The organism is Sedimentibacter hydroxybenzoicus DSM 7310 (assembly GCF_013403245.1).
Classification (GTDB): domain Bacteria; phylum Bacillota; class Clostridia; order Tissierellales; family Sedimentibacteraceae; genus Sedimentibacter; species Sedimentibacter hydroxybenzoicus.
The window spans coordinates 1-115343 of record NZ_JACBNQ010000003.1 but is presented as its reverse complement, the minus strand read 5'-3'; the positions used below and the strand labels follow the sequence as shown (position 1 = coordinate 115343).

Annotated in this window: 124 protein-coding genes, 1 other RNA gene, 1 riboswitch and 1 other annotated feature; of the genes, 13 read left to right on the top strand and 112 right to left on the bottom strand. The window is 33.2% G+C overall.

All coding sequences use genetic code 11. The features are described 5' to 3' along the window. Positions 1-9: 9 nt before the first annotated feature. The 3 genes from HZF24_RS05430 to yneA form a co-directional block, all read right to left on the bottom strand. Positions 10-408: a type II toxin-antitoxin system HicB family antitoxin gene (locus tag HZF24_RS05430; protein ID WP_179237265.1), complete on the bottom strand. Its 399-nt coding sequence runs from the start codon at positions 406-408 to the stop codon at positions 10-12. A gap of 12 nt (positions 409-420) precedes the next feature. Next, positions 421-621, bottom strand: a complete 201-nt coding sequence (locus HZF24_RS05425; protein WP_179237264.1) for a type II toxin-antitoxin system HicA family toxin — start codon at positions 619-621, stop codon at positions 421-423. An 81-nt stretch (positions 622-702) separates the two neighbouring features. Then, the gene (gene yneA / locus HZF24_RS05420) at positions 703-1005 is read right to left on the bottom strand and encodes a cell division suppressor protein YneA (protein WP_179237263.1); all 303 of its coding nucleotides are present in this window, start codon (positions 1003-1005) and stop codon (positions 703-705) included. Between the two features lie 141 nt (positions 1006-1146). Between yneA and lexA the strand changes: the two genes are divergently transcribed. After that, positions 1147-1770 carry a transcriptional repressor LexA gene (gene lexA / locus HZF24_RS05415; protein ID WP_179237262.1) on the top strand — a complete coding sequence of 208 codons (624 nt, stop codon included), beginning with the start codon at positions 1147-1149 and terminating at the stop codon, positions 1768-1770. 58 nt (positions 1771-1828) lie between these two features. On the opposite strand, the gene HZF24_RS05410 is transcribed toward lexA, so the two are convergent. From HZF24_RS05410 to miaB, 8 genes are all read right to left on the bottom strand, one after another. Then, entirely contained in the window at positions 1829-2218 is a 390-nt protein-coding gene (locus HZF24_RS05410) for a ribosomal maturation YjgA family protein (RefSeq protein WP_179237261.1), read from the bottom strand. 27 nt (positions 2219-2245) lie between these two features. Next, positions 2246-2767, bottom strand: a complete 522-nt coding sequence (locus HZF24_RS05405; protein WP_179237260.1) for a hypothetical protein — start codon at positions 2765-2767, stop codon at positions 2246-2248. Between the two features lie 30 nt (positions 2768-2797). After that, positions 2798-4099 carry a methionine gamma-lyase family protein gene (locus HZF24_RS05400; RefSeq protein ID WP_179237259.1) on the bottom strand — a complete coding sequence of 434 codons (1302 nt, stop codon included), beginning with the start codon at positions 4097-4099 and terminating at the stop codon, positions 2798-2800. A gap of 3 nt (positions 4100-4102) precedes the next feature. Further along, a complete protein-coding gene (gene hfq, locus HZF24_RS05395; RefSeq protein WP_179237258.1) occupies positions 4103-4339 on the bottom strand; it encodes an RNA chaperone Hfq in 237 nt (78 codons plus the stop codon). 14 nt (positions 4340-4353) lie between these two features. Beyond that, positions 4354-5289 (bottom strand): tRNA (adenosine(37)-N6)-dimethylallyltransferase MiaA, encoded by a 936-nt coding sequence (gene miaA / locus HZF24_RS05390; protein WP_179237257.1) that lies wholly within the window; start codon positions 5287-5289, stop codon positions 4354-4356. A gap of 14 nt (positions 5290-5303) precedes the next feature. After that, the gene (gene mutL, locus HZF24_RS05385) at positions 5304-7211 is read right to left on the bottom strand and encodes a DNA mismatch repair endonuclease MutL (RefSeq protein ID WP_179237256.1); all 1908 of its coding nucleotides are present in this window, start codon (positions 7209-7211) and stop codon (positions 5304-5306) included. Between the two features lie 11 nt (positions 7212-7222). After that, complete coding sequence (gene mutS, locus HZF24_RS05380) at positions 7223-9847, bottom strand: DNA mismatch repair protein MutS (RefSeq protein WP_179237255.1); 2625 nt, start codon at positions 9845-9847, stop codon at positions 7223-7225. 78 nt (positions 9848-9925) lie between these two features. Continuing rightward, positions 9926-11347, bottom strand: coding sequence for a tRNA (N6-isopentenyl adenosine(37)-C2)-methylthiotransferase MiaB (gene miaB / locus HZF24_RS05375; RefSeq protein ID WP_179237254.1), 1422 nt, complete (start codon positions 11345-11347; stop codon positions 9926-9928). A 185-nt stretch (positions 11348-11532) separates the two neighbouring features. Between miaB and HZF24_RS05370 the strand changes: the two genes are divergently transcribed. Both HZF24_RS05370 and HZF24_RS05365 read left to right on the top strand, forming a co-directional pair. Next, a complete protein-coding gene (locus tag HZF24_RS05370) occupies positions 11533-11880 on the top strand; it encodes a YmaF family protein (RefSeq protein WP_179237253.1) in 348 nt (115 codons plus the stop codon). Between the two features lie 113 nt (positions 11881-11993). After that, positions 11994-13577: a peptide chain release factor 3 gene (locus HZF24_RS05365; RefSeq protein WP_179237252.1), complete on the top strand. Its 1584-nt coding sequence runs from the start codon at positions 11994-11996 to the stop codon at positions 13575-13577. Between the two features lie 55 nt (positions 13578-13632). Here the strand turns inward: HZF24_RS05365 and HZF24_RS05360 are convergent, their stop codons facing one another. Continuing rightward, positions 13633-14562 (bottom strand): TDT family transporter, encoded by a 930-nt coding sequence (locus tag HZF24_RS05360; protein WP_179237251.1) that lies wholly within the window; start codon positions 14560-14562, stop codon positions 13633-13635. A gap of 256 nt (positions 14563-14818) precedes the next feature. On the opposite strand from HZF24_RS05360, the gene HZF24_RS05355 reads away from it, so the two are divergent. Beyond that, complete coding sequence (locus HZF24_RS05355; protein ID WP_179237250.1) at positions 14819-15310, top strand: C-GCAxxG-C-C family protein; 492 nt, start codon at positions 14819-14821, stop codon at positions 15308-15310. A gap of 179 nt (positions 15311-15489) precedes the next feature. Here HZF24_RS05355 and HZF24_RS05350 read toward each other — a convergent pair whose 3' ends face one another. From HZF24_RS05350 to HZF24_RS05195, 32 genes are all read right to left on the bottom strand, one after another. Continuing rightward, positions 15490-16467, bottom strand: coding sequence for an acyl-CoA dehydratase activase (locus HZF24_RS05350; protein ID WP_179237249.1), 978 nt, complete (start codon positions 16465-16467; stop codon positions 15490-15492). Further along, a complete protein-coding gene (locus HZF24_RS05345; protein WP_179237248.1) occupies positions 16448-17545 on the bottom strand; it encodes a 2-hydroxyglutaryl-CoA dehydratase in 1098 nt (365 codons plus the stop codon). The genes HZF24_RS05350 and HZF24_RS05345 overlap by 20 nt, the downstream gene beginning before the upstream one ends. Then, positions 17517-18437, bottom strand: a complete 921-nt coding sequence (locus HZF24_RS05340) for an acyl-CoA dehydratase activase-related protein (protein WP_179237247.1) — start codon at positions 18435-18437, stop codon at positions 17517-17519. The genes HZF24_RS05345 and HZF24_RS05340 overlap by 29 nt, the downstream gene beginning before the upstream one ends. Before the next feature lie 206 nt (positions 18438-18643). Beyond that, positions 18644-19324, bottom strand: coding sequence for a TetR/AcrR family transcriptional regulator (locus tag HZF24_RS05335; RefSeq protein WP_179237246.1), 681 nt, complete (start codon positions 19322-19324; stop codon positions 18644-18646). A 181-nt stretch (positions 19325-19505) separates the two neighbouring features. Then, complete coding sequence (gene ric / locus HZF24_RS05330) at positions 19506-20216, bottom strand: iron-sulfur cluster repair di-iron protein (protein ID WP_407695745.1); 711 nt, start codon at positions 20214-20216, stop codon at positions 19506-19508. 86 nt (positions 20217-20302) lie between these two features. Continuing rightward, positions 20303-20791: a pyridoxamine 5'-phosphate oxidase family protein gene (locus tag HZF24_RS05325; protein WP_179237244.1), complete on the bottom strand. Its 489-nt coding sequence runs from the start codon at positions 20789-20791 to the stop codon at positions 20303-20305. 197 nt (positions 20792-20988) lie between these two features. Continuing rightward, positions 20989-21627 (bottom strand): zf-HC2 domain-containing protein, encoded by a 639-nt coding sequence (locus tag HZF24_RS05320; protein ID WP_179237243.1) that lies wholly within the window; start codon positions 21625-21627, stop codon positions 20989-20991. Next, entirely contained in the window at positions 21624-22103 is a 480-nt protein-coding gene (locus HZF24_RS05315) for an RNA polymerase sigma factor (protein WP_179237350.1), read from the bottom strand. The genes HZF24_RS05320 and HZF24_RS05315 overlap by 4 nt, the downstream gene beginning before the upstream one ends. A gap of 135 nt (positions 22104-22238) precedes the next feature. Then, positions 22239-23006 (bottom strand): epoxyqueuosine reductase, encoded by a 768-nt coding sequence (locus HZF24_RS05310; RefSeq protein ID WP_179237242.1) that lies wholly within the window; start codon positions 23004-23006, stop codon positions 22239-22241. Between the two features lie 33 nt (positions 23007-23039). Then, positions 23040-23684: a cyclase family protein gene (locus tag HZF24_RS05305; RefSeq protein WP_179237349.1), complete on the bottom strand. Its 645-nt coding sequence runs from the start codon at positions 23682-23684 to the stop codon at positions 23040-23042. 203 nt (positions 23685-23887) lie between these two features. Continuing rightward, entirely contained in the window at positions 23888-24874 is a 987-nt protein-coding gene (locus HZF24_RS05300; protein ID WP_179237241.1) for a M42 family metallopeptidase, read from the bottom strand. Position 24875: 1 nt separating this feature from the next. Continuing rightward, entirely contained in the window at positions 24876-25889 is a 1014-nt protein-coding gene (locus tag HZF24_RS05295) for a M42 family metallopeptidase (RefSeq protein WP_179237240.1), read from the bottom strand. Continuing rightward, positions 25880-26920: a M42 family metallopeptidase gene (locus HZF24_RS05290; RefSeq protein WP_179237239.1), complete on the bottom strand. Its 1041-nt coding sequence runs from the start codon at positions 26918-26920 to the stop codon at positions 25880-25882. Before HZF24_RS05290 ends, HZF24_RS05295 begins: the two co-directional genes overlap by 10 nt. 163 nt (positions 26921-27083) lie before the next feature. After that, complete coding sequence (ispH, locus tag HZF24_RS05285) at positions 27084-29396, bottom strand: 4-hydroxy-3-methylbut-2-enyl diphosphate reductase (protein ID WP_179237238.1); 2313 nt, start codon at positions 29394-29396, stop codon at positions 27084-27086. A 4-nt stretch (positions 29397-29400) separates the two neighbouring features. Then, entirely contained in the window at positions 29401-29985 is a 585-nt protein-coding gene (locus tag HZF24_RS05280) for a lysophospholipid acyltransferase family protein (RefSeq protein WP_179237237.1), read from the bottom strand. Next, positions 29975-30634 (bottom strand): (d)CMP kinase, encoded by a 660-nt coding sequence (gene cmk, locus HZF24_RS05275; protein ID WP_179237236.1) that lies wholly within the window; start codon positions 30632-30634, stop codon positions 29975-29977. The genes HZF24_RS05280 and cmk overlap by 11 nt, the downstream gene beginning before the upstream one ends. Before the next feature lie 119 nt (positions 30635-30753). Continuing rightward, positions 30754-31620 (bottom strand): MurR/RpiR family transcriptional regulator, encoded by an 867-nt coding sequence (locus tag HZF24_RS05270; RefSeq protein WP_179237235.1) that lies wholly within the window; start codon positions 31618-31620, stop codon positions 30754-30756. A gap of 4 nt (positions 31621-31624) precedes the next feature. Then, entirely contained in the window at positions 31625-32164 is a 540-nt protein-coding gene (locus HZF24_RS05265) for a 2-oxoacid:acceptor oxidoreductase family protein (protein ID WP_179237234.1), read from the bottom strand. Position 32165: 1 nt separating this feature from the next. After that, positions 32166-32993, bottom strand: coding sequence for a 2-oxoacid:ferredoxin oxidoreductase subunit beta (locus HZF24_RS05260; protein WP_179237233.1), 828 nt, complete (start codon positions 32991-32993; stop codon positions 32166-32168). Beyond that, positions 32993-34132: a 2-oxoacid:acceptor oxidoreductase subunit alpha gene (locus tag HZF24_RS05255; protein ID WP_179237232.1), complete on the bottom strand. Its 1140-nt coding sequence runs from the start codon at positions 34130-34132 to the stop codon at positions 32993-32995. The genes HZF24_RS05260 and HZF24_RS05255 overlap by 1 nt, the downstream gene beginning before the upstream one ends. Continuing rightward, complete coding sequence (locus HZF24_RS05250) at positions 34122-34343, bottom strand: 4Fe-4S dicluster domain-containing protein (protein WP_179237231.1); 222 nt, start codon at positions 34341-34343, stop codon at positions 34122-34124. The genes HZF24_RS05255 and HZF24_RS05250 overlap by 11 nt, the downstream gene beginning before the upstream one ends. Positions 34344-34531: 188 nt before the next feature. Then, positions 34532-35104 carry a class I SAM-dependent methyltransferase gene (locus HZF24_RS05245; protein WP_179237230.1) on the bottom strand — a complete coding sequence of 191 codons (573 nt, stop codon included), beginning with the start codon at positions 35102-35104 and terminating at the stop codon, positions 34532-34534. A 2-nt stretch (positions 35105-35106) separates the two neighbouring features. Beyond that, entirely contained in the window at positions 35107-35817 is a 711-nt protein-coding gene (locus tag HZF24_RS05240) for a pseudouridine synthase (RefSeq protein WP_179237229.1), read from the bottom strand. 73 nt (positions 35818-35890) lie between these two features. After that, the gene (locus HZF24_RS05235; protein WP_179237348.1) at positions 35891-36937 is read right to left on the bottom strand and encodes a D-alanyl-D-alanine carboxypeptidase family protein; all 1047 of its coding nucleotides are present in this window, start codon (positions 36935-36937) and stop codon (positions 35891-35893) included. A gap of 40 nt (positions 36938-36977) precedes the next feature. Further along, the gene (locus tag HZF24_RS05230) at positions 36978-37358 is read right to left on the bottom strand and encodes a hypothetical protein (protein ID WP_179237228.1); all 381 of its coding nucleotides are present in this window, start codon (positions 37356-37358) and stop codon (positions 36978-36980) included. Between the two features lie 345 nt (positions 37359-37703). After that, positions 37704-38105 (bottom strand): hypothetical protein, encoded by a 402-nt coding sequence (locus HZF24_RS05225; RefSeq protein ID WP_179237227.1) that lies wholly within the window; start codon positions 38103-38105, stop codon positions 37704-37706. Between the two features lie 240 nt (positions 38106-38345). Next, on the bottom strand, positions 38346-39059 hold the full coding sequence (locus HZF24_RS05220) for a DUF4367 domain-containing protein (protein ID WP_179237226.1): 714 nt from the start codon (positions 39057-39059) through the stop codon (positions 38346-38348). Further along, positions 39049-39609 carry an RNA polymerase sigma factor gene (locus HZF24_RS05215; protein WP_179237225.1) on the bottom strand — a complete coding sequence of 187 codons (561 nt, stop codon included), beginning with the start codon at positions 39607-39609 and terminating at the stop codon, positions 39049-39051. Before HZF24_RS05215 ends, HZF24_RS05220 begins: the two co-directional genes overlap by 11 nt. 292 nt (positions 39610-39901) lie before the next feature. Then, positions 39902-40309, bottom strand: coding sequence for a peptidase M56 BlaR1 (locus tag HZF24_RS05210; protein ID WP_179237224.1), 408 nt, complete (start codon positions 40307-40309; stop codon positions 39902-39904). A 976-nt stretch (positions 40310-41285) separates the two neighbouring features. Continuing rightward, complete coding sequence (gene scpB, locus HZF24_RS05205) at positions 41286-41813, bottom strand: SMC-Scp complex subunit ScpB (protein WP_179237223.1); 528 nt, start codon at positions 41811-41813, stop codon at positions 41286-41288. A gap of 9 nt (positions 41814-41822) precedes the next feature. Then, positions 41823-42539: a segregation and condensation protein A gene (locus HZF24_RS05200; protein ID WP_179237222.1), complete on the bottom strand. Its 717-nt coding sequence runs from the start codon at positions 42537-42539 to the stop codon at positions 41823-41825. A gap of 27 nt (positions 42540-42566) precedes the next feature. Continuing rightward, positions 42567-43724: a D-alanyl-D-alanine carboxypeptidase family protein gene (locus HZF24_RS05195; RefSeq protein ID WP_179237221.1), complete on the bottom strand. Its 1158-nt coding sequence runs from the start codon at positions 43722-43724 to the stop codon at positions 42567-42569. Between the two features lie 224 nt (positions 43725-43948). Between HZF24_RS05195 and HZF24_RS05190 the strand changes: the two genes are divergently transcribed. Further along, positions 43949-44500, top strand: a complete 552-nt coding sequence (locus HZF24_RS05190; RefSeq protein ID WP_179237220.1) for a hypothetical protein — start codon at positions 43949-43951, stop codon at positions 44498-44500. Between the two features lie 43 nt (positions 44501-44543). On the opposite strand, the gene HZF24_RS05185 is transcribed toward HZF24_RS05190, so the two are convergent. From HZF24_RS05185 to spoIIIAA, 23 genes are all read right to left on the bottom strand, one after another. Continuing rightward, positions 44544-45923 carry a leucine-rich repeat domain-containing protein gene (locus HZF24_RS05185; protein ID WP_179237219.1) on the bottom strand — a complete coding sequence of 460 codons (1380 nt, stop codon included), beginning with the start codon at positions 45921-45923 and terminating at the stop codon, positions 44544-44546. Positions 45924-46226: 303 nt separating this feature from the next. Then, entirely contained in the window at positions 46227-47396 is a 1170-nt protein-coding gene (locus HZF24_RS05180; RefSeq protein ID WP_179237347.1) for a phosphopentomutase, read from the bottom strand. An 89-nt stretch (positions 47397-47485) separates the two neighbouring features. Further along, entirely contained in the window at positions 47486-48361 is an 876-nt protein-coding gene (locus HZF24_RS05175) for a tyrosine-type recombinase/integrase (RefSeq protein ID WP_179237218.1), read from the bottom strand. Further along, positions 48361-48942, bottom strand: coding sequence for a hypothetical protein (locus HZF24_RS05170; protein WP_179237217.1), 582 nt, complete (start codon positions 48940-48942; stop codon positions 48361-48363). The genes HZF24_RS05175 and HZF24_RS05170 overlap by 1 nt, the downstream gene beginning before the upstream one ends. 62 nt (positions 48943-49004) lie before the next feature. Continuing rightward, complete coding sequence (locus HZF24_RS05165; protein ID WP_218835258.1) at positions 49005-49529, bottom strand: NUDIX hydrolase; 525 nt, start codon at positions 49527-49529, stop codon at positions 49005-49007. Between the two features lie 250 nt (positions 49530-49779). Next, positions 49780-50574, bottom strand: coding sequence for a sporulation transcription factor Spo0A (spo0A, locus tag HZF24_RS05160; protein ID WP_179237216.1), 795 nt, complete (start codon positions 50572-50574; stop codon positions 49780-49782). 173 nt (positions 50575-50747) lie between these two features. Beyond that, a complete protein-coding gene (gene spoIVB / locus HZF24_RS05155; protein ID WP_179237215.1) occupies positions 50748-51839 on the bottom strand; it encodes a SpoIVB peptidase in 1092 nt (363 codons plus the stop codon). Positions 51840-51974: 135 nt separating this feature from the next. Next, positions 51975-53639: a DNA repair protein RecN gene (gene recN, locus HZF24_RS05150; protein WP_179237214.1), complete on the bottom strand. Its 1665-nt coding sequence runs from the start codon at positions 53637-53639 to the stop codon at positions 51975-51977. Between the two features lie 10 nt (positions 53640-53649). Beyond that, a complete protein-coding gene (locus HZF24_RS05145) occupies positions 53650-54102 on the bottom strand; it encodes an arginine repressor (RefSeq protein WP_179237213.1) in 453 nt (150 codons plus the stop codon). Between the two features lie 22 nt (positions 54103-54124). Next, positions 54125-54922: a TlyA family RNA methyltransferase gene (locus tag HZF24_RS05140; protein ID WP_179237212.1), complete on the bottom strand. Its 798-nt coding sequence runs from the start codon at positions 54920-54922 to the stop codon at positions 54125-54127. A 122-nt stretch (positions 54923-55044) separates the two neighbouring features. After that, positions 55045-55239, bottom strand: coding sequence for an exodeoxyribonuclease VII small subunit (xseB, locus tag HZF24_RS05135; protein WP_179237211.1), 195 nt, complete (start codon positions 55237-55239; stop codon positions 55045-55047). Beyond that, a complete protein-coding gene (gene xseA, locus HZF24_RS05130; RefSeq protein ID WP_179237210.1) occupies positions 55236-56420 on the bottom strand; it encodes an exodeoxyribonuclease VII large subunit in 1185 nt (394 codons plus the stop codon). The genes xseB and xseA overlap by 4 nt, the downstream gene beginning before the upstream one ends. Then, positions 56401-57369, bottom strand: coding sequence for a Kae1-like domain-containing protein (locus HZF24_RS05125; protein ID WP_179237209.1), 969 nt, complete (start codon positions 57367-57369; stop codon positions 56401-56403). Before HZF24_RS05125 ends, xseA begins: the two co-directional genes overlap by 20 nt. Then, the gene (nusB, locus tag HZF24_RS05120) at positions 57366-57770 is read right to left on the bottom strand and encodes a transcription antitermination factor NusB (RefSeq protein WP_179237208.1); all 405 of its coding nucleotides are present in this window, start codon (positions 57768-57770) and stop codon (positions 57366-57368) included. The genes HZF24_RS05125 and nusB overlap by 4 nt, the downstream gene beginning before the upstream one ends. A gap of 74 nt (positions 57771-57844) precedes the next feature. Continuing rightward, complete coding sequence (locus HZF24_RS05115) at positions 57845-58246, bottom strand: Asp23/Gls24 family envelope stress response protein (RefSeq protein WP_179237207.1); 402 nt, start codon at positions 58244-58246, stop codon at positions 57845-57847. Between the two features lie 42 nt (positions 58247-58288). Then, complete coding sequence (locus tag HZF24_RS05110) at positions 58289-59023, bottom strand: SpoIIIAH-like family protein (RefSeq protein ID WP_179237206.1); 735 nt, start codon at positions 59021-59023, stop codon at positions 58289-58291. A 41-nt stretch (positions 59024-59064) separates the two neighbouring features. After that, positions 59065-59625 (bottom strand): hypothetical protein, encoded by a 561-nt coding sequence (locus tag HZF24_RS05105; protein WP_179237205.1) that lies wholly within the window; start codon positions 59623-59625, stop codon positions 59065-59067. A gap of 36 nt (positions 59626-59661) precedes the next feature. Beyond that, entirely contained in the window at positions 59662-59982 is a 321-nt protein-coding gene (locus HZF24_RS05100) for a hypothetical protein (protein WP_179237204.1), read from the bottom strand. Positions 59983-60103: 121 nt separating this feature from the next. Continuing rightward, positions 60104-61240 (bottom strand): stage III sporulation protein AE, encoded by a 1137-nt coding sequence (locus tag HZF24_RS05095; protein ID WP_179237203.1) that lies wholly within the window; start codon positions 61238-61240, stop codon positions 60104-60106. Between the two features lie 4 nt (positions 61241-61244). Further along, positions 61245-61634, bottom strand: a complete 390-nt coding sequence (locus HZF24_RS05090) for a SpoIIIAC/SpoIIIAD family protein (RefSeq protein WP_179237202.1) — start codon at positions 61632-61634, stop codon at positions 61245-61247. A 19-nt stretch (positions 61635-61653) separates the two neighbouring features. Next, positions 61654-61851 (bottom strand): stage III sporulation protein AC, encoded by a 198-nt coding sequence (gene spoIIIAC / locus HZF24_RS05085; protein ID WP_179237201.1) that lies wholly within the window; start codon positions 61849-61851, stop codon positions 61654-61656. A 15-nt stretch (positions 61852-61866) separates the two neighbouring features. Then, complete coding sequence (locus HZF24_RS05080; RefSeq protein ID WP_218835257.1) at positions 61867-62370, bottom strand: hypothetical protein; 504 nt, start codon at positions 62368-62370, stop codon at positions 61867-61869. Next, positions 62357-63289 carry a stage III sporulation protein AA gene (gene spoIIIAA / locus HZF24_RS05075; protein ID WP_179237200.1) on the bottom strand — a complete coding sequence of 311 codons (933 nt, stop codon included), beginning with the start codon at positions 63287-63289 and terminating at the stop codon, positions 62357-62359. The genes HZF24_RS05080 and spoIIIAA overlap by 14 nt, the downstream gene beginning before the upstream one ends. Positions 63290-63433: 144 nt before the next feature. Further along, positions 63434-63547, top strand: a riboswitch (FMN riboswitch). Between the two features lie 125 nt (positions 63548-63672). Here spoIIIAA and HZF24_RS05070 point away from each other — a divergent pair. The 3 genes from HZF24_RS05070 (at position 63673) to HZF24_RS05060 (ending at position 67071) form a co-directional block, all read left to right on the top strand. Further along, entirely contained in the window at positions 63673-64284 is a 612-nt protein-coding gene (locus HZF24_RS05070) for an ECF transporter S component (protein WP_179237199.1), read from the top strand. Between the two features lie 134 nt (positions 64285-64418). Further along, a complete protein-coding gene (locus tag HZF24_RS05065; RefSeq protein WP_179237198.1) occupies positions 64419-65645 on the top strand; it encodes an MFS transporter in 1227 nt (408 codons plus the stop codon). 505 nt (positions 65646-66150) lie between these two features. After that, positions 66151-67071: a tyrosine-type recombinase/integrase gene (locus HZF24_RS05060; protein ID WP_179237197.1), complete on the top strand. Its 921-nt coding sequence runs from the start codon at positions 66151-66153 to the stop codon at positions 67069-67071. 446 nt (positions 67072-67517) lie between these two features. On the opposite strand, the gene HZF24_RS05055 is transcribed toward HZF24_RS05060, so the two are convergent. Continuing rightward, complete coding sequence (locus tag HZF24_RS05055) at positions 67518-68888, bottom strand: hypothetical protein (protein ID WP_179237196.1); 1371 nt, start codon at positions 68886-68888, stop codon at positions 67518-67520. Between the two features lie 312 nt (positions 68889-69200). Here HZF24_RS05055 and HZF24_RS05050 point away from each other — a divergent pair, with 312 nt between their 5' ends. Then, entirely contained in the window at positions 69201-69827 is a 627-nt protein-coding gene (locus HZF24_RS05050) for a hypothetical protein (RefSeq protein WP_179237195.1), read from the top strand. A gap of 170 nt (positions 69828-69997) precedes the next feature. After that, positions 69998-71005, top strand: coding sequence for a copper amine oxidase N-terminal domain-containing protein (locus HZF24_RS05045; protein WP_179237194.1), 1008 nt, complete (start codon positions 69998-70000; stop codon positions 71003-71005). Between the two features lie 66 nt (positions 71006-71071). Here the strand turns inward: HZF24_RS05045 and HZF24_RS05040 are convergent, their stop codons facing one another. The 5 genes from HZF24_RS05040 to HZF24_RS05020 all read right to left on the bottom strand — a co-directional run bounded on the left by HZF24_RS05040 (position 71072) and on the right by HZF24_RS05020 (position 76054). Then, on the bottom strand, positions 71072-72964 hold the full coding sequence (locus HZF24_RS05040; RefSeq protein WP_246345963.1) for a type IV secretory system conjugative DNA transfer family protein: 1893 nt from the start codon (positions 72962-72964) through the stop codon (positions 71072-71074). 57 nt (positions 72965-73021) lie between these two features. Next, positions 73022-73486 carry a hypothetical protein gene (locus HZF24_RS05035; RefSeq protein ID WP_179237192.1) on the bottom strand — a complete coding sequence of 155 codons (465 nt, stop codon included), beginning with the start codon at positions 73484-73486 and terminating at the stop codon, positions 73022-73024. Between the two features lie 18 nt (positions 73487-73504). Beyond that, positions 73505-74371: a hypothetical protein gene (locus HZF24_RS05030; protein ID WP_179237191.1), complete on the bottom strand. Its 867-nt coding sequence runs from the start codon at positions 74369-74371 to the stop codon at positions 73505-73507. Positions 74372-74388: 17 nt separating this feature from the next. Then, positions 74389-74982, bottom strand: a complete 594-nt coding sequence (locus HZF24_RS05025) for a hypothetical protein (protein ID WP_179237190.1) — start codon at positions 74980-74982, stop codon at positions 74389-74391. A 463-nt stretch (positions 74983-75445) separates the two neighbouring features. Then, complete coding sequence (locus HZF24_RS05020; protein ID WP_179237189.1) at positions 75446-76054, bottom strand: JAB domain-containing protein; 609 nt, start codon at positions 76052-76054, stop codon at positions 75446-75448. A 394-nt stretch (positions 76055-76448) separates the two neighbouring features. On the opposite strand from HZF24_RS05020, the gene HZF24_RS05015 reads away from it, so the two are divergent. Further along, positions 76449-77369, top strand: coding sequence for a tyrosine-type recombinase/integrase (locus tag HZF24_RS05015; RefSeq protein ID WP_179237188.1), 921 nt, complete (start codon positions 76449-76451; stop codon positions 77367-77369). A 238-nt stretch (positions 77370-77607) separates the two neighbouring features. Here the strand turns inward: HZF24_RS05015 and rnpB are convergent. The 33 genes from rnpB to HZF24_RS04850 form a co-directional block, all read right to left on the bottom strand. Then, positions 77608-77942, bottom strand: an RNA gene (rnpB, locus tag HZF24_RS05010) — RNase P RNA component class A. A 42-nt stretch (positions 77943-77984) separates the two neighbouring features. Then, positions 77985-79919, bottom strand: coding sequence for an NAD(+) synthase (locus HZF24_RS05005; RefSeq protein WP_407695744.1), 1935 nt, complete (start codon positions 79917-79919; stop codon positions 77985-77987). 9 nt (positions 79920-79928) lie between these two features. Then, the gene (locus tag HZF24_RS05000; RefSeq protein ID WP_456356061.1) at positions 79929-80690 is read right to left on the bottom strand and encodes a Nif3-like dinuclear metal center hexameric protein; all 762 of its coding nucleotides are present in this window, start codon (positions 80688-80690) and stop codon (positions 79929-79931) included. Positions 80691-80700: 10 nt separating this feature from the next. Then, the gene (locus tag HZF24_RS04995; RefSeq protein WP_179237186.1) at positions 80701-81378 is read right to left on the bottom strand and encodes a tRNA (adenine(22)-N(1))-methyltransferase; all 678 of its coding nucleotides are present in this window, start codon (positions 81376-81378) and stop codon (positions 80701-80703) included. Between the two features lie 45 nt (positions 81379-81423). After that, on the bottom strand, positions 81424-82584 hold the full coding sequence (rpoD, locus tag HZF24_RS04990) for an RNA polymerase sigma factor RpoD (protein WP_179237185.1): 1161 nt from the start codon (positions 82582-82584) through the stop codon (positions 81424-81426). A 3-nt stretch (positions 82585-82587) separates the two neighbouring features. Next, complete coding sequence (gene dnaG, locus HZF24_RS04985) at positions 82588-84354, bottom strand: DNA primase (RefSeq protein ID WP_179237184.1); 1767 nt, start codon at positions 84352-84354, stop codon at positions 82588-82590. A gap of 74 nt (positions 84355-84428) precedes the next feature. Continuing rightward, the gene (locus tag HZF24_RS04980) at positions 84429-85442 is read right to left on the bottom strand and encodes a deoxyguanosinetriphosphate triphosphohydrolase (RefSeq protein ID WP_407695746.1); all 1014 of its coding nucleotides are present in this window, start codon (positions 85440-85442) and stop codon (positions 84429-84431) included. Positions 85443-85576: 134 nt separating this feature from the next. Then, positions 85577-86392, bottom strand: coding sequence for a pyruvate, water dikinase regulatory protein (locus HZF24_RS04975; RefSeq protein ID WP_179237182.1), 816 nt, complete (start codon positions 86390-86392; stop codon positions 85577-85579). A gap of 10 nt (positions 86393-86402) precedes the next feature. Further along, entirely contained in the window at positions 86403-87029 is a 627-nt protein-coding gene (locus HZF24_RS04970) for a helix-turn-helix transcriptional regulator (protein ID WP_322790721.1), read from the bottom strand. A gap of 91 nt (positions 87030-87120) precedes the next feature. Beyond that, complete coding sequence (locus tag HZF24_RS04965) at positions 87121-88515, bottom strand: glycine--tRNA ligase (RefSeq protein WP_179237181.1); 1395 nt, start codon at positions 88513-88515, stop codon at positions 87121-87123. 201 nt (positions 88516-88716) lie between these two features. After that, positions 88717-88890, bottom strand: a binding site (T-box leader). 47 nt (positions 88891-88937) lie between these two features. Continuing rightward, positions 88938-89555, bottom strand: a complete 618-nt coding sequence (locus tag HZF24_RS04960) for a DUF4342 domain-containing protein (protein ID WP_179237180.1) — start codon at positions 89553-89555, stop codon at positions 88938-88940. Positions 89556-89571: 16 nt separating this feature from the next. Continuing rightward, positions 89572-90297 (bottom strand): DNA repair protein RecO, encoded by a 726-nt coding sequence (recO, locus tag HZF24_RS04955; RefSeq protein WP_246345962.1) that lies wholly within the window; start codon positions 90295-90297, stop codon positions 89572-89574. Further along, complete coding sequence (era, locus tag HZF24_RS04950) at positions 90275-91174, bottom strand: GTPase Era (protein ID WP_179237179.1); 900 nt, start codon at positions 91172-91174, stop codon at positions 90275-90277. The genes recO and era overlap by 23 nt, the downstream gene beginning before the upstream one ends. Before the next feature lie 16 nt (positions 91175-91190). Then, positions 91191-91583, bottom strand: a complete 393-nt coding sequence (cdd, locus tag HZF24_RS04945) for a cytidine deaminase (RefSeq protein ID WP_179237178.1) — start codon at positions 91581-91583, stop codon at positions 91191-91193. Positions 91584-91601: 18 nt separating this feature from the next. Further along, positions 91602-92663 (bottom strand): DUF3048 domain-containing protein, encoded by a 1062-nt coding sequence (locus tag HZF24_RS04940; protein ID WP_179237177.1) that lies wholly within the window; start codon positions 92661-92663, stop codon positions 91602-91604. A gap of 10 nt (positions 92664-92673) precedes the next feature. Then, positions 92674-93144 (bottom strand): rRNA maturation RNase YbeY, encoded by a 471-nt coding sequence (gene ybeY, locus HZF24_RS04935; RefSeq protein ID WP_246345961.1) that lies wholly within the window; start codon positions 93142-93144, stop codon positions 92674-92676. Continuing rightward, positions 93113-94081 carry a PhoH family protein gene (locus HZF24_RS04930; RefSeq protein ID WP_179237176.1) on the bottom strand — a complete coding sequence of 323 codons (969 nt, stop codon included), beginning with the start codon at positions 94079-94081 and terminating at the stop codon, positions 93113-93115. The genes ybeY and HZF24_RS04930 overlap by 32 nt, the downstream gene beginning before the upstream one ends. Before the next feature lie 12 nt (positions 94082-94093). Further along, positions 94094-95305: a sporulation protein YqfD gene (locus tag HZF24_RS04925; RefSeq protein ID WP_179237175.1), complete on the bottom strand. Its 1212-nt coding sequence runs from the start codon at positions 95303-95305 to the stop codon at positions 94094-94096. A 2-nt stretch (positions 95306-95307) separates the two neighbouring features. Continuing rightward, entirely contained in the window at positions 95308-95586 is a 279-nt protein-coding gene (locus HZF24_RS04920; protein ID WP_179237174.1) for a YabP/YqfC family sporulation protein, read from the bottom strand. 245 nt (positions 95587-95831) lie between these two features. Beyond that, the gene (gene rbsB / locus HZF24_RS04915) at positions 95832-96734 is read right to left on the bottom strand and encodes a ribose ABC transporter substrate-binding protein RbsB (protein WP_179237173.1); all 903 of its coding nucleotides are present in this window, start codon (positions 96732-96734) and stop codon (positions 95832-95834) included. 33 nt (positions 96735-96767) lie between these two features. Further along, a complete protein-coding gene (gene rbsC / locus HZF24_RS04910) occupies positions 96768-97712 on the bottom strand; it encodes a ribose ABC transporter permease (RefSeq protein WP_179237172.1) in 945 nt (314 codons plus the stop codon). Next, complete coding sequence (locus HZF24_RS04905; RefSeq protein ID WP_179237340.1) at positions 97699-99183, bottom strand: sugar ABC transporter ATP-binding protein; 1485 nt, start codon at positions 99181-99183, stop codon at positions 97699-97701. The genes rbsC and HZF24_RS04905 overlap by 14 nt, the downstream gene beginning before the upstream one ends. A gap of 51 nt (positions 99184-99234) precedes the next feature. After that, positions 99235-99654, bottom strand: a complete 420-nt coding sequence (gene rbsD / locus HZF24_RS04900; protein ID WP_179237171.1) for a D-ribose pyranase — start codon at positions 99652-99654, stop codon at positions 99235-99237. Between the two features lie 26 nt (positions 99655-99680). Further along, positions 99681-100697: a LacI family DNA-binding transcriptional regulator gene (locus tag HZF24_RS04895; protein WP_179237170.1), complete on the bottom strand. Its 1017-nt coding sequence runs from the start codon at positions 100695-100697 to the stop codon at positions 99681-99683. A gap of 209 nt (positions 100698-100906) precedes the next feature. After that, entirely contained in the window at positions 100907-102874 is a 1968-nt protein-coding gene (locus tag HZF24_RS04890) for a TRAP transporter permease (RefSeq protein WP_322790720.1), read from the bottom strand. A 13-nt stretch (positions 102875-102887) separates the two neighbouring features. After that, on the bottom strand, positions 102888-103412 hold the full coding sequence (locus HZF24_RS04885; RefSeq protein WP_179237169.1) for a DUF1850 domain-containing protein: 525 nt from the start codon (positions 103410-103412) through the stop codon (positions 102888-102890). 26 nt (positions 103413-103438) lie between these two features. Then, positions 103439-104437 (bottom strand): TAXI family TRAP transporter solute-binding subunit, encoded by a 999-nt coding sequence (locus tag HZF24_RS04880; RefSeq protein ID WP_179237168.1) that lies wholly within the window; start codon positions 104435-104437, stop codon positions 103439-103441. A gap of 108 nt (positions 104438-104545) precedes the next feature. Next, positions 104546-105379 carry a response regulator gene (locus HZF24_RS04875; RefSeq protein WP_179237167.1) on the bottom strand — a complete coding sequence of 278 codons (834 nt, stop codon included), beginning with the start codon at positions 105377-105379 and terminating at the stop codon, positions 104546-104548. Continuing rightward, the gene (locus tag HZF24_RS04870) at positions 105360-106640 is read right to left on the bottom strand and encodes a sensor histidine kinase (protein WP_179237166.1); all 1281 of its coding nucleotides are present in this window, start codon (positions 106638-106640) and stop codon (positions 105360-105362) included. The genes HZF24_RS04875 and HZF24_RS04870 overlap by 20 nt, the downstream gene beginning before the upstream one ends. A gap of 217 nt (positions 106641-106857) precedes the next feature. Further along, entirely contained in the window at positions 106858-107463 is a 606-nt protein-coding gene (locus HZF24_RS04865) for a stalk domain-containing protein (protein ID WP_179237165.1), read from the bottom strand. 16 nt (positions 107464-107479) lie between these two features. Then, positions 107480-107671, bottom strand: a complete 192-nt coding sequence (locus HZF24_RS04860) for a hypothetical protein (protein ID WP_179237164.1) — start codon at positions 107669-107671, stop codon at positions 107480-107482. Between the two features lie 11 nt (positions 107672-107682). Beyond that, entirely contained in the window at positions 107683-108282 is a 600-nt protein-coding gene (locus HZF24_RS04855) for an HAD family hydrolase (RefSeq protein WP_179237163.1), read from the bottom strand. Positions 108283-108304: 22 nt separating this feature from the next. Then, on the bottom strand, positions 108305-108982 hold the full coding sequence (locus tag HZF24_RS04850; protein ID WP_179237162.1) for a hypothetical protein: 678 nt from the start codon (positions 108980-108982) through the stop codon (positions 108305-108307). Between the two features lie 409 nt (positions 108983-109391). On the opposite strand from HZF24_RS04850, the gene HZF24_RS04845 reads away from it, so the two are divergent. Both HZF24_RS04845 and HZF24_RS04840 read left to right on the top strand, forming a co-directional pair. Continuing rightward, positions 109392-109766: a BlaI/MecI/CopY family transcriptional regulator gene (locus HZF24_RS04845; protein ID WP_179237161.1), complete on the top strand. Its 375-nt coding sequence runs from the start codon at positions 109392-109394 to the stop codon at positions 109764-109766. A 2-nt stretch (positions 109767-109768) separates the two neighbouring features. Beyond that, a complete protein-coding gene (locus HZF24_RS04840; RefSeq protein ID WP_179237160.1) occupies positions 109769-111559 on the top strand; it encodes a M56 family metallopeptidase in 1791 nt (596 codons plus the stop codon). Positions 111560-111665: 106 nt separating this feature from the next. On the opposite strand, the gene HZF24_RS04835 is transcribed toward HZF24_RS04840, so the two are convergent. The 6 genes from HZF24_RS04835 to HZF24_RS04810 all read right to left on the bottom strand — a co-directional run bounded on the left by HZF24_RS04835 (position 111666) and on the right by HZF24_RS04810 (position 115198). Beyond that, a complete protein-coding gene (locus HZF24_RS04835; RefSeq protein ID WP_179237159.1) occupies positions 111666-112250 on the bottom strand; it encodes a hypothetical protein in 585 nt (194 codons plus the stop codon). A 297-nt stretch (positions 112251-112547) separates the two neighbouring features. Beyond that, positions 112548-112688, bottom strand: a complete 141-nt coding sequence (locus tag HZF24_RS04830) for a hypothetical protein (protein ID WP_179237158.1) — start codon at positions 112686-112688, stop codon at positions 112548-112550. Between the two features lie 107 nt (positions 112689-112795). Next, positions 112796-113095, bottom strand: coding sequence for a hypothetical protein (locus HZF24_RS04825; protein ID WP_179237157.1), 300 nt, complete (start codon positions 113093-113095; stop codon positions 112796-112798). 131 nt (positions 113096-113226) lie between these two features. Next, positions 113227-113577 carry a hypothetical protein gene (locus tag HZF24_RS04820; protein ID WP_179237156.1) on the bottom strand — a complete coding sequence of 117 codons (351 nt, stop codon included), beginning with the start codon at positions 113575-113577 and terminating at the stop codon, positions 113227-113229. Between the two features lie 142 nt (positions 113578-113719). After that, complete coding sequence (locus tag HZF24_RS04815) at positions 113720-114751, bottom strand: hypothetical protein (protein WP_179237155.1); 1032 nt, start codon at positions 114749-114751, stop codon at positions 113720-113722. 264 nt (positions 114752-115015) lie between these two features. After that, the gene (locus HZF24_RS04810) at positions 115016-115198 is read right to left on the bottom strand and encodes a hypothetical protein (protein WP_179237154.1); all 183 of its coding nucleotides are present in this window, start codon (positions 115196-115198) and stop codon (positions 115016-115018) included. Positions 115199-115343: the final 145 nt, after the last annotated feature.

Genomic DNA, 115343 nt, shown 5'->3' with positions numbered 1-115343 from the left:
AAATGCATCTTATTTAATATTCAGGGTGTTAATCAAAGCATCTTGTAATATCTGAGAGAAATTTACATTGTTTTCAATAGCCATATCATTTAACCAAGATGGTATACTAAGTGTTTTCTTTACTGCTTGAGATCTATGTTTCTTTTTGTATGCCAACATATCAAATTCAACTATAACTAAATATTGATTTTTTTCTAAAACGATATCTTGGGGTTTTGAAGCCATTGGTATTTCCATATTGTTATCTTCCATATATGAAAGCATTAAGCCTAATGCATCAATAGCCATTTCATAAGCGTCTTCCATACTTTCTCCGCATGTGTTACATCCCTCTATATCGGGAAAAAAAACAGAAAAAGCATTATTATCTTCGGTTTGAAAAATAGCAGGATAGAATAATTTCTTCATTAAAAACACTCCTTATTTTGTAAACAATTTTAAACCTGCATCTTTTAATATCTTTTGCTCTGTTCCTTTCGGTAAATCTCTATTGTGTGATGGAACAGTAGTCATTTTTTTAGTTTTATCATTTATAAAAAATTTATGAGAACCATTTTGTCTAACACATACAAAACCATTTTGTTCTAATAGCCTTATTATCTCTTTTGAAGTCATTGGCATATTAATAACTCCTTACGTTTATTATATACGTATTAATACGTATTGTCAATACGAATAAAAAATTACCCTAATAAGGATAATCTATTTTACAGGTATTGCAATTACGTCGCCTGGATATATTGAAGCGTTTTGAATATTATTATGCTTTGATATTTCAAATATAGCTTTTCTTATTTCTATATCATCCATGTACGTTGATGCTAAGGACCATAGAGTGTCCCCTTCCCGAACGTTTATGTATTTAAATTGAGGTATGTCTTTGGAGTATGCATTTATAGTCAAGGATGAAGCAAAAATTATAATGCTAATAAATAATACTGACATAAAAACGAATCTTTTAAAACGGTTAATATTAGTTATTCTGTATTTATTAAATATTATCATAATACACCTCGAACAAATTTTCTATTTTCATTCTAACAGAACATTAGTTCGATGTCAACAAATTTTTGCAAAAATTCAAACAAATGTTTGATTTGTTTTCGGATGTATGTTAAAATATAAAAAACAAAAAGAGGTGAACCAATGAAATATGATGGCTTAAGTGATAAGCAAATTAAAATACTAAAGTACATAAAAAATGAATTGACTCTCAGAGGTTATCCTCCATCAATCCGTGAAATCTGCCAGGCTGTTGGATTAAGCTCTACTTCTTCGGTACATGCCCATATTAATACATTAGAAGAAAAAGGATACATAAAAAAAGGAAATAATAAAAGAAGAGCTCTCGAATTGATCGATGTTGATGACATATGCAGCAATATGCCTAAAAAAGAAATTATAAATGTTCCTATTATAGGAACCGTTACTGCAGGAGAGCCGATTTTAGCAGTTGAAAATGTTGATGATACTCTGCCAATTTCAATAGACTTTGTTGGTAATAAGGAATCTTACGTATTAAAAGTTAAAGGCGAAAGTATGATTGAGGCCGGAATATTAGACGGTGATTATGTGATTGTTAACTCTCAGAATACAGCAAAAAACGGAGATTATGTTGTTGCCTTAATAGATGACGAAGCTACCGTTAAAACCTTTTATAGGGAAAAAGATCATATTCGTTTACAGCCTGAGAATAAATTATTAGATCCAATCTTAGTAAAAAATCCTTATATTTTAGGTGTTGTAAAGGCAGTTGTTCGAAAATATTAATTAAAATCGGTGCGTAATTACTCTGGACTACAGCGTAAGTGCTTATAGGATATATCTTTCAAGGATATATCCTTTTTTCATATACGACCAATAAGATGAACCCTATTCCGTAGCAAATAATGTCCTTCCAGTCAAATACCGAACCCATTAAGACTCGAAAAAATTCATTTTCATTGAGACCTAAAATACTTACTATTCCAACATATTGCAGAAATTCAACAAATACTGCAAACAAAAATATCCAAAGCGGCAGCAGTGTAATTTTGTTTGGGAACAACGTTCTTACAGCACAGTAAATCACAACCACCACCAATATATCGCCAACGTATGGACGTATGAAATTATCATGCACATATAATGCAATAAATACTTCCGCTAATACCAGCAATATAAATGCAGCAGCATACTTTATTCTATATTTTGTTTTGCTTTTTTCATATGTGTTCATAGGATTTTCTCTTTCATCCGGCTTTTCCTACACTCTATGTTTGATACTTTCAACGATATTTCCCTTTATGTCATAAATAGTTACATTTCCGGCATTTGCAGACAAAATAACCGCAAACGGTTTTTCGGTATCAATATTAATTGTTTGAACACTGTTTCCATCGTCAATTTCTATTTTATTAACTTTCTGTTCATTCATAGATACAAATGCGCGCTCGTTATATCCTTCAATTTGGATTTCAGCAACATATTTCTCTGCCTCAATAATTGAACCACCTAATCTAAAAAAGTATCCAAATGAAAATCCGGGTCGATTCACGTAAATTGAAAATGTGTGGTCGTTAAAGTCGTCGGAGTAAAAAATCATAGCAGACATAATATCTGTAGTATCCTTTGCAACCGACCAATTATCTTTAATTTTTTGAGAACTACGAGCATCTTTTTCAATGTCTGATTTATTTGTTCCTATGGTGTCATTTATGTATAAAAGGGATACAACTGCAATTATTCCAATTATAAAAATACTTAAATATTTTATGCCCTTTTTCATATTAATAAGACCCCCATAATTTATTATATTCTATATCAAATTAATCTTATTCTTTATTTCATCAAATTCCATCATTTTTTCCAATGACAGCATTACTCCCAGTTTTGCGTGATCGTAGAATAACCCGCCCTGGATGTATGCTATGTATGGTGGTCTCATGGGAGCATCGGCACTGAGCTCTATGGATGAGCCGGATACGAAAGCGCCTGAAGCCATTATTACCTCATTGGTGTATCCGGGCATATCCCATGGCACCGGTGAAACGTGGGCATCTACAGGAGATGAAGCTTGAATAGCCTCGCATATCCTTATAACCATATCCTTATTGTTAAATTTTATCGCTTGTATGATGTCGCTTCTGTCATCTTCCAAGGTCGGTGTAATTTCAAAACCGAGAGAACTGAAAACTCCTCCGAATAGCAATGCACCCTTTAATGCTTCAGAAACTATGTGGGGTGCAAAAAATAATCCCTGCAATGTATTTCTTGTAGTTCCGTATGTAAGTCCTATTTCCTTTCCTACTCCCGGAGCCGTCAGGCGGTTTGCAATTCTGTCGATGATGACCTTCTTCCCTGCCACATAGCCGCCGGATAATGCAATTCCGCCGCCGGGATTTTTAATTAATGAGCCTACAACAACGTCTGCACCAATATCCGACGGTTCGATTTCTTCTATAAATTCTCCGTAGCAATTGTCTACCATTATATATATATCAGGATAAGCTTCTCTTATTTTTTCTACAGCATTTTTGATTTTCGATAATGACAAGGCAGGTCTGAAGCTGTAGCCGGTTGAACGCTGAATCATCAGGAGCTTCGTTTTAGCAGTAATTGCCTTTATTGCACTTTCAGAATCTATGTCGTTGTCGATCAGAGGTATTTCTTTATAAATTACACCCATTTCTTTCAAATTACAAGGTTCGTTTCCTTCCTCTCCTATGACTGTAAGCATTGTGTCATATGGACGCCCTGATATAGCTATAACTTCATCTTCATGCTTTAACAGTGACGATAATGTGAGATACAAAGCGTGTGTTCCTGAAGCAATGGATGGCCTTACCAATGCGTCTTCTGTATGAAAGACAGATGCAAATATTTTTTCTGCCTTTTCTCTTCCAGCATCATCGTATCCATATCCGGTATTCCAATAAAAGTGGGTATAATCAAGCTTGTGCTCCTGCATGGCACTGATTACTTTATATTGATTATATTCTCTGACTTTATCGATTTTTTCAAAATATTTTTCTTTAATATCCTTTTCAATATTTGTTACATAATTAAAAACAGTTCTGCTTATGCCAAACTGTTTACATAATATATCTTCTGTTGACATTTATTACTCCCCTGCTGTTTCGTTATTAAATAATCTTACCTGTCTAAAAGGTAGAATTGATGTGATGGCATGTTTGTATACCAATTGTTGTCCTTTATCTGTTTCGATGAATACAACATAATTGTCAAAACCGATAACAGTTCCTGTAAGTTTGTAGCCATTGTTTAAGAAAATCGTAATTGTTGTTTTTTCTTTTCTGACGTTGTTTAAAAAAGAATCCTGCAAATTAATGTTATTCATTTTATCATCCCCTTTTATAATTGTATTTTTAAATATTTGAAAATATTGTCTATAGTTGTATCAATATCCTTTACATCTTTTACATCAAACCATTTTACTTTTTCATCCTTCAGAAACCAGGTATACTGACGTTTAGCGAATCTTCGGGTGTTACGTTTCAGAATATTGATTGATTCATCAATGCTCATATTTCCGTCAAGATAATCAATAATTTCTTTGTATCCTATTCCCCTCATCGAAACTAAATTCTTGTCATAGCCCTTATTCAGCAAGGATTTAACCTCTTCTATAAGCCCTTCGTCAATCATTTTATCTACTCTTTGGTTTATTCTTTCATAAAGCTGCTTCCTGTCCATACTAAGACCAATAAGAGTACAATCGTATTTTTTGCTTGGCTTTCTTATGTCCGTATTGATTTCAGAAAACTTATAGCCGGTTATATCATAGAATTCCAAAGCCCTTATAACTCTTTTTACATTATTTTTATGTATTTTTTCGGCTGCGGACGGGTCAATTTTCTGAAGTTTTTCATAAAGCTTATCTTCCCCGTGTTCTTTATAATAATAGGTATAGTATTCTCTGATTCTTTCATTGGATTTTGCATTACCGAAATCCAAATCATAGATAAGTGAATTCACATAAAGCCCGCTGCCGCCTACTATAATAGGAATTTTGCCGTTTAAGAGCAAATTGTCGATTATTTCTTCAGCTTTAATCTTAAAATCCGATACCGAATAGTTTTCATTAGGTTCTATAAGGTCAATCATATGGTGTTCGACACCGTTTTTTTCACTTTCTGTTATTTTTGCTGTTCCTATATCCATATATTTATAAATCTGCATAGAATCAGCGGATACTACCTCTGTATTAAGTTTTTTTGCAAGCTCTACCGAAGCATAAGTTTTTCCGACTGCCGTGGGACCTACAATAACGACTATTTTATTACTCATTTAATTTTCCTTCACTAATTCTGTATTCTTTCAAACATTTTTTCTATTTCATACTTAGTCATTTTAATTATAACGGGTCTTCCGTGGGGGCATGTATATGGATTTTCTGTTTTACCAAGGTCATTAAGCAAAGCTTTAACCTCCAATAAATGAAGCTTATCCCCTGCCTTAACGGATTTTACACATGCATTTTTTATTATTTTATCCAATTCCAGGTTTATATTACTTGTATTTTTTAATGAATCAAGAACCGTATAAAAGATGTCCTTAATGTTTGAATTCTTAAAAATAGATGGTATGCTATTTATCAGTATAGCATTAATCCCAAAATTTTCAATGAAAAAACCTAAATCATTAAAAATTTCTGCATTGTTCATAGCCGTATGGTAATCATCATAGGATAAATTGATTACTTCGGGCACAATCATTTCCTGCAGCAGTATTTCTTTATTATTATATTGATTTAAAAATTTTTCATAATTAATTCTTTCGTGAGCAGCGTGCTGATCAATCATATACATTTCTGTTTTTTCAATGTTTTCACATATTATATATGTATCCATCAAAATGCCTGCAACTGAAAGTTCCGGAAGCTTATTACCGCTATCTTTTGTTATTTCGATAAAATTTTCCTGTATTGGTTCTTCTTTTATTTCAGCTCTAGTTTCGGTTTTAATTTCATCATCATTTTTAATTAAAATGTACGAATCCTCAATTTTATCAATTTCATCATCAAATATATTGATTTTTTCATTGTTAATATTGACTTCTGTTATTTTAATATTTGTATAATCTTCACTTTTATAATCAAGTGTATCTTTTTTAACATCGGGCTTGCTGTTGTTTTTCTCAAAAATCTCAAATAAATCATTTTTAACATTATTATCGGCATAGTCGTGAATTATTGTTTCTTTTTTGATTTCTTTCATAATATTGTTTGAATTAAGTGCAGAATAAACAGACCTCTTAACTTCATTTAATATATTATCCTCATTTTGAAACCTCACCTCGGTTTTAGCGGGATGAACATTAACATCCACCAAGGACGGGTCAATTTTTATTTTGAGGAAGCAAGCAGGATATTTACTTTTTGGAAGCAATGTGTTGTATGCCGCTTCTATAAAATAATTGATTCTTTTGTGTTTAATTAACCTTGAATTTACAAATACAATTTGCTGCTTTCTGTTGCCTCTGTAATAATTTAGATTAGTTGTATAACCGGTGATGGTAATACCGTTGTTTTCATAATCAACCTTTAATAAAGAATTATACATATCCTTTTCATACAAGCTCGAGATTGTATTTAAGAAGTTGTTTGTTTTAGGCGTTCTGAATATTACGTTGCCGTTATTTATATATTTAAATGATATATTTTCCTTGCTGAGTGCCAATGAAACAACAATTTCATTAATATTACCGCTTTCGGATGCATCACTTTTTAAGAACTTTTTTCTTGCAGGGACATTGAAAAACAAATCAGTTACGGTTATGATTGTACCGACGGGGCATCCTATATCTTCTTTTGATATAATTTCTCCGCCTTTTAACGTTATTTTTGTTCCGTAGCTGTCGCCCCCAGTGCGTGTAATAAGCTCGACGTGGGAAACAGAAGCTATGCTTGCAAGAGCTTCGCCCCTGAAACCTAAGGTATATAATGAATTCAAATCGTCGGAGGTTGATATTTTGCTGGTACAATGCCTCTTGAATGCATCCTCCACCTCATCCTTTTCTATACCTTTACCATTATCGGTTATGCGTATTAAGCTTTTACCGCCATTTTTAATTTCAACGGTGATTTCATCCGCTCCCGCATCAATTGAATTTTCAACCAATTCCTTTACAATTGACTTAGGGCTTTCAATAACCTCACCTGCTGCTATTTTATTTATGGTTTCATTGTCCAACAAATGTATCTTAGTCATAATCTACCTTCTTAAATATGTCTTGCTTTATCTATTAATTCATTTAACAGCGTAAATGCCTTAACCGGTGTTACATTGTTAATATCTATGTTTTTAATACTGTCGGTCAATTCCTTGTACTCCTTATTTTTGCTGTTTTCGATCCTGTCCTCATTGAACAGGGATACTTGGAAATTGTCTGTTATTCTGTCTTTTTTCTTTTTGGCGAAAGGTTTATTTATGTCGCTTTCGTCCAATTGAGTCAGTATTTCTTTAGCCCTTGCTATAACATCTCCGGGAAGGCCGGCCAAATTAGCAACCTGTATACCGTAGCTTCTGTCTACGCTGCCTTCGGCTATTTTTCTTAAAAATATTATTTTATCATCAGTTTCTTTTATAAGTATCCGATAGTTTTTTACGCTTTTTAGTTTGCTTTCAAGCTCTGACAACTCATGGTAGTGGGTAGCAAACAATGTCTTTGCTTTGATTTTTTTAGTTATGTATTCCACGACGCTCCATGCAATGCTCAATCCGTCATAGGTGCTTGTACCTCTTCCGATTTCGTCAAGAATCAATAAGCTGTTTTCGGTGGCATTGTTTAAAATATTTGAAACCTCGCTCATTTCAACCATGAAGGTACTTTGACCCTGAGATAGGTCATCGGATGCTCCCACGCGAGTAAATATTTTATCAAGTACGCATATTTCTGCTTCTTTAGCAGGTATAAAGCTGCCTATGTGCGAAAGGAGTGCTATCAATGCAACCTGCCTCATATATGTTGACTTACCTGCCATATTGGGACCGGTTATGATTGACATCCTATGCTCCTTGTTGTCTATGTAAGTATCGTTGGGAACAAAAATTTCATTCTTCATTATTTTCTCTATAACAGGATGCCGCCCTTCGATTATCTTGATATAGCCTTTAGAGTTCATGGAAGGTCTTGTATAGTTATTTTTAACCGCAGCAATGCTGAGTGAGTTTAAAACATCCACTACTGCAATGTTGTATGCAGTTTCCTGAATGCGATTGACCTGCTCCTTTATCTGCTGCCTGATTTTCAGAAACAATTCATATTCAAGCTTAATCATAAGCTCGTCGGCATTCAGTATCTTTGCTTCCATTTCCTTTAATTCAGGTGTAACATATCTTTCGCAGTTAGCTAATGTTTGCTTTCTTATATAATAATCGGGAACTAAGTTTAAATAGGATTTCGTAACCTCAAGATAGTATCCGAAGATCTTCGTATATCCAATTTTTAAATTCTTAATGCCTGTTTCTTCCCTTTCCTTGCTTTGAAGCTCTGAAATCCAATTCTTACCGTGTATGGTTATTTCTCTGATTTCATCAAGCTCTGAATTATAGCCGGATTTTATTATTCCGCCTTCCTTAATCGCAATTGGAGGTTCTTCGACTATTGAATTATCGATTAATTCATAGATATCATTCAAAGTATCCAGGCGTTCATATATATTTTTGAACAGCTGTGATGAGAGTTCGGATATTTCAATTTTTAAATCGGGCAATCCATATACTGATTGTTTCAGAGCGTTTAAATCTCTGCCGTTGCAATTGCCGTAAACAATTCTGCTTATGAGTCGTTCAATATCATAAATACTCTTCAGGCTTTCCTTAATATTGTTAGATATCATAACGTTGTTATAAAGCTCTTCTACAGCATCTAAACGATTATTTATATTGTTTAAATTTTTTAGGGGCTCCTCAATCCATTTTTTAAGCAACCTTCCGCCCATTGCAGTTTGTGTATAATCCAATACATTGTAAAGAGTACCTTGTCCTTTTTTACCCCGGACTGTTTCAATAAGCTCTAGATTTTTTCTCGTGCTTGAATCTAAATATAAGTACTCTCCCATGTTGTAAAAGTGGAGCTTGTTAATATGTTCAAGTGATGTTTTCTGTGTCTGGTTCAAATAATTAATAAGTAGGGCTAAGGAATAAACTGCATTATTGTTGTCTGACATACCGAAGCTGTCCAAAGAAATCACATTGAAATGCTTTAATATAATTGCTTTACATTCTGCGTAGCTTGGAACGTTGACTGTTGTTATCATAGAATCAATAAAATCATTTTCCGTCACAGTGTTTGAAATGACCTCTGAAGGGTTTATTTTGCTGATTTCTTCTTTAAGTAAACTGTATTTATTTTCATTGCTGACACTAAAATCGCTGAGTGAAATATTTTCTGTTACGTACAAATCCCCTGTAGAAATATCTACATAAGATAAGCCAAAGCCCTTGTCAACATATATGCAAGCTAAATAATTGTTGCTTTTTTCATCAAGCATATTTTGATCTATTATAGTTCCGGGTGTTATAACCCTTACAACGTCGCGCTTAACTATACCCTTGGCTGCGGAGGGATCTTCTAATTGCTCACATATTGCTACTTTGTATCCATTTTCAATCAGCCTTGAAATATAATTGTCAACGGCATGGAAAGGAACTCCGCACATGGGAGCTCTTTCTTCCTGTCCGCAATCTCTGCCGGTCAGGGCAATTTCTAAAACTTTTGAAGCCGTAAGTGCATCTTCAAAAAACATTTCATAAAAATCACCGAGACGATATAAAAGTATGCAATCTTTGTATTGTTCCTTGATACCAAGGTATTGTTCCATCATAGGTGTATATTTCCCCATCAGTTGTTCTCCTATTGTCTTCCGAGTTTTCCTAAAGTTCTCACCATGTAATACCCCTTTATAAGAGGTGTCCACTTTCTATATAATTTCGCCTTCCATATGGAATGTTTTTACGTTTGTTATTTTTACATTTACTATCTGACCGATTAAGTTCTCACTTCCCGCAAAATGAACCAATCTGAAATGCTCAGTCCTGCCGGTCAGGTAACTGTTACCTGTCTTGCTTACAGATTCAACCAATACAGGATAAACCTTTCCGATACATTGGCTGTTTCTTTCCAAAACTATTGGATACAAAACATCCAGTAGTCTGTTGAATCTGTCATGCTTTATGTCATCAGGAACCTGATCATCCATTTCAGCTGCCTTAGTGCCCTCTCTGACCGAATAAAGGAATGTGAATGCAGAATCATACTGAACTTTCTTTACAATATCAACTGTTTTCAGGAAATCTTCTTCTGTTTCTCCGGGGAAGCCCACAATAATATCTGTTGTTATTGCAACGTCCGGTATTTCTTTTTTCAGCTTATCAACAAGTCCTAAATAATGCTCTTTGGTGTATTTGCGGTTCATTCTTTTTAAAACATCATTGCTTCCTGCTTGCACAGGAAGGTGTACATGGTTACAAACCTTGCTGCATGCCTTTATGGCCATAACTAAATCTTCTGTTAAATCTTTTGGATGAGATGTCATAAAACGTATACGTTCTATTCCGTCTATTTTATTCAACTCACACAGCAGCTCTGCAAATGTAATTTTACTTTCTAAATTTACCCCGTAAGAGTTGACATTCTGACCTAAAAGGGTTATTTCCTTACAGCCATCCTCTGCCAATAATTTTACTTCATTGATAATTTCACCGGGTTCTCTGCTCTTTTCCCTGCCTCTTACGTAAGGAACAACACAGTAGGTGCAGAAGTTATTGCAGCCGTAGGTTATATTAACCAATGCCTTATACTTAAACTTACGCATCTTAGGCATGTTTTCGTAAATTAATTCCGAGTTTTCTACTACGTCAATACCTTTTTTCTTATTTACCTCAACCTCATATATCAAGCCCGGAAGTTCCTGAATAGTGTTGGTTCCAAATACTATATCCACAAAAGAAAATGATTTTAAAAGCTTTTGTCTCATTTCTTCTTTTTGCATCATGCAACCGCAAACTGCCACTAACATATCCGGCTTATTTCTTTTTAAGCCTTTAACTTCACCAAGTTTTCCAAACACCTTAAGCTCTGCATTTTCTCTTATAAGGCACGTGTTGAATATTACCAAATCAGCATTTTTATCATCATCAGTTTCCTCATAACCTATAGAAGTAAGCATGCCTCCTATTTTTTCTGAATCATGCTCGTTCATCTGGCATCCGTAGGTCAGTATGTGATACGTTTTTTTTCTGCCGTTCACAATGAAATATTGTTCGTTGTTATTTCTCAGCTCTATAATTCTATCGCCTGCTAATTTTGTATTTTCAGCGTTTTTTATTTCTGTATTTTTCATTTTAACCAACTTTCTATGTCTGATATATCCCGAATATTATATCATTTTATAACATCTTGTTCAATAATTATTTAAAATCTGCATTATTAATGTCGAATTTTGTGAACAAACTGTTTTCCATGACATATTATACTGTAAGTCCACCAATGATAATGATAATAAAATATAAAAAGGAAGTATGCCATATGTTCTTTAATAATAAATGTTGTCACGATAAAATTCCTCCCCATATTCACCCGGCAAAAGGCTTTGTTGAATTAGGGGGACTAAGATGTGATTTACACAAGCATTGCTTTGAAGGTATAGCCGGAAAAATAATCCCATGCGGAAACAGTCACGTACATGAAGTTTGTATTATAACCGATATTGTGGATTGTCATTGCCACAAGCTTATAGGCAAAACAGGGCCGGCTATCCCTACCGGCTGCGGAAATCATATACATCTCATGGAGGGATATACGACCTGCAATGACGGACACAAGCATCGTGTAAATGTTGCCACAGGAATTGAAGAACCCATATGTTATGATTAAATTTACGGAAAGCGAAAGCTTTCCGTTTTATATATACAAAAATAGCTTTTATTTTTCCAATATATAATGTAAAATAGCAAGGTAGTATTGGATTAAAATAAGAAAGGATAACCATGAATAACATAGATTTAATTAACAAAAGACGAATTTTCGGTATAATATCGCATCCTGATGCCGGTAAAACTACCTTGACGGAAAAGCTTCTGCTCCACGGCGGTGCAATACGTGAAGCGGGAACCGTAAGAGCAAGAAAAAACTCTAAATTTGCTAAATCGGACTGGATGGAAATAGAAAAGCAGCGTGGTATTTCAGTTACATCCTCCGTTATGCAATTTGAATATAATGACAAGGTTATATCTATAATGGATACACCCGGTCATAATGATTTCGGCGAAGATACCTACCGTATTTTAACCTCTGTTGACAGTGCGGTAATGGTTATAGATGCTGCCAAGGGTATAGAGGCTCAGACAAAGAAATTGTTTCAGGTTTGCAGCATGAGAGGGATTCCCATATTCACATTCATAAACAAGCTTGACCGTGAAGCTAAAGACCCCCTTGAATCAATGCAGGAATTAGAGGACGTGCTGGGACTTCCGTCAGTTGCCGTAACGTGGCCAATTGGATGTGGAAAGGAATTTGAAGGTATTTATGACAGATTAAAAAATACAGTATATTTATTTAAGAAAAAAGAACAAATATATCTAGGTGAAGAAAAAGTTCAATCTTCAAAGCTTGATGGTGTTTTGAGCCAATCAAATCTTGAAAATTTAAGATATGCAATGGAACTTCTTGACGGAGCCGGTAATGAATTTGATTTGGAATTAATAAAACAAGGAAAATTATCTCCGGTATTTTTCGGATCTGCTCTTGCAGACTTTGGAGTAACTGAATTTTTAGAGCATTTCCTTCAGATATCACCTCCTCCGTCGAAAAGAAAAACTACAACAGGCTATGTTGAACCGACAGATGAAGAATTTACAGGATTTATATTTAAAATTCAGGCAAATATGGATCCTAACCACCGTGACCGCCTTGCATTTTTAAGAATATGTTCCGGTACATTCGTCAGAGGCATGAACGTAACATTGTCGAGAACCGGAAAACAAATGAAGCTGAGCCAGTCCACGCACCTTATGGCTAATGAAAGAGAAACCGTTGATACTGCCTATGCCGGTGATGTAATCGGTATATATGATTCAGGCAATTTCCAAATCGGTGATACATTAACCAACAGCAAGGAAAAAGTATTTTTTGAACCACTGCCTACCTTCCCTCCGGAATTGTTCTGCAGGGTAAGTGCCAAAAATTCTTTAAAGGGCAAGAACTTTCAGAAGGGTGTCGAGCAATTGGCTCAGGAAGGTGCTATTCAGGTTTATAAGAACGAATACAACGAGGTTGTTCTCGGAGCTGTCGGTGTGTTACAGTTTGAAGTATTTGAATACAGGCTGGTGAACGAATACAATACGGATATCCGTATGGAGAGCATTGATTTTTCTGTTGCACGATGGGTAAAAACAGATGATCCGGAAAGCCTGAAGAAATATCAGAATTCAAGGTGCATGCTGGTATATGATCATTATGAAAGACCGGTATTGCTGTTTACAAATGCATACGCTTTAAAAAGCTTCCAGGAAAGAAATGAAGATATAATATTAGTTGAAGCGCTTGATGTAATAGATGAAATAGGCAACTGAAAATTTTTTCAGCTGCCTGAACCTGAACCGGGTATCCCGGTTTTTTTTATATCTCTTATACTGTAGCCTTTGTACGGCCAAATAAAAATTGCATATACCTTGACAATACATATAAGGTAATCGCTATTGCTATAATTTCCTGAATTTTAACTAAATAAATCAACCAGCTTATAGGCGTATCGGTTTTTAATAAATATCCGTTTGTAAGCTTCATTGCTATACCGCTTATGATAAGCGGGAAAGTAAAACCGGAATAGCTTGGATAAAATTTAAGCCTCAAAAGCTTAGGAAGCAATATAACGGCTGCAATATACATAATTATGGATAAGGCTGTCAGACACCATACCATTGATATATTTTTATTTACAAAGGAATTCATGTATCCTGCAAGCAAAAGACTGGCAGGTGCTGCAAAAATAATCAGTGTAGGCATGGCAGGCTCGGGTATTTCTTTTATTTTTACAGTTCTGTATATTACAATCGGAAGTAAAAAAATGTATGATATCAGCCCAAACCAGAATGCTATCTGACCCACAGCATTCATTTCAAATGCAGGAGCGGTAACACTGGCAACCGCAATACCGACATAAACAATGAACCATGAAGGGAACACCTGCTTAATCTTAAAGCTAAAAACAAACTTTTTACTGAACCAAAAAATCAGCAATATGTGGAAAATAAGTCCTATAATCCATAAAGTTAATGCAGTTGATTTAGATAAAGGTTTTAAATAAGCTGCCAAAAGCATTGCAGCCATAGATAGTGTAGGAAATACACTTGCTATTACAGGATTTTGGAGGCTCTCCCTCACCCCGTCAGTATGTTTTACTATTTTAATAATCATTAAAACGAAAAAGATTGCAGAAATAATTCCGAAAAAACTTCGGTATATTTCACCGTAGGATTGCATTAAGTTTCCTGCTGCGGCTAACCCAAGTATAAGTCCTGATGCAGGTACAGGATATTTTTTTAACATTTGCTCCATAGTTGTCTCCATAATAAAATTTTAGCTTACTCATTATAATATATACATTTTATATAATCAATTTATTAAGTATTAGAATTTGCTATTGTTAGTCCTTTGACAATTAGAATTTATAATAATGATACCTTTGAAAAAAACTGTTGGTACATGCTATACTACATATATCATACCATCGCCTTGGCAATGCAAGCGAGCTTGCGCTGCACTCGGCTCAGATATGATATAATGAATAATATTTTAATTTCGGAGGACTGTAATGACATTAGTTAATACTATGGAGTATAACAAAGATGATCTATTGGATAAAGTTCAGGAGGATGCTGAAAATTTGTTCAGAAGCGGCACATATTTTTGCAGTGAAGCGGTACTTCAAACAATAAATGAGCTTTTGGGTAAGCCTTACGATGAAAATATCGTAAAATTAGCAAGCGGATTCCCCATAGGTATGGGCAAGGCTCAATGCTTGTGCGGTGCTGTATCAGGCGGTCAGATGGGCTTGGGTATAGTATACGGCAGAGTCGAAGGCGAACCGATGAAGGATAAGATGTTTGACGTATCGAAAAAACTTCATGATTATATAATAGATGAATACAAATCAACATGCTGCAGGGTTATAACGAGAAAATGGCAGGGAGATGATTTTAAAAGCCCTGAAAGAAAAGAACATTGTATCACAATTACGGGAATGGTCGCAAGATGGGTTGCAAATGAATTGATTGAAGATAATAAAATTCAAGTAGGCAGATGACCCAAATCTTTGATTTGGTGTCAGTCGCTTAAGCTGAGCGAATCACCAATGTTTCTGCTCCCTTTGGTCGCAAACATTGGGAACTCTTTGCGAATGACCTACCGCCATTTCTCAGAAAAAGGACTCTGAGAAATGGGGTTAGGGCAAATTTCACTTCGTTCAGGATGACAGGAGAATGTTTACGCTAACAAGTCATTTGATGACTGAACTATTTTGTTACTCCATTTGCCGCATCTGTCACCGAAATAACCTATAACCGTATTATTTTCATAAATTTTAACTACTTCGCACTTATTAGTACATCCCTCGCATTCAAAGCTTTTTGAAATTATGTTGCTGCCGGCAAGCTCAAATCCTCTGAAATTTGTCCTTCCAACTTTCTTTACTGTCTTTTTCGCAATAATGGCGGCACCTATAGCACCCATCATATTATAATGCTCGGGAACATAAATTTCAAAGCCCAATGCATTTTCAAAAGCTGATTTCATACCCTTATTTGCCGCTACTCCACCCTGAAATAAAACCTTTGACAATATTGTCTTGCCCTTACCTATGTTGTTTAGATAATTTCTGACCAACGCATCGCAAAGTCCTCTGATTATTTCCGGTTGATTGTAGCCAAGCTGCTGCTTGTGAATCATATCTGATTCTGCAAAAACTGCGCATCTGCCGGCAATTCTTACAGTGCTTTTTGCTTTAAGAGCGTAGTCACCAAATTCTTCTATCGGAATATCCAACCTTTCAGCCTGTCTGTCTAAAAATGAACCGGTCCCTGCGGCACATACAGTATTCATGGCAAAATCGGATACTATACCATTATTAAGGATTATTATTTTTGAATCCTGACCGCCTATTTCAATTATTGTTCTTACATCTTCATCAAATTCCAATGCTGCTGTCGCATGAGCCGTTATTTCATTTTTAACCGCATCTCCTCCTATTATAGCAGAAGCTATCATTCTTCCGCTTCCTGTCGTCCCTGCTGCTGAAATTTCCGATTGATTGTATTTGTTTTTTAAAATTTTAAATCCGTCTTGAACGGCCTTTATGGGATTTCCTTTAGTTCTTAAATATATTTTTTCATTAACCGTCATATGTTCATCTAATAATACAATATCTGTACTTACTGAACCTACATCAACACCTAAATAATACACTTTCTCTTCTCCTTTCAAGCAAGTCGATAAATGCTTCAATTCTTGTAATGTAACCTGCTTCACCGGTCATATCGTCCACCACCAGTGACATCACAGGAAAGTCCAGATCCTTAGAAATGGTTGGAAGAATTGATTTTGATACTATTTCTGGCATGCAGCCCATGGGGAATATTTGAATTGCTCCATCGTAACCTTCCTTTGAGGCAGTAACCGCTTCTCCCACACATTCAATTGCATGACCTCCTATCTGCAGAGGTAAATATTTTTTGGCATTTCTTCGTATGGCTAAAGAGTTAATTTTTAAGGGGCTCAACAATGCATTTTTTACCCACCAGCTTGGTGTAAGACCTCTGTGGGAAGAAACACCGTACCCCATTAATTTATCCTCTATTGAAAAATTAGTGTAAGACTCAATAACAGTGTATATTTCACCTATCACAGCAATTTTTAAAGGATTCTTATTAATGTCAATGGGCACATGCTTAATTTTTTCTTTATATTCAATCAACAGATTAATCATTTCTTTCGATGTTCTGCATTTTGATGCTTCCTCTTTACATTCATTTAAAATATGCTTGCAGTCGCCTTTATTTCTTTCATATCCTGCAAACATATGAGCTGCTTCCTCTATTTCATCTATTAACCTTATTACTTTTAAGCTGTTACTTAAAGCTTTAAGTTTTTCATATGTTTTCCTGTTGCTTTTTGAAGAAACCTGACTAATTCTCCTGTATAATTCCTTTATTCCTATATCCTTCGGATAATCAATAACGATAAAATTCAAATCGTATCCCAAATTTTTCATTAAATTCATCTGAAGTTCACAATATTCTCCAAACCTGCATGGTCCGCAGCTTCCAACGATAATTATTGTATCTGCACCCTTTTGAATCGCCTGAACGTAGTTACCTATCATCAACTTAAATGGCAGGCACATTTCTTCGGGAGAATGCAATGTGCCGATATCAAGTGCTTCCTTATTATTTTTTGGAGGTATTACATAGTCGATCCCGAGACCATCCAACAGTGCTTTTGCTGCTAAATATACATTACCCATGTGTGGGAATGTTACTTTCATTCACAATTCTCCTTTCAAGCATGTCAGTAAATGCTTCTATCCTTGTGTCTATACCGGCTTCCCCTGTATGTTCATCCACTTTAAGGGTCAAAAATGGGAAGCTTCCGACTTTGTCCTTTATTAATTCAATTATTACAGAATCTATACCGCAGTTAAATGACGATATGTATATAATTCCGTCAACTCTTTTTTCCTTTGAAGCATTTACTGCAAAACCGTAATTTTCTCTTGCAAAAGTCCAAAATGGTCGTTTATATAAATTGTTGATTTCCAGGCTTATTAAAAGTTCATGTGTAAATTCCATAGTTTCTACACCGACACCTAATTTGTTCAACTTATTCACTAAATTCATATTGACAAAATTATCGTATATGTTGTATGGATGACCTACCAATGCAATTTTAATATCATAATTCTCGTCTAAAATTCCTGCATTGTAATTTAATTGACCTTCATAAGCTTTTAAAAATGCGTGTTTAATTTTAAATTCATTGCCGGTGACCTTTTTTCCTGCTGATTTTGCCCAACGATAAAGTCTTTTTTTAGTAAAAGTATAAATCGGCTCTGTTATAGACAATGGCATGTTTTCAATACTGTTTGTAACCATTTCGGGAAGTCCGCAAAATTTAGGACATATGTATTCGTTTTTTTTAATCTGCATGATACGCGGAATAACTATGATATCGCATTTGTCCCTTAAAGCTACCGCATGACCATGAAATATTTTTATCGGCAGACATGCTTCGTCCACAGCATATTTTACTCCTAAGTCCAGAATTTTCTTATTTGTATCCTCGGATACAACTACGTCCGCGCCTAATTCTTTAAAAAAAGTAATTAAAAAAGGATGATATTTGTAATATAACAACCCTTTAGGAATTCCTACTTTCATATAACCTCCAAAATAAGTAGTAGAATGTATCAAATTTATTTTCTCTCTTCCGTTAGAATAAATTTGGCATTCCTTGTATTTGACCTACATCCACTTCAACTGCGTTATCGCTTGTTAAAAGGGGGGTAGGACATAAAAAATATCACAAATTATTATTTCCCATAATTTGTGATATTATTCTTAAAGTACCATATATTAATAACTAATTAATTCTGAAGCCATGTATAGTTTTGTTCTAAATATAAAAGTATGTCTTCTGAATCTATCGTATCAGCAATTTTCATGGATTCTTCATTTGTTATTTTTATTTCACTTTCGCTAATCTTCAGCATTGTAAATAATAATTTATTAATTGTTGTTGCCAACTTATCATACGTCATTTTAATTTCTTTTTCTTTCATACTGAGAATCAGCTCTGCTTCAGCGCCAACCGCTGCTGTAACAGCTAAATTAAGCTGGTATTTAGTTATCGGAATATTGAAATCTGTTATTATTTCATAACAAATATCAACAGTTTTTATAATTTTAATTTTTGTTAATGTACGACACATCATCATTTCGTACAACATATCACTAAAATATTGCTTTGAATTCATGGTCCTTATAAATAAAATATTCAATGTAGCATAGTAAGTAAGACCGTCAATTTTATCTTTATAATTACAGTCTAAATAGTTCTTTATGCCTGTTAAAATATCTGTAAACATTTCAAGGATTATATCTTCTTTTTGCCTGTAGTAGTAATGCAAAAGCCCTTTATTAATGCAGGACGCACTTGCTATTTCTCTGGTTGTTGTATTACTGTAACCATTATCTCTAAAAAGCATAAATGAGTTCTTCAGAATATTCTCTTTTTTAATAAATGCACGGCTTATTTTGATCACCATCCGATTAATTTTAGTAAAAAGTTTAGTTATGTCAATTATTATACAATAATAATGATAACGTAACAATACTAAATTATCAGACAATCATACCGTTAAGCAGGCAACCCAAATTTTTAATTTGGTGTCTCCGCTTACACTAAAATGATAGGATAAGCTTCGAATTATCCTATCATGCGATTAATTATTTATTAAGCAAGTTCCTTAATCTTGGAAATAATATATTGTTTTCTAAATGAATGTGCTGGAATACGTCAGATTCTAAATCATGAAACTTTTGATAGGTTAAATCAAATGTTTCACAGCCACCCTCAGGCATTGTGAAATCATTGGTGATTTTCCTTAGCTCTTTTAAAATATCACCTGCGTTAGTATGCTCCGATTCAAGGTCGTCAATAATATCAACCGCTTTTTTCAGGTCACTTTGTGAATTTGTTCTTTCGTACTCTTTAATAGCAGGGTATTGTATAGTTTCTTCCTTGTTTAAATGCTCCTCCAATTCCATCTTTAATGTGCTAAACAATTTATGGACTTTTGAAAGCTCAGAATAATGAGGACCGTGAACTCTTAAAATTGTAGTTGAAAGCTTACTTATTTTAGGTAGTTCTGACCACAAATAAGCATGATGCTTGTTTAAAATCTGTTCTATTATTTCACTCGTTGAAGCTTCTGCCCAGTTTTTATCCTTTGCATTTGCTTCGTAGATTTCATACTCAGAATTAATTTTATACAGCAATTCTGATTCATTAATATTCTGTTCATTTATGGCTTCACTCAGAGGTCTGTTTCCTCCGCAGCAAAAATCTACTCTGTATTCTTTAAATATATCTGCTGCCTTTGGAAATGCATTAACTATTTCACCTATTTTTAGTGTACTGTTAAATCTATTCATCATATACCTCCATTTATTTTATTTAATTATTATGGTTTAATTATACAAATATATAAATGAAATTAATATGATTTAAATCAAATTTATAGTTAATTTGATGACTTTATAATCTCAATTGCTGCCTTGCCCGTCATATGCTCGATTTTGATTTCAATTAGGCACACCCTATCCCATGTTTTTTTAATTTCTTCTTCCCCTTCTTCGATAAAGTCAGGCGAATACTTTTCAACTAAGCTGCGAAGGGCTTGTAGTCTTTCGGCTTCATCCGTAAGAATTCTTGCTCTTCCAAAAATGGATACACTTCTAAAGTGAGTGGTAAATGTTTTTTGTATAACATCATCTCTGTCTATTACACAAAATGTTACTTTATCATTTTTATTTATGCCGTCAATTTTATGTCCTTGCTTTGCACTGTGTATGTACAGCTTGCCGTCATCATAAGTATAGCTTACCGGAACAGTATAAGGATAATCATCATCACCGGCAACTCCCAAAACTCCGGATGTGCATGAGTTTAAAATTTCTATCGTTTCTTCATTGGATAATAATTGTTTTATTCTTCTCATTTCTCTGAACATGGTTGGTCTCCTCGTAATTAGTAGATTCAATAAGGGCACTGCCCGTCACTCTATTGTATCACGATATTATAAAATAAAAAATATCAATTTGAAAAAATTTACAGGAAGTTATTTGGAAATTACAAAAACCTAAAATACTCTGAAATATTTTCGTGATATTTTCTATTTCTTTCCCATAGTAGTATACAATATTAAAATCAGCAAGAAGTTAAAAAGAATATCATTAATATGATGCCTAACTCTATAACAACCCACATAGACATATAAATCATGTTGAGGTTCTCTTTTACAATGTCAGAGATTATTGAGTTTCCTGTATTTTCCTGAACTTTGAAATCTTCAGTAATTACAGTACTTATTATCCTGTATTTTCGATTGAATCCTTTAGTAAAGATGGCCTCACCGTTTACATTTGTTCTTGTTTGATCTTTAAATGAAGCTATAAGTATATTATCTATTTCTTTTATCTCAAGCATATAAGGCTTTATTGAATATTTAGGCAGAAAATCTGTTATTCCTGCCGCAAGAACATTTTTATCATTTGTGTACTTAAATTCAGTTTCATATAGCATGTACGACAAGATAAGTGCCAATATAATTGTAAATAGTGCGGCTAATTTTCTTGTTATTCTAACTTTTTTAAGAAATTTCAGCTCCTTAACCGGTACCTTTACAGTGCTTCTAATTTCTGAATTCATCTGTTCGTACGTTTTTTTGCAATCTTCACAGGCAGACATATGATGCTCTATTTCTTGATTTGATTCATTGCTGGTCAGCTTTTCGATATAGTTAGGCAGTAAATCCTGAACAATGTTGCATGATATTTCTCCTTTCAATCCAATCCCTCCTTAGCTAATTTTTGTTTTGCACGATAAAAAGTAACACGAGCCCAAGTTTCATTTTTATTTAATATTTCTCCGATTTCCTTAAAGCTCAATTCTCCCGTAAGTCGCAGATACATCACTTCTCTCGTTTTTTCATCCAAGCTCTGTAATTTCTGAAACAATTCAACCTTTGACTCATTAATCAGTATTAAGCTTTCAACATGCTCTTTTGATTCAAGACTGTCGGATATCTCGTCAATAGGGCAAGAAATATTTTTTTTTCTTTTATTTAATTCTTTATACCACAGATGCTTTGAAATCTGGCAAAGCCAGACAGATATTTTGCAATCACCTCTGAATTTGTCATATGTTTTTATTGCCTGGCAGAAGGTTTCTTGTGTCAATTCTTCAGATAAATCAACATCATGAGTCAAGCAGAATAAATACTTGAAAACCGTTTGAAAATATTCATTATAAAGTTCATCCATATTCTGCACTCAACCACCTCCTATTAATAAGTACTTTTAAAAATTATTTCGTTACAAAAATAAAAAATATTTAATGAAATATAAATATGACAGTAAGGTACATCCCTACTGTCATCCTCGTAACCGTTAATTAAATCAACTAATAATTGGATTTTTCGTGGAGCATGGAACGTTAACAAGGCATTTGCCGCATACGTCCGCTACACCATCTATGTCAGCGTGAAAATTATCGTTGTACAGGCACATTTCATAGCATTTAAACCTGTCAAAGCCTTCATCTGTCAACGCATCATTCACACACTTGCTTACACACTTTTTACATATATTGCTATGCTTGTACAGGCAATTCTCGCTGTTTTTTCTCTCGGTAGGCTCTATTTTCAAATCTGTAATGAAGGTTCCTATTCTGCCGCAGCAGCCCTTGTCCGTAATCAGCATGTTGTTTATTCCAAAAGTCCCCATACCTGCAACATATGCAACATGCCTGTGGGACCAGTCGCTTATTAGCTTTTCTTCATTAAAATTATGAGTTGCCGGTATAATATTTGATTTATGCCCTGTTTTTTTCAATTCATTTTTAACATGAGTGTTTAAATCTAAAATCAATTGATTTGTTTCTATGTACGCTACAGCCCAAATTTTTGAACATTCTCTTCCTTCGATATTGCTGTTTACTATCGACCTGTCGAAAGGCAAAAAATACGCTACAACTGTCTGAGCACCCGGCATTAAATCTTTTGGAAGAGCATGGGTTTGACTGACCGCTTCCTTAAGAATATTAAACATTTCATCATTTGCATCCGCATAAAAAATTAATGGTTCATACCACTTGGTCTGTACATTTTTAATTTTCGGATATTGCTCAACATATTTTTTTATTATGTATTCGATTTTGCTTTTCATTTTCACCTCCATAATTTGATTTTAGTTATATATTTAGTTTAGCATAGCAATTGCCCTAATTGGTGCGCCGTCAGAATTTTCGAATTTTAAAGGAAGGGCACAAAATGTAAACGGCTCCTGACCTATTTTTTCTAAATTTGTTAAGTTTTCAATAACTACTATGTCATTTTCAGCAAATAGTTTTTTATGTATCGATAAATTTACATCTGAAATAGGATCGATACCGATTACATCCAGACCTACACCCTTTTTATTGCTTTTGATTAAATAGTCTGCAACATCATAAGTGATATAAGGATATTTTCCAAAATATTTATTTGTACCCCAATACTTATCCCAACCGGTATAAAATAAAATGAAATCTGCTTTATCGGCTTTGGATCTGACATTTTCTATGTATTTAAAGGTAATTTGCTGTCCTTCTGTCAAGTCGCTGCAATCAATAACCAATCCTTGTCCGACAAAATGTTCCACGGGGAATGAATCTAAGGTTGTTCGGTGTGCAAATAAATGAGCCGGAGGATCCATGTGTGTTCCCGTATGAGAAAACATTGTTAATAAGGTTTCCTTGAAGCCATCATTTTCATACGTATTTGCGGCTTTCAGTTTAGGCCTTTCGGTTCCCGGATAAACAGGCATATCAGCCGAAATTGTATGCGTTAAATCAATTATTTTCATTTTTTCACTTTCTTCCATAAGATTTATGTTAAAATTTTCGTTCAATTTTATGTTATCACATAATTTTAGAAACAACAAGAAATTCCTGGTAAAGAAAAATTATAACCGTATCCTGAAAGAGATACTTAAGAATCATCTTATTTGATAAATTGCATAGATAAAGTGCCGGTGAGAATGGTAATCACCGGCACATAAATTATTTCTTATTTTTTAATTACTTCTATAACTAATTTAATGCATTCCAAAACGTCTGATTTGCTGAAAATTTCACCCGAGGTGTGTATGTTTCTTGTAGGTATGGAAATAGCTCCGCTTGGAACACCTTCTCTTGATAAATGAATCGGTCCTGCATCAGTACCGCCATGTTCAAGAACTTCATATTGATATTTAATATTTTTTTCTATGGCTAAATCGGTCAATAGGTTTTTAATCTCAGGATGAGTTATGATGTACTTATCCATTATTTTGATTGCAGCACCTTCTCCAAGCTTAACATCCATTTTTGTGCCATTATCAGTGTCTCCGGTATCTGTTACGTCTACCGCTATTGCCAAATCCGGGTTAATCTGATAAGCAGCTGTTTTTGCACCCCTGCATCCCACTTCTTCCTGTACCGAAAATACATAATAAACATCATTATCTGTTGAAGGATGGTTTTTTAAAGCCTCTATCAGTATGTAACATCCGATTCTGTCATCTGCTGCTCTGCAAATTACACAGTCATCTGTTTCATAATACTCTGATTTAAATACGCACATATCACCGGTCTTAAAGTTATTTTTCACGAAATCCTTGGAGGTCGAAGCGACATCAAGGAAAAGCTTGTTCATTGTTATTTTCTCTTTATCCTTAATTTCTTCGGAGCATACTACACCCTCCAAACCATTGTCAAATATCATTCTGAGTCCTAATATTTCCTTTGCACTGATTCCCCCTACGTTTGAGAATCTAAGGAATCCTTTTTCATCAACGTGAGTTATAATCAGGCCTATTTGATCCATATGAGCCGAAAATAATATTTTTTTACCGTTACCCTTTTTTCTTACTATTAAATTACCTAAGGCATCTACGTTTATTTCATCTGCATATCCCTTTATTTCATTTATAATTAATTCTCTTATATTGTTTTCTCTACCTGACGGAGAAAAACAATCCGATAATTTTCTCATTAATTCACTGTTATAATTCATTTTATTCCCCTTTCTGATTATCTAATATAACTAATTTGGCTAGTTGTACAACGCTGTTATAATCATTTATGCTGGCAACATTTACCGATGAGTGAATATATCTGCACGGAACGGATATAGCTACGACCTTGGAACCATCCTTTGTCTTATGAATCGGCCCTGCATCATTGCCGCCTGCCGATGATTTTCTCAACTGATATGGTATATTATTTTCTACTGCAATTCTTTCAACTTTTCTGACTTCATTTATATCATAAAGCGTGGAACTGTCCATAAGGGAAATCGCTGCTCCTTTGCCTATTGAAGTTACTTTTGAATGGTCTTTTATTTCCGGCATATCCGCAGAAACAGTACCTTCCAACACTATGCTAAAATCAGGGTCTAAGCTGTATGCTGCTGTCTGAGCTCCTCTGCAGCCGACTTCTTCCATAACTGTAAAAACTCCGTAAAAATCTGCATCCAGCTTCATACTTAGAAGTTCTAACAAAGCGCTGCAGCCGGCACGATCATCCAATGCTTTTGCTTTTATTAAATCTTCTCCGAATTCCACATAATCACTTTTAAATGTTACATAATCGCCTATGTTAACAAGCTTTTCGGTTTCTGATTTCGAATCTGTACCTATGTCTATATATAGCTTATCAATGGGAATCGATTTTTCTCTTTCTTCCCCCTTCATTAAATGAACGGCTTTTGAACCGATGACTCCGTTAATTTTATTTTCACCGATAGTTACAACCTTCGAATTTAATACTCTTTGATCTATGCCTCCCACTGCCTGGAATTTAATAAAGCCATCTGAATCTATGTGTGATACGATTAAGCCAACCTCATCCATATGTGCGGCAACCATTATTTTTTTATTTTTTTTACCTTTATTGTGTGCTATAACATTGCCAAGCTTATCAACATAAAACTCGCAACCTATTTCTTTCAATTTATTTTTTATATAATTTCTTACCTCATATTCATTTCCTGATACGCCGGAAAGTTCAGTTAATTCTTTTAAAAACATAATATTTCCTCCAAATCAGAATTATCAAGCTCATTGATGAACCGGGCTATTGCCCTGCCTGTAATTTCTACGTCCTTTAAGCTTATTGTTTCCACGGATGTATGCATATATCTCAGAGGTATCGATAATAAAATACATGGAACACCTTCTCTGTTTATCTGTATACCCTCAGTATCCGTTCCTGTTGCGGCAGGTGCCACTTCATATTGGAAAGGATAGTTATAATTGTTGCAAGTATCAATAAATTTCTTTGTAAGCTTCGGGTTAAACCTTCCCCCTAAGCAAACAGCGGGTCCCTTTCCTAACTGAGGCACTTCCGAACCCATCTCAGGTGCTTTTCCGAAAGTTACATCTAACGCAATAGCTATATCAGGATTTATTTTATAGCTTGCGGTAATCGCTCCTCTGTATCCGGTTTCTTCCTGAGCCGAGCAGGTATAATAAATATTGCTTTTATGTGATATTTTTTTTAACTCTTTTGCTGTTTCCAGCATAACTGCTACGCAAGCCCTATCGTCAAGAGCCTTTGCTGCTACTACGTCGTCCTGTAATGATACCAATTCTCTTTTTACGGTTGCAACATCTCCTACTGTCACTAATTTTTCAAGTATTTCTTTCGGATATCCCGTGTCTATGTATAGTTCATCTAATGGTACTGTTTTGTCTCTGTCTTCCGCAAGTGTTACGTGCGGAGGTTTGATTCCTATCACTCCAAACACATTTTCTCTGCCGTAAATGATTACATCCTGAGCAATCAGTGACGCAGGATTTATTCCTCCAACCTGAGTGAAGCTTAAAAAACCGTCATCCAATACTTTAGTTATCATCAAGCCGATTTCATCTATGTGAGCTGAAAGCATTATTTTTGCATTGTTTGTTCCTCCAGCTTTAAATATATAACTTCCAACCTTGTCCTTTTCATATGTATCCGTATATGGTTCAAAATATTTAATTAATTTATCGCCATTAATATGCTCAAAACCGGAAACAAATTGTGTTTGGCATATATCCGTTAAAAATTCTTTTAACATTTTACCCTCCTTAGTACGAATTTACTTTGTAAATTCTGATATACAATTGATTTGCGGTTGACATGCAATAGATTAACAATGGAAAAACATAGAGAAAAAGCAATTGATTTGCGATTTAATCAACCGCCTATCAATTGCTTATCAATCGCTTATCTATAGCAAATCAATTATTATTAAGTAAATCTTCAAGAGCGTCGCCTATAGATTCACCTATAGTAAAGTTTGATTCTTCCGGCGTATAGGCTGTAACATTATCATTGTTTAAAGCGTCATCGCCTTTATCTTCCAATACAAATGTTAAGCTTAGATTTTTGCCTTTACTGTCAATTCCAAGAACCTTAGCATCCTTCACTTCGCCAACCTTAACTACTTGCGCAGGTGTTCTTAATTTTTCTGTTGATACTCTTGCTATAGGAATAAAGCTGTCTATGTTTCCATTAACACTCACATGCACTCCATCTAATAAAATACGAGTAACCTCAACAGGTATAATATCATCTTTTTTTATGCTTTTAGTATATACATCAAATGGATGTTCAGTTAATTGTTTTAATCCTAAGCTCACTTTTCTGTCTTTTCTCGTAATGTTTAAGATTTTAGCAGTTACTTCCTGACCTTCCTGCAATACATCTGTTACCTTTTCAGTTCTTGCCCAGTCAAGATCTTTAATATGAAGAAGGCATTCTATTCCGTCTATATCAACAAATGCTCCAAAATCAACGATTCTTGAAACCTTGCCTGTCACAATATCACCTTTTTGATGCTTATCTAAGAATAATGACCAAGGACTTTTTATAGTTGCTTTGTAGCTGAGTGAAAGTTTTCTGTTTTCTTTATCTACATTTTTCACCTTTACACTTATTTTGTCACCTGTCTTAAGAACTTCAGAAGGATGTTTAATTCTTGTCCATGCAATTTCATTAATGTGCAGCAATCCATCTATACCGTCAATTTCAACAAATGCACCGTAATCCTGGATGTTTTTAACTACGCCCTCATATATTTCGCCTTCTTTGATGTTTTCCCAGGCTTCTTTATCTTTTATTTCTTTTTCTATTTTTTCAACAGCTCTTGATGTTAAAACTAATTGTCTTCTTCCCTTGTTGTTTTTAGTTTCCAAAACATTTACTTTTAATATCTTACCAACGTATTCTGATGTATCAACATTTCTTTTTATAGAAATTTGATTTCTTGGAATAAATCCTTTAATTCCCTTTACTTTTCCGTAAATACCGTATTGTGAAGCTTCAATTATAGTTGTTTCAACTACGGTATTTTCGTCTTTCATTTTTTCAAGCTCATTCCAGATCTTACTTTCTTCCAATGGTTTTCTCGTTAATACCACATTTCCGTCTTGGTCTGATACTCTCATTACCTGAGCTTCAATTTCGTCTCCTTCTTTTACTACTTCTGTAAGGTCTGCAACCTCTGATAAGGAATATTCGTCTCTCGTAATAATTCCGTCTGATTTATAATTGATGTTTACAGAAATGGCTTCAGGGCTTACATATATAACGGTTCCTTTAACTCTTTCACCAGTTCTGATATAAGATACTCCACCATAATTTTCAAACAATTCACGCATAGATCCTGCGTTTTCTTGTTCGTTTTTTTCAACCTGTTCATTCATGTTGTTATTTAGGTTTTCCAACATATTAATAACCTCCTCAATTATCCTGTCAGGTGCTGATGCTCCTGCGGATACTCCCACAATAGTATTTTTATCAATATAGTTATAAGGAATTTCCTTATAATTTTCAATTAAGAATGTGTCAGGGCAGATTTTTTTACTCAGTTCATACAGTTTTTTCGTATTAGAACTGGTACTGCTGCCTACAATAAGCATCACATTACATTTTGAAGCTAACTCCAAGGTGGCTTCCTGCCTCTTTCTTGTTGCTGTACATATAGTGTTGTGTACTTCAATATTTAAATATTTCTTTTCATCTATCAAATCAACAATCTTTTGAAATGTTTCGGTGTTAAATGTTGTTTGTGATACAAGACAATACTTTTTATTAAAATCAATTTCAATATTTAAAAATTCCTCTACGGTACTTATTATTGTTGCTTCATTGTTACACCACCCTAATATTCCAAGAACCTCCGGGTGATTTTTGTCACCTGTAATTATTATATTGTATCCGTTATTCTTACATTCTTCAACTATTTTATGTATATTTTTGACTTTTACACATGTAGCGTCAATAAAATCAACATTTTTTTCATTTAATTCGTCAATAATTTGCTTGCCTACCCCGTGAGCTCTGATTAATAATTTTGCGTCACTTTCATCCGGTACATTATCAACTACTTTTAAACCCTTATTACTCAATTCATCGATGACATCTTTATTATGTATTATTTCACCATAGCTGTAAAGCTTTTTTTCAGCATCAAGAGTTTTATTTGCTTTATCTACGGCTATTTTTACACCTGAGCAGAAACCGTTATATTTAGAAATGAAAATTTTCATATTATTACCTATCTTCCAATTTGTATATGTCTCTCAATATCTCTTTGCCTATTTCAGTATACTTCTCAGTACTTGCTTTTCCGTCAAAGATTTCGAAATAATTGGTTTCATCGCCGAAAAATATTTCAATTTTACCTCTGAATTTATATGTACCCTTTATATAAAAAGGTAAAATATTAACCTTCGCTTTATTTGCAATAAGAGCTATACCAGGCTTAGCATTGTCTTCATTATATTGGCGGACCCTTGTTCCTTCAGGGAAAATTCCAAGCACTTTTTTCTGATTAAGTACTTGTAGAGAACTTTTAATTGCTGATAGGGATATTCCCTGTCGGTCAACAGGAAAAGCTCCCAGACCTTTAAAGACGAATCCAAAAAATTTATTTTCAAATAATTCTTTTTTACCCATAAAGTGAATTTGACGCTTCGAAGAAACAGCTAATATGACAGGGTCAATCATTGATATATGATTACCGCAAGCAATTAATCCGTCCTTTGTATCATTAATTCTTTCAGCGTTATGAACTTTTAAATCAAAAATAATAAATACTAAAAATTTAAGTATGGTAACTATTATTTTATAAAACATTAGGTCCTCCGATGATGTCAACTAACTTATTTACTGTTTCTTCTAAACTCATATCTGAGGTATCTATTAAAATAGCATCATCAGCTATTCTTAAAGGTGAAATCTTTCTTGAAGAATCTTTTTCATCACGTTTTTTTATATCTGCGAGAATATTTTCAAGGATGATGTCCTTATTACTTACTACTAACTGATTATATCTTCTGACAGCTCGTACTTCTTCGGAAGCAGTAACAAAAAATTTATAATCAGCATTTGGAAAAACAACAGTACCGATATCTCTTCCGTCTAATATTACATTTTTATTTTCTGCAATTTTTCTTTGAAGATCAACCATTTTATTTCTAACGATGGCCAAAGTTGATATTTTAGAAGCATTAATAGAAATTAGTTCATCTCTTATTAAGCCCTCCACATTTTGACCGTCTAAATAAATATTGTTATCATAGTAATCCACAGTGGTTGAATTAAGCATTTTGCTAATTTTGTCAGAGTTTTCTTCGTGTATATCAATTTTGTTTATGTATGCCTTATATGCTAAAGCCCGATACATTGCTCCCGTATCGATATATTCAAAGTTCAGCTTATTGCTCAGTAATTTTGCAACAGTACTCTTGCCGGCTCCTGATGGTCCATCTATTGCAATTATCATATTTTATTCCTCTCATGCCATTGAAATTAACACTTTATTATTATATATTAAATTGCAGAATATAACAACAAGTTTTTTGCGTACGAAAAGAGGGATAAAATCATCCCCCGTAATTTTAATTATTCGTTTTGGTAAATACTGTGGTTGTCCCAAAGCTGTTCAAGCTTGTTGTAATATTCAACTATGTCGTCTTTTTCCTGAAGTCCTATGTTTATAATCAAATTGTTTATTAAGCTCAGAGGTACAACCAGTGAATCAATAAATGATACTATATTGCTTTTTGCCAAAAGTGAAACATCTGCAAGATTGTGAATTGGTGAAGATTCTGTATCTGTGATTGCAACAATTTTAGCATTTCTCCCCTTGATGAACTTAGTTGCTTCAATAGTTGTTTTTGAATATCTTGGATAGCTTATAACAATCAGTACATCTGTTTCTTTAATACGGATAATTTCCTCATAAAGGGAGTTTACACCACTGTTATTTAAAACTTTAACATTATCAAGTATTACATCGAGATAAAACCCAAGATAATTAGACAATGTGGATGAAGTTCTCAGTCCAAGTATGTATACCTTATCTGCGTTCATAATTAAATCTGTTGCCTTATCAAGCTCCTTGGTGTCAATCGTTTCATACAGGCTTCGCAAGGTATTCATTTCATTTTTAATTATCCTTTTATGAAGCTTGTCTTTATCATTGACAATATCGCTATCTAAGCTTATTCTTTGAACTGTTGTCAGCTTATTTTTAATCAATACCTGAAGAGCTTTTTGTAATTCAGGGAAACCCGAATATCCAATGGTACTTGCAAATCGCACTACTGTTGATTCACTGACATCAACGGTTTCCCCTATTTTAGCTGCAGTCATAAATGCTGCTTTATCATAGTGGTCAATTATAAATTGAGCTATTTGCTTTTGTCCTTTGCTGAATTTATAGTAGTTGCTGTTTATTAAGCTGATTAAATCATTGCTGTTGCTCATAAAATCATCCTTTTATTAATTTAATACCTTCTTCAAAAGCATCTAAGTTTTTATTAACAGTGACAGGAGGAACTCTGTGTGTAATTGAACTAATCATTACATCCTTACTGATAACATCCTGCCCTATGATTGCATATAATGCCCCAACGGAAATTATGTTGGCAACCATGCTTGTTCCTAACTTGCTTTGAGCGGTTTCTAATATAGGCAGCTTATAAATTTTATAATCTGCATCCATATTAATATTAACACATTCATCGACTATAAGTATACCATTTTTATCTAAAGATGCAACATATTTATCATAGGAACTTTGGGTTAAGCATAATAAAATGTTTGGTGTAACCACCTTCGGAAAATTTATTTCATTTTTATTGATTATAACTTCAGCCTTGCTGGCTCCTCCACGAGCCTCAGGTCCGTAGGATTGAGTTTGAATGGCATTAATTCCTTGTTCTATTGCAGCATCAGCCAATATGATGGCTGCAAGTATAATTCCCTGACCTCCGGAACCACTTAATCTAATTTCTATTTTATCAAACAAACTAATCCCTCCTTAACTCTTTGAATTTATCAACAATTACCTGATAGCTTTCAGTGTATTCAGGCTTTGGTCCATTGAAAAATTCGCCGATTAAAATTTTGTTTTCGCCTTTTTCAGGATTTTTTTGGACTACCTTTAAATCCACACAATTATCTTTAAAGTAGCTGTGCATATTAAAGGCATTACCTTTTTTGTTCTTTCTGCCGTAATACGTCGGACATAGGCTCAATCCCTCTATAAAAGAGAAGCCTTTATTCTGTAATCCTTTTTCAATAAGTTTTTGCATTAATGGTGCATGATAAGCAGTTGCCCTTCCGACAAATGTTGCTCCCGCTCCCTGTGCCAATTTACATAAATCAAACGGAACATCAATATTTCCGAATGGGGCGGTAGTGGCAAAATCAGCTGTTGGTGTTGTCGGAGAATATTGTCCTCCCGTCATACCATATATATTGTTATTAAATACGATGGTAGTAATATCTATATTCCTTCTGGCCGCATGAATTAAGTGATTACCGCCTATTGCAGAGCTGTCTCCGTCTCCCATAATTACAATAACGTGAAGCTTGGGATTTGCCATCTTAATTCCGGTAGCAAAGGCAAGAGCACGACCGTGTGTTGTATGCAGAGTATTAAAATCCATGTATCCCGGTGCTCTTGAAGAGCAGCCTATACCCGAAACTACAACGACGTCATCTTTATTCAGTCCTAATTTATCTATAGCTCTGATTACAGTATTCATCAATGTTCCGTGACCGCATCCGGGGCACCATATATGAGTTAATTTTTGTACCCTATAATATTTTTTAGTAATGTCGCTGCAATTCATTATTCTCTACCTCCTGTTACGGCATCAATAATTTCCTGCGGAGTGATTAATTCTCCGTTTACCTTATTAATTTTATTAACTGTACAACTCTTGCATGCAACTCTTTCAACTTCTAAGCTGTATTGGCCTAAATTCATTTCAGCAACATATATTTTGTCTACCTTTTCCGAAACACTTTTAATCTGTTTTTCTAAGAACGGCCAGATGGTTATAGGTCTGAACAATCCTATTTTAATACCTTTTTTCCGTATTTCGTCCACTGCACTTTTTGCAGATCTTGATACGCCGCCATAAGCAACAATTGCTATTTCGGCATCTTCCATTTTATATTCATCATAATAAGACATATCGTCTATATTTTTTTCTATCTTATCTGTTATTCTTTGTATAAGCTTACCTGAAATTTCATTGTTGTTAGTCGGAAAACCGTCTTCTCCGTGAGTTAATCCGGTTACGTGGTAACGGTAGCCTTCTCCGAAGGATGCCATCTTAGGTATCATGTCCTCATCAGGTTTATATGCCATATATTCTTCGGGACTGCAAGTAGGTTTTTTTCTGTCTATTATTTCAATTTCTGACGAATCATTAAATTGTAATTTTTCTCTCATATGACCTACGGTTTCATCCATTAACAGGATAACCGGTGTTCTGTATTTTTCTGCTATATTAAATGCTTTTATCGTATATTCGTAAGTTTCCTGCACTGAGTTTGGAGTTAATGCAACTGCAGGATGGTCTCCGTGAGTTCCCCACTTTGCCTGCATAACATCACCCTGTGCCGGCGAAGTAGGCATACCTGTAGAGGGTCCGCCTCTTTGGACGTTTACAATAACGCAGGGTATTTCAGCTATTGCCGCATATCCGATATTTTCCTGCATTAACGAAAATCCAGGTCCGCTTGTTGCAGTCATTGATTTTAAACCGGCAAGGGAACCTCCGATAATTGCTGCTATACTTGCTATTTCATCTTCCATTTGTATGAATTTGCCATCTACTACAGGTAATTTTTGAGCGGATATTTCAGCTATTTCAGTCGACGGTGTAATAGGGTATCCGGCATAAAATCTCATACCGGCCGCTAATGCGCCCTCAACACATGCTTCATTTCCTTGAATTAACTTATAAGTATTATTGCTCATTTTCTTTCCCTCCTGCTGTGATCCAAATAGCGTTATCCGGGCATCTTAGCTCGCATTGACCGCAAAAAATACATTTTTCCGGGTAGGCAATTATGCATTTATCATTTTCAATAATTAATGTCTTTGTAGGGCAAAATCCTACACATACTCCACAGCCCTTGCACCAGTCCTTATTTTGCAGAAGCACTTTATTATCGTTTTTATTAGACATATAACATCCTCCTATTTCACTCCCTACCATAATAATACCACAAAAAAAAAGCTTTGCAAGAAATATTTCAACAAATCATACATTTGCAAGAATCGATTCATTGTATGCAAAAACAACTAAAGAAAACGTATTACTTTTATAAAAACCGTATGTAAAACAATAAAAATGCAGGACAGTTTTTAAACCTATCATGCATTTTTTTCTACAATAAATATTTCGGGAGGATTGTTTGATTTATTAATTAAGCGGATGTGGAGTACGTTGTATTCAGAGTTGTTTAGAGAAGCTAAAAATTCAGAGATTTTTGTATATTCTTCTCCCGTGTCGTGAGTAATATATGCGGTTATATATATCCTTCCGTTTTTATTTAATAACGGGATCAAGCTGTTAATTGCTGCAACAGTCGTATCTCCATCAGTTTTTATCTTTTTATCAAATTGAGGCAGATAACCTAAATTAAATATACATACATCAAGGGAAGAAATATATTTGCTTATAAATTCATGGGAGTCGTTAATCAGCCTGTAATTGATGTAATCTAAGCTTCCTTTTAACAAATCATTTGTTCGCTCGATTGCCTCACTCTGTACATCGAAGCCGGTAACGTGACCTGTTTTTCCTGCAACATTGCATAAAAACAATGTATCAAATCCGTTACCGCAGGTTGCATCGACTAAATTTAAATTGTCCTTACCCATGTAGCTCATTTTAATTAAATTATGAATAAAACAAACTATTTTTCCATATTTATCATCTATCAATTTTATTTCTCCTTTTTAAGAAAATTAATTTCGTCATTACTTAAATATGCCCATTCTCCCGTCTTCAAATTTGATAAATCAATTTCACCAAATGATATTCTGTTTAAGGACAAAACAGGATGACCCACTGCATCCATCATCTTCCTGACCTGTCTGTTTCTCCCTTCATAGATGCTAATAAGAACAACAGATTTATTATTTTTAAACTCAATTAATTTAACCTTAGCCGGAGATGTTGTATAATCCTCTATATGTACACCTGTTCTGAGCTTTTGTAAGCTTCCTTCGCCAACCTGTCCCTTGACGGTTGCTGAATAAGTTTTATAAATGTGGTACTTGGGATGCATAAGCTTGTTTGCAAGCTCTCCGTCGTCAGTTAATAATAAAAGTCCTGAAGTGTTGAAATCAAGGCGTCCTATAGGGTAAATCCTTTCTTTTATATCGATTAAATCCAAGACAGTCTTGCGTCCAAATTGATCCTTAACAGTCGTTACATAACCTGTTGGTTTGTTAAGCTTAATATAGACGAAATCATTTTTTTCGGTAATTCGTTTGCCGCTAACGGTGACAATATCCTTACCGGGATCGATTTTCGTACCAAGCTCGTTTATTGTTATGCCGTTTACTTTAACATGACCGTTTATAATTAATTCCTCAGCCTTGCGTCTTGAGGTAATGCCGCAGCTTGCAATATATTTTTGTAATCTTTCCAAATTAAACTCCTGTTAATTGCATATTTTTTATATATTATATTATATATTTTTATTAACAGCAAATAAAAAAAGCTTAGTAATCACTTACTAAGCTTCCTGTATGAATTATCTCATCTCCGATATAAACTCTAAATGTACCGCATATGTTTGTTCTTCGATTATTTATAATGTGCGGAACAGTAATTTCACTTTCAAATCTTAATTTATCTTTTTCTTCATCTGCCAATATATAACTGAAGCTCCGGTCGATGAAAACAGGTGTTCCGTCTGCAGCTCTGCCGGCAAATTGTCCTTGTTCAACTATTTGATAGCTTTTATAATTTTCAAATGCCCAGTCAAATATTTTATAGCTGTCCTGGAACCAATTGTTGTCGTTAAGCACAACCACAATAATCTCAGTACCGTCCTTTTCAGCAGATGCAACCAGGCATCGCCCCGCTGCTTTTGTATAACCTATTTTAATTCCCGTTCCGTATTCATATTCATAAACTACTTTATTTTTGTTATAAAGATAAGTATTTAAGCTGTCTGCCTTATATTTTTCCGCAGAAGTAATTTCTTTGAACAGGTCATTTTTCATTGCATGGCTGCTGATTAACGCTAAATCATATGCGGTTGAATAGTGATTGTCGCTGTTCAGCCCGTGGGGATTAACAAAATTACTGTTGAATGCCCCCAGTTCCTTTGCTCTTGAGTTCATCATTTCAATAAACCCACCGTCATTATTTCTTCCCGCAAATTCTGCCAAGGTCTGTGCGGCATCGTTGCCTGAACGAAGCATCGTGCCATACAGTAAATCTCTGATAGATACTTTTTGCTTTGGTTTTAAGTATATACTTGAACCTTCTATCCCAACACAAGAAGCCGGAACTTCAATTTTTTTATCGTAATCCTCGATGCTTTCAATAGCTAAAATAGCCGTCATTATTTTTGTTGTACTTGCTATGGGTAATTTTGTGTCAGGGTTTTTTGAACCGATAATTCGCCCTGATTTTGCGTCCACCACTATGTATGACTGAGCGTAAATATCAGGGATTGCCTCTGCCTTATGAAGGAAGCTGCTATATAATAAAAAGCATGACGTTATTAAGCAAACGGTCCAAATCTTCCGTTTTGGCATCGGTCGCTTATACTGTAAGTGCAATAAAATTTTAAATTTCTTATAAATCACAATCTCTTTTCTCCCTTATTTCCTTTATGAATGTCATTATATTCAATATTGATGATGTAATATCACCTGCAGTTGTTTCATTGTTAATATTTATCGTCCTCACATCTTTATTATTTGTTTCATAAATCAGAATTTGCGGATTCAACTGTAAATTAACGTAGGCAGCTCCTGCAAAGGGTTTAAGATCAACACTTCTGAATTTCTTGTCTATGTCACTTCCTCCTATTACAAAATTCATATTGAGTTTGGAAATAGCAAGATAATTTGTATTGTCATATGTAATCCTGCTGCTTATAAGCTTTTCATTTTCGGTCAGATTATTGATATTATCCAAGGTTGTTTTTATAATACTTTCAATATCGTTACTCATGGTATCCCCTTTCTAAGTTGTTTTTACGTAATAAGTATGCCCTGAATTCAGAAGAAATATAAATAAAAAGCTATATTTAAAGTATTTGCAAGAATATACTATAATATTAAAAAAATAAAAAGATTGAGTTCTGTTCAATACAGAATTCAATCCTAATTAGATGCTTAATTAATTTTCTATACACTTTTTTGAGTAAAATAAATATCCAGTGGCAATTTATTAACAATCAATATATGGACATGAAATAAAAAGGTTATATTAATTATCCCACTCTACATAACGTTGATTTTTGATGATAGTATATTTATTAACATCGATATAGTATGCAAAGTGAATTACTTTTATTTAATAATGTTTTACGCTCGAATATACTTTACTTTCTTCTAGCTTATTATAATCCTCGTCGTAAACTGTTGCAATCACCTCAGTCCTGTAGTCATATCCAGAAATAACGGCATAATAACCTCCAACACTGCATCCTCCTGAGTCAGAACAGTTCCAAGTTTTTATAGTAGTCCAACCACTGGATTTTAACTGTTGTAAATTTACCTGTACTGATACAACATAACCCAAATTACTAGTGGATGCTGTTCCTGATCCATATGCAGTACCTGAATCACTTATACTTAACTCAGATATTACTTTAACTAAATAATCCCATTGAATTCCAACAGTTGACGCAAATGCATTCATAGATAATGCAAAAATTAAGATAAAAACTAAGATGATTTTTAACATATTTTTCATAATTAGCTCCTTATTGTTTCCAGATTTTATATACGACCTAATAATACTAAATAATTACTAATCTTTAATCTATAAGCAATAAAATCACCTCCGAATAAATGGAATATTTCGCAATAATCTTACTATTTATATTTATACTTCATACATATAGACTATTCTTTTTTTTTATTTGCAACAATATTTGAAAAATTCTCAAAAAATAAAAGCCGTATATTTATCTAGCTTTTATTTTTATATGAACTATTTTTTTATACTTTCCGCAACTTTAATAATTTCTGCCTGCGTCATATATCCATCCACTACGAAAATATATTCATCTGAATTAAAAACTAAAATCCTATGTCCATCTTTGCTAAATATATTTCCCTCAAATCCATTGATACCAACATTCGTTATGGTTCTGTTTTCTGTATCTATTCCTGTTTCTGCATCAGTTCCAAAATAACTATAACTAAATATTTCATTATTTTTATTTGCATATAATATTTCAACCCTGACATCAGTAATAAATGTATTTTTAATCTCATAACCTTCCGGTAAATAATGAGGATAGTATTTTGTATCCAATTTTGTTTGAATATCACCGTTACTATTATCCGATAATGATATTAAAGTAAACTTTTCTTTTTGCTCAAAAATAAAATTTAGAACAGTTACTTTAAATGCCTCTACTGTGGTAAATGTTATTGCGAAACCTATCGCAAGCACCCCAATAAAAACCGCGACTTTTAAGGAGACTTTTTTTAATAGTATAAAATTTTTCTTTCTTTTCTCTTTTTTCTCATAGTCTTTTATCATTCCTAGTATTTTTATATCTAATTCTTCCTGATTCGGATTAACTATAGTTTCATCATTTTGAAATTTTTCATATATTTTTTTATCTTCTTCAGATAAAAGTATTGCAGCCTTTCTAAGTAATATTTCTCCGTATTCATCATTAAAGTTATTTTTCATTACATTCACTTCCCTTCAGCCTAACTGCAAGCATCCTTAATGCTCTTGTTTTGTACATCCTAACACTGTTTGTTTGCACACCTATAGTTTTAGCTATTTGTTCATCATCAAATTCATGAACATACTTTAATTTCAGAACCGTCTTATATTTATCAGGCATATTTTCTAACGCAGATATAATATCAGAGGTACTATTTTTTTCTAACACACTTTCATAATCATCATGTGACTCTAAATCAGCTAACTCGGCACTATCTATATCTTTTATATTTTCTTTTTCTTTATATTTTTTTACCAAAAGTGTATAATAAGAGTTCCTAACTATGGAGACCATATAAGAATCCATTTTGCAACAATTTATTTTTTTAACAGCATCAATGCATCGTATTATCTTTTCAAAAGAAATTTGGATTAGTTCATCGGCTTCATCTTTATTTTTTGTTAAACTCATTGCATATTTCCACATAACCTTATTATGTTTTACATACAATTCTTCAATAAACCTTCTTTCATTCTCATCTTTAATAGATGTTATAATTGCAATAGTCATAGTTATTCCCCCATTTATCATATGCATTTCAATAGTGCCTTACTTAATCATATACATGGGCACATTTTTAAAATATATTTTTATATTATATCATTCCATATCTAATTTATCAGTTTTATAGATATCATATCATATAAAATACCATTTTTTGATATATTATTTAATTATTTAATTAAAAACTACCAAGAATAAAAACCTAAACATTGATATTTTTATTCGTTGGTAGTTATAATTTCGTAATATACAGGATTCTTAAATACGTCCAAAACGACATTCTCCGTTTTATTGATATTTATTTCTTTTCTTCTAATATCCCTTTTATAATTTTAAATTTACCTATGACTGTCTTACCGTCCGAAGCATAAAGATTAATCTCTTTTTCACAAGCCTCTGTATTCATTTTTATAGCTTCTTCTGGAGTTTTGGGCTGTTTCCCGACAAGATCTGAATTTCTCACATACCCAATAGTTCCATCTTCACCAATCGCCTTAATAAGATCCGGCTCATTAGCTGGTGAAGTTGCTTTTAGCGCAGATCCATATGTTTCTCCATACTCGTTCTTAGGATACTCCGGTGCTGGCATAAAACTTTGGTTAAGATATGAATTTGCTGATACATGACCTGAAAATCCTAATATTAAACCAAACGTCAGAACAAGTGTATAGATTAATGTATGCTTTATCCATGTTTTAATTTGCATATAATTCGCCTCCTTTAATATTTAAAAACACTATTTAATAATTAATTGTTTTGACTAGGACTTTTGAATGTATAATAAGTATCATAACCATCACCGTTATATGCAGCAGTTATCCCGTAACTATAATATGTACCTGAATCACCTTCAAAATACCCGATGCTTTTAACAATAAAGGATTCGGCAGAAGAATTATACTCCATTGTTTTTAGTAGAAAAAGGCAGTTTATATATATAACGATATATTTGTATAAAAAGTTTCATATAATTTAAACTTATTTTAGAACAATATCAGATAAAGAAATAATACTAATAATATATATTTTACACCAGAATATTGAAAGATAATCGTAAACATCCAAATGCTGTATAATTATGTCTTTCATATATATAGACCATTTTTATTTTTGATTTGCAACAAAATTTATAAAATAGTTCAAATAAAATATGTATTATACATCTTTTATTTGAACTATTTTATTCCGCCTATATTATGCACATTTATGTAATTCTTTGAAATAAAAAATATGGTATAAGCTACTACCTACTTTAGGTAGTTTCAAACTTCACACCTCTTAAATAAGTTTATATCCTAAGCAGGGGTCGTTTAATTACATTATTTACTATAGTAAATTCAATAGCGAAGGATGATAGATTGTCGAAGCATTCGGGATAAAGAAGTATATTTTTAATTATAAAAAGCCTTCTGACCTTAGCTAATTTCTTTAAATAAGGAAAATATTTTTTTGTTTTGATATCTTCATATCGTTTTGTGGATTTGCTAATAAAATCAAAGTAATAAAACTTCTTATCCAAAGTATATATTTTTTTTAAAATACTTAAATTTATATATAATCTCAAATAAGAGTATGTTAAATTTGCCTTACATACTATCCTGAGATTGAAATAAATAAAAAACAGTCCCCCGACTATGATTAAAAATATCCATATTCCCATTGTATAAAATAAAAGCAACGTCTTACGTTGCTTTTTCCTCCTCGGATTCAATATTTAAGCTTGGTAGTTCATCTATGGAATTCAAGCCAAAATGTCTTAAAAATTCATCAGTAGTAGCGTATAAAGTCGGTCTTCCCGGTTTATCCAATTTTCCCACTTCCTTTATAAGCTGTTTGTCTAATAAGCCCTTAACTACGTTTGAACATTTAACTCCACGGATTAATTCTATTTCAACTCTTGTTACCGGCTGCTTGTAAGCAATTATAGACAGGGTTTCCATGGCTGCGGTAGACAAGCTTTTGTTAACCGTAGTCTGCAGCAGGTTTTGAATATACATATAATTTTCTTTTTTGGTGGTTATCTGATATGAGTTGCCAAATCTTTGTATTATTAAACCACTGTCCTTGTTATTGGTTGAATTTTCAATCATTTCATCAAATATAGCAGAAATACGCCTTTCCGGAATATCTAATATTTTCGAAATTTCGCTTAAGCCTAACGGCTCGCCCCATGCAAAAAGTAAACTCTCCAAAACACTCTTTATGTTCATTCTTGTCTCCTATGAAAGTATAATTATATCGCTGTATGTATCGTCTTGAAATATTTTAATGCCATGCTTGTTTGAAAGCTCTAAAACTGCTAAAAATGTCGTTATAACATATTCCTTGGTTATTTGTTCCGCTTCATTAAATATTGAAAATAATGATACACGACCATGAGTTTTAAGTCTTTTTAACAATGCATCAACACAATCCTTCACGCTGTAATTTTCTCTGTAAACCTTAAGTTTTTCTTCGTCTACTACTTTCAAATTCTGATTTTTCAAAAGTGACATAAAAATATTGTACAACTCATAAATATTTAACTCATTCAATGAAAGCTGTTCAACCTTTACATCAGAAGTTATTGCCAATTCTTCTCTCGGCTTAGAATAATAATAACTGCTTTCATATTCATATTTTTTAAGCTTATCTGAAGCTTCTTTAAACAATTTATATTCCAAAAGCTTATTTACTAATTCTGTTCTCGGATCCTCTTCCTTTTCTTTTTGAGGAAGCAGCATTTGTGATTTAATTTCGATCAACGTTGAAGCCATCAATATAAATTCGCTTGCTACATTCATGTTAAACTGCATCATTTGGTTTAAATATTCCATATATTGATCTGTAATTTCCGATATGGGTATATCGTAAATATCGATTTCTTTTATTTCAATCAAATGATAAAGCAAATCAAAGGGTCCTTGAAATACGTTTAAACTTACGGAATAATCCATTGTTCAACCTCAATTAATTATATATTTTTACTTAATATAATTTTTTAAAAAATTTTTATGGTAGAATTTAAACAGCCCTTCTTTTTCAATGTTTTTTTCAGGATAAAGCTCATATTCTCCAAGAAGCTGACCATCCTTGTACAGCATTGCTTTTCCTATTGCTACATCTTGATTTAACGGGGCTTTTAATTTCTCATCTATTACATATTCTAAATTAAAATCCTCTGCCTTGCAATTACTTTCTGTAAAATAATTGATATTTTCTTTGCTTACTATATTAAATGTTTCATCCTTTCCGCAGTAAACAGGAGAAGTTGTTATCAATTCGTCCTTTTCATGAAACAATATATTTTTAAAGTTAGCAAACCCCTCATTTAGCAGCTTTGTAGTTTCATTAAATCTTACCTTAGTATTGTCGCAGCCTAAAACAACAGCTATAAGTGTCGTATCATTTCTTTTTGCCGCTGCTGACAAGCAATATTTTGCTTCTGTCGTATAACCGGTCTTGCCGCCTAAAAGACCCTCGTAATTATTTATTAATCTGTTTGTATTGACCAATACCTGTTCTGAATCCTTTTCTTTGCCCACATACACCGAATCCATCCATGTTAACAGGTATGGATTTACATAATTATATTTAAGTAACTCTTTTGACATTATAGCAATGTCATTTGCTGTTGTTAAATGCTCAGGCTCAGGTAATCCGGTAACATTTACAAAATTTGTATCGTTCATACCCAGCTCTTTAGCTCTGTCATTCATTGCCTTTACACAGCTTTCAACAGAACCGTACATAAACTCTGCCATAGCTACAGAAGCATCATTAGCCGATCTCATCGATATTGCCTTTAACATGCTTTCCACGTTTTGAGTTTCATTTGCCTCCAGATATATCTGGCTGCCTCCCATTCCTGCTGCATTTTCCGAAACGGTAAGTTCTTGATCAAGAGTTATTTCTCCGTTATCCATCTTCTCTGAAATTAAAACTAACAGCATTATTTTAGTAATGCTGGCAGGCTGCATTTTATCATGTGCATTTTTTTCAAACAATATTTTACCATCATCAGCATTGATTAAAATAGCTGCTTTTGACTGTAAGCTTTCAGGTTCAATTCCATATGCAGGCACTATCATTAAATTTAAAATTAACGCCATTAAAAAAAATATGGTTATTCTTTTCTTCATAAAAACTACCTCCTTTTTATGAATTATAATAACCATATTTGGTTGAGTTATACAAATACAATGTTATTGTCTTGCTTCAACGTGCATATTTTTTAATTAAATTTTTTTCAAAGGTTTACTTTTTGAAATAAATAATCTTTTTATATAGTGTAAGGCAAATTAATACAAACATAATAAAAAAATTAGATTTATTTGTCTTACAAAAAATATATGGAGTGATTAATATGGGTTATAAAAGTATAAACATCTCACTTGATGTAAAGCAATATTATCAGAACGAAGACGATTGGAAAGACTTAGTTTTAAAAACAGGACAAGAAACATCTACCATAGGCACCTCAGGATGTGCTCTTACTTGCGGCGCAATGCTGGAAAAAATTCCACCAAATACACTATACAATGATTATAATATGAAGGATTTGTACTGTGATTGGTCTAAACTGCCCAAATACAACATATCTCATGAAGGCGTTAGTGATGCTGAAGATGCTGCTTTCAAGCTTTTTCTCCATGTAGTGCTAAATAAAAAACCAATTATTTTATTTGGAGATGATGGCAAAGGAAAACCTTTGAGTACGCATTTTGTAATTGTTCGAGGATTTCAAGGCAAGGTAGCTGTCGACCCTGATGGCAACTATTTTCCTGCGGATTCAAGCCTTGTTCCATTTAAGGTTTATGACCCGTCAACTGTTAATGGTTACGGAAATGCAAAAAATGCCGATGATTTTAACGATAGGTTTTCAATCAAAAGCTTCAGAGTTCCTACAAAAAAATAAGAGAAGGTAGAAATATACGGCTGCTAAGATAGCCGTATATTTCTTAATTGCTTTGGAGCCTTATCTCAGGTTCAAGCCACTTTTCATCCGACAGTAACTGCTCAGGCAGGTTGCTTATAAAATCATCTTTAGTTAGTTGATTTTCTATGAACGTTGTTGTCATATAGTAATCTCCGTTATGAAAGTCTTCTGATTTAAGATTTATCAGGTTTTTCAGCGAAGGGAGTGATGTCAGCTTGTTTTTTCTTATGTTAAGGTATTGCAGATTCTCCATTCTCTTAAACGTGTTATCATCAATATATTCAATTTCATTGAAAAAAAGATCCAAATATACGAGATTTTCAAGTCCTTCAATATATTCATTTGAGAATTGAGTCAGCTTGTTTTCATGAAGATACAGGCGCTTCAGGCTGCTAAGTTTTGAAAATATGCCGGTTGGCAATTCTGCTATCTTATTTCTTCCGATAGACAGCTGCTCCAAGCTGTTTAAATATAAAAAAGCGTCACTCGGCAGCTCGTACAGAAGATTTCTTTCAAGTGTGAGTATTTTCAAGCCTGTTGCATTTTTAAAATCAGTTTTATCAATATGAGCAATACCGTTATTACTCAAATTCAACTCCTGAATATCAGGAAAGCTGGTAAAGCTGATGTTTTGCAATGAACGTAGTGAATTGGATGCTAAACCAAGATTTTTAAGATTGGGAATATCTGACACATTAAAAGTTTTTAGCTGATTGTCTGACAGTTCCAATTCATTTAAAGAAACGGCACCCGCGAAAGCATAAGGCTCTATGGTACTTATTTTGCTGGTATGTGCAGTAATTCTTTCAAGCTTGATCAATCCATCAAATGTATTGTTTTTTATACTTTTTATTTCGTTGTTGGTTAAACGTATATATTTTAAGCTGACAAGTCCTTCAAATAATCCTTTGTCAAGTTCAAAGTATAAGGCTCCATCTATCAACAGCTCTTCAAGTGAATTTAAATTTTGTATTTGCATGTCATCCGGATTTTTAAAATTACTTCCGGATAAATCAAGTTCCTTTAATTTATTTAGATTTTTGATACTGATTTTCTCCATATTGTTATGGTTTAGTTCTAATTTTTCCAGATTTCTAAGACCTTCAAGAGATTTGGAGTTAATTGAAACAATATTGTTTTCACCTAAGTTCAGCTTTTTTACATCAGACAGATTCAGCTTATCCAAACCTTCTATGGTAGATATGTTTAGATTCCAAAGATTAAGTTCTGTCTCTCCAACAAAATCATCTCTAAACAATGCGTCATTTCCGGAAATAGCCAGTAGTGCATTATATAGATTTTTGTCAGGTATTCCATTTTCGTTGTTCTTTATATCCTTGTTGCTACACCCCGATATGATTAATACGAATATAAATATAATAATAATCTTTTTGTTCTTCAACACAATTCCTCCCGCATAGATTTTTATTTATGACTATTCTGATACTGAAACTGCGCAGATAATCAAAGTAAGTAAACAGGCAATAGGCAGGATGAAAAAAATAGTAGCAAAGATAAAAGAAGAATATTTTTAATACCTATGCCTAATATATATTAATAGCATAAATCAGCCCTGTTCTATATACACCGATTTATGCTATTCTTTAATGAAGAACAAAAACTGCCGCTAACTACATAAACACAACTATTCGCAAATAATTACATTTTGTCGAATAAATATATATTTTGGCTATTACCCGGATAATTACCTCAATATATTTCCCGCTACACTGTTTCCGGCAATTTTATTATCTATTCTCAGCAATTCGAGTATTGTTTTGCCTATATCTGCAAAAGAATCAAGAATCCCTAAATTATTGTTTTCCTTTATATTTTTTCCGTAAAATAATAACGGAATATATTCTCTTGAATGATCCGTGCTTTTTGTTGTAGGATCACATCCGTGGTCAGCAGTTATAATGAGGATATCATCATTCTTTAGACTTTCAATTATTTCAGGAAGCTTATCATCAAAATATTTTAATGCGCCAGCATAGCCGTCAATATTGTTTCTGTGACCGTAAATCATATCAAAATCGACAAGATTGGTGAATATCAAGCCCTTGAAATCCTCTTTAATCGTTTCTATGGTTGCTTCTATGCCTTCTTCGTTGTTATGAGTATGGTTTGATCTTGTTATTCCTTTGTTTACAAATATGTCTTCGATTTTTCCGATTGCAAAGACATCCATATCGCTGTTCTTTACATAGTCAAGCATCGTGTCACTTGGAGGAAGCAAAGAAAAATCTCTTCGGTTCCCTGTTCTCGTATAATTGCCTTCTGTTCCAATGAAAGGTCTCGCTATAACTCTGCCTACACTGTGTTCTCCCTGAAGCAGCTCCCTTGCAATTTTACAAATATTATATAATTCATCAAGAGGTACTACTTCTTCATGTGCTGCAATCTGAAATACACTGTCTGCAGAGGTATATACTATTAAACTGCCTGTCTCAACATGTTCCTTGCCAAGCTCTTTGATTATCTCCGTTCCGGAAGCCACACAATTGCCTATAGTTTTTCTTCCAACTCTCTTTTCAAATTCTTTAATTAAATCATCCGGGAAGCCATCAGGATATGTGGGAAATGGTTTATCCAAAATTATACCGCTGATTTCCCAATGACCTGTGGTGGTATCCTTTCCCTTTGATTGCTCATTACATTTAGCTATTGAGCCGATATATGAATCATTTTTTTTAATATCTTCAAAACCATCAATATTTAACAGCCCTAAATTTTCTAAGTTAGGAAGCGAAAAATTATTTTTATTTTTGTATATATTTTTTAGTGTATTGCTGCCTACATCACCATAGTCGGCCGCATCGGGAAGCTCACCGGCTCCCACACTGTCAAGTACTATCAATACTGCTCTATTTATCATAATCATATCTCCTCATCATTTAGTCTAATAAACAATTATCCACCCATCGCTAATCAATGGCTGAACAATTGCTCTCTCTACTGTTATTATACTCTCGGGAATGCCTTTTTAAACACTTCCAGTGATTTAAATTCTACACTGCTTAAATAGTTTTGGGCTGCCGCTATGCTGTTTAATCCCATAAGCTCCTGTATGGTTCCTAAATCTGCTCCGTGGGACAACAGATGCACAGCAAAAGAATTTCTGAGTATTTGCGGAGACAATTCCTTGCTCAGATTCAATTTCTTCTCGTAATATTTAAGCATTTTCCAGATACCCTGCCTTGAAATCGGCTCACCGGTTATATTGGCAAATAAAAATTCATTTTCAATGCTGCACCTTTTATGTCTGAAATTATCTATATAATTATTGATTGCATTTCTTGAATATTGGCTTAATGGCAGTATTCGCCTTTTGTCTCCCTCAATGTTTATAATATTGGCATTTAAATTTATATCATTTATTTTAATGTTAATAAGCTCTGTAACCTTAATTCCTGATGAATATAAGAGTTCAAGTATTGCGCTGTCCCTTGCACCCTTAAAGGAATCAATGTCCGGCAGCTCCAATAATAAATTGACTTCCTGCTCGGTTAAAACCGAAGGTGTTTTCTTGATTTGCTTTGGGCTGTGAATGCTGATGGCAGGGTTGTCGGTAATAAGCTTGTCTCTTTTTAAGAATTCAAAAAAATTCTTCAAGGATGATATGGTTCTTGCTATGGTAGAAGAGCTTTTCCCTGATTTTTGAAGATTAACAAGGTATGTTAATATATGTGCTTTTTTTGTATTAGTTATATTTATGTTGTAATCCTGCTCTATGTAATTACCAAAGCTGTTTATGTCATAAATGTATGAAGAAACGGTATTAACACTTAATTTTTTTGAATTAAGATATACTTTATAATTTTCAATATTTTTATCCATTATCTCACCAACAATCTGCTTAATATTAGTATATAATAACTATAACCTATACTGTACACAGTTACAATCAAAAGATATATTAATGATAATTTAATATAGCTACGTATAATTATATCAAATTTACGAGTAATTTGCTCTAAATTTTTTGTCCTTTTTGTATATTTGGATATAGTGCTTGAAATAAATGTAAAATAAAAGAGAAGTGGAAAAAATATAAAGTAATCAGTAAATGTAAGTACAAAGTATACTACATCCATTTTTAATGTTCTGATTAAATATATAATTGATAAACCGAAATATACGGAAATCAATCCAAATAACCCGTTGATTATTTTACTTTGTCCTATTACAGTTAATAAGATTATGGCTATGAAATAAATTAGATTCCTTTTTATAGTAACTATAAAGATATCTCTTACATTCATCATACTTATACTTTCGTAATTTATATGTGTAATATTGCCTTGTCCCGTTACTATATATACAAATGAAGAAAGTATAAGAGCTAAAATAAATATAGCCAGCAAAAATATAAATCTTTTGTTCTCCGACGAAATTAATTTCTTTAGTGTATTGTTCATAAAAAAACCTCCTGAAAGCTTTATACAATATATGCTTGTTCAAGAGGTTTAATTAATAAAATTTATGAATTTATCCAGTGAAGAATACCTATGATGGTCTTGCTGTCTGATATTCTGCCTGTTTCTAACATTTTTTTTGCTTCTTCTTTAGTTATTGTAATTGTTTCAATGCATTCATCTTCATCTAATTTAGTAGATGCGAACGATAAATCTTCAGCTTTGAACAAATAAATTTTTTCATTTGTAAAGCCTGGCGAAGAATAAAACTCACAAATTTGTTTGATTTTTTTTGCTTCGTATCCGGTTTCTTCTTTTAATTCTCGCAAGGCACCTTCAACGGGTACTTCAGCTATATTCAATATACCTGCGGGAAGTTCAAACAAAAAATCCTCAACAGCTTTCCTGAATTGTTTAACCAATAGTATTTCTTTATCCTCATTTATGGCTACAACGGCAACTGCGTTTCTATGCTCTACTATTTCACGCTTTGTATATTTTTGTTTATCAAGCTCAACTGTATCTACTCTTAAATTTATTATCTTACCTTCAAATATTTTTTCACTTTTTACAGTTATTTCAGTATTCAAAATTGCCTCCTGTAATTCTTGCAATTTTATCTTATTTGCAAAATTATTTATTATCGTGCTTATTGTAATAATAATAAATGTTTTTGTCAAGCTTATTTATGCCCTAACCCCATTTTTACGACCGAAGGGAGAGAAAAATGGCGGTAGGTCAAATACACTGAATTCCCAATTTATGCGACGAAAGGAGCAGATAAATTGGTGAATGAAACTGTTTATGGAACACCCCATAGAATCGAAATATTAAATAAATTTATGATACCTTTTGTTCTAAGCGAAGTTTATCGGCTATCATAGCAATAAATTCTGAATTTGTAGGTTTACCTTTATTATTATGTATTGTATATCCAAAAATGTTGTTGATAGTTTCAATTTTACCTCTTGTCCATGCCACTTCTATCGCATGCCTGATGGCTCTTTCCACTCTGCTTGGAGTAGTATTGTATTTAGATGCTATCATCGGATATAACTCTTTAGTTATAGCACCTAAAATTTCTATATTATTAACAACGTCTATAATCGATGTTCTCAAATATTGGTACCCTTTAATATGAGCAGGTACTCCAACCTCATGGAGTATATCTGTTATTTTAACTTCAAGAGATAATTCAGTGTTAGCTTTTTCGTTATATACAGTTTCTTTGTTTTTATTTTGTATTCTTGATGATTCTAATTCGGAAATTTGTAATAATCTTTCTGAAAACGACTCAAAATTAAATGGTTTTACTATATAATAATCAACCCCCATGTTAATTGCTCTTTGTGTAACCTTATCATGTCCTACTGCAGATAATATGATAACCTTCGGGAATTTTTTCAATTCTTTTTTATGTAGCTTCTCTATTACTCCCAATCCATCTAAATGAGGCATGATAATATCCAGTATAAGTATATCAGGTTCGTGTTTTTCTACAGCATCTAATGCTTTTAAACCATCATCTGCCATATCTACTACGTCAAATATACTTTTACTTACTAAAAAATCTTTTAAAATTAACCTAAATTCCTTGTTGTCATCAGCAATTACAATTTTTACTTTTTTCTGCATAATAATACCCCCTAATATATTCACTATAAATATAATACGCACATATAACAAAAATCCCTTTTTTTATATAAAAAAATTTTTTATTTTTGTATTATTTATATATATATGATGCTTTTACAATTTTATACTAAAAAAAAGTCACCTTAGAGTTAAAATTCTAAGATGACATAATTTTATTGATTATCTCCGTATACTTCATCTAATATCCATTCGATATATATACCATATCCTTTTGTCGGATCATTCATAAATACATGAGTCACGGCACCAACAATTTTATTGTTTTGAATGACCGGACAACCGCTCATTCCTTGTATTATTCCGTTTGTTAATCCTAATAGCTCATAGTCCGTAATTTTTATAACGAAACTTTTTTCATCGGGCTTATTTTGATAAAACACCTTGGTTATTTCCACATCATATATCTTGATTTCATTATTTACACATGAATATATTTGAGCCGGCCCTAATCGTATTTCTTCCTTTTTTCCTATTTCTATAAGATTTTTGCTGAAAAATCCCAGGCTTTCTTTGTTAATATTACCGTAAATTCCAAAATTGGTATTGTTTTCTACCGTGCCAAGTATATTTCCGTCATTAAGAATATAACCTATTATTTCTCCCGGCTCTCCCTTTTTGCCAAGCTTGATATTAGTGATGTTTGCCCTTGAAATTCTGCCGGTTTCTATATCAACCAATGTTCCGGTCTCTGAGTCTGAAATACCGTGACCAATTGCACTGAATTTTCCGGTTTTCGGGTCCACAAATGTAATTGTACCTATTCCGGCTATATTTTCTCTTGCCCAGAATCCGAACTTAATATCGTCACTTCCCAGGGTTTTTGTCGGAGCTATATTAAAACTAATAATATTTCCGTCTCTTTCCACCGTAAAGCTGTAATCCTTAATGCCATTGTCATTGGTATATGATTTTATATCATCGACCGTTTCTATTTTCTTAGAATCTATGGCCAATATTTTATCTCCTATTTCCATACCGGAAATTTTAGCCGGAGATATTGATATTTCATCTGAATTAACTATATCTGCCAAACCTACAACCAATACACCCTTTGTTTTTAATTCCACTCCTATGGTTTGACCACCGGGAATAATATATTTACCTTCGGTTTCTATAACCTCGTTTCCGCCTATTTTAGTAAAAATATATGGATTTGTTTTTAAATCATAGCCAAAATAGATCGCTGTCACTAAAATTGCAATAAAAAAAATAAAGAATAAAACTCTTTTAGCGAAATTTTTCATTCTGCACTCCTTCAAGTTTTATCTTTAATTTCTCCATATAATGTTTGTATTATACTAATGTCTTCTATTTCACAAGAACCTTTTTTGTGAAAAGATAGAATATGTTATGACGTATAAACAATAATTCAAATCAGATTAATGAAATTGCTCGCTTGAATCAATTAGATCCCTTGCATTACTTAATGATTTTTCTGTTATCTTCATTCCGCTTAACAATCTTGCTATTTCATAGATTTTATTTTCTTCGTTTAATTTATTTACGATGCTGTAAGTATTGTTATTAATAATCTTTTTTTCAATTAAAAAATGATTTTTTGAAATTGAAGCAATTTGCGGAGAATGTGTAACGCAAATTATCTGATGATTTGCAGAAATATAACTCATTTTTATCCCAGCCATCTGTGCCGTCTTACCGCTTATTCCGGTGTCAATTTCATCAAATACCATGGTTTGAGCGCTTTCTATATCACTGACAATCTTTTTAAAAGCAAGCATTATACGTGAAGCTTCTCCTCCGGAAACAACCTTTTGAACAGAATTCAAATCACTGCCCACATTTGTAGAAATTAAAAATTCCACATCATCGACACCATCGTATGAATAACTTGCTTTTCTGTTTATTGCAACCTTAAACTCAATATTTTTCATATTTAAGTCGTCAAGCTCATTCAATATTTTTGCTTCTAAAATTTTAGCGGCGTTTTTTCTTATATCGGAAATTATATTGGAGTACTCTTCAAGCCTCTTGTTATACTCCGATTTTTCTTTAATCATAGTATTTAAATTAGATTCTGCTTTTAACAGTATATCCAATTCTTTATCTGCAGATTCTCTATACTCTTTAATTTTTTCAATTGAAAAACCGTATTTTCTTTTTAAACGGTTTATAAAAGACATTCTTTTTTCGATAATGTCCAATTTTTCACCGTCAAAATCTAATCGTTCCGAATAATCTCTTAAATCATAATTGAAGTATTGTAATTCTTCCAATAAAATATCAAGCTTAGAAAGAAAATCAGATAAGGAATCATCATAACCTTTAACTTTATTAAGTAAGTTATATACGCTGTTTAAGCTGTTATCGCTCAATATGCTGTTAATTTCAATTAATGAATTTTGTATTTCCTGAATGTTTGAAAGTTTTTTAATTTGCTTTAAAAGATCTTCTTCTTCAAATTCATTTAAATCAGCTTCATCTATTTCATTGATTTCAAATTTAAGCTGTTCAATTTTTAGATCCTTATTGCTTAATTTACCTTGCAGGCTCTCAATTTCTTTTATTATCCTGTTATACTCCGTATAAAGCTTATGATAGGCTTCAAGATTCGGTGTTAAATCCTTTTGAATCAAGCTATCTAATAAAATAATATGATTTTCTTTTTTAAACAAGCTTTCATGGCCAAATTGACCGTAAATATCGATTAAATAGCTGCCTGCTTCTTTTATAATACTTAGCGGTACGGTTCTGCCGTTAATTTTACTGATGCTTTTACCATTTTCATATATTTCTCTCGAAATTATAAGATAATCTTCGACACTCATTTCAATATTATTATCTTGCAAAAAACCATAAAAATCACTATTATCAGATACATCAAAAATCGCCTCTAACAGAGCGCTGCTTTTTCCTTTTCTGATTAAATCCTTAGAGGCTCTTTCACCTAATATTAAAGATAATGCTTCAATTAAAATTGATTTACCTGAGCCTGTTTCTCCGGTAAATACATTAAATCCACTGTCAAATTCGATGGTCTGTTTTTCAAATACCGCAAAATTGCTTATATTTAAAGTTAAAAGCATTATATCACCGTTATCTTATATTCTTTTTGAACTCTTCCAATACTTTTTCTATATCATCCATAGTTCTTATTGCTACAAAGACCGTGTCATCTCCCGCCAATGTTCCGACTATATCGTCAACTCCCATGTAATCAATGGCTGAAGCACAAATTTGAGCTGCACCGGGTATAGTTTTTAAAACTATAATATTCAAGGCATTATCAATAGAAACAACTGAATTTTCAAATATTTTATTTAATCTGTCAGTAATTCCTTCCTGGCTTTGTCCTATTGTTGCATATTTGTATTTTCCGTTCTTAGACATTACCTTTACTAAACGAAGCTCCTTGATATCTCTTGATATTGTTGCTTGCGTTACATCAATGCCCATGGCCTTTAAGCCGTCGGCAAGTTCTTCCTGAGTTTCAACTTCTTTTTTTGAAATAAGTTCAAGAATTTTTGTTTGTCTCGTATACTTTTTCATTAGTCACCTCATAAAAATTATTTTATAAAAATTCAAAAGCTTTTTTTATTAATGCTTTGAAATTAAGTTCCGAACTATATTGTCCAGCTTTTACTTTTTTAATGTGAGCTAAATACTCAATGTTTCCATCTCCGCCGGTAATAGGAGAAAACGTTATATCTTCAATGACCAGATTGTTTTCTTCGCAATATTTTTTTATATTATTTAATACCGTAAGATGTATAGCTTTATCTTTTACAATTCCATTTTTTCCTATATTTCCTCTGCCTGCTTCAAACTGAGGCTTAATAAGAGCAATAATATCTGTACTCTCATTAGTAATTTCACATATCCTTGGCATCAATAGTTTTAAAGATATAAAAGAAACATCAATAACGATTATATCTACCGGTTCCTTAAAAACAGAAGTTTCAATATATCTGAAATTAGTACCCTCTAAATTAATAACTCTATCATTTTCTGACAGTGAATCATGAAGCTGGTTGTGTCCAACATCTATGGCGTAAACCTTGCCGGCACCTTTCTTTAAAAGAAAATCCGTAAAACCGCCTGTTGAGGCTCCGATATCTACGGCTGTTTTATTTTTAACGCTGATATCAAATAAATTTATAGCTTTTTCTATTTTTATTGCTCCACGACTAACATATTCAAAAGGTTTTTCAACTCTTATATCGTCAGAATCCGTAACTTTTACAGAAGGTTTAGTAATTAATTTATTATTTACATATACGCACTCATTTAAAATTAACTGCTTTGAATTTTCTCTGCTTTGACTTAATCCATTTTTATGCATATATACATCAAGTCGAATAGCTTCCATTCAATACCCTTTCATTACTTTTTATAATTATTCTGAAATTTTTAAAAAAATATGAACAATTCAATATGATTGTAACATAATAATTTATAAATATCAATTATTAATTTGCATAGAAGTTGTATTTATTCAGTTTCATCTATCAATTTTATTTTTTTCTGGGTATCGTCCAGTTTATTTGAGCAGTATGTATAAGCTTTCATTCCTTCTTCATAGTTCTTTACCAATTCATCCAGAGAGATATTTTCCTTTGCTTCAAATTTATCGATGATGCTCTTCAGATGTTCAAATGCCGTTTCAAAATTTTCATATTCCATCATTCCACCTCTTTTATCTCTTTTGTTTCAGCTATTACTTCAAATTCTTTAAACCGTATGTTCAACATATCTGATAGCTGGATTTGATTTATATTTTTAATAATGTTTCCTTTATTGTCTGTGACTAAAGTAAAGCCTTTTTCAAGTTGTTTGTTATAATTGTGGCTGTTTAACCTCTCGCTCATAACACTGAGCTGAAGCTCAAGGCTGCTGATTTTTTTGTTTAATATATTTTTCATTATGTTTTTATAATTTTCTATATCATTTTTAGTCTTATAAATATATTCCACAGGTAAAAAGTTTTTAAGTATGTATCTGTTGGATTTCAATTCCGATTTTTTTAAATTTATAATATTATTAGTATTTTGTTTTAATAATTGCAGGTAACTTCTTAATCTTTCCTCAACATCCTTGTATCCCTTTATTATTATTTCTGCTGCGGCAGTTGGGGTATGACAATAAATATCTGCAACATAATCGGTTAATGTTCTGTCCGTTTCGTGACCTATACCTGTAACAACCGGAATTTTGGACTTATAAACCTCTTCTGCAATCTTTAAATCATTAAATACATTTAAATCTTCAAAGCTGCCTCCGCCCCTGGATATCAATATAACGTCAGTGAGGTTTTCGTTAAAATATTTAATTCCATTGATTATATTATCTTTTGATTTTTCACCTTGTACCAAGGTGTTATATATTATAATTTCAAAATCGGCCCGAACACCTTCAAAGGTTTTTAAAATGTCCTTTATGGCTGCACCTGTTTTTGATGTAATAACTCCTATTCTTGTTGGATACAGAGGTATATCCCTGTGACGGTCAAACATGCCTTCCTTCTTAAGCTTTTCTTTCAACATTTCCAAATCGAGAAGTATTTTACCCAGCCCTACTCTCTCGATATTTCTTACTACGAGCTGATAAGAACCTCTCGCTTCATATACGGATAATTCACCTTCTGCAATAATTTTATCGCCGTTTTTAGAAATATTGTCAGCAAAAAAAGCAACACAATTAATAATAGAGTCTTCGTCACCCAACGTAAAATATGTATAGCCTGTCTTGCTTAAGCGTATGTTGGATATTTCACCTTCAACCCTGAGATTATTTAAAATTGAATTGCTCATCAAATATTTTTTAATATATTGGTTTAGAACTGATACTTTAATTGGTTTTAATTTCATTGTACCACCTGTCTATAATCGGAAGAAACGCAGTTCCCACAGCATTATCAGATGCATTTTCTTTCGTAGGTAATATTACATTGTATTCGTTATTAAGCTTATTCAGTATACGTTTTCTGATTAATGAATTTGAAGCTACTCCTCCGGCTATTATAATTGTTTCTATGTCAGAGCTTAATTTTATTTCATTGATTATATGTATTATACAATCGGAAACGTATGTAAAAAGTGCATTAATTATTGATTTCTTGTTAAATTTTTTAGATAGATATAAATTTGTAAAGTAGTTTTCCATACCTGATAGATTTATATATGCATCACCGCTTATTTTAGGTGCTATTATCTTGTCAATATTATTGTTTTCATTTAAATAATTTTCCATATGAAAGCCGCAAGGAAACTGAAATTCAAATAGTGCTCCAATCCTGTCTATAAGCTGTCCAAATGTTATATCCTTGCTTCCTCCGACAATTACGGCATCATAACCCTTAGATGACTTGTTTACATCAAGAAATTCTGTAGTTCCTCCGGATATATGAATTGCAAGGACATTGTTATTTATCTCTTTATAATAATCAATCAGTGATGCGGCAATGTGGTTTTCCTGATGGGAATATTCGATATATTTACAATTTAAGGATTTAGCTATAATTTTTCCGTAGTTTTGCCCAACAGTAAATACAGGCATATATGATCCGGTAACATTTCTTGGTCTTGAACTGACTGAAACTGTTTTAATATTATTAAAATTTATATTTATTTCAGAGTACAGTTCCTGAAAATTTTTCATATGCTGAAAAACAGCATCCTGCTGTCTCAATCCCTTTTGACCCATGGGTACTGTTAATACTTTTCTTTTATCTGCCAATATTTCCTGGCTTTCCTGATCTATTAATGCAATTGATGTAGTATAGGCGCTGGTATCAATTCCTAATATATAATCTTTCATTTTCCTATATTTCTTACAACAGTGCCCAAAATCCCGTTTATAAATTTATGAGAATCCTCATTAGAATATTTTTTGCTTATTTCAACAGCTTCATTTATAGACACACTTTCGGGTATTTTATCATTATACAGTATTTCCGCAATAGCAACTCTTAGTACAGCAAGATCCACCTTTGCAATTCTGTTTATTTTCCAATCCTTTGAATTATCTGTTATGTATCGATCTATCATTTCAATATTATCAATTAAATCATCCATTGTTTTATTAAGATAATCAGTGTCAACATCTTCAATTTCAAAATGATTAATAAATATACATGGAAGGTTTTTGTCAAAGTCTTTGTTGACATCCATACAGTATGCAATTTTTACTGCTTCTTCTCTTGTTTCTTTTCGCTTCATGTTGCCTCCGTAAAATTTCTCTTTAACGCAATTATAGATTGACAAAATTAAATTGTCAATCTATATGAGGATATTTATTCTACTATTTCAGCTTCAATTATGTCTTTGTCTATCTCTTTATCTTTTTCTTTATCTTTATCTTGTATGATGTTAAGTACATGAACGTTTACCGCAGCTACTTCCATATCGGTCATAGTTTCAACCTCTTTTTTAACGGTAGCTTGAACCTCTTTTGCAACGTCGCTGATTTTATAACCGTATTCTACATTTATGAAAATATCTAAAACTACTATATTTTCATTTATTTCAACCTTAATTCCTTTTGAATAGTTATTTTTAGAAAACAAGTTTGAAATACCGTCAGCAACACCTGTACGAGTTGTACTTACACCTTTAACTGAACTGGTTGCAATACCGGCAATAATAATTATTACATCATCAGATATTTTAACTTGACCTATATTTTCGTTATCCATATTAGCACCTCCATAAGTAATTATATCAGAAAATATATGTCTTTACAAATCAATATTATCAAATTTTACTATTTTTATTTGTGCAGGTTCATAATCTGTTTCTGATACAATAACATCTTTTATTTTGGTTGCGTCAGCTTGTTCTATGGGGTCGTTTGTTACAACCTTAATAGCATCTGCATCTACAATTACTATCGTTTCATTATAACCTTTTGACTGAAGCATCATTTCAATACTATTCTCAGTCTGAACGTATTCGCTTTTATTTAAAAGCAAGCCTTCAAACTGACTTTTTGTTTCTGATGAAATAGATTCGTTGCTTATGGTATTTTCAAGATGATCAATAACATCCATATTGCTCTTATCTCTGTTTAATTTAAAATTGGCAAAGTTTATATTCAATGTATTTAAAATTCCGTCAGATGAAGCTTCAACAGAATCATTGTTTAAAATATCAGTAATGTCACCAAGAATTACATAATCTGATTCATCTTCCGCAAGCTCCGTATCACCAACGGGAGGATTAGCGGTAATGTCTGATTTATCGATTTGTTCTAATATTTCAACTAAATCATTTTTCTTTAAATCGGCCATATCTCCCTCTATTATCTGAGCTACATCTTCGTCCAGGTTAACAGGTTTATTTGCTTCCTCTATTTTTGCAATGTCGTTCAAATCAAACGGATTCTCCGGCACCATCGTCATATTTACATAACCAATTATAAATATTATTGCCAAAGAAGTTAAAAACACTAATGTTTCCTTTCTCATAATCATAATTACCCCCTTAGTTAATTTAAGACACGTTTCCTTCCAATCTATTTATTGGAAAGTATTACTTCAATATCATTTATATTGATATCTAATAAAGTTTTTACACAATTCATTAGAGTTGTATAAATATCTTTATCACCATTATATTTAGCAACAACCAGCACTCCTGATATTTCAGGATATTCATATAACCTTTCCACGACCTGATTGTTACCGCCAAGAATTGCCTGAGTTTGTTTAGTTTCTCTTTTCACCTCTCTTTTAGTTCCATCTGTTCCGGTTTCCATATTTGTTTCATTACTTATATTTTCATCATAGACAGGTTTCATTTCAGGAGTTTTTTTAGTGTAGATCATTACATCAACACTTTGCATATTTTCAATTTTTCCTAAAATTTTTTCCAACCTTTCCTCTAAAGAAAATACATAGTCATCTGTTGTCATTTCCTTTTTGTCCATTTTGTCTGTTATATTATCAGTTTCTGTGCCGGTTATTACTGAAGTGTCAAATTTCAAAATCAAGGAGATTATAACCAGCAAAATAAAAATATTTACGGCGTATTTTAAATTCTTGTTTTCTTTAAACATATTCAATAAATTATTCATGTGTTCCCCCGTATTCTATTCGTGCTGAAACTCAAGCTATCGTATATAAATGTTTTCTGATTCTATATGAAAGATATCAGCTATGTTGGTTTTCAATACATTTGCTTCATCAAAGCTCAGAAGCTTATTTAAGGTTATTTCAGCTTTTATGTCCATATCCTCCGTAAAGCTTAACGATATGCTTTTTACTACATCATCCCCTTCAAAATAATCTTTGTTTATAGATTCTATGATATCATCGTCTATGCTGCTAAGCGTCACTTCTCTTTCATAGTTTGTTTCTAATACCGGTAAATCACTTAATATATTTATATTAATACTTCCATTTAAAAATATATTATCCAGAATATAAATCATGATAAAAATTTTTATAGCAATCCGGCAAAATTTCTGTGTCTTACCCTCCGGGAAAATTATCATAATAATGTTGAACATCAGTATTAGAATTATTATATTTATAATTGTATTTTTCATTTGACTACCCGAAAATGTTATTTATATAATTTAACAAAATTGAATAATAAACGGTTACGATTATTATAGGTGTAATAAGGCATATCAAGTAGATAAAAAACATGTCTGCCATTTCATAAATCAGCTTGGATATATTTTCGCTGAACGGCTCTGTTAACACTCCTACAGCTTTGTACAAAATCAGAGCAAGAGCAATTTTTATCAGTGAACCGCCAAAAGCGGAGAACATAAATATAATTATTACTATACCTAAAACATCCTTTATCATCAGTATGCTCTTTAAAAACACTCCAAAGAAACTGCTTACGGCATTACCTATTACAGGAACTGCGGTTGGAGACAATGCTTTTATGGAGCTTATAAAAATATTGTCTGTTTTATATAATATATATCCTTGTACAGAAAAATTTATGACTATTATAATCATATATCCTGATAAAATTAAAAGCGTTGCCTTCTTTAAAAATTTATACATCAGATTTGCATTTATCAGCTTACTCATATTATTTATCAAAATAACCGCTATCATAATGATGGTCATAATATCCGTAAATTGATATATGAGCTGTGTAGTCATACCAACCACATAGTTTAAAGATGTTTGGAAAAATTGCAGTATGCTCAGTTTCCCGAAAGTCAGCATGGCAGCCATAAAAACAGCGTTAATTTCTTCGGTAATCGTTCTGAAAGTCAGAAAATCGCTTTTCAGCATATTTTTTATGTTTAAAACGTCTTTTAATATTATAGTAAATATAATTAAAACCGAAAAAACCATCACAATATCTGATACGCTCTGACTGCCGAATTCATCTGAAAAATATTTAATTATAGTCAGTACCATACAAATAACGATAATATTAATGCCGGTTTTTAAAATACTCTTAAAAAATCCCTGCTCATTATTAAATTCATACAGAAAATAGTCCTTTAAGCTTATATCCAATCTTCCCTTAAATGCATTTACGATCAGATCCTTAAGCTTTAAATTGTTGTCCCTGAAATATTGATTATTTTTGTTTAAATAATCTTCAAGAGTATCTGTAGGAATTTCATTGATTGCATTATCTAAAGTTCCCGCAAAAGCATTTATTGTATTCAGAGTTATTAAAATTATTAAAAAAAGTGTTATTTTTATTTTCATCTCATCACCCGTTAACAAGCATCAATATTTGATCAAGGAATATTTTAATTACATCGATAGAATAAATTAATATTATAAGCTTGCCTGCAATCTCCACCTTTTTGCCCACCGATTCGTAATTCAAATCCTTACAAAGAAGTGATATGAAGTCACATAGATATGCAATACCTACAATTTTTAAAATAGTAGTGAAGTATTCAATTCTGATATTATATCTGATAAAAATATTGGTAAATTCCTCTATATATGCCTTTAGCTCAATAAACAGCATAAACATGACCAATATGCCAAATATAACAGTAATATAAACCTTGAACTCTTTATTAAAATTTGAAATTGTTATGCCTAAAATAACAGTGATTACGGCAATGAATATAATTTTTGCAAGCAACATATATCATTCATTCCTTTCATCAATACAAGTTGAATATAGATTTTACCTCCGTAAATAAATCGTTCATCATTCCTACGATGAGTGCCATCACGACAATAACTCCCGTAAGTGTTACAAACATTGCTTGTTCATCTCTTCCTGTTTTTGATAGAATCTGATTAAAAACGGCCACTACTATGCCTATTGCACCAACCTTAAAAATTAAATCAATATCCATGAATAATCGTACCTCCTAAATAAGAATTACTGCAGCAAGGCATCCCAGTAATAAAGAAATTCTGTTGTTCAGGTTTTTTTTATCAATGTGTTGCCTTTCATAATCTTTCATAGAGTATTCCATTTCCCTGATAGTAAATTTCAGCTTTGCATCTAGCACATCGGAATATGTGCTACCGTAATAATCAAGGATATCAATAAACTTTTTGTTGAAATTATCAGGTGTGTGCAATAACTCCTCAATATAAACAATGTATTTGCCTTTATTTTTTTTGTTTTCAATTTCATCCATTAATTTATTGCATACCATTCGTATATTTTCATTGCTGAAATTATATTTCAAATATATTTCTTCATACGACATGTGCATCTGACAGGAATAAATTCTCAGATAATCTGTAAAATCTAACAATTCCTTCATATTGTCCATACGTCTGTCACCATAATCGTTTATAAATTTAAATATAAATTTAACGGTTACTATTGTAAGAATAAACAATGAAGATTTAATCCATATCATTAAATATCACCCTATTTCGTTCAAAATCGAAAACCTCTTTCACGGTACACGGCTTTTTGCTGTTTTTAAGTATTAAAGCGCGGTCGAAAAAATTATTTTCAATTATGTTTTTTAAATATATGTTTTTTTTAACATCCTCTAAGCTGTAACCATGTGCAGTGGTAATTATATTAACTCCGCTTTTTAAAGCATATTGAAGAATTTCATAGTCATCCTGAGAACCCAGCTCGTCTGATATTATGACTTTTGGAGAAAGAGCTCTGATGCCCATAAAAAATCCGTCTCTTTTCATACAATAACTTAATACGTCGGTTCGTCTTCCAACGTACATTTGAGGCTCTCCGTTATACACCGAAGAAATTTCACCCCTTTCGTCAATTAATGTGACGTCGCTTCCTTCAAAGAACTGATTTTTCACACCATCACTCAGCTTAACTGACACGTCTCTGATAAATGTCGTCTTACCAGAAAGAGGAGGGCCAATTATTAATGTATTGTAAATACTTTTCCTGGAGCTTATAAAATATTTTATATAATTTTCTGAGCATCCCGGATATTCCCTCGCAATCCTTATATTTAATGAAGTAATATTTTTAAAGCCGTTAAAAATATTATGCTCATAGATGCAGTCCCCTCCAAGCCCGACCCTATGCCCGCCCTCTATGGTTATGTATCCGCTTCTGATTTCTTTTTCAAAGGCATGGATAGAATTTTTAGTTAAGTTAGAAATTGTGTCATCTATATCTCTTTTTTTTACTTTGTAGTTTTCTTCTAAAAAAATTTCGGATTTAACCTTCTTTATTAATATCGGACTGTTTACTCTAAGCCGAATTTCAACAGTATCGCTGCTTAATAAGCTTATATTTCGGGAAACTATATTTCTTAAATTGATGCTTAAAAGCATTATTACGTTATTCATAAATTCCTCCCCACGGTTAATCTTAATCTTGTCCCCCTTAATCTATAATATTATGAATATCTGAATTTATGATAAACGTATATATTTTTTTAAAATTTCAAAAAAATGTTTACAACTATAAAAATTATGATATAATAAATTTGTAAATATCTTCAGGGCAGGGTGAAATTCCCGACCGGCGGTAAAGTCCGCGAGCCGAAAGGTTGAATTGGTGAGATTCCAATACCGACAGTAAAGTCTGGATGGTAGAAGAGTTACATAAGCTAAGCTTATAGTTCTATCGATTTTTTGCCTCTGAAGATTTCAGAGGCTTTATTTATGTCATAGCAAATGCAAATGCCTCTGGTAATCTTTATATAGTGCAAAGGCACAAGGAGGAAAATATGAAAAATGAAATTTATGTAAAAGAAAGAAGTTACACAAAAACAATTGCAAAAATAGGAGTTTTATCAGCGGTGGCATCAGTGTTGATGTTGTTTGAGTTCCCGTTATGGTTTGCTCCAAATTTTTATCAATTGGACTTTAGTGAAGTACCGGTATTGTTAGGTACGTTTGCCATGGGACCCATCGCCGGAATAGCAATTGAGTTCGTAAAAATTTTAATTAATTTTGTTCTGAATGGTACTGTTACCGGAGGTATCGGTGAGTTGGCAAACTTTGCCGTAGGATGTGCTTTCATTATTCCTGCAGGTTATATTTACAAGCATAAAAAATCTTACAAAACAGCAATTATAGGTTTAATAGCAGGAAGTATATCATTATCTATTATAGGTTCACTTATGAACTACTTTGTATTGCTTCCTGTTTATGCAAGAGTATTTGGAGCACCACTTCAGGCATTTATTGATATGGGTAACTTATTAAACCCTGCAATAACAGATTTAAAGACGCTTGTTATGTATGCGGTAGCACCTTTCAACTTATTTAAGGGTGTGGTAATTTCATCAATTACAATACTCATATACAAAAGAGTATCACCAATACTTCATAGATAAAAAATTTCTACACAACTTTAGATTGTTTAAAAAGCGCTCAGGCGCTTTTTTTATGCTTGACGAATCCGCAAGTATAGGATATTATTGAGATAACGTTGTCCCTTCAAACACATACAAAAGAAAAGGAATTTCTTATGAAGCTGAAAATATATTCAATAATTCTATTTCTCAACTCTTTTTTAACCGGAATATTAACACCCGTAATTAGCTTACTTCTCCTTGATAAGGGAGCAACTTTGAGCAACCTTTCTTTAATTCTTGGTATTTATGCTTTTACTGTCATTGTATTAGAGCTTCCAACGGGAATTATTGCCGATGTTTTCGGCAGGAAAAAATCATTTTGTTTGTCGATAATAGTTTCTTTGGTAAGTTTTATAATATTATTGTTCGGAAAAGGTTTCATATTGTTAAGTATAGGAATGATGTTTTACGGTTTAAGCAGGGCACTCTCCTCCGGATCTTTTGATGCATTGTTTATTGATTATTACATAGATAATTACGGAAAAGACAAGCTGCACAACATAACCACAAGACTCAATGTTTTGGAAGCACTTGGAATGTCAACAGGTGCATTGACAGGTGGTATGTTGCCTAAAATTACAAATACATATTTTTCCTTATCAAGCATTTATGACTTAAATATAATTCTAAGACTTATTCTGGCATCTGTTGTCGTAATACTTGGATTTATTTTTATAACGGAATCAGCTGACAATAACAAAGAAAATCGCATAACTATTAAGCAGCATATAATAAACAGTTCATCAATAGTAGTAAAAAACTCTACAATTATATGCATATTTATATCGGTTTTTTCAACGGGATTCTTCTTAAGCAGCTTAGAAACATTTTGGCAGCCGCATTTTTTATCACTGTTGCCTAATGACAGTTTCATGGGACTTTTAGGCGTTATGGCATTTTTATATTTTGCTGCCGCCACATTAGGAAGTATCGGCTCAAATAAGCTGATAAAGAAATATAAATTTAATACATATAAAATGTATCTAATATTAAGAACGCTCATTGCCGTATCAATGATAATCACAGCAATTCAAACGAATATACCTATTTTTATGTTTTCCTATTCAATGATTTACCTATTATTTGGAATGGCCAATATACCTGAAGGTGTTATTTTGAACAGAGAAATTCCCAATGAAGTAAGAGCCTCAGTACTGTCGGTTTATTCATTGGTTATACAAATAGGCGGCTTAACCGGTTCCCTGCTTTACAGCATATTGATAAATTATTTTACTATTCCGACTATATGGGTGATTTCAGCAAGTATCATATTGATTACAATTATTGTAATATATAAAAAATTAATATTCGAAGCTGCGGTTAAAAATACAGCAATCTAAAAAGACGCCGAAGCGTCTTTTTTTTATACCACTATCGTCTACAACAGCGTCTTCCCTGTGCTCCGCGCACTCTTGAACATCTGCCGTAACCGACTCCAAGTAAAAACCATGGAAGTATATACATAATATCACCCCTTTTTTGAGGTTGTACCATTATATGCAGTATTTCAAAAATTGTTACGATTTGTATAGGCAGATGACCCAAATCTCTGATTTGATATCAGTCACCTATAATATAAGTGCAAAAACATAAAAAAAACTCGCATAACGCGAGTATTTTATATGTTTGTAGAGAGTAAATAATGTAAGCCGTGTTATATCGCTATTAATACAGTAAGCTCTTTATGGCATTGAAACCATTGGAAAATGAGCATTTAAAAACATTGAAATTTCAGTTATGTTAGACGGATTTTTTAAAACCCGACAATAAGCCAAAACGAATAAGTACATAACTAAATGCTCTTACCTTTCAATCTTTTCAATATCAAGGAGGGTAAGTAATATAATGAAATCTGAATTAGAGATTTATTTTGAATATTTTTTAGACTATCAAAAATCTGAAAACAATTGTTCCGAAGCAACAGTAAAGAGTTATAAATATGATTTCAGCAATATCATAGAGTTTCTTAACATTATTCAGGTAGAGCCTCAAATCAATTTAATTACAACAGCGATATTAAGAAGATTTATTACGTTTCTCAAAGAAAACAAAAAATTTGCAACAAATACGGTAAGAAGAAAGATACATTGTCTGGCATCATTTTTTAAATATTTGATTGAGACGGAATACATAGATAAGAATCCTATGGCTCCCATTAAAGCACCAAAAGAAGAGAAGAAATTGCCAATTTATATAAAGGTGAATGAATTACAACGATTAATGGATGCTCCCGAAAAGTATGCCAGATTTCCAGAAAATCGATTAAGAGACAAAGTTATGGTCGAACTGTTTATCTTTACGGGTGGAAGACGTGCGGAAGTGAATGGTCTCAATTTTGATGATATAGACTTCGGAAGAGACACCATAACCATTAGAAAAGGAAAGGGAAATAAATCAAGAGTAATTCCACTCGTCGAACCATTAAAAACAGATTTATGGAATTACCTAAACGAAAGACTACCACTTACAAACAGGGCTATAATCATCAGTAGTCGGGGTACAAGAATGAGTATGAGTAATATGCACGTCCTGTTTAAAACATACTTAAAAAAATGTGGATTAGGAAGCAAAGATTATAGTTTCCATAAATGCCGACACGCTTTCGCTTCTCTATTACATCAGCAGGGGGTCGATTTATTGGAGATTAAAGAATTACTTGGACACGAAGACATTAATACCACAACGATATATACACATACAAACATAAACCACCTAAAAAATGCCGTAGAAAAGTTTCCATTAGTAGGTGCTAAAAAAATAAGTTAGGGCAAGATACCTATCTTGCCCCCTTCTATATAGTTAATATGTTAACATTATAGAAGTATCAAAAGCAAATATAATATTACACACATTGAAATTTCAACATTGAGGTGCATTTTTATGTTTTAAGCATTGTTCAAACACATTGCGAGCGATTGGACTATAAAAATATTAACTTTGCTTAAAATCAATTTAAGGGGTTCATAAAAGCAGAAGGAAAAAATCAATTTTACGACTCACTTTATATTTTATTTGTCGCTTATGTTTGTTGTCCCTGTTCTTTTTTATTATATTGATGTAGGGCTTTATGCCCTATAAGATGTTAATGAATAAAATATATTTTTATTTTCAAAAATCATTAAAACATCTTTTCTTTTAGGTATATATATAGTCCCCTTAAAAGTAATTTTTTTATTGGAATTAACACATTCCAATAAGGTTTTTTTATGCTGTTAAAATGGCACATCTTCATCACGGACTATAAAGCCCCTTTTCCTTTCTTCCTGTTTTATCTCTGCCGCTTGCTTGTCTTTTTTCTTTTGGAACACCTGCTCCACCAAATCTTCCCCGAATACATTCTTTATGCTGTTAAAGTTTATATTCTTTGGGGTTATTTTGTTTTCTTTTAAGACCTTTATCCTTTCTTCTACAATATCCCAATTCAAATCATTCAGCACTAAATAATTGATATTATAGTCGTGTTCGTAATTATGGACAATATCTTCGGTCATATCTGTAATTTTGCTTAATATTCCTAAAACGCATAACAGGTTTATTTCCTCTGAAACTTTCTGATATCGTGTGTTATATTTTTTCCCTAAATATCGGCAGGAGTTAAAAAATATTGCTTTTCCGTCTTCTTGTAAGTATTTTGTGCTACAAATCCTCTCTTCCCCCTCTTTTATAATAATCTCCAAAAAAGTAAGGTGATTTTTAAGGTAATTGTATATGGCTCTATTGTTTTTATCAAGTTTCTTAATCTCTTTCAGTATTCTTTTAAATCTTTTCTTCTCATTTGTCAGTTGTTCATTTACTTTTTCTATTTCGGTCAGATATTCATTGTAGGTAGTAATAACAATATTCTTAATTCTTATTAAATCCATTATTCCAATACCATAAAGAGAGAGCAAATCGAACAAATCAAAGGCTATACCTGCTTTTTCATCAGGATCAAAGCTCAAAATCTTAAAGTGTTGCTTACGGACTGTGATAACACATTTATTATTCTTTATAAACGGACATTCACCGTAGTTGTTTAATATGTTTTTCGCATTGAATAAATTGGAAATATTAATCTTTCGTGCGTAGATTATAAAATCTCTTGTGGTCTGGAACTCATTTTCTTCTAATTCAAAAGCATCAATTATTTTTGCTATGTCTCTTTTCTTTAATTTCAGCCGTTTCTTTAATACACTTATTTCCTGCTCGTCCATTTTATTAAGATACTGCCAATTGATTTTATGCTTTGTGTCTCGTATATCATAAGCCATTTTCTCAATTTCTTTATCTGTCATATACGGGTGTTCTTCTCTTAGCTCTGCTTTAAGCCTTATAATCTGCTCTTTTTTAAGCTTTTTGATATAGCTTTCGTTTCTTCTTCTGATTCCGTCCTCTTTGTCCTCTTTCTTCTTAATTATTTCCAATTTTCCACGTAAATCTTTATCTATTTTATTGAAGAAATATTCTTCTACAAACGCATTTATATTGGCATACCCATAATCTTTATATTTATTGAAAAATGAATAATTGTATATGAAGTATGTGCGTCCCTGTAATGTATCGCTAATTGTCCATTGCTCGGCTGTTTTCTCTGTTATTATCACCGTAATACCCCCTGTCATTTGAGTTTTATTTTATTATAGTAAGAAGGCAAGGAAATTATAATTTTTAGGTGTCTTATGAAAAATTTTTAATTGATATTTCAATAAAAAAATAAGATTTTTACATTGTTCCATAAATTACCATAGCGAAAATAGTGCGGATAAAAAAATATCTGCTATAATTTAATTAAGTGCTAAATACTGGCATTCGGAAATGCCGCAACAATACAATCTAATCTATACTATTGAGGGAGGGTCGTACGACTTGGATGGTAAGAGTATGTCTTACTGAAAAAACTTATAGGAGATTGTAAAATGATAAAGAAAAATAATAAGATTAATAAAGATTTAGCACAAATGGAAGTAGGCAATGACTACTACTTCAAGGAAGAAAACTTGAATATTAGAATCAAGGAATACACAATAGAGATAACAGACATAAGCAATTCTCTCCGCTGGGGAAAAACAACTGATGTATATGAGTTGAGCTTTGAAAAACCAATAGATAAAAAACTATTGACTTCAATTCAGGCAATTATGGACTTTTGTGGGCATTCATTAAAGGACATATACGATTTAGCTGTTTTGAATACAATTGTTGTCTTTCTGGCAATGGATTTCTGTGTTATGGTTTTTCTAAATGTCAAAAACAAAAAATGTGTGAATGTATATAGTCCTTTTGTAGAAATGGACAATAGCCGTATAGTAATACCAAAAAAGGTATTTGGAAGGTGGCAGTTAGTAAAGTTTTTAATAGCCGATAGAACCGACGTTAAGGACTTGGAAGCAATAAGGGACATAATTGAAACCCCTTATTATGAACAGAAAACAAATAAGGTCTTTAAGATTGAGGACAATGTATTACTTACATACGTTTCAAAATTAAGACGAATTAACGTAATGACAAAAAGTAAGAAAGAAGAATTAAGCGAAGTTGCTTAAACATTTGAAGAAACCTGAAAGGGTTTCTTTTTTCTCTGCACAAACCTATAACTTAGCAAAAACAACCATTTCAGGATTTACCTGGTTGACAATATTCGACACTCTTGGTAATATATAAGGGTGCTTGTTAAAAAAAGCACTAATATAATAATATGACTCGGAGGGAAGAGATGAAAAAAGTATTAGGCTTAATTTTATTTATTATGATGATTATGTCATTTTCCGTTGTATCAGCAAGTGAAAGTAAAATTGAAATCTATTTAAATGATGTCAAAATGGATATTCCAGAGGAAATGGGAGCACCATTTATTGAGAATGGCAGAACTATGGTTCCTCTTAGAATTATTAGCCAAGAGTTGGGTAAAAAGGTTGATTGGGACCAAAAAAATACGACTGTTATTATTGACGGACACACAAAAATAAAAATTGGTAGTGATATAATATATAGAGGAAGAAGTGAGATAAGAATAGATGCCCCTGCGATTATTTCAAATAATACAACTTTTGTTCCTATAAGACTAGTTTCAGAGGTTCTGGGTTATTGGGTAGGTTATAATGAAGAAAATAATATTAAAAATGTTCAAATTAAGAGCATAGATGTTCAAATATTGCCATTGGAAGAACCAGAAGAAGGTATTATTATTGACGGGATTGAATATGGGAAAGACATTATAAATTACACTACTAATAATAAGGGAATAAATCGTTGGGAAATTATAGGTTCTAATGAAAATTCTATATTAGGAACCAGAAAAAAAGGTAGCACATTAGATGAAGATTATGCACTGTTAAATAAAGCATTAGAAGATACTGGAAAAGTTATACAAGGTGGAACTCTTACAGAACCCAGTAGTAGTGGATTATCTGATCCAAATGCTCCATTGAAAATTATAAGAGATGATAATGACAATCCTTTAATTCGTATTAGAGATTGGGGAATGACATACGATGAAGAAACGTATCCAAGAGTTGCAACTATAATGAATACAACAATAGAAGCATTAAAATATTATACCGGAAATACAAAAGATGCAAAAGCTATCTTTGACTACTTTGACAACTGTGTAAAAAACAACAAAGAGCCAGAGTATGGTAAAACTTATACTTTTGGCAAAACAAAAATTGTTTTTATTGATGATGTTGGAAGTGGTGTAGATATAATTATATTGCCAGATTAATATTGATAGTTTATTTAACAAATCACCCCTCAAAACAAGGGGTGGTTTTATTTTAGGCATAAGCCCTTAAATCATACTATCTATCTTTATATTATCTCTCAATATTTCATCTATGCTTTTTACAAACTCCCCTTTTTCATTTCTATAAAAATCAGGGTTAATTCCTGCGGCAAGGATTTCCTTATTTTCCCTCACCATTTTAGAAAGCTTTCCGTTTAGCTCTTCTGAGAGAAATGACACTTTACCGACATTAGGCAGTTGTATGGTGTTATTTTTTATAATACAATATATGATTTCTCCGAATGGTCTGTAAATAATGTCCGCTGGTCTGATACGATTTTCCCATTGCTCAGAAAAACTTTTATTGTCCGTTGCGGTATTACTGCTATTCCCATTAAGTATATTGAACCTTTGTTTGCTCGTTCCTGTGCTTTTTCTTTTAGTCAGTATTTCTCCGAATTGGTCGCTGTAATATTTGGCATCTGAATAGTTTCCACCGGGATAAATAATAACATTTCGGGCATTAGTTGAAACCAATTCAATAAAATCTTTCCCGTCCTTTCCGCTCCCCATTCCTATTAATGCCCTGTTTTGTGTGGCAATGGTGGAAGCAACTCTATAAGAGCGTCCCTGTGTCAGCATATCGGAAAATCCTGAATTGGCATAGGTCTGAAACTCATCTATGTATAAAAAATGTGGTCTTCTGGTATCTTCGTCTCCCCCTCTCTTAAAAACAGCCGATTGGAAGTTTAAGATAATAAAATACCCTAAGAAAGAGCCTAAATCCCTTAGTTTTCCTTGCTCCGTGGAAATAGTAATAATGCCGCAACCTTCCAAATGTTTAGAAAAATCAATATCACTTTTACCATTTTGAGGATTTAAAACCTTACGTAAATACTTATTTGAAACGACTTTCGCAACCTGTGTGCGAACTCCTGATGTGTTTTCAAAAGTCTGGTCATTTTCATTGAAGTAATTCTGCTTAAAATAGCTGATAATTTCCTCGTTTTCCTGTTTTAATGATAAACTTTGAACTTTATTTTTATTATGTTCCTCAAAATTGTTTATCAGGTTTTTTCCTATACCGCCAATATCAAACATTAAATTGTTCAAATCTATTAAAGTTGCCTGATTTCCTTTTAATCTTTTAAGCAGTTTCAAGGCATTCCTTATTAGCTGTTCTTCCATATCCTGAAAAAACTGAGGGGAATCAGGTTTCAGCATTTTAAATGTCGTTGCCATATTCTCTACTACATCTTCTTCATCTCCATACAAGGGGTTAAATGTTGGACAGGAATCCAATGTTGGATTAAAATATATTACCTTCCTGCCGTAATGCTGTGCCATAGCATAAACCTTTTCTGCTAAGTCTCCCTTTGGTTCTATAACCGTTATTCCACATTCATTAAATGCCATATCCTGATTAATCATAGGTAAAATGGACTGTGATGTTTTACCACACCCCGTAGGACCAAGTATCAGAGTGTGGAGAAATCTATCTTTTATGGGAATATAAACAGGCTTGTTTTTTGTCTTACAAATACAAACATCACCCTTTTTAGGCTTGTCTCTTCTGAGATTGCGAAAATTAAGGCTCAACAATGGCTTTATCTTTTCTATTTGCTCTATTATGTCTATCTCCTTTACACTTATATAGCTTATGAATAGGACAACAAACAAGACGTAAAGCATTATTTTCAACAAGACGTCTAAATTACCTAATAGTATGTTATTGACATATATAAGCAAATAAATAATATAAAGTATTGTTGAAATATAAAGCCTTTTCTTATTTTCTATAACTATTGAGAAACTGCCGCTGACAAGTGTAATAATGGTAAAAATTATAAATGCTCCTTTTTTAAGAAAAAGCCCACCTATTAGTAAGGCTTGAAATACGGTTAAAACCGTTATAAGTATTGTAATCTCGCTTTTATGCTTATCAAAATCTATTTTCATTCGTTTTGCTCCTTTCATCAGTAATGTAAAAACAAATCCCCCTTAACGGGGGAATGCTTATTCTTCTAAATCTAATATTTCTAATATGTCCTTCATTTCAGCATCTTTTTCATCTGTATTTATGTTTTCTGTTTCTTCTCCAACTTCTATGGTATCAAATACAGTATTGTTAATATTGACTTGTCCCTCTGTTCCACATACATACTCGATATTTCTCTTGTTTCTTTCGACTAAACTAATAAAATCCTGCTCGAATCTAAAATGTTTAATCAAATATCTTATAAATCGTTCTAAAATGTCCAATTCTAAAAAGTATCCCATTTTTTCGGCTTTTCCACCCATTTCAAGCAACAGCATTGTATGCCTTTCTATTCCGATATAAATTTTTGCTAACTCATTAAAAATGGTGTATTTTGTCCTTGGGCTGTAATCTATTAAATCTATCTTTCTTATTAATCTGTATATATCTCTTGTAATGATATTTTCTTCTATGTTGTTTTCTTTTAAAAATCGTTTAAACATATATTCTTCTCCTTTCGATTATTGTTCTGTAATTTGACTATCCGCATTAAAAGTGAAATACCTCTTAATGCTTAAATTGGTGAATGTAATGCTTTTAAATCGTGTGGCTTTTACATAGGGGGTTGATTTATTCCACTTGTTTTTTAGGAATTGATACCTTGTATTGTCCTGTGTATTTATGTTAAGTCGGAAATGGATATTGTTGTAATTCAAGTTGAAAAAGCTATTTATCAATTCGATTTTTTCCTTAATAGTATTAATATTTATTGTGCTTGATATATCTAATAGCCCAAAGTGTATAATAAGGTTGTCTTCCTTATCCTTTGTGATGTTTTCAAGAAATATATTGTGCTTTTCCAATTGTTCCAGCCTTTCAGCTTGTAATATATTTTGACCTGCTATTATATTTATGAAGCTTTCTCTCATATCTGGTTTGTATCTCAAATAATGCTCGGTTATAAATATGTTTCTCTTCAAGCTCCCGATTTCTTGCGATTTTTTAAGGTTTTTCCCATTACTGAAAAATCGATATGAAGGGTTTGTCATTTTTATATAGCAATTGCCCCATTTATTGGACTTTTCAATTAATCTGTAAAAATACATTTCTTCTATTACGTTTCTTGTATGCCTAACGCTGATATTTTGGTATTCTTTCATATACCGTTCTATCTGTTTATATAGGATAAGTCCTTTTCCTGCCTTATAGATAAAGCTTAAGTAGTCATAATAGTAAAGGACTATTAAAACGCTCTGTATTGGGGAAATATTGATTTCCTTTAAATTAATTATCAAATTATCGCCCTTTATGAATCGTTCCTGTGCTATCTTGCTTATTTCTTTCGGAAAATCCTTTATTCGTAGTTGATTGTTATTTACCATATTCATTTTTTGCTCTCCTTTCCTTAGAGTTCTCGTGTATGCTTGTAATTTACAAAAATTTGTTTAAAATTACTTGTTTTTAGGCATTCTTCAACATAGATTGCTTTCTTCTCAATGTCATCTTTTGAATAAGCGGGGGTAATAATTTCAATGGCTTGTCCTTGAATTATGATGCCGCTTTCGTCTTGATATGGTGGGATATACAAATCTACGGGAGAGGCATAGCTTAGCTTGTTCTGTCGTGATATATCTGTTTCTGTTAAGGATAAATCCTGTTCTTTCCTGCTTAGTTTGCTATACTCTTGAAATAGTGCTATGTCGTGAGTAGCTCCTCTTGCTGGCTTATATAAGCTATTTACGGTGTGAATATTGTTCTTTACCCACTTCTTACCTTTTTCGCTTAGTCCATAGCACATTATCGATTTATTTTCCCAAATGGCAGAACTTTTTATTAAATAACCTTGCTTTACAAAGCGGTCAATTCTTTTTTGAGAAATGTTGTAATATTTCTCTATTAAAGGTGTTATTGCTTTACCGCACTTAGAAATACCTTGAAATAGACGTTTATCCTTTTCCATAAAGGTCAAGTTAGTTGTTCTTTTTCGTCCTTTTGCCATAGTTTTATGCTCCTTTCTTCTTACTATTAGTGTGATGCTAAACACTCTGATTTGCGTAATACCTTGAACTCTCGGCAGACAGACCCACGGCAGTATATGCGACAGGAGAAATTAAAAGCTCCGCTTTGGCCGCCAAAGGCGGAATTTCTCCGACAGTCGCATAACGGCGGAACAAGTCAATTATATGTTCGCCCAAAGGGCGGGCATATAATTGTAGGTTTTATGTGAAGTGAAACGGAACGTAAAACCGTCTTGTTCCCCGTGGGGCTGTCTGCTATAAAAATTGTGGCGTTTTGATTTATGAATATTACAATCCACAAGGATTTGAGTAAATATTATGTTGGTATTTAATATCCAACACCTTTACATATTATATGTTATACAGATGTCCCCAAAGCCATAACGAAAATGTGTTCTATCAAGCATAAAAAAAACAAGTCATTTGTTTGACTTGTTTTTGAGCTTAAATTAACCCGTCTTCTTTAAAAGAGTAAAAGTTATTTTGCCCGATTATGATATGGTCTATAACGCTGATTCCTACTAACTTAAAACATTGAATTAGTCTTTCGGTCAGCAAAAAATCTTCTCTTGAACTTTCTGAATTACCTGAAGGGTGGTTGTGAGCCAGAATAACTGAACTTGCTGAATTAATAATAGCTTCCTTCATAACAATCTGCGGAGAAACGATTGAAGAATTGAGACTCCCGACACTTATCGTTTTTACATCTATTACGTGATTTTTGGTGTCAAGCAATACAACTCTAAATTCTTCCTTTTTTAGATGCTCCATTTCCCATTTCAGGAGTTCATAGGCATCTGACGGACTTGAAATCTTAGTCCTGTTAGTGTTTTCTTTTCCGATTCTTGTGAAAATACTAAAAACTGCTCTAACCTTTTGTTTTTGTATATCAGTGGCTTTAAGCATTTCTATTTTGTCTCTCAAATCATTAAAATCCTTAAATTGCTGTAATTCCTCTGGTTCCACACTTGTAAGTAAATGCAATAACTCCCAATCCATTAATGAATCTACTCCATATTTCTGAACTCTCTCTTTTATAATACTTTTCTCCATTTTAACGTCCTCTTCACAAAAAATTCTTCCTTTGTATTTTCTTGGCCTTTATTAAGTTCTTTTGATTTTTCTTTGTTTTCTTTAAAACCTCACATTTTACTATATGTTCTGTGGAGAGACGTATAACTTATTTTGCTGTTATTTCAACGGCACATTGTTCTACCATAAATTACCACGCAAAAATAAAACTTACTCTTGAAATAAATCTTTTTTTTGAGTATTTTATAAATATAAGGATTAATAAAAAGTCCTTATGAAATTAATCGATTAATTTAATACATTGATATATATGTAAAATAAATATATCCTAAGAAGAAAAGTCTTTCTTAGTTTTTGGAGGGGTCTTAACAGACCAAAATGTAAAACCAAAACAAAGACGAAGGGACTGGTATTTTTGAAGGAAAAAATAACTTTAAAAAAGGCCATTGAGCAATTCCCTTCCTACTTGAATATTAAAGGTTTAAAAGACTCCACAATCGGAGCTTATAAAATAGATATCTTGATTTTTGAAAACTACATAAAAGAGAAATACCCCTCTATATGCTATATAGACTCCATAGGCAAAGCACATATAATGAATTACAGAAACTTTCTGACGGAGAAAATAACGACAAAAGAGTATAAAAAATCGACAGTAGATAGAAAATATGACTCTTTGAAAGTGTTCTATGACTTTTTAGAAGAGTTTGGGTTTATAGAAGATAATTTTGTAAAGGATTTTTCATTTAAAAGGGTTAGAAATCAGATTTTCGATGAAGAAAAAACATTGAATCTTCCAAAATACCTTGACGAAGAAGACATAAAGAAAATAGTTGAAACAGCCAAGAAAGATAGAACCCAAAATAACATAAGAGATATCGCAATTTTAGAGTTTTTACGTAGTACAGGTTGCAGAAGGAGTAGTGTCTTAGCATTAAATTGGGAAGATATAGACTTTGTAAGAGATATAATTACAATAAAACATTCCAAAACGGATAATGTTTCGATTGTGCCTTTGTCGAAGAGCCTTAGACAAGCACTTATAGATTATTTAGCAATAGAAAACAGAATATCGGGGAAAGTATTCAAAATAGGAAAGGACGCTTTAAATGACCTTGTAAAAAAGTATGTAAGAAACAGCGGTGTTCAGGATAAAGCAGATTTTAACATAACGATACATACGTTTAGGCATAGTTTCATAACGAACCTTGTAAGGAAAAATGTAAGCCTGAAAAAAATAGCCCAATATACAGGGCATAAAGATATAAGAACATTGGAAATATACACACATTTAATACCAACAAACTTAAATGATGTATGTGAATTAATAGGATAAAATAGAGCCAACAGGCTCTATTTTTTGTTTTCATTGATATTTCAACAAAAAATCACAATTTATGTATTGACATACTATTTTAGCTGAGTTATAATGCAACAAAATATATATAAGCTTATAGAGTTTCTCAGTTAATAACGCAAAACTACGGTTTTATTTACACCCGACAATAAGCCAATTTTCAAAAGGGGCTTAAAAAGCAAAAAACACTGATTTCTCAATGTTTTTTGATAATAAGGTTTAGAGTAAATATGTAAGCCGTGTTCTGTTTTAAACAGTCATCTATCTACGCCTGACGTTGCCGACAGGCTCCAGCAACCTACCATTTGGACTGTGACGAGCAGCCACTCCAAGGTCCTTTTTTGGTCTTGCTCCGGGTGGGGTTTACATGGCCAATTAGTCGCCTAATTGCCGGTGAGCTCTTACCTCACCTTTCCATCCTTGCCGATTGCTCGGCGGTCTATTTCTGTTGCACTATCCTTGAGGTCACCCTCACCGGGTGTTACCCGGCACCCTGCTCTACGGAGCACGGACTTTCCTCATGCAAAAGCATGCGACTGTATAATTTACTCCTTTACATATTACAGTAATTTATTTTTAAAGTCAAATGCATTATTAACCAATTCTATTCAACCTATCCAGCCATAATTCATAAGATGCATCGCTTGGCATTTTCCAGTCACCCCTTGGAGATAAGGAAACTGAGCCGACCTTTACACCGTCAGGCATGCAGGAGCGTTTAAATTGCTGTGTGAAAAATCTTTTATAGAAATTTTTCAGAGTTTCAAGAATTACTTCGTTACTGAATTCATCCTTAAAAGCAATTTTAGCAAGGAAATATATTTTTTCAGGTCCATAACCGTTCCTGAGCATGTTAAACAAGAAGAAATCATTCAAATCGTATGAGCCTACCGATTTTTCGGTAAGCTGTGCAATGTTTCCTGCCTTATCAGTCGGCAGAAGTTCAGGGCTTACAGGTGTATCATAGACGTCTAACAGGGCTTTTCTTATATTTCCTTCAGCATGTTCTTCTGCATACCATTTAACCATATATTTAACCAATGTCTTAGGTATACCAGAATTTACTCCGTACATCGACATGTGATCGCCATTGTATGTGCACCAGCCTAAAGCCAGTTCAGATAAATCTCCGGTTCCCACTACTATTGCATTTTCCTTGTTTGCATAGTCCATCAAAATTTGAGTTCTTTCTCTTGCCTGTGCGTTTTCGTATGTAACATCATGTATGTTAATATCGTGCCCTATATCCTTAAAATGCTGTATGCATGCATCCTTGATTGAAATTTCCTTTGAAGTTACACCCAACTCCTTCATCAATATCAAGCCGTTATTGTACGTCCTTGAGGATGTACCGAATCCCGGCATTGTTATTGCTATAATATTTTCCATAGGAAGCTTAAGCTTTTTAAATGATTCAACTGTTACCAATAAAGCTAAGGTACTGTCCAGACCGCCGGATATTCCTATAACTGCTTTTTTAGCACCTATTTTATATAATCTTTGATAAAGTCCTGTTGCCTGTATGTTTAATATTTCTTTGCATCTATGGTTTCTTTCTGCTGTATTAGCTGGAACGAACGGGTATTTATCTATAAATCTATCCAATTGAAGATTTTCCGAATATCCAAGCTCAAAGCTTACATATCTATAATCCCTATTTTCAATTCTCCCCATGTAGCTGTTGAATTTAACTCTATCGTTTTTAAGCTTTTCTAAATCTATATCAGCATAGATTATGCTGCTTTCAGTTGAAAATCTGTCCTCATTTAAAATCAGGCCGTTTTCGGCAATCAACGCATGACCCGATGATACCACATCTGTAGTGCTTTCGGATTGTCCTGCCGATGCAAAACAATAGGAGGTCATACATTTTGATGATTGAATTCTTACTATATCTCTTCTGTAGTCACTTTTCCCCACTGTTTCATTGCTGGCAGAAAGATTCAAAATTAAATTTGCCCCGTGAATTGTATGATATGAGCTTGGAGGTATACTTACCCACAAGTCCTCACAAATATCAAATCCTATGCATAAGGATGAAAGTGTGTCTTTAAACAGCATGTTTTCATTAAAGGGAATATTTTGCCCACACAACGTTACTTCGTCAGATATTCTCGAAAGAGATGAAGCAAACCATCTCTTTTCATAAAATTCATTATAGTTCGGCACATATGTTTTTGGAACAACTCCGAGAATCTTACCGTTTTTCAGCAGTACGGCACAATTAAACAATTGATTATCAATATATACGGGCATACCTACGGCTACTAAAATATTAAGATCCTCGGTCTCATTAAGCAATAGCTGCAAAGCTTCCTCGGCTCCGTTTATAAGTGCCCTCTGATTAAATAAATCTCCGCAGCTATATCCTGTTATGCAAAGCTCCGGAAACAATACAACCCTTGCGTTTTTCTCTTCATATGCTTTTTTTGAGAGCAAAACAATTTCCCTTATATTGTATATTGGATTTGCTACCTTAAGAGTCGGTATTGCTACGGCAACTCTTATGTATTCGTAATTTTTATCCATATCCATCCCCTATAAAATAATTTCATTTACAGTATTTACTTCCATTAACGTTACTTTTAATCCTTCTGTATCTAATATGTTTTTAATGTTCTGCAATGACTGATATTCCGTATTATAATGACCTGCATCTATAATACACAGATTGTTTTGCAAAGCAAATTGTGCCTGATGGTATTTTATGTCGCCTGTTATGTACACATCTGCTTCTTTTGCAATAGCATCCTTTATAAAATCGCTTCCGCTTCCTCCACAAAATGCAGCTTTGCGTACTGTTTTATAATCTTTGTTACAATATAATTTTATATAATCCGCATTTAAAAGCTTCTTTATTTGTTTTGCAAATTCAACTATATTAATCGGCTCAACACAGCCTATGCCTCCGTAGCCGCTGCCATCAGGATTTACGACATGCAGTACTTCATATGAGTCAATCTTCAATATTTTAGCCAGACTGTGTGTTACCCCGTATTCTGCCATGTCATAGCTTGTGTGCATGCTGTATAAATTTATATCATTGTTAATCATAAGCTTGATTAAGCTACCCTCGTATGTACTGAAATCAATGGATTTAAGGCCTGAAAACAAAAATGGATGATGAGTGATTATCAAATTAATATTATTATTGATTGCATACTCTATCAATTTTAAATTGATATCCATAGTTAACATAATGTTATTTATGTCACTGCAATAGTCTCCAATCTGCAATCCGCCGTTGTCCCAGGATTCCTGAGACTTCAATTCTAGCTTTTCATTTAATATTTTAATAATAGAATCAACTTTAATTTTCCATCAACTCCCTTATTTTTTTATTTTTCGTTCTTAATGCTTCTGCTTTTTCATTATAATCTCTGCCGTTGCTTTTTTCAATACTGACAATAATATTTTCGTTTACTTTTAATATTTTGTTCAGATATTCAACCATTATCGGATCTTTCTTTTCTAATATTATTTTACTTATTTCATAAAATATTTTATCGGTTACTTCATATTTGCCGGGAACAGCCTTAATAACAAAATAATAATGGTGCATTTCTTTTACAATGTTTTCATCAATTATCTTAAAGCTGTTTTCAGCTAAATACTGCCTCAGCTTATCCCCCATTGTCATGGGCTGTAAAATAAGCTGGGAAGCTTGTAGTGCAATATTTTTAGATGCTTCGATTATATCTGCAATCAATTCTCCTCCCATACCTGCAATAATTATTGCATCTGCCTCATTTTCATTTAATACAGTAAGCCCGCTCCCCAACCTGAAATCACATTTTCCGTGTAAATTTACAGATGTTAAATGCTTTATTGCTCTGTCCAGAGGTCCTTTATTTAAATCTGTTGCTATTACTTTTTCGCATATATTTTCATTTAAAAGCATCTCTGCCACATAGCCATGATCAGTTCCTATGTCCGCTGCAGTATGACATTTAGCAAGCATAGATTTAATACATTCCAATCGGTTCATAATCACCTCATAATTAAAAATGAGAGGGTTTTAACCCTCCCCTGTTTATTCTAAATAATCCTTTAATTTCTTGCTGCGGCTTGGGTGTCTAAGCTTCCTTAATGCCTTAGCTTCAATTTGTCTTATTCTTTCTCTTGTTACATCAAATTCCTTGCCAACCTCTTCTAAGGTTCTTGCTCTTCCGTCATCTAATCCGAATCTCAGTCTTAGAACCTTTTGCTCTCTGTCTGTCAAAGTATGAAGCACTGATGAAAGCTGTTCCTTTAAAAGTGTGAAAGTTGCTACGTCCGACGGGGCCTGAACCTCATCATCCGGTATAAAGTCACCTAAGTGACTGTCTTCTTCCTCCCCTATTGGTGTTTCCAGTGAAACAGGTTCCTGAGCAATTTTTAATATTTCTCTTACCTTATCAGGCTCCATTTCCATTTCAAGGGCAATTTCCTCAGGTGTTGCATCACGCCCTAATTCCTGTAAAAGCTGCCTTTTAATTCTAATTAATTTATTTATTGTTTCTACCATATGGACAGGGATTCTTATAGTTCTTGCCTGGTCTGCTATTGCTCTCGTTATTGCCTGACGAATCCACCAGGTAGCGTATGTGCTGAATTTAAATCCTTTTGTGTAATCAAATTTCTCAACTGCCTTAATTAATCCAAGATTTCCCTCCTGAATTAAATCCAAGAACAACATGCCTCTTCCAACATAGCGCTTAGCGATGCTTACAACCAATCTTAAATTGGCTTCTGCCAATCTTTTCTTTGCTTCTTCATCTCCATCCTGCATTTTTTTTGCAAGATCTATTTCTTCATTTGCCGATAATAATGGTACTTTTCCTATTTCCTTTAAATACATTCTGACAGGGTCATCAATATTTACACCCTTCAATATATCATCATCTGATTGGCTTACAAAAAAGTCCACTTCATCCTTAATTTCCGTGTCATCTATGTCGTCAACTTTTTCAAGAATCATATCATCCTGAAAACCAAGTATTTCAAGGTCATTATCTTCTGCCTGCTTATAAAAGTCATCAATAAATTCCGGGTTAATATCTAATTTCTCAAAAGACCTCAATACTTCCTTATATGTTATGAATCCGTTTCTTTTACCTTTCTCTATCAATTTATTTTTGATAGAATCAATTTTTTGCTGCATTTCTATATCTTTTTCAGATTCTTCTACTGTTACGTTTTTATTTTCACCCATGGGTTAGTTAACCTCCTCTTTAGTTGACTTAATTTTTTTAGCGAGGATAAAAATTTCGGTCATTATTTCTTTGCTTTCCTCAGAGTTTTCAGATTGTGTTAAATTGTCACTCAGTATGCTTCTTTTCTTTTCATAATATTTTATTTTTAACCTTTTAATACAATCCTTGAATAATGACTCTAAATTATCATAATCAACATCGTCACATTGCAATAAAACTTTAGCATCCGGTTCATTTTTTATAATTTTTTTTAAGCTATCTTCATCTATACTCATATTGTTTATTTTGTATTCATACATCTCTTTAAATATTCCATAAAATTCTAAATCCTTAAATATATCTTCGTTTACTATTTCTTTAAGCTGTAAAGCAAAATCATTTTCTATGAGTATCAGTTTGATTAACTCCTCTTCATGGGATGTTGTAATTTTTTGCACCTGCATTTTAATTTTAGCAGGAATTGAAGTCTTTACAAAAGTTCTTTGATTAGTTTCTTTCTTGTTATATTCTTTAATTATCGATTCTTTGGAAACACCTACTTTACTTGATAATTTTTCAAATATAAGCTCTTTTTCTATTTCGCTGTTGACATTTACTATATTGTCAAAAATTTTAGATATATATTCAACTTTACTATAATTTTCATATATTTCATTAAAATGATATTCTAAGAAATTATAATAATCAAGAGAATTTTCAATTAATTTGTCGAAATTTACTTTCCCGAACTTATTTAAATATTCATCGGGGTCCTTTGCATTATCTATAATTATTACCTTTGCATCTATATTGTTTCTTTTAAACATGTTCAAAGCTTTTAAAGCGGCATTTTGACCTGCATTGTCCGAGTCAAAGCCAATATAAAAGCTCTTGGAATATCTTTTTAATAGTTTTATCTGATTGTCAGTCAAGGATGTTCCCAAAGCTGCAACGGCTGTATCATATCCATATGCATGCATTTTAATAACATCCATGTATCCTTCTACCAATATGAAGCTTTTGTCTTTTACTGCTTCCCTTGCTAAATTGAGACCGTATAAATTGTAACCTTTGTTAAATATTAAAGTTTCAGGTGAATTGAGATATTTAGGAAGTGAATCATCAATAACTCTTCCTCCAAAACCTATTATTCTTTTCCGTACATCAAATATAGGAAACATCACTCTGTTTCTGAAACGATCATAGCATGAATTTTTTTCCTGATGCTTAATTATTAATCCGGTTTTTAATATGTCTTCTTCTATGTACCCCTTACCGGTTAAGTATTTTAGCAAATTATCCCATTGATTTATAGCATATCCAATTCCAAACTTTTTTATTACATCATTATCAATTTTCCTTGATTTTAAGTAACTTATAATCTCCGGATACGCTTTTAAATTTCTATAAAAATATGCCGCAGCATCTCTGTTTATTTTATAAAGCCTGTCCGTAAGCTCTTTATTTTCTTGGTTGTTTGAAAAGTTATTAACCTCTTCTAAAATAATCCCCGCCTTTTTTGCAAGATACTCCGCAGCTTCAACGAAAGTATAATTTTTATACTTTGTAATAAAGCTTATGCTGTCGCCGCTTTCTCCGCAGCCAAAGCAATGAAATATCTGTTTATCCGGTGAAACAATAAAAGAAGGAGTTTTTTCCTTATGAAAGGGGCAGTTTGTGCTGTAATTTGCACCTGCTTTTTTTAAAGGTAAAAATTCTTCTATAACATCTACTATGTTGTTTTCATCTAGAATTCTTTTAACTACATCAGAATCCAATCTATAGGGCATAATATCACCATTATCTATACGTTGAACACAGATTATAACACAACGAAATAAGCTTGTCAACAAAATATTTTTATCTATTGCCTCCAAGGTTTGGGAATGTACAAATCTTCAAATACTTTCATTGCATAACGATCTGTCATGCCGGCAATGTAATCCTTAATTATTACGTTTTTTGCCAAATTGTTTTCGTTATATATTTGTAAATAAAAATCAGGTAATAGCTCAAAATTCTTAGTATAGTATTCAAATATCTTTTCAATTATAAATTTCGTTTTATCTTCTTCACTTTTTGCGGTTTTATTGTAATATACATTTTTAAATAAAAAATCTCTGAGTTCTTTTGTATAATGAGCAATTTCTTCACTCATGGTTATTTTGTTTTTATCCATGCTACTTTTTATCACATCTGTTATCATGGTATTAATTCTTTGCCCATGAGTATAACCTAAGGTTTTAAAGAAAATATCGGGCATTTGCCCAGACTTTATTATATCTGCTCTCAGTGCATCATCAATGTCGTGATTTATGTAGGCTATTCTGTCAGAAATGCTTACGATTTGACCTTCCAGAGTTGAGGGGTTATAACTTAATGGGTGATTTAGAATTCCATCTCTGACTTCAAATGTAAGGTTTAATCCTCTGTTGCCGTTTCTTAGTTCTAAGAACTCTACAACTCTCAAGCTTTGTTCATTGTGCTTAAAGCCTTCTTCGCAAATTTCATTAAGTATTTTCTCGCCTGTATGGCCGAAGGGTGTATGACCCAAATCATGACCAAGGGCAATTGCCTCGGTTAAATCTTCATTTAAATTTAAGCTTCTTGCAATAGTTCTTGAAATTTGTGATACTTCCAATGTGTGAGTAAGACGTGTCCTGTAATGATCTCCTTCAGGAGATAAAAAAACTTGTGTTTTGTGTTTTAATCTCCTGAAGCTTTTTGAATGAATTATTCTATCTCTGTCTCTTTGGTATTCGGTTCTTATTTCGCAACTTTCTTCCGGAACCTTTCTGCCTTTTGAAAATCTACTTTTAGCAGCGTGTGGAGATAAGTAATCAATTTCGAATTGTTCATATCGCTCTCGTATATTCACCATTATCACCCCCTGATAATTATATTTGTCATCCTGAGAATTTTGGCTCGAAGGATCTCAGCATTTAAAAACCTGAGATTCCTCACTTACGCTCGGAATGACAAAAAACGTACATTATTTGTATATTCACAAAATTATTTTTTTATTTCGTTTTCAGCTATGTAGTCAAGAATAATTGAGGCAGTTTCTTCAACTGCTTTGTTAGTTGTATCAATTATTTTGCATTTTAAGTTTCTCATAACCTTTTCCGAATATTCAAGTTCCTCAAAAATTCTTTCCATATTGGCATAATTTGCCGTATCCCTAAGCCCCATTGCTTTAAGGCGCTCTTTTCTGATTTTATTCAGATTTTCCACATTTAAAGTTAATCCTATTATTCTTTTAGGAGATATTAACTTTAACTCCTCAGGCAAGCTGACCTCAGGAACTAACGGAATATTTGCAACCTTTAAATTCTTGTGGGCAAGGTACATAGAAAGCGGTGTCTTAGAGGTTCTTGATACTCCTATCAAGACTACGTCTGCTAAAAGGATTCCCCTCGTATCTTTTCCGTCATCATATTTTACTGCAAATTCCACTGATTCTACTCTTTTAAAATATTTTTCGTCAAGCTGACGTAAAAGACCGGGCTCGTTTTTAGGAGCTAAGCCCAATTTTTTAACTAAAGGAAATAGAATAGGTGTCATTATATCAACTGCGTCAAGGTTATATTCTGAAGCTTTTTCAATCATGTAATCTCTGAGCTCTTCAACCACCAAAGTAAATACTATAAATGCATTTTCATCTGATGCTTTTTGTATTAAATGATCTATTGATTCCTTATCATTTATATAGGATACCTTTTTTATATCAAAATCAGCCAAGTCAAACTGTCTGATTACCGCTTTTGCCACCTGCTCAGCAGTTTCTCCCAAGGAATCCGAAACAGCGTAAATATTAATCTTCTCCATATGCACCTCTTTATTTGGTTATTTCTAATAAAACATTTGTTATATTAGTTTTTGAAATTCTTCCGATTGCCTTTACTTTATTGTTTGGCAAATGGGTTATAATCGGTATACAATCTATTTCATGCTCTATGATTTTTTCTGCTGCCTCTAAAATTGAATCCTCTTCCAAACAATATATGATTTTAGGCATCCTTGTCATTACTATACCCACGGGTATAGCATTTAAATCTTTTCCTCCCATGGATGCCTTTAATAAATCTTTTCTTGATATTACACCTTTTAATGCCTCATCCTCCACTACGAACAATGTACCTACATTTTCTAAAAATAAAGTTACTATCGCATCGTAAACGCTTGTGGATTCAGTTACATTTATAGGAAGTGATTTAATATCCGATACTTTTATTGCTGATAATTTTTCTATTATATCTCTGTTGCTTTTTTTATTCGATATATAATATCCAACCTTCGGTTTTGCGTCAATTAAGCCGCACATGGATAAAACCGCCAAATCAGGTCGGAGTGTTGCTCTTGTAAGACCTATTTTTTCAGCTATCGCTTCTCCTGTTACAGGTTGGAGCTTTTCTATTATTTCAATTATTTGATTTTGTCTGTCTGATAATTTTATATGGATCACCCCTTTGGACGATGGATTAGCTATTGATTAGCCCATAGAATAGCAATGAATGTGCAATTGGTTTTATCAATCACACATCTATTGCCAATTGTTAGAAATTTATTTTATCATTGATGTATTGTTCTAAATCATCTATTTTAACTCTGACTTGTTCCATTGTGTCTCTGTCTCGTACCGTAACAGAATTATCTTCAAGAGAATCAAAATCAAAAGTTATACAATACGGAGTTCCAACCTCATCGTGTCGTCTGTATCTCTTACCTATACTTCCCGCATCGTCATAATCCACGTTAAAGCTTTTTTGCAGCTTATGATAAACTTCTGTAGCTTGATCGTTTAATTTTTTAGTCAGCGGCAATACGGCCGCTTTATATGGTGCAAGTGCAGGATGAAGCTTTAGCACGACTCTTTCGGTTCCATCTTCAAGAATTTCTTCATTGTACGCGTCAACTAATATAGCAAGCATAACTCTGTCAGCACCAAGTGATGGTTCAATACAGTACGGAACGTATTTTTCGTTCGTTACAGGGTCCTGATAGGACAAGTCCTCTCCTGAAGTAGTTATATGTGCCTTTAAGTCAAAATCTGTTCTGTCAGCTATACCCCAAAGCTCTCCCCAACCGAAGGGGAATAAATATTCTATGTCTGTCGTAGCGTTGCTGTAGTGAGATAATTCTGCAGGATCGTGATCTCTGAAACGCACATTTTCTTTTGTCATACCTAAGGATAACAACCAATTCATGCAGAAATCCTTCCAATAATAGAACCATTCAAGATCCTTACCAGGCTCACAGAAGAATTCTAACTCCATTTGTTCAAACTCTCTTGTTCTAAAGGTAAAGTTACCCGGAGTAATTTCGTTTCTGAAGGATTTACCAATTTGTCCAATTCCGAAAGGTATTTTCTTTCTTGTGGAACGAGCCACATTCTTAAAGTTTACAAATATACCCTGAGCCGTTTCCGGCCTTAAAAATATTTCTGACTGGGAGTCTTCGGTAACACCCTGAAAGGTTTTAAACATTAAATTAAATTTCCTGATTGATGTAAAATTATGTTTTTCACACTCAGGACATTTAATATTATTTTCTGATATATAAGCTTCCATTTGAGAATTAGACCAGCCGTCTACTATTTGCACCTCATCATTTTCTCTCATGTAGTCTTCGATTAATTTATCCGCTCTGAATCTTGCCTTACATTCCTTGCAATCCATCAAAGGATCACTGAATCCTCCTACGTGACCCGAAGCCACCCAGGTTGTGGGATTCATAAGTATGGCCGAATCAAGCCCAACATTGTATGGACTTTCCTGTATGAATTTTTTCCACCAAGCTTTTTTCACGTTATTCTTTATTTCTACACCCAGCGGTCCATAATCCCATGTATTTGCCAGACCACCGTAAATTTCTGAGCCGGGGAAAATTATACCTCTCGATTTAGAAAGAGAAACAAGCTTTTCTAATTTGTTTTTTTCGTTTTTTGCCATGATTGCCTCCATTTAAAATTATTTGAAATGGGATTTTAAAGATTTCATATACCAATATTATGTATTTCCTGTCATTCCGAACGTAAGGGAGGAATCTTATCTTTTGAAGTTCTGAGAGCCTCCTCTTACGTTCAGGATGATAAACTGTTAGGTTATTGTAACCATATATATTTTAATAGTACAAAAAAATCTTCCATCCCACATAGGGACGAAAGATTAATTCCGCGGTTCCACCCTATTTGATAAAGCATTGCTTTATCCTCTTAAAATAATTGACTCAAAAGCGCCCTTCAACTATACTTCTTTATCAGTTTCCACCACACCTGACTCTCTATAAATTCTTTATAGTTTACTCTTCTTTCTCATTGCCTCAACATTAATCTTAATGTAACAAAATTAAGAATTAATGTCAAGAATTTCTTTTAAAATTCATCATCATCCTTATATGAATATGTGAAATCGTCCTTTATGTCATTTTTAAATTCATTTGCGCTGTTTTTAAAATCATTTTTGAACTCGTTTGCGCTGTTTTTAAATTCGTTTTTAAATTCATTAGTACTGCTCATAAAATCATTTTTTAAATTTTCGGCACCCTGTCTTACATCCTGCATTGCATCCTTAACAATATCCACACCTTGCTCAACTTTTTGTCCGAGATTAACTACGTTGCCGTCTGCTTGAGTTATTTCTACGGAGCATTGTGTCAATAGTGCGGCTGTAATCCCTGCGGCAGACAAAAATGGAGCAGCAAAAGCACCTATAATTCCTGCCGTAACAGGCAGATTAACAATTATTTCATTGTTTTTCTTTATTGTAATCTTCGTCGCATTACCCTTTGCAAGTATATCCTTTAGCTGATTGAATATTTGCTCACCTTTATTACTTTTTGTATACGAGTTGCTCTTGTTTTGGTTTTCAATCATAATTATTGCATCGAGCACGTCTCCGTTTGCATCCTCAAGTGCTTTCTTAGCAGTCGAATAATCTGTATCTGTGCGCTTAAGAATATCATCAATTTTTTTTAAGTTTTCATTTTCCATGGATTGTACCTTCCTTTTATAGTAATTTTAAAGTTGTAAAATTATCCTTGCCAATATAGTAAAATAAGAAGTTTCTTATTAAGCTTAATATGTTGGCTGTAACGTCAATAGAATTTATATATTCGAATTTAGTTTTTAAAATTCTTTCCATTGTTAGTATTTCACTGTAGGTAACATTTATTCCACTTCCATAATTTACGCAATCGCTGCAGAATAAGCCGCCTTCTTGGATTGAAAACTTTGCGTTTGCTTGTATTTCATTGCCGCATGATATACAGATATTTAATGTTGGTTTGTATCCAAGCATTGAAATTAATTTTAATTCATAAGCAGCTACTAATTTATTGTAATCCTTATCTGTTTCACTCAAATATTTAATTACTGAAACCGTCATATCAAAAACACGGGAATCCACTTCATTTTCTCCGGCAACATAGCCTATAAGTTCTAATATATAGCTCCCATAAAAGAAAGCTTCCATATTGTTCTTCAAACCGTAGAAATTATCAATCAGCTCTGCATGTGTTATTATGAACATATCCTTTGATTTTGCCAGCGAGCATCTTGAATAAGCAAACAACTGAGAAACGTTGATTAAATGAGAATTACTTTTCTTAGATCCTTTCGAAAGTAATTGAATTTTACCGTTTTCTCTTGACAGGGCATGAAGTATTTTATCATTTTCTTTATAAATTACTTCTTTTAGAATTAATACTTCATCAACTATCATGTCTCTTGTCATAACCCAAGGATCTTAATAAATAATTATTATCTCGCCAATTTTCAGAAATTTTTACAAACAACTGTAAATTAACCTGGCTACCCAGCAATCTTTCGATATCTTCTCTTGCACTTTTACCGATCCCCTTGATCTTTCTGCCGTCCTTGCCTATTATAATACTTTTGTGCGATTTTTTCTCACACAGAATATTAGCTCTTATATCAACAAGGTCTTTGTTTTTTCTTTCCTTCATTTCCTCTATTTCAACGGCAATTCCGTGAGGAACTTCTTCATTCAGATACAACAAAGTTTTTTCTCTGATAATTTCGGAAACAACAAAGCGCTCCGGTCTGTCAGTTATATAATCTGACGGGAAATACATGGGTCCCGGCTTTAAATATTTAATTATTAATTTAATTAAGGAATCCACTCCTACATTTTTAATAGCCGACATAGGTAAAATATCATCAAAAGCTTTATATTTATCAAATTCCTGAGCAATTTTTATGACAGCTTCCTGACTGAATTTATCGATTTTATTTATTATCAATATTTTTTTTGTTTTTAAATCTTTAATTTTCTCAATGATAAACTCATCTCCCGGTCCAACCTTATTGAACTCATCGGTAATCATAATCAATACATCCATTCCGTCCAAGGCAGAATCAACCTCTGTATTCATGAATTCCCCAAGCTGATTTTTTGGCTTATGTATACCGGGAGTATCCAAAAATACAATTTGAGCCTCATCATCGGTATAGACAGTCCTTATTTTATTTCTCGTTGTTTGAGGTTTATCCGACATTATTGAAATTTTCTCACCGATCATTGAGTTCATTAAAGTCGATTTACCTACATTTGGTCTTCCTATTATCGTTACAAATCCTGATTTAAACATGTTTCTCCTCTTCTTTCTATTCCAGATCCTCCGGACCAAAGCTGTTGGGCAGAAGTTCCTTTAGTGTATAAACTTCGTATGAATCTATATTTTTGGCACATATAACCTTCATATCCTTACCGAATTCAACCATAAATTGTCTGCACACACCGCATGGAAAGGATGTTTTTACATTGCTGCCGACAACAGCAATCTTTTCTATATCCTTGTATCCTTCTGATATACATTTTGAAATTGCAACTCTTTCAGCGCAGATGGTCGGAGTATAGGAGGCAGATTCAATATTGCAGCCGGTAAACACCTTACCGCTTTTAGTGTATACCGCCGCTCCAACCTTAAAGTTTGAATATGGGCTGTATGATTTCTCCCTTGCTTCCATAGCAATTTTAATTAGTAATTTATCTTCCATTTACATCATCCTTTCATATTATTCATTTGTTACAGATTCGACGCTGTCTACAATCTGTATCCACGTATTGCCAGGATTTAATTTAAGCTCTGCATCATTTATGTAAAATCTTGTTCTATCCTTTTCACTTTTCTTTGTCCAGGTTATAAATACTCCCTCACCTTCAGTGAAGTAAATACCTTTACCTGTTCCAATTGATTCTAAATATAATCTCCCTACAGAATCCAATACACTTTTAGGCTGCTCCAGTACAATTATGTTTTTAGCTGTTAATTGCTCCTTATACAATTCATCAATATGCTCTTCCTTGTCTTTAAAACGTAAATATAACTTTGAATCCTTATTATATGTATAATCTGTGGTATTATCTTTATTGTATTCAATATTTATTTTATTTGCCTTGAAGCTGTCCTTATATTTTACCGACAGTTTTGAACCGGCTTCACTAAAGTTATATTTTTCGAAGCTTGCTTCGGTTCTGAATCCCAATCTCTTTGCTTCATCCCTTATTGACTTTAATGTGGTATACATGTTGTGCGGAGCATATTTCCCTGTATCATTGTATCTCCACATAGCACCGGAATACAAACCGTCAATTTCTGCTGCCTGCAATCTTTTTATTTCACTGAAAGCATCTTCGCTTCCTCCCACATGAACAAATATACCGTCATTTTCTAAGGCATAATAAATGATATACGGTCTTGCGCTTCGTACAGGACCTACCATTTCGGGCTGTTTAGCCAAATATATGGCCAAGTACCTTGTATAAGGAAATTCGACCTGAAATTCATAAACTATTTCTGCATCCTTTAGTCCTGCCTGCCATCTTGCGCGGGGATGGTTGTCTAAAGAAACCGCAACAGGTCTTAGAGAAAGCTCTTCCGGATAATATTTCAGACCGTCCAATGGTGATACTATTTTATTAGGATCATCTTCTTCAAGCTTTGATTCAATTTCTTCAACTTCCGGTATATTCTCTTCATTTTTCTTTTCAGACTCTGTATCAAGAGGCTGATTTGCTTTTTCAGAGCATGATGTAAGCATAAAAACAGCTAATATAAATATGAGTAATTTTTTCATTTGTTTTTCCTTATTTAAATATTTGAAGTTTCTTCATTATTTCTTTTTCCCTTGAACGCATTTCTGTCTTTTCATCACCATTCATGTGATCGTAGCCTAATAAATGCAGCATGCTGTGAACCGTCAAATAAGCCATCTCTCTTTCTAAGCTGTGACCAAAATCGTTAGCTTGTTCGATTATTCTCTGAGTTGAAAGCACTATGTCTCCTAACAATACCACACCTTCAAACTCATCATCCATCGGAAAGGATAAAACATCCGTCTCACTGTCAACATTTCTGAATTCTTTATTAAGCCCCTTTATTTCTTCGTTGGTGACAAAGGATACGCTTACCTCAAAATCCTCTTCTAATTCCTCGGCTTTTATTACCTCTTCAATTGCTTTTTCAACTGCTTTGCAATTATCCCCGGTAATTTCTATAACATCCTGCCTATCATCAAATAATACATTAATCATTTTTCTTATTCTCATGCCTTTCATATGCTTTTATAATATCCTGAACCAATTTATGCCTTACTACATCAGTGTTTTGAAAATACATAAAGCCGATGTCTTCCACATCCTTCAATATTCTCTGTACGGTTTTAAGACCTGATTTTTTACCTTCAGGCAGGTCAATTTGTGTTATATCGCCGGTTATTACCGCCTTAGAGCCATAACCGAGGCGGGTCAGGAACATTTTCATCTGTTCATTGGTAGTATTTTGTGCCTCATCAAGTATAATAAATGAAGAATCAAGAGTTCGTCCTCTCATGTAAGCCAAAGGAGCAACCTCAATTAATTGCTTCTCCACATTCTTCAAATAGTTTTCAGGTCCCATTATATCAAATAATGCATCGTAAAGAGGTCTAAGGTAAGGGTCAACCTTATCCTGCAAATCTCCCGGCAAAAATCCCAATTTTTCCCCTGCCTCAACGGCAGGTCTCGTAAGTATGATACGCTCTACTTCCTTTTTTCTGAAAGCATTTACGGCTGCTGCCACAGCCAGATACGTCTTTCCTGTGCCGGCAGGACCGATTCCAAACGTAACATCCTTGGAATTTATCAGGTCCATATATCTTTTCTGTCCGATTGTTTTTGGCTTTATTACTCTTCCGGATGCAGTCGTTACGATAACTTCCTTTAATACTTCATTATAATCTATGTTATAATTTGATCTATTTGCTTCAATCAAGTAAACAACCTTTTGGTCGGTTATTTCACCCTCCGAGCCGATTATACTTATCATGTCTTTTAATACTTTAACAACAGCTTCAACCTTATTTTTATCTCCGGTAACCTTAATCATATCATTTCTTACCAGTATATTCACATCAAAATAGCTTTTGATTATCTTAATATTTTTATCGTGAATTCCTAATAGCTTAATAAGATTTTTGTCTTCTGTTATTAATATATTTTCTTCGTGTAATTCCATTTAACCTCCTGCTTACTCATTAGTTGTTTGTTCTTGTTCCGTTTCCGGCATTGGATATATTTTAACCTTTGTGCCTATATCCTCAATTACTTCAATTTGAGCTCGTAAATAATAATAATTATCATCATCAGAAAAATTTAAAGATGATTTTAATATTCTTGCTTCCTTGCCGCACTTTTTCAGCAAGTCATCATACATTCCTATTGTTAAAGTGTTTTTGGCCGTATCTTCATTTATATCGACTTCCTTTATCATCTGTTCATAATATGTACCCTTTATGATGCTGATATCAGTCAAATTTGATAGTATAGGAATTTGAATAGTCCGTTCTTTATAATTATAATTTTCAAAAGGACTCTTGTCACTTAATATTTTATTACTTTTGCCATTTAAATGCAAGTAATAAACGCTTTTGCTTTTATTGGTGGATACTTCCACATCTTTAAATTTCGGCTCCTTTAATTCAAAATTGTAATATGTCTTACCATAAATAGTACCTTCCGAAGGAACCATCATAAATTCTTCCGAATTTTTATTTTTAACAATGCCCATTATCAATGTCTGACCTTCATAAACCACGTCGCCTTCTTTGACTACCGGTTGACCACTCTTTGCAATTACTTTATTTATTATTGCATTTTTAGTGGAAATAATGCTTGTTGGCTCGTTTTTCTTAATATCCGCCTTTTCAATTTCTTTTTCCTTAACAAAAATTATTAAATTAGACCCTTCGATATATACCTCAACAAATTTAAAATTTTCAAAGTTTTTGTAAAGAATAGTTTCTAAATGTTTAGGATCTACACTGGTGTGGGAGATTGGTGTCTTAATATTGTTATTTTCAAGAGCTTTAATTATGTTTCGGGCAGTTATATTGTTTGTTCCGACAACTTGTATATTCCAGATTAACGATGTGATAACATAAAGAGAGACGACTAAAGCAAAAAGCCCCAATACAAAGCCTTTTCTCACCTTTAATTTTGTCAGATTGTATATGAGACCCTTTTTATTTAACGGTTCCATTTTAGTTTCTTTAATAGTATCAGCATATTTTCTGTAATCTTCATAGGATATTTTAAATTTAATATCATACTCTTTTCTTTCAACATCCCATATGCTTATACCCTTTTTTCGAAGTAAATTCATGACTTTTTCGAAGTTTGCCGCTCTAAGACGCACTGTAACATAACCTGTCAATAAAGACATCAACTTGAAAATAAGCATAATTACTCCTTTTTAAATATTATTTCTTCAATATTACCCTTAATTATAACCTTGTAGTCATTTATTTCTTCTATTTTAAATTTAGTTCCCTTAACTGTGATATTCACCTCTATAGCCTTTACCTCAACCAAATTATTTTCGTACACAATTATTCCTAAGTGATTTTCTATTATAACCTTCTTATTGCCGTGCATCATTAAATTGAAATTATCTGAAAGAGCATCATTCGGAATTTCCAAATCATCTGCAATTCTGCTTCTAAAATCGTTAAACTTACCCATAGCATCACCTTCCTATTTTAACATTGCCCTTATCTCACAGGGACTTGCCCTTGGCAAAAGAGATGTGTCCCCTCCTTTAATAATTATGCATGTAAGACTAACTGTATGAATGCATTAAGCATGCAATAAAAAAAAGCCCTAGACTATATTAAGAATCGAGAGCTTTTTGTTCCCGCAACGTTAGTCTGCAATTTTTGACTTTACGCTCTGCTGCGGGAACACATAATTTTGCTAAAGATATTACATTATTTCTTAACTAATTGAAGATCTACAGGCATCATGCTTTCAACCTTTTCTCCATTCAGGATTTTTACTGCTGCTTCAACGCCCATAGAGCCTATTTCCTTTGGAAGCTGTTCAACTGTTGCTGCCATTTCGCCGCTTTCCACGGCAGCTTTCGCATCATCAGTGGCATCAAAGCCTACAACCAGGATATCTCTCTTTGAAGCTTTTATAGCTTCTATTGCTCCAAGAGCCATTTCATCATTGTGAGCAAATACCGCATCTATTTCCGGCTGAGCCTGCAGAATGTTTTCCATTACAGTCAGTCCCTCTGCTCTGTCAAAGTTTGCTGTTTGTTTTGCAACTACTTCAATGTCAGTTCCACTTATTGCTTCATTAAAGCCCTGCCCTCTGTCTCTTGCAGCAGAAGCTCCGGGTATGCCTTCCAGTTCAACGACTTTTCCTTTGCCGCCTAACAGCTCTATGACATATTCTCCTGCAAGCTTACCGCCTGCAACGTTATCAGAAGCAATGTGTGATACAACTTCACCGCCGTTAGCTCCCCTGTCAAGTGTTATTACAGGGATATTTGCTTTGTTTGCTGCCTCAACGGCGCTTTTAACCGCATCAGAATCTGTAGGGTTAATCATAATAATATCAACACCTTGGTTAATTAAATCTTCTACATTTGACATTTCTGTTGCAGAGTCATCCTGTGAGTCCAGTGTAACAAGCGTAACGCCTAATTCTTGAGCCTTTGCTTTTGCGCCTGCTTCAAGGTCGACAAAGAAAGGATTATTTAATGTTGAAATTGCCAGACCTATGGTCTTTGCTTCCTCATTGGTTACATTTTCATTTGTACTGCATCCTGCAAACATTGACAGTATCATTAGTGTGACAACAACTAAACTCAAAAATCTTTTCATAAAACCCTCCAAATTATTTATTAATTTTTATTTTTATCTTGATAGCTTTTGTTTTCTATCAAGAAGTACTGCTGCTAATATAACTATACCCTTTGCAACATCCTGGTAATAGGATGGTACTTTCATTAAATTAAGGGCATTGTTCAATATACCGATTATAAGTGCTCCGATCGCCGTGCCTGCAATTGTTCCGACTCCTCCTGCCATGCTTGTTCCTCCAAGGACAACTGCCGCAATGGCATCAAGCTCATATCCGGCACCTGCTGTGGGCTGAGCTGAGCCTAATCTTGCCGTAATCAATATTCCTGCCAAGGCCGCCGTCATTCCAGAAACTGAATAAACAAATAATTTGACACGGCTTGTTTTAATCCCCGAATAAATTGTAGCCTCTTCATTAGAGCCGGTTGCATAAATATATCTTCCTATACGAGTATGATTTAATATATAGTACGCTAAAATAAACACCACTATCATTATGTAAACGGGAATTGGTATAGGTCCGATAAATCCTGTACCGATTTTTCCAAAGGCTTCGGATGCGCCGGTGCTTCCCGTGCTTATCGGTCTTCCCTTTGTAAATACAAGAATTAAGCCTCTTAACAGTGTTACCGTACCCAAGGTTGCAATAAAAGGCTGCAATCGCCCTGCGGTGATAAGTGTTCCGTTAAGGAAGCCTATAAAGGTTCCTAACATCAAAGCCGTAATTACAACGACAAATACATTTATGCCTGATGAAATCATAGCTGCCGCTATAGCACCGCAAAACCCTAAAACCGAGCCTACCGATAAATCTATACCTCCGATTAATATTGCAAAGGTCATGCCTGTGGCAATTACCGCATTGATGGATGTCTGCCTCAGAACAGTCAGAATATTGCCCCAAGTCAGAAATCTGGGATTGATAATTGCTACAACAACCGATGCAGCAAGAAGTACTATTAAGGGCTTATTTTTAAGCAGTTTTTTAATGGTCGTCATTGTACACATCCTTTCCTACGGCAAGTGTCATGATAGCTTCTTGAGTAGCATCTTTTTGTTGTAAAAAGCCGGAAATCTTACCCTCGTGCATAACCATGATACGGTCACAAATTCCCAGAACTTCAGGTATATCAGAGGATACAACTATAATGCACATACCTTCTTTTTTAAACTTGTTAATTAAATCATAGATATCCTTTCTTGCACCTACATCCACGCCTCTGGTTGGTTCATCCAATATAAGTATTTTGGGACTGGTATTAAGGTTTTTTGCAATAGATACTTTTTGCTGATTTCCTCCGCTTAAGTATTTTAACAGCTGATACGTACCTGCAGTTTTTATGGACATTGTTTCTATATAATTGTTTGCCGAAGCTTGTTCCTTATTCTTATTGATCAGACCGAGAGCACTTGTAAATTTCTTAAGGGAAGACATGGTTATATTATCCCTAACACTCATATCGGTTATTATTCCGTTAGTCTTTCTGTCCTCAGAAACATATGCTATTCCAAAATTCAAGGCGTCCATGGGAGACAGAATCTTTATTTTTGTACCATTTAAAAAGATATCTCCTTTATACGGATAAATCCCGTAAAGCGTCCTCATAAGCTCAGTCCTTGAAGACCCCATTAAACCGGCTACTCCTAATGTTTCGCTTTGTCTTAATGAAAATGAAATGTCTTTTACAAATTCGTTTGAAAGGCTTTCCACCCGAAAAACATCCTGCCCTATTGCTGTTTCAATTCTGGGATATTGCTCGCTTAGTTTTCTTCCCACCATCATCTCAATTACTTTATCTTCATCTGTTTCCGAGACAGACTTTTCACCAATCAGCTCTCCGTCTCTCAATACGGTAACATCATCGCATATTTCAAATATTTCCTGCAATCTGTGAGATATGTATACGATGCTTTTTCCTTCTCTTTTTAAATCGTTTATTACATTGAATAATTTTTGTGTTTCGGCAGGTGTCAAAGCACCGGTCGGCTCATCCATTATAATAACTTTTGCATCAATAGAAAGGGCTTTCGCAATTTCAACCAGCTGTTGCTTTCCTACGCTTAAATTCCTGACCAATTCTCTGGGATTTTCATTCAACCCCAATTTTTTCAGCCAATATTCGGAATTTTCATAAAGCCTTTTCCACATAATCCTTCCCCTGCCTGATACGGGTTCCCTTCCGAGAAATATATTTTCTCCTATGGACAGGTCTTTAACTAAATTTAACTCCTGGTGTATAATGGCAATTCCGGCTTCCTGAGATGAATGAGTATCATTAAAGCTGACCTCACTGCCATCCAGATAAATTTCTCCGTCCGTCTTCAGATAAACCCCGGTAAGAATTTTCATCAGGGTGGATTTTCCTGCTCCGTTTTCACCTACAAGTGCCATAACACGCCCCTTGTAAATATTGAAGCTCACATCTTTTAATACATTAATACCGGAAAAATTTTTCGTAATATGTTTCATGGATACTGCAATGTCTTTCAATTAATCACCACCCGCTAATTTTTATATTCATCAGAACATTACTCCGGATACAAGGATAATATTAGCAAATGCTTTATATTCACCGGTTCTTATAACCGCCTTGGTACCTGCTGTTCTTTTCTTGAATTCCTCATGGGCGACATATTCAACTTCAATTGCTCTTAATTCTTCTTTTTCGGCAGTTTTTATAATCTCTGTTATTTTATTGTTCAATTCAGGGTTACTATGGACTATTTCTTTTGCAAGTATAACCTTTTCAATAAACAATTCCCCCAGCACCGCAGATAATACAGGAATAAATTCCGGCAATCCCTTTACTACCGCAAGGTCTATCCTTTGAACTCCTTCCGGGACGGGTAGCCCGCAGTCCCCTATAGTCAGTGAATCCGTATGTCCCATTTTACCTATCACATATGAAATCTCAGAGTTTAATAAATTTCCTTTTTTCATTTTACCACCTGCTTTATAATTGATGATTATATAGAATTTCTTTCAATTATTTCTGTATCCAGTGTTATTATTTCCATTTCCTTAAAATTATTATTTTTCTTATCCGGGTCATTCAAGGTTTCCAACAATAACTCCATAGCCTGATAACCCATTTTATAATTAGGCTGCCTTACAGTAGTAAGAGACGGCTCCACAAGTCCTGCCAGATATATGTCATCAAAACCCATTACACCCACATCGCCGGGAATACTGTAGCCATTTTTCTTAAGCTCCTTAATAGCGCCAATTGCAATCAGGTCATTGCCGCAAAATATGGAATCAAACTGTCGGGTTTCAGATAACAATTCATTAACGCCGTCTTTTCCCCATTCAATTTTGTATTCGCCGTATTTAACAAGTTTTTCGTCATACTCCAGACCGTTATCCGATAAAGCCTTTTTATATCCATCTAATCTGTCTCTGGCTGTGCGTGTCTTTAATGAGCCTGAGAGAAATGCTATTTTTGTATATCCTTTGTTTATCAAATAAGAAACACCCTTGTATGCTCCCTCTAAGTTGTTAACCAATACCTTACCGCAAACTTTTTCCGAATAAAAATCTCTGTCGATTAAAATTATGGGAACCTTACATCTTTCCAATATTTCAGACATTTTTTCACTGCCGGAAGAATGTGCAATTATTATTCCGTCTGCCATTTTTTTAGTGAGAGTTTCAATATACTTTTCTTCCACTTCGAGCTTATCGTCCGTATTGCAAAATATAATGCTGTAGCCCGATTCATTTGCCTTGTCTTCGGCTCCTCTGGCGATACCGGGGAAAAATGGGTTGGTAATATCAGGCAGTATCAATCCCACAATGTGAGTTTTTTGAGTTACGAGACTGCCTGCCATTGCATTTGGAACATAGTTATATTTTTTTACCGCATCCAGAACTCTCACACGGGTTGCATGTGTAATATTCTTATCCTTATTATTTAAAATCATCGAAACCGTGGCAATAGATACTCCTGCCTCTTTTGCAATTTCTTTAATGGTAATTTTCATATCGAATACCTACTTAAACGTTTAACTAAATTATAATCCTGAATAACAAAAAAGTCAACAATAAAAGAAAACATTTGCAAGAGTATCTATGTTACTCTTGTCCCTCCCGGCATATAAAAACGGGTGGAAAGTAATTAACTCTACTTCTTAAAAAAATTATGCACAAAAATAAAGCCGCTGAAAATTCAACGACTTTATTTTTGTAAAGTTTAAGTTGTACTGCTTAAAATTTTTTGTTCTTTTCTCTTCTGCATAATATATGCCAAAGCTACGAGCACTACACCTATAGCAACAAAATGAACCTTTGTTAAAACTAGGAGTATTCCGCCTGCTACAAACAATGCTTTTTCAATAATTGACATATGAGTTTTGAAAAAGCCTGTTAATGCAATTGCTATGCATGTAATTCCAACAAGAGCAGTAACTATGTCAAATACAAGCAGCAATGGTGTTGTATTTATCATAAGTATACGTGGGCTGTGAACAAATATATATGGTATCAGGAAAGCAGCTATTGCCAGGCGAGTTGCTTGTACACCGGTTCTCATAGGTTCCGATTTTGCAATGCCTGATGCTGCAACTGCCGCAAGACAAACAGGAGGTGTAACATCTGCTATAATACCAAAGTAGAAAACAAACATGTGCGCAGGAATCACACCAACACCCAGCATCAGCAGCGCAGGAGCCGCTATGGTTGATGTAATTACATAGTTAGCCGTAGTAGGCACACCTATTCCCAAAATCAAAGATGTTATCATTGTAAAGAACAATGTAAGGAACAGATTGCCATTTGCCATACCTACAATTACTGAACCCATCTTCAATCCTAAACCTGTCTGAGTTACCACACCGATTATTATTCCGGCACAAGCACACGCTGCCACAACGGTGAGCGCACTTTTTGCACCTTTAATCAGTCCATCTACAATATCATTAAACGACATTCTCGTATCTTTTTTAAACGCTGAGCATATAAGTGTTGTAACAATCGCTCCAAGTGCTGCCCTTATGGGTGAAAACCCTTGTATCAACAAATACATAACTGAAATTATCGGTATTATGAGATGTCCTCTGGTTTTCATTACATGACTTATTTTAGGAATTTGATCCTTAGACATCCCCGTCAAATTTAACTTCTTTGCCTCAAAATGCACACCCACCCATACACCGAAGTAATACAAAAGAGCAGGTACTGCAGCTGCTTTGATTATTGTAAAGTAAGGAGTGTTTGTTATTTCCGCCATAAGGAATGCCGCAGCACCCATAATTGGAGGCATGAGCTGTCCTCCTGTGGAAGCGGTAGCTTCAACTGCTCCTGAAAATTCATTCTTGTAACCCAATCTTTTCATCATTGGTATGGTAAAGCTTCCTGTCCCAACAACATTGGCTACAGAACTTCCCGACAATGTTCCCATGCATCCGCTGGATATGACTGCAACTTTAGCAGGTCCTCCGGGAGAGCTTCCCGAAATAGAGTTCGCAAGATTTATAAAAAATTCCCCCATCCCGGTTTTCTCTAAATATGCACCGAACAGCAGGAACATAAAAATAAACGTGGATGAAACGCCTATAGGCAATCCCATAATTCCTTCTGTAGTGAAGAATATATGCTGTGCGAAGTTATTAAGACTCACCCCTCTGTGAGCAAGTTTGCCTGGAATATATGGTCCCAAAAAAGCGTATGCTATAAATAAAACAGAAATAATAACCATAGGAAGTCCGATTACCCTTCGTGCTGCTTCCAACACCAAGAATACCGCCATCAACCCTACTACCATGTCAGTAGTGGTAATTCTACCGGCTCTATAAACAAGGTCCTTATAAAATACAACAACATAAAAGCATACGATCACTGCAATCAAAGCCGTAATTACATCCAATGGATGTAGTTTATCCTTCGACCATTTTTTGCTGGCCGGATAAAGTAAAAAAATCAGAGATAATCCAAAAGCAAGATGAATCGACCTCAGTATCATGGGTTCCATACCTAAAAATATAGCCGTGTACAATTGAAATAGCGAGAAGCCTAAAAGAATGATTGAAATGATTTTATTAAGATTTCCTGAAAAAACCCTGAAATCAGATCCTTTATCATACTTTCTGAGAATCTTATCAACTTCTTCCTTGCTTACTTCTTCTATATCTTCAACAATATCATTGTTTATTTTCTCAGTCACATTTTTTCCTCCTTTATGAATATTGATTAGTTAATATAAGCATTAAATATTTAATAGTGGAAACATCATGTGCATAAACAGTGATTGAACAATTTTCTTCTTTTAAAATATCCATAAGCTCATATTTCATATCGCCTATTTGGAGCCAATGCTCCGGAATAGGCGATATGATCATATTTATTTCTTCATAATCATCATTTTTATAAAGAATGAATTTATCGTCTTTAATTTCAAAATCATCCATGTCTGCCAGAAACGGCAGTCCAACTCCAAAAGATTCATACACTGTCTTTTCCATCACAATTTTGTTATTCTCATTGATATGAAAAAATTCTTCTGCAGGAGTTTTCATAACCGAATGCATGTACCCTAATGAAAAAGAATTGTCTTTAAGGTAAAATTCTGTCTTTTGTCCTGTTGTATTGTTCTTTATCACAAGTAATTTGTGTCCTTTGGAGCCAATCGCTCCCATAATGTAAACCGCTATTGCAGCAAAGAACAATGCAATAATTATAAATTCAATCTTTATTTTTTTCAAACTGATTCATTCCCTTTTGTTTTATGTTATTGTTCATCAAAGTATCTTTGAGCTCCGGGATGCAATGTTATTCCAATTCCGTCAAGTGCGGTATCTTTAGTTATATCTTTTCCAACATTATGAGCAGCAGTAATTCTGTCACTGTTTTCATATATTGATTTAACCATATTGTATGCCAATTCCTCATCAAGATTATCATTTACTGCAAGCATTGCTCTTACAGATAATGACTTAACATCTTCAGTCTGTCCCTTGTATGTTGCTGCCGGAATTATAAATTCCGTATAGAATGGGTATGTTGACATAAGATTTTCAGCAACTTTGCCGTCTATTGGAACAACGAACACATCATTTTGAGTTGACAAGTCAACTATTGCCGCTGTAGGTACACCTGCAACCAAGAAAGCCGCATCAAGCTGCTTATCCTTAAGTCCTGTTGAAGCTTCAGCGAATGACAGGAATTTAGGATTAATATCATTTTCAAAATCAAGTCCCGCTGCTGCTATAATTTGTCTTGCGTTAGCTTCAACTCCGCTTCCTATAGCTCCTACAGCAACTCTCTTACCCTTTAAATCAGCAACTGTTTTTATGCTTTTGTCAGTGGTTACCAACTGCAGAGGCTCACTGTACAATGTACATAACCCTCTTATATTTGGATAAGGTTCTCCTTCAAACAAAACGGTACCTGTTTCGGCATAGGAAGCAATATCATTTTGTATGATTACTACCTCAACTTCGCCTTCCTTTAACAAGTTAACGTTTGCTACAGATGCACCTGTACTTGTTGCAGTTGCATTAATTCCGGAAATATCATTATTCCAAATTTCAGCAAATGCACCACCCAGCGGGAAGTATGTACCGGCTGTACCGCCCGTTCCGATATTTATGAATACCTGTCCGGATGATTTTGGTGTTTCTTCCCCTGAATCTGAATCAGTGTTAGTTTCTGTTCCACACCCTGTAAGACCCATCACTAAAAAAACTACTAATAACAAGCTCAAAAAAATTGATACTCTTTTTTTCATTTTATTCTCCTCCATATTTTTTTAATGTTACTTTAAACTATTATATAGACAAACATCAAAAAAATACAAAAATAACCATAAAAAATACAAACCTTTTCCCAAATTTAACTAACTATTTACTATTAAACCATCTATAAATTTCTTAATATTTATTTTACCTCCAAATTTATTTTTACCTCTTATTCTGTCCATCTGAGCCTTAACATCTTCAAAGTTAAAGAGACTGTTAGAGTACATAATAAATATGTCGTTCATATAATCCTCTATCCCCAGATGGGCAAGATTTGTCAAGCCTTTAGAAACAGCACGCCTTATTCTCTGCTCCATATTACTGGAATTGGGACTGAGCTGTTTGCATAAATCCTTGATATTTAAATCAGACATATTTCGGTTATTCACAATCAGGTAGTTGCATATTGCTAATATTTCCTTTTCGCCTTTTTCACCGGACATTCCCAGTCTGTTAAGTATAAGCTGAATTTTTTTAATTCTGGTCTCAGAAGGTATGTTAACCACATTTGTGCTGCTGCTATCCTTATATATTAAATTTTGTATATTGTTAAGCGTTTTCCTGTAATTGATTTTTTCTGTAATATTCCTTATAACCGTACTCACCTCAATAACATTTATAGGCTTATTTATAAAAAAATCTATTCCTTCCAGATACGCTTTGCTAATCATACTTTTGGAAGACACCTGAGATATCATTATGAAGGAAGGCTTATCATTTTTATCCTTAAATTCTTTTGCGAGAGAAATTCCGTCTCTTTCAGGCATCAATAAATCTACCAAAACAATGTCCGGTTCGAGGGTCGCAATTTCAGCCAATCCCTTGTTTCCATCCAGCTCATATCCGCATACGGTTCCCAAATCGTTATCTTCTATTATATTTTCAAGCATTTTTACAACCGTAATATCATCATCAATAATGTATATTTTCATTTTTCCCCTCCATATTTAAAATAGGTATTTTAATGGTAAATTCTGTTCCCAAATTAATTTTTGATGTTACAGCTATTGTTCCCTTGAAATGACCCTCCACTAAATTTTTTACATGATAAAGCCCAATGCCTCTGTTTACATCCCCTGTATTGTAATCAAATTTGGTGGAAAATCCCGGATTATAAATATACTTCAAATTTTCCTGAGATATTCCTTCGCCACTGTCACTTACGATAAAAATATGATTTTTTTTATCATGTTTATGATAAATTTTTATATAATTATTTTTTTTAGAGAAATCCATGGATTCCATTGAGTTATTAACAAGATTCCTTAATATAGACATCAGTTGAAAATGATTCTTGGTAGAAAAGTTAGCACTATATTTAAAGTCAAGATATAAATTTTCATTTTCATCGGATCTGTATACGCTTTTCTTAAGTATGTAAAATATATCTTTTATGCTCATTTCCGATAGCTGAAGATCTTCTGTCAGTGTGCTTTCCAGTCCCTTTATTACAAGTATATAATCTTTTTTTATTTCATGAATATCCTTTGTAATATTTAAAGAAAGATCTTTAATATAATCATCCTGCCCGGATTGTAAGAGATTTTCGTACATTGTATACGAATTGGTCATAATATGTTCAATTGCATCAGAATTTTTTTTCATGAGATATATTTCACTTTTTAAATCAGAAATAAGTAAAATTAAATTTTGGTACCTTACCTCATGCTCCTCTCTGGTCAACAATATTCTGTAGTTTAGTATGATTGCAAGAATCACCACAGCCAAAAAAGCCCTTGTGGCGGCTATTAAAAACAATATACCTAAATCTCTGTAATTTACGGTATTATTAGATATCACTATCCTTACAAATACTTCAATAATGTTAGATGAAAAATCACATGTCAATATGAAAAAAAACATTCTGGGCAATGACTTGTTTGGTATTCGCTTATTTAAACTAAATATTATTCCGTATATTACATAAAAAAGAGAGCCGGGAAAAACTGTATAAAATGCCTGCACAAAGCCTACTCCTCTTATTGAAAGGACAAAAATCCTTACAATAAACACTATTAGTGCTGTCAAAACAGATGTGTGCATGCTGCTTATATCATCGTACATAATGAGAAAAACCGGAAGAATTATAACTGCCGTCGATATTCTGAATCCATCAATTGCAAAGTTTAAATAAAATTGTGAAGTAGCTGTAATAACAACAGCAAAAGCTAACATTCTTTGCTTCTTTTTCATTAATCTCTCCCTGCTTAATATAATAGTTTGTATTATTATATAATAATTAAAGACCGTTAACAAATATTTTTTGCAGTATTAACTCTCATGTCACAACTGTAACTGCCCTTATAATAAACGGAATCCGAGTTCTTGTTAAATAAACATAGAAAAAGAAGGTAATTAACAGTTGATTACCTTCTTTTAAATTCAACAATAATTTATTTTTTAGATTTTATTATTCGCTGAAGGCTGCTGTCCTTGTATCATCATCCCACTCAACCTTAATATCAAGAATTTCTGCCAGCTTTCTCACAGGCAAAAATGTCCTGTCGTTTTTAATCAATGGTACTGCGTTTTCGAAATATACTGTATCTCCATCAACCGATATCTCTGGTTTTCCTATATATAAAATAATTGTTTTACTGTCTCTCGTCAGTGTAATTTTTTCTTCACTCTCTTCCCATTCAACTTCAAAACCGAATGCATCGGCAATAGCCCTTAAAGGAATCATTGTGCTTCCATCTTCAATAAACGGGTCTGCCCCTGACCCTGCTACAGTGTGCAGATATTTTCCGTTTACAAGAACAAGTACTCGATTTTTTATTGCTTCTTCATAATCTGGAAGTGTTAATTCGGTTTTTTCACCATTTTCATTTATGATTCCTATTTTTCCGGGAGTACCGTCCTCATTCGGTGTTGCGTACGCCGGAATGGGCAACGCATCCGACCAAAAGAAATATTCGGTTCTTTCTTCCTCCGCATAAGCGGTATACATTCCTGTTCCTGCAAATACGGCAGTTGCCACTAAAGCCGTAATTGCAATAAATCTTTTAATATTCATGCTCAAAAATCTCCTTTTAATTTTCGAATTTAATCGTTCTGCCGTTGATTTCAATTGATAAAACAGAATTAAGATCAACAGGTTTTTCTGTTTCATAAAAAGCTTCGAAGTTATAACCCGAATTCTCCTCTCTATCCTCCAAATAACCGTATGAAGAGAAAGATGTAGTTATTTCCTCATGGGATGTATTTATTTTTACATCAAACATTACAGGTATTTTCACAATGTATTAATAAAAGCTTCCGGCTCATTTACAGTCCCAAAACCATATTTAGCATGAATAAAAGGTATACCTGCATACCTGGCTGCGTCATAATCCCCCTGTGTATCTCCGATATAGACTGCTTTGTCTAATTTATTTCTTTCGATGATAAGCTTAATATTTTCACCCTTGGATAGCTTCGTCCTGCCATGATTCTCGCAGTCACTGAAATAATTATCTAATTTATGATACTTTAAAAATGTTTCTATATAATTCTCCTGACAGTTGCTTACTATATATAAATTATATTTCTTAAGCAACACTTTAAGTGTGTTTTCCAAATTGGGATATAAACTGCCGCCTTTTTTCTCCAAATATATTAACTCGTTTATACAGCATTCCTCTATTATTTCCAATGCCCTGTCTTTATCAACTTCACTCAATATAATTGAAGCTATTTCCTTAATTGTTTTTCCCATGAGTTTTTTGCTTTCTTCTATAGTTAATGAATAATTAATTTCAGAAATATTTCTCAATACTTCGTTCCATGATTCAACAACCGGTTCGACAGAATCCCATAACGTTCCGTCCAAATCAAATATTATGCCTTCTTTCATATATGCTCCTGAATTTTAGTATCTATTCAATATCAGTAAAATGATATAATCCATCTTCTCTCAATTGTAACATATAGCTTGTATTATTTACACTTATAAGAACATTGCTTCCATCATTTTCTATACTTTCAAAATAAATATGCCCACTATCGTAATATAAGGATTCAATAAATTGAAATCCATCAGGTATTTCAGCATTACTTATAATCGGCTTATATTCTATACCCTTTTCATTTATTGCTATGCCGAAAATATTGATACCGGTAATATTTGAAAATTTATAATCTGTTACATACATACTGTATAAGTTATCATTTAGTTTAATAACCTCGTCAATTCTTATACTGCCGTTGCTGTCTATAATTTCTATTATATCGTTATACATAACTATATGATAACTGCCTTTTCCGCTGTTACCATAAAACTCAGGATTTTCTACATATTCTATAATCCTGAAGCCATCTATATCATAAATCTTAAATCTCTTCGATAAATTCATTATATCCTCGGTGGAGATTTCACGATTTTCAGCTAAATATTCTGTAAAAGAATTCATTATGTCAATACTTTCTGTGGTATTAATATCTCCTGCTTCCCATTTATCAAATATGGCATTTAAACTATTATCCATTTTTATTTTTAATAATAAGACTGATAAAAGGATTACAAGTATTGTCGTAGCAATATACACTCTTTTCATAATACAAACCCATCCACTGTGCCAAATTATTATATATTGTTAAAAAACCTCGTCATATTTTATTTTACAACAGTCCGGAAATTTATACAACCTTACATACTTAATTATTTATTTTTTGCACCATTTTTATAATTCCATTACGTATATCTACAGACCTCTAGTAATTTTCATAGTCATTAGTGATTATCGTATCTTCAATATATTGAATACACAGTTATACTTAAGTATCCTCCCGATTGAATTATTATCTCCGGGATATGATATATTTCTCCATTTCTTTACTTCAGCATTGTCTGAAATGAAAAAGGATAAAGGGAGCAAATTTTTCGAAAATAATATTGACAAATTGAATCTACAAGTGTAGACTGTAATCAATCTACGATTGTAGATTCAATTTGCGGAGGTATTTATGAAAAGAGATAAGATTAGCATTACTGAGGCAGAGCTTGAAATTATGAATGTTCTTTGGGCATCTGGTGAACCTATGACAGCACAGCAGGTTTCTGACACCTTACATGGTAAGGATTGGAAATATTCGACCATTGCAACACTTTTTTCAAGAATGGTAGATAAGGGAACCGTTACATATGAAAAACGGGGCAGATTTTTTTACTACACTCCTTCCATTAATGAAAAGGAATACAAGACACATGAAACTAAAAACTTCATCAGCAATCTATATAACGGTTCAGTGAAAAATCTTGTGGCTTCCCTATTTGAGAGCAAGCAGATGTCGGCTGAAGATATAGATGAAATAAAAAAACTCTTTGAATTGGAGGAATAGTCATGATGTCACAGATTTTCACCTCCGTGCTTCTCATGTCTGCAGTAGGAAGCGTTTTGATTCTTGTTTTGCTTATGCTGAAGCCCTTTACAAAAAAAGTTTTTGGAAGTCATTGGCAGTACTACATTTGGCTTGCTGTCTTGATTGTTATGATTATACCACTAAGAATTCAGCTTCCATCTGCTCCTGTAGAAATATCACCGGAAGAATTATCTATACCTGAGCTGCAGACCAATGAAGTACAGATTGTTGAACAAGAACCTGTCGAAGCCTCAAATGGACAAAATATGAACACTGTAGAAACACCGTTCAAATTATCGGATACAATAAAAGGTGTTCACGCAGGACATTATAATATAATAATTTACATATGGGCTACGGGGGCAGCGTTATTCTTTATGTATGGATTATTCAAATATGGCTTGTTTGTGAATATACTCAGAAGAAGCTCTGTTAAAATCTCATGTCCGGAAATGACTAAGGCTTTAAAGGAAACGCAAATGAAAAATAAAGTCAATGTATATGTAACTGACTTTATTGATGCTCCAATGATGGTTGGTTTGTTCAGAACCTCAATGTGGCTGCCAAATCATGCTCTCAGCGAAAAGGAATTTCACTACATACTCATGCATGAGCTTACACACCTGAAACGTCACGACCTTTTGTACAAATGGTTTGCCCTTGCAGTAAGCTCAATACACTGGTTCAATCCGTTGGCACACTTTGCGGTAAAGCAAATAAATGAAGAATGTGAAATTTCCTGTGACCTTGCCGTTACAACCACAATGAACAATGAAGATAAAAACGGATATATGAACACAATTTTAAATTTTATATCTGCAAACAAGGTAAGGGAGCAAATATTTACTACAGCCATGGCAAATGATAAAAATCAAATTATCCGTAGGTTTGATATGATAAGAGAATCAAGCAAAAAAAGTAAAATTATAATTACTGTTTCGATAATAACTGCATTATTTATATTGTCTATAGCTATGATGTCTAGCGGGATATTAAATGCTAAAAACATAATCCCCACAAACGAGCCTGACGGAAACAGAACAAACATAGTCTTAATCGGATACGTTACCGGGCAAAAGCATGCAGACACAATAATGCTGTTTTCCCTTGATAATAAAAACAAGGATATTTCAATACTTAGTATTCCCAGCTACACGCAGATTGGAAATACAGGCGGCTTACAGAGTCGTATAAGCACCATATATGTCTCTGAGGGTGAGAATGCTGTAATTGACGCAATTCAAAGCTTTCTTGATATTCCTGTAAATTATTATGTAAAGCTTGATACCGATAGCTTAAAAAATGTTGTAGATATTATGGAGGGCGTGGAATACAACGTTCCAATTAAAATGGTGTATGATGACCCTTATCAGAACCTACACATAAATCTAGAAAAGGGTGTGCAAAAGATGGATGGAAGTAAGATAGAACAGCTTCTAAGATTCAGAAACAATAATACACCAACTGTCCCTATTGGGCACATAGAAAGGGATCTTCTCCATCAGGATTTTATAGCTAAGCTTATACGTCAGAAGCTTGTAAATATGGATGTTTCAAATATGACTAAACTTGCACTGGCAATTTTAAATAATGTTGAAACAAATTTTCCTGCCACTGAAGTGCCTGCATATGTAAGTATATGGAAAGATGCAAATTTCAACGATATAAAAACATTCAGCCTGCCGGGAGAGAATGTTTTCGACAGGGGTATAAATAATTTTATAGTTGATCATGATGGATTAAGCAGTCTTGCAGAGCAATATTTGAAATAAAAACAATAAGCCGATTACATTCAGAGTAACCGGCTTATTTTATAGGATGTACAAACCATTCTGCAATTTTATCTATATATGGATGTCACAGGGATGAGGTATGTATTTAATTATTTATTTCTGTCAACATTTCATTTATTGTTTTAGAGTCGTTCTTCTTTATGAAATTAACCTTGTATCTGCCTTTTTCGTCTTGTGCCATTCCCACTATGCCTGTACATTCTCCCGATGCCTCAGCATCGTCTTTTATAAACTTCAGCTTTATGGTGTACATATATTCATGTTCCTCTGTTTCATTCAGCCTAATATTTTCAATTCTTACATATATGTTGTTTTCATAAGCCAATTTATCCATATAAGTAATAAGTCCTAAAGAAAACAATTTATCAAGACCATCTTTCGTAACAAAAGGAGCGTACTTATCAATATATTGTCCGTATATTTCTTTGGCTTCTTCATCGCTGAATTGAGTTATTCCGGATAAGTCAGAGTTTGCCATCTTCTCTTTTATAATTTCATTACGTATATCTGCAAACCTCTCGTAATTTTCATAGTCATTAACTTCATACATACTCTTAAGGAAAGATGTCACCGTTTCTTTTTTATCATCCTTACTGCAGCCGACTATTACCGTCATAACTGTCAAAACAGCAGTTACTAAAAATATCATCTTTATTTTCTTGTTTTGCATTTTTTTCACTCCCTGATTGACAGATTGACACATATTTAGTAATTTATTTATTGATTTTTAAGTATAGATATGTTATTATTTACATAAGATATAAATAGGTAGCAAGCCAAAGTTGGCTGACCTGTAAAATACAACTTAATTTAAGCCGTAATTACTCTGTGTCCGCAGGGTAATTACTTTTTTTTGCACCTATTTATACTTATATTTTACCATATTTTTCATATTTTTACAAGATTGAAATTTAATATTATTGATTTTACAATGTTTTACTTAATTTCTTTACAGTAAACAAAATAATTAGTTAGTTTCTAACATATTTTTTATATCAGTTATATATGTTATTTTAACTATTTCTTCAGTATTTATATATTTGCTCATTACCCTACCAATTGTTGTCAGAATAATAAGCATTATTAATCTTTTTCTATTAAGCCGCATAAGCAATCTCCACGACCAAAACTCTATAGTATTTTATTTGTCTAACAAATAAGAACGAAAAAGGAACAATTTTTTAATTATTTTATAATATCGGAACATGCCACCTTTCATTGAGTTATATTCTCTTTCCGCTTAGCAATTCTTGCCTTAGCATAGTAGCTTGTGCTGCCCATGAAGAATCCCCATAACAAGCCTATACCCATATGAGCCGATAATGGCATATTTTTTAATGTATCATCTAAAAATAAATAACGAGACACATAAGAAAGTAACACAAGGACAGGGCTTAAGTATTTTCCAAATATAGTGAGCGCTTTACTCTCTTTTGCCATATAAGGTCTTGACAATAGTTTTTCAGCTATAAAAATGCCATTTATAACGCAAGATATTTCAGCAATATAGTACATTTGCAGCCTCCTTTGAAAATTATCTGTATAACCAATACCATTTCTCTAATTTATATTCTTATATATATAACAAATAAGAAATAAATAAGGGGACATTTTTTTCAATTGTTTTAAAAACGTCGGGAATAGTATCAGTTTACTGTTTCATCAAAATTCCTGACAGCATGCCTATAGCTTAATAGAGATGCAATCATATATAAGACATAGCCTACAACAATAAAATATTCATTATAACGGTTTCCATAAAATAGAAGTGTAAATATTATTATGTTTAAAATTGTATTCTCTTTTTCTCTTGCAAATTTATATTTTTTTCTTATAACATAAAATATCAATTCTGATAAAATAAGAACTATAAAAAATATAGTTATAGGTAATATTCTGTCTACATGTGTTACTATATCTAAATATATAAAAAATGAAATTAAACCTACAAGTATAGTGTTTATTAATGTCTTCCAAAAAATAAACTGTTTATACATAGTAATTACCTCCTTACAAAAATTATACTATATTAAAGCATAATATCCAATATGTAACAATGACCAATTAAGAACCGTCTCCTTTAGACCTATTCTAAGTCTAGTAACCCCGTCCCCTATAACCCCTACGGATGAGTGTTTATCATGGTCCCAAAAGAACCGTCCCATCTGGGTTAATGGAATAATTAATTTCACTTTGGATAATAACACAGTATGGTTCTGGTGCATCTATTATTCTAACAATATGAAACCTACTCTTTGATAATTCACTTTCTGACAAAGGCGTAGGCATAATATAAACTGGTAATTTGCCTGTTTCATCCACTAACCATCCTTTTTGATATAAATCTACATTAGCCGGGTATCCGTGATAAAATGCACTTGGATTTATATCATCATCATTGATGCATAGGTTTTCAAGATATCCTGATATGAGAAAATCACCGGATGGTGTAGAATTTAAAATATCAACTTCTGATACAGTATATACTTCTTCTTGATTCTTATATAATTTAATTTTTCCTTGAGTTTTATAATCAAATGCCAGTGCCACCGGATCAAAGAAAGTCATACTGTGAGGTATATATTGATCAAAAGCAGAATGCCATGTAAACTCCACATGACAAAAAATATCATTTTGCCTTCCCCACCAATTAATACTATTTAGATTTTGACCATTTTTTGTGTAGTTATTAAAATATGTCATACATTCTTCTCCCAAACTTTCAGTTGCATCTTGCTCAAGAAGAAGCTCTCCTGCTAATGACCATATTAATGGTAAGTCTTCATTTCGGAACCTATCGTATTGCTCTTGAGTTATAGAATCTTCCATTGGTGAAAATTTGTACCAAAATGAGAAATCGCCATATTTGCCTGTACTGTAGTTAAGATTTAATATGCATACAATTAAATTCCTATGGTAGCTAATGCGATGAATAGCCATTAAATCATTATCTACTTTTTGTGATTGAAAACTCGACATAAATTCTCCAATCCCCCAATTCAAGTTCACCTTTCGCATTACCATCAAAAGCTCTTCTTCGTTGGGTGGGAAAGTATAGTTTTCAATAAAAGAAAGATACTCTTCTTCAGTAATATTAGTTTCAGTCCCACAAGCAGAGCATATACAAGTTAAAATTATAATAAAAAACAGCAGTTTTTTCACATATTTCACTCTCCATTCTCCAATGCGCTAATAATAACTTTTATATTGCGGGAATAACGATTATAGTGTCCTCATCATTTAACAATGTATGAAACAAATATACCGGTTGAAAAAATCCTTTGGAATCAAGCATGTAATCTAATATTACTTCAGCTATAAAAATTGTATTAACATTGTTTGATAAATTGTTTAGCTTAAATTTCCCCGTTTTTAATTTTTCATAAGCCTCTACTTCACTAATAATTTCTATATCTTTTATTTTCTTATAAGTAACTAAATTATTCGATATATATTTAATTTCTCCATCATTGTAATCCTTGTATTAAAGGAATTCCAAGCTTCTATATATGTACTTAAAAAGTGTAAATTTACACCTCTATAAGCACCTATGCCTCTGTTTAAGAATGTAACTCCTATAACCATACAAATATATCCTATGAATATTACAACAATCATTATTTGTCTTTTATTAATCTTTTTACTTCCGCCTATTATTTTTTATAGACTATAAAATAACCAATACATGCAGGCTGCCTTATTTCTATATAATTGGTTTTGTGATGTTGGATTACTTACATTATTCAATATTTTTCCTTCCGGA

What these genes read in the sequence shown, in the direction of transcription:
- HZF24_RS05430 (WP_179237265.1), bottom strand. Translation starts at nt 408, where the DNA reads ATGAAGAAATTATTCTATCCTGCTATTTTTCAAACCGAAGATAATAAT.
- HZF24_RS05425 (WP_179237264.1), bottom strand. Translation starts at nt 621, where the DNA reads ATGCCAATGACTTCAAAAGAGATAATAAGGCTATTAGAACAAAATGGT.
- yneA (WP_179237263.1), bottom strand. Translation starts at nt 1,005, where the DNA reads ATGATAATATTTAATAAATACAGAATAACTAATATTAACCGTTTTAAA.
- lexA (WP_179237262.1), top strand. Translation starts at nt 1,147, where the DNA reads ATGAAATATGATGGCTTAAGTGATAAGCAAATTAAAATACTAAAGTAC.
- HZF24_RS05410 (WP_179237261.1), bottom strand. Translation starts at nt 2,218, where the DNA reads ATGAACACATATGAAAAAAGCAAAACAAAATATAGAATAAAGTATGCT.
- HZF24_RS05405 (WP_179237260.1), bottom strand. Translation starts at nt 2,767, where the DNA reads ATGAAAAAGGGCATAAAATATTTAAGTATTTTTATAATTGGAATAATT.
- HZF24_RS05400 (WP_179237259.1), bottom strand. Translation starts at nt 4,099, where the DNA reads ATGTCAACAGAAGATATATTATGTAAACAGTTTGGCATAAGCAGAACT.
- hfq (WP_179237258.1), bottom strand. Translation starts at nt 4,339, where the DNA reads ATGAATAACATTAATTTGCAGGATTCTTTTTTAAACAACGTCAGAAAA.
- miaA (WP_179237257.1), bottom strand. Translation starts at nt 5,289, where the DNA reads ATGAGTAATAAAATAGTCGTTATTGTAGGTCCCACGGCAGTCGGAAAA.
- mutL (WP_179237256.1), bottom strand. Translation starts at nt 7,211, where the DNA reads ATGACTAAGATACATTTGTTGGACAATGAAACCATAAATAAAATAGCA.
- mutS (WP_179237255.1), bottom strand. Translation starts at nt 9,847, where the DNA reads ATGGGGAAATATACACCTATGATGGAACAATACCTTGGTATCAAGGAA.
- miaB (WP_179237254.1), bottom strand. Translation starts at nt 11,347, where the DNA reads ATGAAAAATACAGAAATAAAAAACGCTGAAAATACAAAATTAGCAGGC.
- HZF24_RS05370 (WP_179237253.1), top strand. Translation starts at nt 11,533, where the DNA reads ATGTTCTTTAATAATAAATGTTGTCACGATAAAATTCCTCCCCATATT.
- HZF24_RS05365 (WP_179237252.1), top strand. Translation starts at nt 11,994, where the DNA reads ATGAATAACATAGATTTAATTAACAAAAGACGAATTTTCGGTATAATA.
- HZF24_RS05360 (WP_179237251.1), bottom strand. Translation starts at nt 14,562, where the DNA reads ATGGAGCAAATGTTAAAAAAATATCCTGTACCTGCATCAGGACTTATA.
- HZF24_RS05355 (WP_179237250.1), top strand. Translation starts at nt 14,819, where the DNA reads ATGACATTAGTTAATACTATGGAGTATAACAAAGATGATCTATTGGAT.
- HZF24_RS05345 (WP_179237248.1), bottom strand. Translation starts at nt 17,545, where the DNA reads ATGAAAGTAACATTCCCACACATGGGTAATGTATATTTAGCAGCAAAA.
- HZF24_RS05340 (WP_179237247.1), bottom strand. Translation starts at nt 18,437, where the DNA reads ATGAAAGTAGGAATTCCTAAAGGGTTGTTATATTACAAATATCATCCT.
- HZF24_RS05335 (WP_179237246.1), bottom strand. Translation starts at nt 19,324, where the DNA reads ATGGTGATCAAAATAAGCCGTGCATTTATTAAAAAAGAGAATATTCTG.
- ric (WP_407695745.1), bottom strand. Translation starts at nt 20,216, where the DNA reads ATGATGAATAGATTTAACAGTACACTAAAAATAGGTGAAATAGTTAAT.
- HZF24_RS05325 (WP_179237244.1), bottom strand. Translation starts at nt 20,791, where the DNA reads ATGTTCAGAGAAATGAGAAGAATAAAACAATTATTATCCAATGAAGAA.
- HZF24_RS05315 (WP_179237350.1), bottom strand. Translation starts at nt 22,103, where the DNA reads ATGGATGAACTTTATAATGAATATTTTCAAACGGTTTTCAAGTATTTA.
- HZF24_RS05310 (WP_179237242.1), bottom strand. Translation starts at nt 23,006, where the DNA reads ATGAAAAGCAAAATCGAATACATAATAAAAAAATATGTTGAGCAATAT.
- HZF24_RS05305 (WP_179237349.1), bottom strand. Translation starts at nt 23,684, where the DNA reads ATGAAAATAATTGATTTAACGCATACAATTTCGGCTGATATGCCTGTT.
- HZF24_RS05300 (WP_179237241.1), bottom strand. Translation starts at nt 24,874, where the DNA reads ATGAATTATAACAGTGAATTAATGAGAAAATTATCGGATTGTTTTTCT.
- HZF24_RS05295 (WP_179237240.1), bottom strand. Translation starts at nt 25,889, where the DNA reads ATGTTTTTAAAAGAATTAACTGAACTTTCCGGCGTATCAGGAAATGAA.
- HZF24_RS05290 (WP_179237239.1), bottom strand. Translation starts at nt 26,920, where the DNA reads ATGTTAAAAGAATTTTTAACGGATATATGCCAAACACAATTTGTTTCC.
- ispH (WP_179237238.1), bottom strand. Translation starts at nt 29,396, where the DNA reads ATGAAAATTTTCATTTCTAAATATAACGGTTTCTGCTCAGGTGTAAAA.
- HZF24_RS05280 (WP_179237237.1), bottom strand. Translation starts at nt 29,985, where the DNA reads ATGTTTTATAAAATAATAGTTACCATACTTAAATTTTTAGTATTTATT.
- cmk (WP_179237236.1), bottom strand. Translation starts at nt 30,634, where the DNA reads ATGATAATTGCAATAGATGGACCATCAGGAGCCGGCAAGAGTACTGTT.
- HZF24_RS05270 (WP_179237235.1), bottom strand. Translation starts at nt 31,620, where the DNA reads ATGAGCAACAGCAATGATTTAATCAGCTTAATAAACAGCAACTACTAT.
- HZF24_RS05260 (WP_179237233.1), bottom strand. Translation starts at nt 32,993, where the DNA reads ATGAATTGCAGCGACATTACTAAAAAATATTATAGGGTACAAAAATTA.
- HZF24_RS05255 (WP_179237232.1), bottom strand. Translation starts at nt 34,132, where the DNA reads ATGAGCAATAATACTTATAAGTTAATTCAAGGAAATGAAGCATGTGTT.
- HZF24_RS05250 (WP_179237231.1), bottom strand. Translation starts at nt 34,343, where the DNA reads ATGTCTAATAAAAACGATAATAAAGTGCTTCTGCAAAATAAGGACTGG.
- HZF24_RS05235 (WP_179237348.1), bottom strand. Translation starts at nt 36,937, where the DNA reads ATGCCAAAACGGAAGATTTGGACCGTTTGCTTAATAACGTCATGCTTT.
- HZF24_RS05230 (WP_179237228.1), bottom strand. Translation starts at nt 37,358, where the DNA reads ATGAGTAACGATATTGAAAGTATTATAAAAACAACCTTGGATAATATC.
- HZF24_RS05225 (WP_179237227.1), bottom strand. Translation starts at nt 38,105, where the DNA reads ATGAAAAATATGTTAAAAATCATCTTAGTTTTTATCTTAATTTTTGCA.
- HZF24_RS05220 (WP_179237226.1), bottom strand. Translation starts at nt 39,059, where the DNA reads ATGAAAAATAACTTTAATGATGAATACGGAGAAATATTACTTAGAAAG.
- HZF24_RS05215 (WP_179237225.1), bottom strand. Translation starts at nt 39,609, where the DNA reads ATGACTATTGCAATTATAACATCTATTAAAGATGAGAATGAAAGAAGG.
- HZF24_RS05210 (WP_179237224.1), bottom strand. Translation starts at nt 40,309, where the DNA reads ATGCAAATTAAAACATGGATAAAGCATACATTAATCTATACACTTGTT.
- scpB (WP_179237223.1), bottom strand. Translation starts at nt 41,813, where the DNA reads ATGAACATAAAGAGTGTTTTGGAGAGTTTACTTTTTGCATGGGGCGAG.
- HZF24_RS05200 (WP_179237222.1), bottom strand. Translation starts at nt 42,539, where the DNA reads ATGGATTATTCCGTAAGTTTAAACGTATTTCAAGGACCCTTTGATTTG.
- HZF24_RS05195 (WP_179237221.1), bottom strand. Translation starts at nt 43,724, where the DNA reads ATGAAGAAAAGAATAACCATATTTTTTTTAATGGCGTTAATTTTAAAT.
- HZF24_RS05190 (WP_179237220.1), top strand. Translation starts at nt 43,949, where the DNA reads ATGGGTTATAAAAGTATAAACATCTCACTTGATGTAAAGCAATATTAT.
- HZF24_RS05175 (WP_179237218.1), bottom strand. Translation starts at nt 48,361, where the DNA reads ATGGATAAAAATATTGAAAATTATAAAGTATATCTTAATTCAAAAAAA.
- HZF24_RS05170 (WP_179237217.1), bottom strand. Translation starts at nt 48,942, where the DNA reads ATGAACAATACACTAAAGAAATTAATTTCGTCGGAGAACAAAAGATTT.
- spo0A (WP_179237216.1), bottom strand. Translation starts at nt 50,574, where the DNA reads ATGCAGAAAAAAGTAAAAATTGTAATTGCTGATGACAACAAGGAATTT.
- spoIVB (WP_179237215.1), bottom strand. Translation starts at nt 51,839, where the DNA reads ATGAAAAATTTCGCTAAAAGAGTTTTATTCTTTATTTTTTTTATTGCA.
- recN (WP_179237214.1), bottom strand. Translation starts at nt 53,639, where the DNA reads ATGCTTTTAACTTTAAATATAAGCAATTTTGCGGTATTTGAAAAACAG.
- HZF24_RS05145 (WP_179237213.1), bottom strand. Translation starts at nt 54,102, where the DNA reads ATGAAAAAGTATACGAGACAAACAAAAATTCTTGAACTTATTTCAAAA.
- HZF24_RS05140 (WP_179237212.1), bottom strand. Translation starts at nt 54,922, where the DNA reads ATGGAAGCTATTCGACTTGATGTATATATGCATAAAAATGGATTAAGT.
- xseB (WP_179237211.1), bottom strand. Translation starts at nt 55,239, where the DNA reads ATGATGGAATATGAAAATTTTGAAACGGCATTTGAACATCTGAAGAGC.
- xseA (WP_179237210.1), bottom strand. Translation starts at nt 56,420, where the DNA reads ATGAAATTAAAACCAATTAAAGTATCAGTTCTAAACCAATATATTAAA.
- HZF24_RS05125 (WP_179237209.1), bottom strand. Translation starts at nt 57,369, where the DNA reads ATGAAAGATTATATATTAGGAATTGATACCAGCGCCTATACTACATCA.
- nusB (WP_179237208.1), bottom strand. Translation starts at nt 57,770, where the DNA reads ATGAAGCGAAAAGAAACAAGAGAAGAAGCAGTAAAAATTGCATACTGT.
- HZF24_RS05115 (WP_179237207.1), bottom strand. Translation starts at nt 58,246, where the DNA reads ATGGATAACGAAAATATAGGTCAAGTTAAAATATCTGATGATGTAATA.
- HZF24_RS05110 (WP_179237206.1), bottom strand. Translation starts at nt 59,023, where the DNA reads ATGATTATGAGAAAGGAAACATTAGTGTTTTTAACTTCTTTGGCAATA.
- HZF24_RS05105 (WP_179237205.1), bottom strand. Translation starts at nt 59,625, where the DNA reads ATGAATAATTTATTGAATATGTTTAAAGAAAACAAGAATTTAAAATAC.
- HZF24_RS05100 (WP_179237204.1), bottom strand. Translation starts at nt 59,982, where the DNA reads ATGATTTATATTCTGGATAATATATTTTTAAATGGAAGTATTAATATA.
- HZF24_RS05095 (WP_179237203.1), bottom strand. Translation starts at nt 61,240, where the DNA reads ATGAAAATAAAAATAACACTTTTTTTAATAATTTTAATAACTCTGAAT.
- HZF24_RS05090 (WP_179237202.1), bottom strand. Translation starts at nt 61,634, where the DNA reads ATGTTGCTTGCAAAAATTATATTCATTGCCGTAATCACTGTTATTTTA.
- spoIIIAC (WP_179237201.1), bottom strand. Translation starts at nt 61,851, where the DNA reads ATGGATATTGATTTAATTTTTAAGGTTGGTGCAATAGGCATAGTAGTG.
- HZF24_RS05080 (WP_218835257.1), bottom strand. Translation starts at nt 62,370, where the DNA reads ATGATATGGATTAAATCTTCATTGTTTATTCTTACAATAGTAACCGTT.
- spoIIIAA (WP_179237200.1), bottom strand. Translation starts at nt 63,289, where the DNA reads ATGAATAACGTAATAATGCTTTTAAGCATCAATTTAAGAAATATAGTT.
- HZF24_RS05070 (WP_179237199.1), top strand. Translation starts at nt 63,673, where the DNA reads ATGAAAAATGAAATTTATGTAAAAGAAAGAAGTTACACAAAAACAATT.
- HZF24_RS05065 (WP_179237198.1), top strand. Translation starts at nt 64,419, where the DNA reads ATGAAGCTGAAAATATATTCAATAATTCTATTTCTCAACTCTTTTTTA.
- HZF24_RS05060 (WP_179237197.1), top strand. Translation starts at nt 66,151, where the DNA reads ATGAAATCTGAATTAGAGATTTATTTTGAATATTTTTTAGACTATCAA.
- HZF24_RS05050 (WP_179237195.1), top strand. Translation starts at nt 69,201, where the DNA reads ATGATAAAGAAAAATAATAAGATTAATAAAGATTTAGCACAAATGGAA.
- HZF24_RS05045 (WP_179237194.1), top strand. Translation starts at nt 69,998, where the DNA reads ATGAAAAAAGTATTAGGCTTAATTTTATTTATTATGATGATTATGTCA.
- HZF24_RS05040 (WP_246345963.1), bottom strand. Translation starts at nt 72,964, where the DNA reads ATGAAAATAGATTTTGATAAGCATAAAAGCGAGATTACAATACTTATA.
- HZF24_RS05035 (WP_179237192.1), bottom strand. Translation starts at nt 73,486, where the DNA reads ATGTTTAAACGATTTTTAAAAGAAAACAACATAGAAGAAAATATCATT.
- HZF24_RS05030 (WP_179237191.1), bottom strand. Translation starts at nt 74,371, where the DNA reads ATGAATATGGTAAATAACAATCAACTACGAATAAAGGATTTTCCGAAA.
- HZF24_RS05025 (WP_179237190.1), bottom strand. Translation starts at nt 74,982, where the DNA reads ATGGCAAAAGGACGAAAAAGAACAACTAACTTGACCTTTATGGAAAAG.
- HZF24_RS05020 (WP_179237189.1), bottom strand. Translation starts at nt 76,054, where the DNA reads ATGGAGAAAAGTATTATAAAAGAGAGAGTTCAGAAATATGGAGTAGAT.
- HZF24_RS05005 (WP_407695744.1), bottom strand. Translation starts at nt 79,919, where the DNA reads ATGGATAAAAATTACGAATACATAAGAGTTGCCGTAGCAATACCGACT.
- HZF24_RS04995 (WP_179237186.1), bottom strand. Translation starts at nt 81,378, where the DNA reads ATGAACCGATTGGAATGTATTAAATCTATGCTTGCTAAATGTCATACT.
- rpoD (WP_179237185.1), bottom strand. Translation starts at nt 82,584, where the DNA reads ATGGGTGAAAATAAAAACGTAACAGTAGAAGAATCTGAAAAAGATATA.
- dnaG (WP_179237184.1), bottom strand. Translation starts at nt 84,354, where the DNA reads ATGCCCTATAGATTGGATTCTGATGTAGTTAAAAGAATTCTAGATGAA.
- HZF24_RS04975 (WP_179237182.1), bottom strand. Translation starts at nt 86,392, where the DNA reads ATGGAGAAGATTAATATTTACGCTGTTTCGGATTCCTTGGGAGAAACT.
- HZF24_RS04965 (WP_179237181.1), bottom strand. Translation starts at nt 88,515, where the DNA reads ATGGCAAAAAACGAAAAAAACAAATTAGAAAAGCTTGTTTCTCTTTCT.
- HZF24_RS04960 (WP_179237180.1), bottom strand. Translation starts at nt 89,555, where the DNA reads ATGGAAAATGAAAACTTAAAAAAAATTGATGATATTCTTAAGCGCACA.
- recO (WP_246345962.1), bottom strand. Translation starts at nt 90,297, where the DNA reads ATGACAAGAGACATGATAGTTGATGAAGTATTAATTCTAAAAGAAGTA.
- era (WP_179237179.1), bottom strand. Translation starts at nt 91,174, where the DNA reads ATGTTTAAATCAGGATTTGTAACGATAATAGGAAGACCAAATGTAGGT.
- cdd (WP_179237178.1), bottom strand. Translation starts at nt 91,583, where the DNA reads ATGGAAGATAAATTACTAATTAAAATTGCTATGGAAGCAAGGGAGAAA.
- HZF24_RS04940 (WP_179237177.1), bottom strand. Translation starts at nt 92,663, where the DNA reads ATGAAAAAATTACTCATATTTATATTAGCTGTTTTTATGCTTACATCA.
- ybeY (WP_246345961.1), bottom strand. Translation starts at nt 93,144, where the DNA reads ATGAAAGGCATGAGAATAAGAAAAATGATTAATGTATTATTTGATGAT.
- HZF24_RS04930 (WP_179237176.1), bottom strand. Translation starts at nt 94,081, where the DNA reads ATGGAATTACACGAAGAAAATATATTAATAACAGAAGACAAAAATCTT.
- HZF24_RS04925 (WP_179237175.1), bottom strand. Translation starts at nt 95,305, where the DNA reads ATGCTTATTTTCAAGTTGATGTCTTTATTGACAGGTTATGTTACAGTG.
- HZF24_RS04920 (WP_179237174.1), bottom strand. Translation starts at nt 95,586, where the DNA reads ATGGGTAAGTTTAACGATTTTAGAAGCAGAATTGCAGATGATTTGGAA.
- rbsB (WP_179237173.1), bottom strand. Translation starts at nt 96,734, where the DNA reads ATGAAAAGATTTTTGAGTTTAGTTGTTGTCACACTAATGATACTGTCA.
- rbsC (WP_179237172.1), bottom strand. Translation starts at nt 97,712, where the DNA reads ATGACGACCATTAAAAAACTGCTTAAAAATAAGCCCTTAATAGTACTT.
- HZF24_RS04905 (WP_179237340.1), bottom strand. Translation starts at nt 99,183, where the DNA reads ATGAAACATATTACGAAAAATTTTTCCGGTATTAATGTATTAAAAGAT.
- rbsD (WP_179237171.1), bottom strand. Translation starts at nt 99,654, where the DNA reads ATGAAAAAAGGAAATTTATTAAACTCTGAGATTTCATATGTGATAGGT.
- HZF24_RS04895 (WP_179237170.1), bottom strand. Translation starts at nt 100,697, where the DNA reads ATGAAAATTACCATTAAAGAAATTGCAAAAGAGGCAGGAGTATCTATT.
- HZF24_RS04880 (WP_179237168.1), bottom strand. Translation starts at nt 104,437, where the DNA reads ATGAAAAAAAGAGTATCAATTTTTTTGAGCTTGTTATTAGTAGTTTTT.
- HZF24_RS04875 (WP_179237167.1), bottom strand. Translation starts at nt 105,379, where the DNA reads ATGAAAATATACATTATTGATGATGATATTACGGTTGTAAAAATGCTT.
- HZF24_RS04870 (WP_179237166.1), bottom strand. Translation starts at nt 106,640, where the DNA reads ATGAAAAAGAAGCAAAGAATGTTAGCTTTTGCTGTTGTTATTACAGCT.
- HZF24_RS04865 (WP_179237165.1), bottom strand. Translation starts at nt 107,463, where the DNA reads ATGAATATTAAAAGATTTATTGCAATTACGGCTTTAGTGGCAACTGCC.
- HZF24_RS04860 (WP_179237164.1), bottom strand. Translation starts at nt 107,671, where the DNA reads ATGTTTGATGTAAAAATAAATACATCCCATGAGGAAATAACTACATCT.
- HZF24_RS04855 (WP_179237163.1), bottom strand. Translation starts at nt 108,282, where the DNA reads ATGAAAGAAGGCATAATATTTGATTTGGACGGAACGTTATGGGATTCT.
- HZF24_RS04850 (WP_179237162.1), bottom strand. Translation starts at nt 108,982, where the DNA reads ATGAAAAGAGTGTATATTGCTACGACAATACTTGTAATCCTTTTATCA.
- HZF24_RS04845 (WP_179237161.1), top strand. Translation starts at nt 109,392, where the DNA reads ATGAAAAGAGATAAGATTAGCATTACTGAGGCAGAGCTTGAAATTATG.
- HZF24_RS04840 (WP_179237160.1), top strand. Translation starts at nt 109,769, where the DNA reads ATGATGTCACAGATTTTCACCTCCGTGCTTCTCATGTCTGCAGTAGGA.
- HZF24_RS04835 (WP_179237159.1), bottom strand. Translation starts at nt 112,250, where the DNA reads ATGCAAAACAAGAAAATAAAGATGATATTTTTAGTAACTGCTGTTTTG.
- HZF24_RS04830 (WP_179237158.1), bottom strand. Translation starts at nt 112,688, where the DNA reads ATGCGGCTTAATAGAAAAAGATTAATAATGCTTATTATTCTGACAACA.
- HZF24_RS04825 (WP_179237157.1), bottom strand. Translation starts at nt 113,095, where the DNA reads ATGTACTATATTGCTGAAATATCTTGCGTTATAAATGGCATTTTTATA.
- HZF24_RS04820 (WP_179237156.1), bottom strand. Translation starts at nt 113,577, where the DNA reads ATGTATAAACAGTTTATTTTTTGGAAGACATTAATAAACACTATACTT.
- HZF24_RS04810 (WP_179237154.1), bottom strand. Translation starts at nt 115,198, where the DNA reads ATGATTGTTGTAATATTCATAGGATATATTTGTATGGTTATAGGAGTT.